The organism is Pseudomonas sp. B20(2017), assembly GCF_002113125.1.
Taxonomy (GTDB): Bacteria; Pseudomonadota; Gammaproteobacteria; order Pseudomonadales; family Pseudomonadaceae; genus Aquipseudomonas.
Genome location: NZ_NEJP01000009.1, coordinates 170925 through 252527 on the forward strand (window position 1 = coordinate 170925; position 81603 = coordinate 252527).

75 protein-coding genes (1 of these 75 cut by a window edge) are annotated in these 81603 nt (G+C 60.4%); 26 read left to right on the forward strand and 49 right to left on the reverse strand.

Translation table 11 applies throughout. The features are described from left to right. Positions 1–967, reverse strand: the start of a protein-coding gene (hflK, locus tag CAF63_RS15350; RefSeq protein ID WP_085686080.1) for a protease modulator HflK. 980 nt of this gene lie to the left of the window's left edge; only the first 967 of its 1947 coding nucleotides appear in the window; the start codon lies at positions 965–967; its stop codon lies off the left edge, out of view. Between the two features lie 210 nt (positions 968–1177). On the opposite strand from hflK, the gene lpdA reads away from it, so the two are divergent. Continuing rightward, complete coding sequence (gene lpdA, locus CAF63_RS15355; protein ID WP_085686082.1) at positions 1178–2578, forward strand: dihydrolipoyl dehydrogenase; 1401 nt, start codon at positions 1178–1180, stop codon at positions 2576–2578. Positions 2579–2615: 37 nt separating this feature from the next. On the opposite strand, the gene CAF63_RS15360 is transcribed toward lpdA, so the two are convergent. Next, a complete protein-coding gene (locus CAF63_RS15360; protein ID WP_007954205.1) occupies positions 2616–3089 on the reverse strand; it encodes an Lrp/AsnC family transcriptional regulator in 474 nt (157 codons plus the stop codon). A 144-nt stretch (positions 3090–3233) separates the two neighbouring features. On the opposite strand from CAF63_RS15360, the gene CAF63_RS15365 reads away from it, so the two are divergent. Next, on the forward strand, positions 3234–3863 hold the full coding sequence (locus tag CAF63_RS15365) for a LysE family translocator (protein ID WP_085686084.1): 630 nt from the start codon (positions 3234–3236) through the stop codon (positions 3861–3863). On the opposite strand, the gene CAF63_RS15370 is transcribed toward CAF63_RS15365, so the two are convergent. Genes CAF63_RS15370 through CAF63_RS15400 form a run of 7 tightly spaced genes read right to left on the reverse strand, consistent with a single transcriptional unit; the run spans position 3860 to position 12928 of the window. After that, positions 3860–5998, reverse strand: coding sequence for a hypothetical protein (locus CAF63_RS15370; protein WP_085686087.1), 2139 nt, complete (start codon positions 5996–5998; stop codon positions 3860–3862). The genes CAF63_RS15365 and CAF63_RS15370 overlap by 4 nt on opposite strands. After that, entirely contained in the window at positions 5985–7178 is a 1194-nt protein-coding gene (locus tag CAF63_RS15375; protein ID WP_085686089.1) for a DUF3142 domain-containing protein, read from the reverse strand. The genes CAF63_RS15370 and CAF63_RS15375 overlap by 14 nt, the downstream gene beginning before the upstream one ends. A gap of 48 nt (positions 7179–7226) precedes the next feature. After that, entirely contained in the window at positions 7227–8045 is an 819-nt protein-coding gene (locus CAF63_RS15380; protein ID WP_085686091.1) for a class I SAM-dependent methyltransferase, read from the reverse strand. Beyond that, positions 8039–9193, reverse strand: coding sequence for an acyltransferase (locus CAF63_RS15385; protein ID WP_085686093.1), 1155 nt, complete (start codon positions 9191–9193; stop codon positions 8039–8041). Before CAF63_RS15385 ends, CAF63_RS15380 begins: the two co-directional genes overlap by 7 nt. After that, on the reverse strand, positions 9190–10086 hold the full coding sequence (locus CAF63_RS15390; RefSeq protein ID WP_085686095.1) for a class I SAM-dependent methyltransferase: 897 nt from the start codon (positions 10084–10086) through the stop codon (positions 9190–9192). Before CAF63_RS15390 ends, CAF63_RS15385 begins: the two co-directional genes overlap by 4 nt. After that, positions 10083–11387 (reverse strand): glycosyltransferase, encoded by a 1305-nt coding sequence (locus tag CAF63_RS15395; RefSeq protein ID WP_085686097.1) that lies wholly within the window; start codon positions 11385–11387, stop codon positions 10083–10085. Before CAF63_RS15395 ends, CAF63_RS15390 begins: the two co-directional genes overlap by 4 nt. Next, a complete protein-coding gene (locus CAF63_RS15400; RefSeq protein WP_256574519.1) occupies positions 11381–12928 on the reverse strand; it encodes a glycosyltransferase in 1548 nt (515 codons plus the stop codon). The genes CAF63_RS15395 and CAF63_RS15400 overlap by 7 nt, the downstream gene beginning before the upstream one ends. Before the next feature lie 426 nt (positions 12929–13354). On the opposite strand from CAF63_RS15400, the gene CAF63_RS15405 reads away from it, so the two are divergent. Genes CAF63_RS15405 through CAF63_RS15440 form a run of 8 tightly spaced genes read left to right on the forward strand, consistent with a single transcriptional unit; the run spans position 13355 to position 22340 of the window. Then, positions 13355–14269, forward strand: a complete 915-nt coding sequence (locus tag CAF63_RS15405) for a GDP-mannose 4,6-dehydratase (RefSeq protein WP_085686101.1) — start codon at positions 13355–13357, stop codon at positions 14267–14269. Next, positions 14266–15237, forward strand: coding sequence for a GDP-mannose 4,6-dehydratase (gene gmd / locus CAF63_RS15410; protein WP_007954189.1), 972 nt, complete (start codon positions 14266–14268; stop codon positions 15235–15237). The genes CAF63_RS15405 and gmd overlap by 4 nt, the downstream gene beginning before the upstream one ends. Positions 15238–15240: 3 nt before the next feature. Beyond that, positions 15241–16683: a mannose-1-phosphate guanylyltransferase/mannose-6-phosphate isomerase gene (locus CAF63_RS15415; protein WP_085686103.1), complete on the forward strand. Its 1443-nt coding sequence runs from the start codon at positions 15241–15243 to the stop codon at positions 16681–16683. After that, entirely contained in the window at positions 16684–17481 is a 798-nt protein-coding gene (locus CAF63_RS15420) for an ABC transporter permease (protein ID WP_085686105.1), read from the forward strand. Further along, positions 17481–18731: an ABC transporter ATP-binding protein gene (locus CAF63_RS15425; protein WP_085686107.1), complete on the forward strand. Its 1251-nt coding sequence runs from the start codon at positions 17481–17483 to the stop codon at positions 18729–18731. The genes CAF63_RS15420 and CAF63_RS15425 overlap by 1 nt, the downstream gene beginning before the upstream one ends. After that, positions 18728–20095 (forward strand): glycosyltransferase family 1 protein, encoded by a 1368-nt coding sequence (locus tag CAF63_RS15430; RefSeq protein ID WP_085686109.1) that lies wholly within the window; start codon positions 18728–18730, stop codon positions 20093–20095. Before CAF63_RS15425 ends, CAF63_RS15430 begins: the two co-directional genes overlap by 4 nt. Further along, positions 20079–21209 (forward strand): glycosyltransferase family 1 protein, encoded by a 1131-nt coding sequence (locus CAF63_RS15435; protein ID WP_085686111.1) that lies wholly within the window; start codon positions 20079–20081, stop codon positions 21207–21209. The genes CAF63_RS15430 and CAF63_RS15435 overlap by 17 nt, the downstream gene beginning before the upstream one ends. Next, complete coding sequence (locus tag CAF63_RS15440) at positions 21210–22340, forward strand: glycosyltransferase family 4 protein (protein WP_085686113.1); 1131 nt, start codon at positions 21210–21212, stop codon at positions 22338–22340. A gap of 4 nt (positions 22341–22344) precedes the next feature. On the opposite strand, the gene CAF63_RS15445 is transcribed toward CAF63_RS15440, so the two are convergent. The 24 genes from CAF63_RS15445 to rpmH form a co-directional block, all read right to left on the reverse strand. Next, a complete protein-coding gene (locus CAF63_RS15445) occupies positions 22345–24375 on the reverse strand; it encodes a pyridoxamine 5'-phosphate oxidase family protein (protein WP_085686115.1) in 2031 nt (676 codons plus the stop codon). Positions 24376–24412: 37 nt separating this feature from the next. Continuing rightward, the gene (locus tag CAF63_RS15450; protein WP_085686117.1) at positions 24413–25039 is read right to left on the reverse strand and encodes a glutathione S-transferase family protein; all 627 of its coding nucleotides are present in this window, start codon (positions 25037–25039) and stop codon (positions 24413–24415) included. A 104-nt stretch (positions 25040–25143) separates the two neighbouring features. Next, positions 25144–26070: a LysR family transcriptional regulator gene (locus tag CAF63_RS15455; RefSeq protein WP_085686119.1), complete on the reverse strand. Its 927-nt coding sequence runs from the start codon at positions 26068–26070 to the stop codon at positions 25144–25146. A gap of 71 nt (positions 26071–26141) precedes the next feature. Beyond that, entirely contained in the window at positions 26142–27974 is a 1833-nt protein-coding gene (gene glmS, locus CAF63_RS15460) for a glutamine--fructose-6-phosphate transaminase (isomerizing) (protein ID WP_085686122.1), read from the reverse strand. 2 nt (positions 27975–27976) lie between these two features. Further along, positions 27977–28753: a DeoR/GlpR family DNA-binding transcription regulator gene (locus CAF63_RS15465; protein ID WP_085686124.1), complete on the reverse strand. Its 777-nt coding sequence runs from the start codon at positions 28751–28753 to the stop codon at positions 27977–27979. A gap of 129 nt (positions 28754–28882) precedes the next feature. After that, positions 28883–30250 (reverse strand): bifunctional UDP-N-acetylglucosamine diphosphorylase/glucosamine-1-phosphate N-acetyltransferase GlmU, encoded by a 1368-nt coding sequence (gene glmU, locus CAF63_RS15470; RefSeq protein ID WP_085686126.1) that lies wholly within the window; start codon positions 30248–30250, stop codon positions 28883–28885. 118 nt (positions 30251–30368) lie between these two features. Then, entirely contained in the window at positions 30369–30794 is a 426-nt protein-coding gene (locus CAF63_RS15475) for a F0F1 ATP synthase subunit epsilon (RefSeq protein ID WP_007954164.1), read from the reverse strand. A gap of 45 nt (positions 30795–30839) precedes the next feature. Continuing rightward, complete coding sequence (atpD, locus tag CAF63_RS15480) at positions 30840–32216, reverse strand: F0F1 ATP synthase subunit beta (RefSeq protein WP_007954162.1); 1377 nt, start codon at positions 32214–32216, stop codon at positions 30840–30842. 27 nt (positions 32217–32243) lie between these two features. Next, positions 32244–33104 (reverse strand): F0F1 ATP synthase subunit gamma, encoded by an 861-nt coding sequence (gene atpG, locus CAF63_RS15485; RefSeq protein ID WP_007954161.1) that lies wholly within the window; start codon positions 33102–33104, stop codon positions 32244–32246. A 50-nt stretch (positions 33105–33154) separates the two neighbouring features. Next, positions 33155–34699, reverse strand: coding sequence for a F0F1 ATP synthase subunit alpha (atpA, locus tag CAF63_RS15490; RefSeq protein ID WP_011336716.1), 1545 nt, complete (start codon positions 34697–34699; stop codon positions 33155–33157). Positions 34700–34720: 21 nt separating this feature from the next. Beyond that, a complete protein-coding gene (locus CAF63_RS15495; protein WP_011336717.1) occupies positions 34721–35257 on the reverse strand; it encodes a F0F1 ATP synthase subunit delta in 537 nt (178 codons plus the stop codon). Positions 35258–35269: 12 nt separating this feature from the next. Continuing rightward, entirely contained in the window at positions 35270–35740 is a 471-nt protein-coding gene (locus CAF63_RS15500; RefSeq protein WP_007954149.1) for a F0F1 ATP synthase subunit B, read from the reverse strand. Between the two features lie 58 nt (positions 35741–35798). Next, positions 35799–36056 carry a F0F1 ATP synthase subunit C gene (atpE, locus tag CAF63_RS15505; protein ID WP_003097235.1) on the reverse strand — a complete coding sequence of 86 codons (258 nt, stop codon included), beginning with the start codon at positions 36054–36056 and terminating at the stop codon, positions 35799–35801. A 134-nt stretch (positions 36057–36190) separates the two neighbouring features. Beyond that, entirely contained in the window at positions 36191–37060 is an 870-nt protein-coding gene (atpB, locus tag CAF63_RS15510) for a F0F1 ATP synthase subunit A (protein ID WP_085686128.1), read from the reverse strand. 16 nt (positions 37061–37076) lie between these two features. Next, entirely contained in the window at positions 37077–37484 is a 408-nt protein-coding gene (locus CAF63_RS15515) for a F0F1 ATP synthase subunit I (protein WP_003229783.1), read from the reverse strand. Between the two features lie 148 nt (positions 37485–37632). Further along, positions 37633–38505 carry a ParB/RepB/Spo0J family partition protein gene (locus CAF63_RS15520; protein WP_085686130.1) on the reverse strand — a complete coding sequence of 291 codons (873 nt, stop codon included), beginning with the start codon at positions 38503–38505 and terminating at the stop codon, positions 37633–37635. Between the two features lie 9 nt (positions 38506–38514). After that, a complete protein-coding gene (locus tag CAF63_RS15525) occupies positions 38515–39312 on the reverse strand; it encodes a ParA family protein (RefSeq protein ID WP_007954142.1) in 798 nt (265 codons plus the stop codon). A gap of 18 nt (positions 39313–39330) precedes the next feature. Continuing rightward, positions 39331–39975 (reverse strand): 16S rRNA (guanine(527)-N(7))-methyltransferase RsmG, encoded by a 645-nt coding sequence (rsmG, locus tag CAF63_RS15530; RefSeq protein WP_085686132.1) that lies wholly within the window; start codon positions 39973–39975, stop codon positions 39331–39333. Then, entirely contained in the window at positions 39972–41870 is a 1899-nt protein-coding gene (gene mnmG, locus CAF63_RS15535) for a tRNA uridine-5-carboxymethylaminomethyl(34) synthesis enzyme MnmG (RefSeq protein ID WP_085686134.1), read from the reverse strand. The genes rsmG and mnmG overlap by 4 nt, the downstream gene beginning before the upstream one ends. Before the next feature lie 556 nt (positions 41871–42426). Next, positions 42427–43797 carry a tRNA uridine-5-carboxymethylaminomethyl(34) synthesis GTPase MnmE gene (gene mnmE, locus CAF63_RS15545; RefSeq protein ID WP_085686136.1) on the reverse strand — a complete coding sequence of 457 codons (1371 nt, stop codon included), beginning with the start codon at positions 43795–43797 and terminating at the stop codon, positions 42427–42429. 81 nt (positions 43798–43878) lie between these two features. Next, positions 43879–45561 (reverse strand): membrane protein insertase YidC, encoded by a 1683-nt coding sequence (gene yidC, locus CAF63_RS15550; protein ID WP_007954136.1) that lies wholly within the window; start codon positions 45559–45561, stop codon positions 43879–43881. A gap of 2 nt (positions 45562–45563) precedes the next feature. Further along, positions 45564–45809, reverse strand: a complete 246-nt coding sequence (gene yidD, locus CAF63_RS15555) for a membrane protein insertion efficiency factor YidD (RefSeq protein WP_010465488.1) — start codon at positions 45807–45809, stop codon at positions 45564–45566. Continuing rightward, on the reverse strand, positions 45802–46203 hold the full coding sequence (gene rnpA / locus CAF63_RS15560; protein WP_011336726.1) for a ribonuclease P protein component: 402 nt from the start codon (positions 46201–46203) through the stop codon (positions 45802–45804). The genes yidD and rnpA overlap by 8 nt, the downstream gene beginning before the upstream one ends. A 16-nt stretch (positions 46204–46219) precedes the next feature. After that, a complete protein-coding gene (gene rpmH / locus CAF63_RS15565; RefSeq protein WP_003213577.1) occupies positions 46220–46354 on the reverse strand; it encodes a 50S ribosomal protein L34 in 135 nt (44 codons plus the stop codon). Positions 46355–46922: 568 nt separating this feature from the next. Here rpmH and dnaA point away from each other — a divergent pair. The 4 genes from dnaA to gyrB are packed head-to-tail and all read left to right on the forward strand — an operon-like array spanning position 46923 to position 53118. After that, complete coding sequence (gene dnaA, locus CAF63_RS15570) at positions 46923–48434, forward strand: chromosomal replication initiator protein DnaA (protein WP_085686138.1); 1512 nt, start codon at positions 46923–46925, stop codon at positions 48432–48434. A gap of 39 nt (positions 48435–48473) precedes the next feature. Further along, positions 48474–49577 carry a DNA polymerase III subunit beta gene (gene dnaN / locus CAF63_RS15575; protein ID WP_007954131.1) on the forward strand — a complete coding sequence of 368 codons (1104 nt, stop codon included), beginning with the start codon at positions 48474–48476 and terminating at the stop codon, positions 49575–49577. 14 nt (positions 49578–49591) lie between these two features. Beyond that, positions 49592–50695: a DNA replication/repair protein RecF gene (recF, locus tag CAF63_RS15580; protein ID WP_003220208.1), complete on the forward strand. Its 1104-nt coding sequence runs from the start codon at positions 49592–49594 to the stop codon at positions 50693–50695. 5 nt (positions 50696–50700) lie between these two features. After that, positions 50701–53118 (forward strand): DNA topoisomerase (ATP-hydrolyzing) subunit B, encoded by a 2418-nt coding sequence (gene gyrB, locus CAF63_RS15585; RefSeq protein ID WP_085686140.1) that lies wholly within the window; start codon positions 50701–50703, stop codon positions 53116–53118. 62 nt (positions 53119–53180) lie between these two features. Here gyrB and CAF63_RS15590 read toward each other — a convergent pair whose 3' ends face one another. Further along, complete coding sequence (locus CAF63_RS15590) at positions 53181–53897, reverse strand: response regulator transcription factor (RefSeq protein ID WP_085686142.1); 717 nt, start codon at positions 53895–53897, stop codon at positions 53181–53183. Between the two features lie 166 nt (positions 53898–54063). On the opposite strand from CAF63_RS15590, the gene CAF63_RS15595 reads away from it, so the two are divergent. Continuing rightward, positions 54064–55605 (forward strand): HAMP domain-containing sensor histidine kinase, encoded by a 1542-nt coding sequence (locus CAF63_RS15595; RefSeq protein WP_085686144.1) that lies wholly within the window; start codon positions 54064–54066, stop codon positions 55603–55605. 157 nt (positions 55606–55762) lie between these two features. Here the strand turns inward: CAF63_RS15595 and CAF63_RS15600 are convergent, their stop codons facing one another. From CAF63_RS15600 to glyQ, 4 genes are all read right to left on the reverse strand, one after another. Then, the gene (locus CAF63_RS15600; RefSeq protein ID WP_085686146.1) at positions 55763–56542 is read right to left on the reverse strand and encodes a 1-acyl-sn-glycerol-3-phosphate acyltransferase; all 780 of its coding nucleotides are present in this window, start codon (positions 56540–56542) and stop codon (positions 55763–55765) included. An 82-nt stretch (positions 56543–56624) separates the two neighbouring features. Further along, positions 56625–57164, reverse strand: coding sequence for a D-glycero-beta-D-manno-heptose 1,7-bisphosphate 7-phosphatase (gene gmhB, locus CAF63_RS15605; RefSeq protein ID WP_178081293.1), 540 nt, complete (start codon positions 57162–57164; stop codon positions 56625–56627). Between the two features lie 4 nt (positions 57165–57168). Further along, complete coding sequence (gene glyS, locus CAF63_RS15610; RefSeq protein WP_085686150.1) at positions 57169–59223, reverse strand: glycine--tRNA ligase subunit beta; 2055 nt, start codon at positions 59221–59223, stop codon at positions 57169–57171. Further along, positions 59220–60173, reverse strand: coding sequence for a glycine--tRNA ligase subunit alpha (gene glyQ, locus CAF63_RS15615; RefSeq protein ID WP_003187265.1), 954 nt, complete (start codon positions 60171–60173; stop codon positions 59220–59222). The genes glyS and glyQ overlap by 4 nt, the downstream gene beginning before the upstream one ends. A gap of 81 nt (positions 60174–60254) precedes the next feature. Between glyQ and tag the strand changes: the two genes are divergently transcribed. Both tag and CAF63_RS15625 read left to right on the forward strand, forming a co-directional pair. Continuing rightward, positions 60255–60812 carry a DNA-3-methyladenine glycosylase I gene (gene tag, locus CAF63_RS15620; RefSeq protein WP_007954111.1) on the forward strand — a complete coding sequence of 186 codons (558 nt, stop codon included), beginning with the start codon at positions 60255–60257 and terminating at the stop codon, positions 60810–60812. A 40-nt stretch (positions 60813–60852) separates the two neighbouring features. Next, complete coding sequence (locus tag CAF63_RS15625) at positions 60853–61740, forward strand: lysophospholipid acyltransferase (RefSeq protein ID WP_064379631.1); 888 nt, start codon at positions 60853–60855, stop codon at positions 61738–61740. A gap of 52 nt (positions 61741–61792) precedes the next feature. On the opposite strand, the gene CAF63_RS15630 is transcribed toward CAF63_RS15625, so the two are convergent. Genes CAF63_RS15630 through def form a run of 5 tightly spaced genes read right to left on the reverse strand, consistent with a single transcriptional unit; the run spans position 61793 to position 66356 of the window. Beyond that, complete coding sequence (locus CAF63_RS15630) at positions 61793–62107, reverse strand: tetratricopeptide repeat protein (protein WP_085686152.1); 315 nt, start codon at positions 62105–62107, stop codon at positions 61793–61795. Positions 62108–62127: 20 nt separating this feature from the next. Then, a complete protein-coding gene (gene trkA / locus CAF63_RS15635; RefSeq protein WP_085686154.1) occupies positions 62128–63504 on the reverse strand; it encodes a Trk system potassium transporter TrkA in 1377 nt (458 codons plus the stop codon). Positions 63505–63526: 22 nt separating this feature from the next. Beyond that, complete coding sequence (rsmB, locus tag CAF63_RS15640; RefSeq protein WP_085686156.1) at positions 63527–64837, reverse strand: 16S rRNA (cytosine(967)-C(5))-methyltransferase RsmB; 1311 nt, start codon at positions 64835–64837, stop codon at positions 63527–63529. Beyond that, complete coding sequence (gene fmt / locus CAF63_RS15645; RefSeq protein ID WP_085686158.1) at positions 64834–65793, reverse strand: methionyl-tRNA formyltransferase; 960 nt, start codon at positions 65791–65793, stop codon at positions 64834–64836. Before fmt ends, rsmB begins: the two co-directional genes overlap by 4 nt. Before the next feature lie 56 nt (positions 65794–65849). Then, positions 65850–66356 (reverse strand): peptide deformylase, encoded by a 507-nt coding sequence (gene def, locus CAF63_RS15650; RefSeq protein WP_007954104.1) that lies wholly within the window; start codon positions 66354–66356, stop codon positions 65850–65852. Positions 66357–66525: 169 nt separating this feature from the next. Between def and CAF63_RS15655 the strand changes: the two genes are divergently transcribed. The 3 genes from CAF63_RS15655 to CAF63_RS15665 all read left to right on the forward strand — a co-directional run bounded on the left by CAF63_RS15655 (position 66526) and on the right by CAF63_RS15665 (position 69344). Then, positions 66526–67551 carry a LysM peptidoglycan-binding domain-containing protein gene (locus CAF63_RS15655; RefSeq protein ID WP_085686160.1) on the forward strand — a complete coding sequence of 342 codons (1026 nt, stop codon included), beginning with the start codon at positions 66526–66528 and terminating at the stop codon, positions 67549–67551. A 79-nt stretch (positions 67552–67630) separates the two neighbouring features. Further along, on the forward strand, positions 67631–68731 hold the full coding sequence (gene dprA / locus CAF63_RS15660; protein WP_085686162.1) for a DNA-processing protein DprA: 1101 nt from the start codon (positions 67631–67633) through the stop codon (positions 68729–68731). Positions 68732–68786: 55 nt separating this feature from the next. Next, positions 68787–69344, forward strand: coding sequence for an L-threonylcarbamoyladenylate synthase (locus CAF63_RS15665; RefSeq protein ID WP_085686163.1), 558 nt, complete (start codon positions 68787–68789; stop codon positions 69342–69344). Between the two features lie 104 nt (positions 69345–69448). Here CAF63_RS15665 and CAF63_RS15670 read toward each other — a convergent pair whose 3' ends face one another. Then, on the reverse strand, positions 69449–70426 hold the full coding sequence (locus tag CAF63_RS15670) for an NADPH:quinone reductase (RefSeq protein ID WP_085686165.1): 978 nt from the start codon (positions 70424–70426) through the stop codon (positions 69449–69451). 147 nt (positions 70427–70573) lie between these two features. On the opposite strand from CAF63_RS15670, the gene hemF reads away from it, so the two are divergent. Then, a complete protein-coding gene (hemF, locus tag CAF63_RS15675; RefSeq protein ID WP_085686192.1) occupies positions 70574–71488 on the forward strand; it encodes an oxygen-dependent coproporphyrinogen oxidase in 915 nt (304 codons plus the stop codon). Positions 71489–71497: 9 nt separating this feature from the next. Continuing rightward, positions 71498–72319 carry a shikimate dehydrogenase gene (gene aroE / locus CAF63_RS15680; RefSeq protein WP_085686167.1) on the forward strand — a complete coding sequence of 274 codons (822 nt, stop codon included), beginning with the start codon at positions 71498–71500 and terminating at the stop codon, positions 72317–72319. Positions 72320–72326: 7 nt separating this feature from the next. Here the strand turns inward: aroE and CAF63_RS15685 are convergent, their stop codons facing one another. The 3 genes from CAF63_RS15685 to betC all read right to left on the reverse strand — a co-directional run bounded on the left by CAF63_RS15685 (position 72327) and on the right by betC (position 76445). Continuing rightward, positions 72327–73895, reverse strand: coding sequence for a SulP family inorganic anion transporter (locus tag CAF63_RS15685; protein ID WP_085686169.1), 1569 nt, complete (start codon positions 73893–73895; stop codon positions 72327–72329). Between the two features lie 101 nt (positions 73896–73996). After that, the gene (choX, locus tag CAF63_RS15690) at positions 73997–74914 is read right to left on the reverse strand and encodes a choline ABC transporter substrate-binding protein (protein ID WP_085686172.1); all 918 of its coding nucleotides are present in this window, start codon (positions 74912–74914) and stop codon (positions 73997–73999) included. Positions 74915–74930: 16 nt separating this feature from the next. After that, entirely contained in the window at positions 74931–76445 is a 1515-nt protein-coding gene (gene betC / locus CAF63_RS15695) for a choline-sulfatase (protein WP_085686174.1), read from the reverse strand. Between the two features lie 114 nt (positions 76446–76559). Between betC and CAF63_RS15700 the strand changes: the two genes are divergently transcribed. Beyond that, complete coding sequence (locus tag CAF63_RS15700; protein WP_085686176.1) at positions 76560–77510, forward strand: LysR family transcriptional regulator; 951 nt, start codon at positions 76560–76562, stop codon at positions 77508–77510. Between the two features lie 4 nt (positions 77511–77514). Here CAF63_RS15700 and CAF63_RS15705 read toward each other — a convergent pair whose 3' ends face one another. Continuing rightward, positions 77515–78174 (reverse strand): NAD(P)-dependent oxidoreductase, encoded by a 660-nt coding sequence (locus CAF63_RS15705; RefSeq protein ID WP_085686178.1) that lies wholly within the window; start codon positions 78172–78174, stop codon positions 77515–77517. Positions 78175–78258: 84 nt separating this feature from the next. On the opposite strand from CAF63_RS15705, the gene CAF63_RS15710 reads away from it, so the two are divergent. Beyond that, the gene (locus tag CAF63_RS15710) at positions 78259–78585 is read left to right on the forward strand and encodes a DOPA 4,5-dioxygenase family protein (RefSeq protein WP_085686180.1); all 327 of its coding nucleotides are present in this window, start codon (positions 78259–78261) and stop codon (positions 78583–78585) included. On the opposite strand, the gene CAF63_RS15715 is transcribed toward CAF63_RS15710, so the two are convergent. Continuing rightward, positions 78586–78987, reverse strand: a complete 402-nt coding sequence (locus CAF63_RS15715; RefSeq protein ID WP_085686182.1) for a GFA family protein — start codon at positions 78985–78987, stop codon at positions 78586–78588. Between the two features lie 336 nt (positions 78988–79323). On the opposite strand from CAF63_RS15715, the gene CAF63_RS15720 reads away from it, so the two are divergent. Together CAF63_RS15720 and CAF63_RS15725 are read left to right on the forward strand one after the other, a co-directional pair. Continuing rightward, the gene (locus CAF63_RS15720; protein ID WP_007954069.1) at positions 79324–80631 is read left to right on the forward strand and encodes a CitMHS family transporter; all 1308 of its coding nucleotides are present in this window, start codon (positions 79324–79326) and stop codon (positions 80629–80631) included. A gap of 71 nt (positions 80632–80702) precedes the next feature. Then, positions 80703–81470 (forward strand): TerC family protein, encoded by a 768-nt coding sequence (locus tag CAF63_RS15725; protein WP_085686184.1) that lies wholly within the window; start codon positions 80703–80705, stop codon positions 81468–81470. Positions 81471–81603: the final 133 nt, after the last annotated feature.

Here is an 81603-nt window from a genome sequence, read left to right on the forward strand (position 1 = left end):
GGCCGGTGAGCAACCAGCCCACCGTTGCCATCAGCACCAACACCGGCAAGAACGCCCGGCGCATGTAACTGAAGGCCCAGATCTGGCGCAGATCGATGCCGAAGCGGTTGTGCAATTCATGCTGCAATGCGAGCAAAGGTTGTGGCGGCCAGCGCAGCAGATCGGCGACGAAACTGCGGGCCAGCAACACCGGTTCGAGTTGTTCGCGACGCGGGCTGAACAGCGACAGCAGCGCGCGCAACAGCAATTCCAGGGCAACCAGCCCCGGCAGGATGCCGATCAACACTGCCAGACGCACCGGCCAGATTGCACTGTCACTGGCGAACAACAGACACAACGCGCCCAGCACCAGACTGATGATTGCCACCCGCGTTAGTTGCGCCAGCGCTCCGGCCTCGGGCCATTGCGCCGGGTTTTCCTGCGCCAGTTGCCGCTCCAGTACCAGCAGAGCGAACGCCAGCAGCAACGCGATGGCCGCGCCGACCGTAGCGGACAACCCCACACCCGCCGCCGGCAGCGTCAGATTCCACGTCTGCTCGATGCTTAACAGCACCAGCAACGACCACCCGCCCAGCCACAATGTGGGCGCGCCGATCTGCCCGAACAGGTGCAGACTACGCTGGCTCATGCGATCCAGCAGCCGCTCGTACCAGCCTTCCGGCGCAGGTTCCTCAGCAGCCGTAACCGGCACGACGGGATTGATCACCCGCGCTCGGCATTGCGTCACCCACCACGCCGATTGCAGTCCGGCCACCAGCACCAGCAACGCCGCGCTCTGATTGACCAGCAACGCGGGCCACAGCGATTGCGGCGCAAACAGCCCGACAAAAAACGCCAGCACCCACCCTGCCCCGGCCAATGCGCCCAGACCGATCGCCAGGCGACGCAAACGCCGGCCCTGCGTTGCCGCTTGCTGAAAGCGCGGCAATCCGGTCACCGGCGAGCCTTCATCCAGATCGACTTGCATATCCCCCCAAAACCCTTGGCTCACTGCACATATCGTTACGATATAACGAAAGTCGTGAAATATTTGTACTCATTTGCGCTATTCAAAGATGCGCAACCTGTCGCTTGCCTGAAGCCTTGACCGAAATGTCTGGAAACGCACATATTACGTTCGTAATTTTCAGTGCGAACTACTTTTACCGATCCGCATCCTTCAGCCAGGAGTAAGAGCATGAGCAACTATGACGTGGTGATTCTGGGCGGTGGCCCCGGCGGTTATAACGCGGCGATCCGCGCCGGCCAGCTGGGCCTCAAGGCCGCGTGCGTCGAGGGCCGCGCCACGCTGGGTGGCACCTGCCTGAACGTCGGCTGCATGCCGTCCAAGGCGCTTTTGCATGCGTCAGAGCTCTACGAAGCGGCGCTGGGCGCGGAGTTCGCCAACCTCGGCATTGAGGTCAAACCGACGCTCAACCTTGCGCAGATGATGAAGCAGAAAGACGAAAGCGTGAGCGGCCTGACCAAAGGCATCGAATTCCTGTTCCGCAAAAACAAAGTCGACTGGATCAAGGGCTGGGGCCATATCGACGGCCCCGGAAAAGTCAGCGTAACCGACGATCAAGGCAGCCGGATCGAGCTCACCGCGAAGGACATCGTCATCGCCACCGGCTCCGAACCTACTCCCCTGCCCGGCGTGGAAATCGACAATAAGCGCATCCTCGACTCGACCGGTGCGCTGTCCTTGAGCGAAGTGCCCAAGCATCTTGTTGTGATCGGCGCAGGCGTAATTGGCCTCGAACTCGGCTCGGTCTGGCGCCGGCTCGGCGCACAGGTGACGGTGGTGGAATACCTCGACCGCATCTGCCCCGGTGTCGATGGCGAAGCCGGCAAGACCCTGCAACGCTCACTGACCAAGCAAGGCATCAGCTTCAAGCTGAGTTCGAAAGTGACCAGTGCCACTTCCTCGGCCACTGGCGTACAGCTCAGCGTCGAACCCGCCGCTGGCGGCAGCGCGGAAATCCTCGAAGCCGATTACGTGCTGGTGGCCATCGGTCGTCGTCCGTACACCCAGGGCCTGGGCCTGGAAAACGTCGGCCTGAATACCGACAAACGCGGCATGCTCGCCAATAAACAGCATCGCACCGAAGCACCCGGCGTGTGGGTGATCGGCGACGTGACGTCCGGGCCGATGCTCGCCCACAAGGCCGAAGACGAAGCCATGGCCTGCATCGAGCAGATCGTCGGCAAGGCCGGCGAGGTCAATTACGAGCTGATTCCAAACGTGATCTACACCCGACCGGAACTGGCCAGCGTCGGCAAGACCGAAGAGCAGTTGAAGGCCGAAGGCCGGGCGTACAAGGTCGGCAAATTCCCGTTCACCGCCAACAGCCGGGCGAAGATCAATCACGAGACCGAAGGTTTTGCCAAGGTCATCGCCGATGAGCGCACCGACGAAGTCCTTGGCGTGCATCTGGTCGGGCCGAGCGTCAGTGAAATGATCGGTGAGTTCTGCGTGGCCATGGAATTCAGCGCCTCGGCCGAAGACATCGCGCTGACCTGTCACCCGCATCCAACCCGCTCCGAAGCGTTGCGTCAGGCGGCAATGAATGTCGAGGGGATGGCGACGCAGATGTAAGCACTGTGCGAATACTTCCCGCGCAATGCGGGAAGTATCAGGACGGCAAATGCCCCAGCGGCAGTGCGCCGGGTGTCTTCACCGTGTGGATCGCAAAATTGCTGCGGATATCGCTCACCCCCGGCAACTTCAACAGGCACCCGGTGAGAAAGCGGTCGTAAGCGCGCAGATCCGGCACCACAACTTGCAGCAGAAAGTCCGATTCCCCGGACACCAGAAACGCCGAAATCACCTCCGGCAACGCCGTCACCGCCCGGTGAAACGCCTCGGCCTGTTCGTCGTTGTGGCGCTCGACCTTGACCCCGACAAACACCGTCAGCCCCAACCCCACTTCATCGCGATCCAGATTGGCCTGATAACCACGAATGACACCGGCCTCTTCGAGCATGCGCACCCGGCGCAGACACGGCGATGCCGACAGACCGATTTCGTCAGCCAGCTGCACATTGCTCAGGCGCCCGTCCCGTTGCAGCGCGGCGAGAATCTTGCGATCGAAGGCATCCAGTTTCATGGTTGGCAGATCCCGATGGTTTACGCGGTAAAAGATCGCAGATTATGCCAATTCAGAGGCCTTTAGAAGCTGACTACGCAACCACCTGCCCTGCCCTTCGGCCCTAGACTGAGGCGACCAAATCGACAACGAAAGGGGTGCGACATGGCGAGTCTCTGGCTGTTTTTCCTGGCTTTGGCGGTGGTCTATCTGCTGCCCGGCCCGGACATGATCCTGCTGTTGCAGACCGGTGCCCGCCAGGGTCGCGGCGCAGCGCTGGCCACCGCAGTGGGCCTGGCGATTGCCCGAGGCTGTCATGTAGCGCTCGCGGCATTGGGGTTGGCGGCGCTGTTCAAGGCGGCGCCGTGGACGTTCGATGCCGTGCGGATCGCCGGGGCGGCGTACTTGCTGTGGATCGGCGTTCAATGCCTGCGCACCACGCTGTTGCCGGATCTGAACGCCGACACCGTAACGGACAGTCATGCGCAGTGGTATGCAGCCATCCGTCGCGGCCTGCTGACCAATCTGCTCAACCCGAAAGCCTTGCTGTTCTGCTCGGTGCTGTTGCCGCAATTCATCGTGGCAAATGGCGCACCGGTTCTGACCCAATTCGCTGTGCTCGGCGCGATGCTGGTGGGCGCCGGTCTGTTGTTCGACAGCGCCTACGCCCTGACCGGCGCCGCGCTGGGCCGTTGGCTGCAACACAGCCCGACGGCCCAGCGAGTGCAGCAATGGCTGTTTGGCAGCCTGTTGATCGGCTTTGCGGTGCGCCTGACCTTTGTCCAGCAGGCTTAGCCCTTGTGGGACTTGCGCTGGCGTCGAGTGATCAGCAGCAACGCCACAGCGCTGAAGGCCACGATCGCTCCGATCTGCACCGGCCACTTGTACGGCCGCAGTGTCGAACGCACCGAGTCGGTCACCTGAGTGACGTATCGCTTGTCAGCGTTTTCGAAGTCCGGATAAGGGCATTGATGGCCGAAATCCACGGCCCACGGTACGTACGGCCCTTCGTCGACATAGCGTTTGTACAAGGCGCTCTGCTCTTCCAGGCTGCTGTTCCAGCCCGCCGCCGAGCACAATACGGCGGCGAATGCCTGACTGGTGTGCGGCAGATTATCCGCCGCCCTACTGGCCAGCGCCGTCGCGACGAACCGATAGTGATAACGCTCATCCGGCTGCGCCTCACTGGCCTTCTGACGTTGCACTTCGGCTTCGCTGACCAGCGGGCCGACTTTCAGCTCGGTATTTTCCAGGCTGTAGTTACCGCCGAAGGTCGCGTAATCCGGAGCCATTTCATAGCCCAGGATGTCCATGCCCCACTCACGGGCCGTCCACGCGGCATTGAACAGCGCGCTGGCACGCTTGGTTGGCCACCATGCCGAATCCGCCTTCAGGCGTTGCTGGCCATAGAGCCGGGCCTTGTTCTGCAGATCGGCGCTGTCGAAATAGCCGACCGCCTCTTCATAACGCCCCTCACGCAGCAACCGCCGCCCCAGCAGATTGCGCAGGCTTGCGGCCACCGGCAGCGGCACGTAATTGTCGCGATCCTGCTGGCTCAGCGCGGGCGGTGCCGGGACATTGGTATCGACGTAGTTTTTCAGTTCTTCGACCGTCAGCACCCGCTCGGCCACGGTCGCGGCGTCGAACCAGTAAATATGCTGGCTGCGATACAACTGGTCGAAGGCCTGCAAGTACTCGCCACGTTGCAGCGCAAGGATCGCGCTCTCGCCCTCGACCCGGCATTTCGGCTGCACGGTTTCGAGATTCCAGTCGGCGGTACGCCGCTCGCCCCAGGACTCCTCCTGCGGGAACGCTTGCGCAGCTTTCGCATAGGCCGCAACTGCCGTGTTCCTGTCGCCATCGCGCACGGCCAGTTTTGCCCGCAGCCACCACGCCAGACCGCTGTCGCCAGCGTGTTCGAGGAATGCCTTGGCGCTGGCGTAATCGCCCTGCTGATAATTCATCGCCGCCAGACGATCAGCATTATCGAGGCTGCCGCGGGTGCTTGCTTGCAGCGCTTTGACCAGCTTCTTCTCGTTCGGTGGCTCATCGCCGAACGACCAGCCGATCCGGCTGATCAGCGAGGCGGTCACCAGTTGCTGCACCGCTTCCCCGCGCAGCAATTTCGCCAGCCGGTCTTCGGGCTCCTCGGCCAGTTCGTTCATCAACTGCTTCAGCGAGGTATAACCGACGTTCGAGCCGTGCAGGTTCTGCGCGGCATACAGCTTGATGGCGTTGTTCCAGTCCCCCGCTGTACGCAGCGCCCGCGCCTCTTCGCCAAGGCTGGCCACGCCCAGCTCTAGCGGATCGCTGAAACCGTCGATGCTCAGTTGCCGCGTCTGACGGAAGGCTTCGATGGCGTTTTCCAAGGCTTCGAGCGCGTCGCCCGCTTCGCTGCTCATGGCGAAGAACGCCCGGCCCAGCGAATAAGCCGCCCAGGTGCTGCGCAACGCGCGCTGATCGGCCGGCAGCGCCAGCAACTGACGGAAATACTCGACAGCCAGTTGATGGTCACCGGCGCCGAACGCCACGGCGCCCGCCACATATAGACGCAGTTCCGCCGGCAGGCTCGCGCCCTGCACGTCGACCTGACGCGCATCGGTCAGGCTGCGCAGTCGTTTGACCAGTGCCTGCTGTTCAGGTGTCAGACCGATCTGCTCGGCCTTGTCGCGCACCTCGGCGGGATCTGGCGCCTCGGCGTAGATGTCATCCGGATTGTGGGTGGCGGCGGTGACGTTCTTCAACCCGGCAATGGTTTTGCCGAGGCGACTGATCTCGAACCTGAAGTTGCCCTCCGGCAGTTCCGCCAGTGATTGCCCACGATCATCGAGCAGACGCATCGGAAAATCCGGGCCGCAGGCCAGCGCCGAGCCAAGCGGCAGGCTGAGGCTCAGGCAAAGCAGGTGGCGGGGCCAGTTACGGGTCAACATGCGAACCTCCTTGATCAATATTTGCGCAGCGTGCCCAACCGATCGCCCGCTGCCCGCCCGCCGGCAGGCGGCCGTCGCGCAGGCGGGTGAAGGTAAGCAGATCCGCCGTCTGTTGCAACGCATAACCGGCGAGTGCGTCAGCCCCTTCGCAGCCCCGGGCCTTGATGATGATGCGGGCGGGCCAGGCGCTGTCGAGGTTACCAACGTTACGCAGGGCGATGTCTTGCAGGCCATTCTGATCGGTGAACGTCAGGCCGAGCTGGCTGCTCAACGCATCGCCTCGGGCGACCGCGCGCAACGTGCTCAGACTCCAGGCTCTGCGGTCGTTGGCCAACGGCAGACGAAACCAGATCAGACCGGCCAGATGCGCCGGGCGATCCTTGCGTAATTTATTGGCCAGTAGACCCAGTTGTTGCGGATCGGCGAGCAATTCGCGTCGCTGACCACCCCGTTCGAGCGGCACTTCGCTTTCCACCACCGGGGCGCCCTCGGCATCCGCCAACAACGCCACGCCATAAGCCGGCAGCGCCAGATAAAACGGTTTGTCTGTCACTCGTCCCCAGGCTTTGGCCCAGCGCCGCGCCAGCTCGGGATCGAACAGACCGCGACGCGGATCGCTGACGGCGTGCACCTGCAACACACTGCTGTCGACGGTCGCCAGCAGCGCAGGCAATTGCGGACTGTCGAGCCAGGCAGGCAACGCGGTGATACTCAGAGGCAGGTTGGCCGGCAATGCGCCGCGCAGGTGAGCGAGGAATTCGGTGTAGGCCGATAGTCGGGCACTGCCGGCGTCATGGTCGATCTCGATCCCGGCCAGCGTGAGCCCCTGCCCTTGCAAGTCGGCAAGTACTTGAAGGATCTGCGCCGTGACCGCTTGCGGGTCGAGCGCCTTGAGCTGGCCGTCGAGGCGAATTACCGCGATCAATGGCCGGGCATCGCGTTTCAGCAACGCAGAATCGACGCGTGCACGACTCCATCCGGCATTCGGGAAAGCCTGCAACGCCAAGACCCGCAGAGTCGAAAAGTCGTTGCGACTGTCATTCAGGGCGGGTTCATGGGCCGGCGTCCATTGCCGTTGCCAGACGTAAAGCTGCTGATCGAGCGGCACTGCGTCCTGTCGTTCACAAGCACACAGCAACAACACAGCCACCATGGCTGACCACCCGATGATAAAGCGCATACCTTGCAGATCCCTGAGACATCAGGCTGCAAGGTTACACAAAAGCGCTCAGGGCTTGCGGGCGATGATGACCTGACTCTTGGCCACCACCGCATCCAGCGCCTGCTTGATCTGCGCGCCGCGCGGCGAGTCCAGCACCGCTTGCCAGGTCTCGGCCCAATGATTGAGCAGCGGATGATCCGGATTGCTGAATTCGACCTTGGCTTCCCAGAACAGCAACATCCACATCGACCAGTAAAAGCCGTACTGGCTGTGACTGATGATCTCGAGCCCCGCCTCGCTGACCATCGCCTTGAACTGTTCCTCACTGATGATGCGAATGTGGTTGGGCTTCTGGAAATACTCCGGCGCGGCGATGTCCTTTTGCAGGTCCTCGGAGCTGGGATGCGGCACGCTGAGCAAATACAGCGCGCCCGACTGGCCGACCCGCACCAGTTCGGCAAGGAACTGCGCCGGGTCGTCGACGTGCTCGATGACTTCAGTGGACACCACGCGAGTGGCGGTACCATCGGCGATCGGCAGCGGATTGCAGTCGGTCACGTGGCATTCGACGCCACGCGCCGGCGTATCGCTCAGGCGCTTACGGGTCGCTTCGACCTTGGCGCCGTCGATGTCGGCAATGATGATCTTCGCCCCGCGCATGCCGCAGAAATGCACGTTGCCACCGTCGCCGCAGCCAACGTCCAGCAAGGTGTCATCGGCGGTCACCGGGAAGCCTTTGAACAGCTCACCGGTTTGCTGGTTGAACCAGCCGCTGAGCATCGCGTCGTGCAGGCCGAGCATACATGGGTCTACCTTGTCGGCGACCGGTGCGACAGCTTGTACGGGGGCCGGAGCCGCCGTGAGTTTTTTCAAAAGGCTCAGCATGAGGTGGCTCCAGAGGACGAGACGACGGTTCGCGAAGTGCCGAGGCGTTTCACCAGCGTGGCGCCTCGATTGCGCATGGGCATTTCGATAAAGCGGTAATTGAGTTCGCTGAGCAGCACGATCAGGCCACCGGCGATCAGCAGCGTCACGATCGGGTGCCCCGCCGGGCTCGGCAGACCGGCGCTTTGCAAACGAAAGGTCAATTCCCGCACCAGTTGATAGGCCGGGATGTGGATCAGGTAAATGCCGTAAGAGCGGCTGCCGATCCATGCCATCAGTCGTTGCAGGCCACCGGCCGGCAGCAGGTAATTGCGGTCGTACGAAGCAATCCACACCAGCACGGCGCTGAGCACGGCAATCGAGCCGATGCGGTAACTGGCGAAGGTGAAACGGTCCGTGGCCATGAAACTCAGCAGCAGCCCCAAACCGATCAACGCAGATACACCGGCCCATGATCGACGCAGGAATACAGGCTCCCAGCGGCGATAGCCAGACTTCGCACTCCACATGGCCAACAGCACACCCAGCGCCAGCGCATCGGTACGGATCACCATCAGCAGCGGCGTGCGCACAGTGAACAATTGCACCGCCACCAGCGCCAGCAATGCCCACACCAGATGCCTGCGGCACAGCAGGATCAATAGCGGGAACAACAGGTAGAACTGCTCCTCCAGCGCCAGGCTCCAGTAGACGAAACTGCTGCCGTACTCGTAATGAAAGAACGCATCGGCAAAGCGGAAGTTGGCGTACTGCAGCACGCCTGCCAGGGTGGCCTGGACATTGGCCGACCACGTGCCGAACGCGCCTGATCGATTCAGAAACACACACGCCAGCAGCATCAACGCCAGCCACAGCCAGGCTGACGGCAACAGACGAAACACCCGACGCAGCCAGAAATTGCGCGTCTGCTCCCAGTATTCCTGACGACTGCTGCAGCCACGCAGCGCGGGAATCAGGCTGCGGGCGATGACAAACCCGGATATCGCAAAAAACAGATCAACACCCCACCACGGCTGCGCCCAGGCATGGATCTTTTCAAGCAACGGCACCGGGTCGGTGAACAGGCTGCCCTGCAAGTGATGAAACAGCACGCCGAGTACCGCGATAGCTCGCAGGACTTCAATGTCCATGATCCGCTTGCCGCTCATGACACACGTCCTGCATCGGGTGGTTTGCGGGCGATGATCACCTGACTCTTGGGCATGAACCGGTCGAGCATCTGCTTGATCGCCAAGCCATCGGGCTGTGCCAGCAAGTCCTGCCAGGTTCTGGCCCAACTCTCCATCAACGGTGGATACGGTGCCTGGATCCGGTCGCGCACGGCACCGCCCAAGTCACGTCCGGCAGCCCGTTCGCTGGCCCAGAAAAAGATCATGCCCATGACCCAGAAAAATCCCGTGGCCTGACGATGCTCGATCACCAGGCCGGCCTCCTCCACCAGCGCCGCGAAACGTTCCGGGGTAAAAATCTGCACATGATTGGGTGACTGGTAATAACCCGCCGGGGCAATGCCTTGCTGCAAATGCTCACCGACCGGCGCAGGCACACTGAGCAGGTACAACGCACCGGGACGACCCATGCGCACCAGTTCGGCCATGAACGGCTCGGGCTGATCGATGTGCTCCAGCACTTCCATGCACACGACCTTGCTCGCACAGCCGTCGCTCAGCGGCAGTGGCAGGCTGTTGCTGACCAGGCCGAGACTGGCCTTGCGGCTCTGCGCTTCGACTTGCCGGGCGAGGTCGCGCACCTTGTCGTGTTCGCTGTCGGTGAAGATCACCGAGGCGCCCTGGCGCACGGCAAAGAGCGTCGCCACGCCCTCACCGCAACCCACATCGAGCAGCGTGTCGTCCGCATCGATGGCAAAGCCCTTGAGCAACTCGCCACTGTCGCCGTGAAACCAGCCGTCGAGCATGGCGTCGTGCAGGCCTACGTCTCGCGGCGACACGCTGGAAGCCAGCGGTTCAGGCGCAGCAACCGGCAAAGAGATCGGCACCGATCGCGCAACCGGACGCAGACGCCTCAGCAATGTGCGGATCATGTGCCTGTGGCTTCCGTTGCAGCGACAGCGCGACATTCCTGCACTTGAGCGAGGAAATCACGCAAACGCTGCTCAGCCACCGCCTGACTGCAGAACGCCTGGAGACTGGCAACGGCCTGCGCCGACATTTGCGCATAACGCCCGGGATCGTTTGTCGCCACCTCATAACTGTCGCGATAGGCCACACAGACCGACGCCCAGTTGGTCATGTAGCGCAACGTGCGGAACGCCTTGCGCGGATCGTGAGGCCAGGCGGTGAGTTCATCGGTGGACTCGACCAGGAAAGCGTTGTCGGTGCTCAGGTAATCGATCATCGCCGTGGTGCGCGGCGCCACGGCCGGTTTGCCGCAAGACATGAATTCCATCAGCGGCAGGCACTGGCCCTCGCCGTAGGAAGTGTTCACCACGTAACGGGTGGCCTGCACCAGACGTTCATAGTCCGCGTCCGCGAGGTAGCCATAAATCAGCACGATGCGGCAGCGGTAGGACTGGTTTTTATACAGATGATGAAGAATGTCGCTGAGCGCTTCTTCGGCATCGTGGTGCGTGAGCTTGAGCAGCAGCGTCGCGTCTTCGATGTCGCGGAACGTCACGCAGAATGCACTGAGCATGTCTTCCCAGTTCTTGCGTCCGTCACCGGGATTGAACACCGATGTGTAGACGACACCGTCCAGCAGCAGCTCCTGCTCGCGCACCGGCGCCTGGAGATCGATGCCCTCGCCACGGCGCAAGTGTTTCGGGCCGAACGCGTCGAGATTGAGCTGACGACTATCGGCGACCAAACCCTTGATCGTCAGGCGCACCGGCCCTGTCGAGGGCTGCCCCTGAAGCTGCGCGCCCTTGGCCGCGAAGCGATCCCATACCGGCGCCGGGACCGCGACAATCGGGTAATCGGCGCCCATGGCCTCGCGCACGGCATTGACCGTGTAGCTGGAATGGGTGATCGCCGCGCCGCAGGCCCGGAGCACCGTGCGCCAGTCATTGCGCGGCTCGTTGTCGAAGGGTTCGTTGGGGATGGTGCTGAATTCCCAGGCGAACACTGGCAGCGTCGGGCATGCCAGGTGAATCGGCGTGCGGTGCGGCGGCGAGAACGATAGAAACACGCAGGGCTCGCCACGGGACAGGCATTCCAGATACAACGCATCGACTTCGCGCGCCGGGTCGACGACTTCCACCACACGCCCAAGGCGTTCAAGTACCGCGCGGTATTCCTTGAGCACGAAGTAATAGCTGTACTCCGAACGCCCCAGGTTCTGCGCGATGGTGTGCTGGTTGGTTTCCGAGTGAATGATGATCAGCATGAGGCGTTGTCCGTCACGGGGGCGGCATCGGCAGCCAGCGGCACGAGGCCGAAAAAGTCCGCCATGCGCCGTTGCACCGGAGCGAACGCGCAGTAGTCGTGCATGCGTTCGACAGCAGCGGCGGACATGCGCGCGTAATCCTGCGGCTGCGACTTGGCCATCCGGTAACTGTTCTCATAGGCGCGTTTGAGCGAAGCCCAGTCGGGCCGATAGCGCAGGGTGCGGTAGATGATTCGAGTGTCCTGGGGCCAGATCGTCAGCTCTTCGCTGGACTGCACGACGAAGGCCACCGTGTCGTCGATGTAGTCTTCCATGGCTGTGTGATCCGGAGCGATCACCGGTTTGCCGCTGGACATGAACTCCATCAACGGCAGGCACAGGCCCTCGCAGCGTGAGGCGTTCACGTAGAAACTGGCAGCCTGGTAGAGCCGCGCGTATTGCGCGTCGTCCAGATAACCATGCATCACCAGCACCCGGCAGGCGAACGGTGTCAGTTGCGCGAGCAGAGTCATCAGTTCGCTGTAGTAGGACGCCAGATCGTTCTGGGTAATCTTCAGCACCAGCGTCGCGTCAGGCGTTTCGCGAAAGGCCCAGCAGAACGCAGTGATCAGGTGGTGCCAGTTCTTGCGGCCGTCTTTGGGATTGAACACGGTGACATAGACCACGCCTTCCACCGTTGCCTCGACTACCGAAGAGGTATCCGGCAAATCCAGCGGAGGTGGCTCGACCACAGCCACCGCATGCGGCGCGGCGATGGCCGGTAAACGTTTTTCAAGCCAGGCGTGTGCGCTGTCCGACAGCAGATCCTGCACACCTTCCCAGTACCAGTGGTGCAGGTATTTCACCCGTTCTTCACCCGCGCCCAGCATCCACAGGCGCAGATAATGACGGGCAATGACCAGGCGCCGTTTGACCGTCAGCGGTGGCGGGCGCAGAGCCTCGATTTCAGCCAGTTGCTCGGCAGTCAGCGGTTTTGGCAGCAAGTCATCGGCAGACAGTCCCAGCGTGCGGCTGTCGAAAATGCAGCCCTTGATTGCCAGGGTCGCGCCGGGATTGATCGGCGCACTGACGTGCTGCTCACGAATGGCGGCGAAGTTTTCCCACAAGGGCGTCGGCAGCACGAGGACCGGAAAGTCCTCGCCCATGGCGCGGCGAATCGCACGGGCGGTGTGGCTCGACAACGTGATGGCCCGTCCCTGTCGTGCGAGCATCTGCGTCCAGTCGTGGCGCGGATCATCGTCCCACGATTCGTCGGGGATCGAATCGAACTCCCAGGCGATCACGCAGATCGTCGGGCACTCGAGATTGGTCGGGGTATTTTGCGGCGGCGTAAAAGACAGAAACACAGAGGGCTCACCGGCGGCGAGCAGCTGCCGATGGAGTGGATCGACCTCGGCGCGGTCGGACACCACATGCACCCGACCCAGGCTTTCCAACACCGGGCGATAGGCCTTGAGCACGAAGTAGTAGCTGTATTCGGGACGCCCGAGACTCTGGCTGATGGAGCGGTCGTTGACGTCCGAGTAGAGAATGAAATTCATGGCATCCCACGGTGAATCCGCCATCCCGGCAGCTTCACGCTATGACGGCCGGGCGTCGGATCGAACCGGTATCAGCGGTGTTCGTCCTGCGTCATCGGGCACGTCTCTGTTCTTGTTTTAATGTTCGGTTTTACCCTGTCGCACGATCCTTGCGAAAAGCCGCCGGGGATCGCGACGAGGGGCATTCTAAACACATCCGCCAAGGATTCGGGAACCGCCCGGCGAGAAAAACCCGGCTACTCTGACGAGAACTGACCAGTCACGATTTGCCCTGTTGAAATTGCTGCGCAATTGGCACAGATTGGCAACCAAACAACTACAACAACGACTTCACCCGTTGTCTCGACCGGATTTTCTCTCGGTCTGACAGACATTCCCTTAAAGCCTGTGGGAAGAGGTGAAAGTTAAAGACCAAGGGGTCGCTGTTTGAAAAAGAGTCTGTTCATCACGGGCCTCAGCGGGTTCGTAGGACAACACATCCAGTCACGTCTGCAAGGGGAAGACGCGTCGTGGCAACTGCTGCCTGCCGCCTCTGCCTATGACCTGACAAAACCGGACAGCCTCATCGATCTGTGGCCGCAACTGCCCGATGCGGTCATTCACCTGGCTGGCCAGACCTTTATCCCCGAAGCTTTCCGCGACCCGGCACGTACGATCGACATCAACCTGCTCGGCACCCTGAACCTGTTGCAGGCACTCAAGACCCGTGGCTTCAAGGGCACGTTCCTGTATGTCAGCTCGGGCGACGTCTACGGCCAGGTTGAAGAAGCCGCACTGCCGATCACCGAACAACAACCGCCCTGCCCGCGCAATCCTTATGCCGTGAGCAAGCTGTCGGCCGAGTTTCTCAGTCTGCAATGGGGGTTGAGCGAAGGCTGGCCGGTGCTGGTGGCGCGTCCGTTCAACCACATCGGCACCGGGCAGAAGGACAGCTTCGTCATCGCCAGCGCCGCGCGGCAGATCAATCGCATCAAGCAAGGGCTGCAGGCACCGCAGCTGGAAGTCGGTGACATCGATGTCACCCGCGATTTCCTCGATGTCGGCGACGTGGTCTCGGCCTATTTCGCGCTGCTGGAAAAAGGCACGCCGGGGCAGGTCTACAACATTTGCTCCGGACATGAGCAAAGCATCCGCAGCCTCATCGAACAGCTGGGCGATCTGGCCGAGGTCGAGTTGCAACTGGTTCAGGATCCGGCACGCATGCGCCGCACCGATCAGCGTCGCGTCTGCGGCAGCCATCAACGGCTGGCCCGGACCACAGGATGGACGCCGCAAATCACTACACAACAATCCCTGCGGGCGATCCTGTCCGACTGGGAGACGCGAGTACGACAAGAATGACAAAAAGTGCATTGATCACAGGGATCACCGGCCAAGACGGCGCCTATCTGGCCAGACTGCTGCTCGACAAGGGTTACAAGGTTCACGGCCTGGTGGCACGGCGCAGCAGCGACTCGCGCTGGCGCCTGCGCGAGATGGGCGTCGAAGCCGACATCGTCTACCTGGATGGCGACATGGCCGATGCCTGCTCGGTCCAGCGCGCGGTGATCAAGTCGGCGCCGGACGAGGTGTATAACCTGGCGGCCCAGAGCTTCGTTGCCGCCTCCTGGGACCAACCGGTGACCACCGGCATCGTCGATGGCCTGGGCGTGACTCACTTGCTCGAAGCGATCCGTCAGTTCAGTCCGCACACGCGTTTTTATCAGGCGTCCACCAGCGAGATGTTTGGCCTGATCCAGGCCGAGCAGCAGGACGAAAACACCCCGTTCTACCCGCGCAGCCCTTACGGCGTGGCCAAACTCTATGGCCACTGGATCACCGTCAACTACCGCGAAAGTTTCAACCTGCACGCCAGCAGCGGCATTCTGTTCAACCATGAATCGCCACTGCGCGGCATCGAGTTCGTGACCCGCAAGGTCACCGATGCGGCAGCCCGGATCAAGCAGGGCAAACAGCAGGAGCTGGCCCTGGGCAACATCGACGCCAAGCGCGACTGGGGCTTTGCCGGCGACTACGTCGAGGCCATGTGGCTGATGCTGCAACAGGACAAGCCTGACGACTTCGTGGTCGCCACCGGCGTCACCACCACCGTGCGCGAGATGTGCCGCATCGCTTTCGATCACGTCGGCCTCAACTACCGCGACTACGTGAAGATCGACCCGGCGTTCTTCCGCCCGGCCGAAGTCGAAGTGCTGCTCGGCAACCCGGCCAAGGCCCAGCGCGTGCTCGGCTGGAAACCCAAGACCGACCTCGACACCCTGATCCGCATGATGATGGATGCGGACATGAAACGCGTCGCCAAGGAGTAGGCCATGCTGATCCCCGTGATTCTGTCCGGCGGTGCCGGCACCCGTTTGTGGCCGGTGTCCCGCGAGGGCCATCCCAAGCCATTCATGACCCTGCCCGACGGCCAGTCGCTGCTGGGCAAGACCTACCGTCGCGCCGCCGCGCTGCTGGACGGCTGGGGCGACATCGTCACGGTGACCAATCGCGAGTACTACTTCCAGAGCAAGGATCACTATCAGGCCGCACGTCTGTCCCGGCATCGCGGGCATTTCCTGCTCGAGCCTACCGGGCGCAACACAGCGCCAGCCATCGCGGCGGCGGCGCTGTCGCTACAGGCACTGCACGGCGATGCGGCAATCATGGTGGTCATGCCGGCCGACCATTTGATCGTCAATGAAGACGCGCTCAAAAGTGCCGTCGAGCACGCGGTCAATCTGGCAAAGGATGGTTATCTGGTGACCTTCGGCGTGGTGCCGACCGCCCCGGAAACCGGCTTCGGCTACATCGAGACCGGCGCGCCGCTGGATGACCGGGGTGCCGCCAAAGTACAGCGTTTCGTGGAAAAACCCGACCTGCAAACCGCCACCCACTACCTGGAAAGCGGCAACTTCCTGTGGAACTCGGGAATGTTCTGCTTCTCCACCGCGACCCTGATCGCCGAGCTGGAGCTGCATGCACCCGAGCTGCTGGCACAGACCCGCGCCTGCATGGCTGCCAGCGAACCGGTGGAAACCGCCGGCTGCCTGCAACAGGAACTGTCCGCGCAGCTGTTCGCCGAGATCACCGACATTTCCATCGACTACGCGTTGATGGAGCGCTCCGAGAAAGTCGTGGTGGTACCCGCCGGTTTCGACTGGAGCGACATCGGTTCGTGGGGCGCAGTCGCCGCGCTGGTGCCGGCCGACGCTGACAACAACCGTGCGAGCGGCGAAGCGATCTTCATCGACAGCCGCAACAACTTCGTTCAAAGCGAAGGCCGGCTGGTGGCCGCCGTGGGTGTTGAAGACCTGATCGTCATCGACACCGCCGACGCCGTGCTGGTGGCCCATGCCGACCGTGCGCAGGATGTGCGGCGGGTGGCCAAGCAGCTCAAGGACAAATCCCACGAAGCCTATCGCCTGCATCGTACGGTCAACCGTCCGTGGGGCACCTACACCGTGCTCGAAGAAGGCCCGCGTTTCAAGATCAAGCGCATCGTGGTCAAACCCGGTGGCAAGTTGTCACTGCAGATGCACCATCACCGCAATGAACACTGGGTGGTGGTCGAAGGCATGGCCAAGGTCACCAACAACGGCAGCGGCACGACCCTGGTGGCGAAGAACGAATCGACGTTCATCGCCGCCGGTCACAAGCATCGTCTGGAGAACCCCGGCGTGATCGATCTGGTGATCATCGAAGTGCAAAGTGGCGAATACCTGGGAGAGGACGACATCGTCCGCTTCGAAGACCAATACGGCAGGACGGTGTGAATGCTGCTTTCCCTGTACCGCTCGCTGCACGACTATCGGGGTTTCATCCTCGGTAGCGTCAAGCGGGAGTTTCAAGCGCGGTATCGCAATTCGCTGTTCGGCGCGCTGTGGACGGTACTCAACCCGCTGTCGATGATCATCGTGTACACGGTGATCTTTTCCCACATCATGCGCGCCCGTCTGCCCGGCGTGGACGACGGCATGGCCTACAGCGTCTACCTGTGCGCCGGGCTGCTGACCTGGGGCCTGTTCTCGGAAATCACCCTGCGCAGCCAGAACATGTTTCTGGAAAACGCCAACCTGCTGAAGAAAATCAGCTTCCCGCGCCTCTGCCTGCCGGTGATCGTGCTGCTCAATGCCGGAATCAACTTCGCGATCATCATCGGCCTGTTCCTCGGTTTTCTGTTGATCACCGGACGCTGGCCGGGCATGGCCCTGTTGGCACTGGCGCCTCTGCTGGCGCTGCAAGTGCTGTTCTGTGCCGGGCTGGGCATGATCCTAGGCGTGCTCAACGTATTCTTTCGCGATGTCGGGCAATTGTTCGCCATCTGCCTGCAATTCTGGTTCTGGCTGACGCCGATCGTGTACCCGCTGAGCATCCTGCCCGAGTGGGTGCAGCGCCTGTTGCAGCTCAATCCGCTGACCAATCTGATCGGCAGTTACCAGAACCTGTTTCTCTACGGTCAGTGGCCGGTGTGGAGTTCGCTGCTGCCGATCTTCGTGATTGGCCTGCTGTTATGCGCGGTCGGCCTGCGACTGTTCCGCCGGCGGGTCGGCGAAATGGTGGATGAACTCTGATGGGGCACATACGCGTCACCGGTCTGGGCAAGGCCTACAAGCAGTACCCCACTCGCTGGAGTCGCCTGGCCGAATGGCTGATTCCGTTTTCACCGATCCGCCATCGCCAGCACTGGGTGCTGCAGGACGTCAATTTCGAAATCGCCCCTGGTGAAGCGGTGGGTATTGTCGGGGTCAACGGCGCCGGCAAAAGCACCCTGCTGAAAATGATCACCGGCACCACTCAACCGACCTGCGGCCAGATTCAGCTCGAGGGTCGGGTCGCGGCGCTGCTGGAACTGGGCATGGGTTTTCACCCGGACTTCACCGGTCGGCAGAATGCGGTGATGGCCGGGCAACTGCTGGGCATGCAGGTCGAAGATATTGAAGCACTGATGCCGGACATCGAACGCTTCGCGGAAATCGGCGAGGCGATCGATCACCCGGTGCGCACCTATTCCAGCGGCATGCAGATGCGCCTGGCTTTCAGCGTTGCCACCGCGCGCCGTCCGGACATTCTGATCGTCGACGAAGCGTTGTCGGTGGGCGATGCCTACTTTCAGCACAAAAGCTTCGACCGCATCCGCAGCTTCCGCAAGGCCGGTACCACGCTGTTGATCGTGTCCCACGACCGCTCGGCGATCCAGTCGATCTGCGACTCGGCGATTCTGCTCGAAGGCGGCCACATGGTCATGCACGACAAGCCCGAAGCGGTCATGGATTACTACAACGCCCTGCTCGCCGAACGCGAAGGCCAGACCGTGCGCCAGGAGCTGCTCGGCGGCGGCCAGGTGCGCACCGTGTCCGGCACTGGTGAGGCCGGGATACTCAGCGTGCGCCTGCTCGATGAACGCGAGCGCTCCATCGACGCCGCCGAAGTCGGTCAGCCGGTGACACTGGAAGTCGAGGTGGAGATTCGTCAGGATATCGAACGGTTGGTGCTCGGCTTCATGATCAAGGATCGCCTGGGCCAGGCCATGTACGGCATCAACACCCACCGCCAGAACCAGGCGCTGGAGGATCTGCACGCGGGTGAACGCATCACTTACCGTTTCAATTTCGTCATGGGCCTGGGCAAGGGCAACTATTCAGTCGCCCTGAGCCTGTCGCGACTGGACTCGCACCTGGACCGCAATTTCGAATGGCGTGACTACGGCCTGGTGTTTCACGTGATCAACAACCGAGAGGAAGATTTCGTTGGCTGCGCGTGGCTGGGCGCCAAAACCTCGATCACCCGGAGCGCAGAAAGCCTCGTGGAGCGCGCACCATGACTCGCCTGCTGGTCGAATGCACCCACGTGTTCAAACACCCGAAGGTCAATTCGGGGATTCAGCGGGTGGTGCGCAACGTCATCAAACAGCTTGCGCCAAGTGCTGAAGGGGTCGAATGCGTGCCGGTGGTCTTGCTCAAGGGCCAGCTATACCGTGTGAAGCGTCTGGCACCGCTGGATTCGCCGCTGTTCAATGCCATCGTCACGTTTGGCGAACGCCTGGAACGGCTGGCTCATCGCTTCTGGCAGCTGCATCAACGGCTGGACACCCGTTGCCGCACAAAACTGGCACGACGCCTGTTGTACGTCGGCTATCGCCTGATCTCGTTCGGTGCATTCGGGATACCGTTGCGGCTGGTCGAGCAGGTCAATCGCTATCAATTGCCTCAACGCTGCGAGCCGCTGCAACACCAGCCAGGCGATCAACTGGTGCTGCTGGATTCGTCCTGGCACTCGGACTTTTTCCTTCATGCCGAGCGACTCAAGCAGGAAGGTCTGGGCATCGTTGCGGTGGTCTACGACCTGATTCCCCTGTCCCATCCGCAGTTTTACGACACGCGGCTGGTCGAGGTGTACAGCGAGTGGTTCGACTGGATCGCACGCAATGCCGACGGCTTCATGGCGATTTCCGCCACGGTGCGCGATCAGGTGCGTGCAGAACTGCAACGTCGCCTCGGATCGGCACAAGTCGGCAAACGCTGGTTCGACTACTTTCACCTCGGTTCTGAGCTGGATCTGCGGAGCGTCGAAGCCGCCGTCGAACCGCGTTTACAACAGATGTTCGCAACACAGGAGCCGGTGTTCCTGATGGTCAGCACCATCGAGCCGCGCAAGAACCACGACTATCTGCTGGATGCCTTCGACCATGCCTGGGTGAACGGCTCGAACGCCCGGTTGTGCATCGCCGGGCGCATTGGCTGGAAGTGCGATGCGCTGCTTGCCCGGATCCGCAATCATCCAGAACTGAACCGGCGCCTGTTCATGTTCAACGACTTGAGCGACACCAGCCTCGAACACGCCTACGCCCATGCCAGTGCGCTGGTGTTTCCTTCCTTCGTCGAAGGTTTCGGCCTGCCGCTGGTGGAAGCCATGCAGCGCGGGCTGCCGGCGATGGGCAGCGACATCCCGGTGTTCCGCGAGATCGGTGGCGAGTTCATGGCGTATTTCGATCTGCAATCGCCGCAAAGTCTCTCCGAGCTGGTGCAGGCCTTTGAACGCAGCGGTCGATTCCCGGCCGCCCGCGATGTCAGCGACTGGCAATGGATCGGCTGGCGCGAAGCCAGCGCGCAACTGGCCGAGCGTACCGCGCGCCATGTGCTGGAGACACCTGAGGTGTCAGCGAGGCAACATGCGCATAGCCCTTAACGCCCGGATTCTCCAGGCACCGCGCACCGGCATCGGCCATTACGTGGCTGAGCTGGTGAATGCCTTGCACGCTGAAACCGATATCGAGGTGGCGCTGTTCCATGGCTGGGGCTGGAGCTCGCAACTGCCGGAAGCGGCGATGCCCGGTTATTCGCGCCTGACGCCGCTGCTGCGGCAGATCCCCGGCGCCTATCAGGCACGCCGCTGGCTGGAGCAGAAACGCTTTGATCAGGGCCCTGCGCAACCGGTCGATCTGTATCACGAACCGAGCCTGTGGCCGCTGACCTTCGACGGCCCGACCGTGATTACCCTGCACGATCTCACGCACCTGCATTTCCCCGAAACCCAGCCGCCGGCACGGCTGCGGGAAATCGAAAGGAGGCTCGCCGACGGCGTACGCCAGGCGCGGATCATTCTGACCGACTCACAAGCCATCGCTGACGAGGCTCGGGACTATTTCGGATTGCCCGCCGAGCGCTTCGTGGTCGCGCCGCTGGGTGTCGCCGAGCGTTTCCATCCGCGCGAGCCGAAAGCCATCGACACGGTACTCAAGGCCCACGCGGTCGATTACCGGGAATATTTCCTCTGCGTCGGCACCCTGGAGCCGCGCAAGAACCTGAACCTGGCCCTGCGTGCCCACGCGCTGTTGCCTGATCGGGTGCGCCAGCGTTTCCCGCTGCTGATCGTCGGCATGGCCGGCTGGCAGCGCGACCAGTTCAGTGAAGAATTGCAGCAGGCGCTGGCTTGCGGGCACGTGTGTCTGCTCGGCTACTTGCCCGACGAGCAAGTCGCGCAATTGCTGGCCGGCGCCCGGGCGCTGATTTTTCCGTCGCTGTATGAAGGATTCGGCCTGCCGGTGCTTGAAGCGATGGCCAGCGGCACGCCGGTGGTGCTCACCCGCTCTTCGGCCATGCCGGAGGTCGCGGGGGACGCCGGCAACTATATTGAAGCTGACGATGCAGACGGCTTGCGTAACGCGATGAGCCGACTGATCGATGATCAAGCGCACTGGCAGGCATGCCGGGAAGCCGGATTGCAGCAGGCACGGCTTTTTTCCTGGAAGCGTTGCGCGCAGGCCACGGCCGGCGCCTACCACCAGGCCATGGGAGGTTGAATGCGAGTTCTACATTTCTTCAAGACGTACCTGCCTGATTCGGTCGGCGGTATCGAGCAAGTCATCTTTCAACTTTGCGAGAGTGGCGCCCAACACGGCATCGAAGGCCAGGTGCTGACCCTCAGCGCCAATCCCGAGCCGGCGGTGCTGCAACTGGGTCAACACGAAGTGCATCGCGCCAGACTCGACATCCAGTTCGCCTCCACGGGGTTTTCCTGGAGCGTGTTCAAGCAGTTTCGTGAACTGGCGGCCGAAGCCGATGTGATCAACTACCACTTCCCGTGGCCGTTCATGGATCTGGTGCATTTCGCCAGTGCCCTGAACAAACCGAGCGTAGTGACCTACCACTCGGACATCATTCGCCAGAAACACCTGCTCAAACTCTATCGCCCGCTGATGAATCGCTTTCTGGCCAGTGCCGACCGGATCGTCGCGGCTTCGCCGAATTACTTGCACACCAGCGACGTCTTGCAGCAGTTCCAGGACAAGACGCGCGTCATCCCTTATGGCTTGAACAAGGCGGGTTATCCACAACCCGACGTCGAGCGCATGAACCGCTGGCGTCAGCAGCTTGGGGATAAGTTTTTCCTGTTTGTCGGCGTGATGCGTTACTACAAAGGCCTGCACATCCTGCTCGACGCCTTGAAGGACGTGGACTACCCGGTGGTGATCGTCGGCGCCGGCCCGCTGGAGCAGGAACTGCACGCCCAGGCTGCTGCGCTGGGTTTGCGCAACATTCATTTCCTCGGACGTCTGAGCGATGAAGACAAGGTCGCGCTGCTGCAACTGAGCTACGCCATCGTCTTCCCGTCGCACCTGCGCTCGGAGGCGTTCGGCATTTCGCTGCTGGAAGGCGCGATGTACGGCAAGCCGATGATCTCCAGCGAGATCGGCACCGGCACCAGCTACATCAATATCCACAACGAGACGGGGCTGGTGGTGCCGCCGAGTCATCCACAGGCCTTTCGTGAAGCGATGCGTACCCTGTGGGAAAACCCGGCCCGCGCCGCCGAAATGGGCCTCAAGGCTGAGGCCCGTTATCGGCAGTTATTCACAGCCGATGAGATGGGCCGCAAGTGGACCGAGTTGTATCAGGAGCTGCTGGAAGAAAAGGCGTTGTCCTACGCCTGATCCGTTACAGATCCAGCACCAGCGGCTGGGCACTTTGTGCCGGTACCGCGCAGCAAATCAGCACATGTCCCTCCTCCGGCATATCCGCCGGAGGCTGTGGATAATTCACCGCACCGCTGACCAGTCGCGTCTTGCAAGTACCGCACGAACCACCACGGCAACTGAATTCAGGACGCAAGCCACGGCTTTCCGCCAGCTCCAGCAGACTGCCGCCATCGGGCTGCCAGCGCGCTTCCTTGGCAGAACGTTCGAACACCACAGGGACCGAAGTGGTGGCGGCAGGCGCCTGTTCGATCACGACTGCATCCGGATCGGCTTGGCGCTTGAGCGTCGAAGGGCCGAAGGTTTCTGCGTGGATCTGGGCGTCCCGCACATCCAGTTCGCGCAGAGTGTCGTAGATTCCCTGTGTAAAACCGCCTGGACCACAAAGAACGAAGTCGACCTGATCGAAGTCCTCGTCAGTCAGCAGGTTCTTCAGCAGATCACCATCGATGCGGCCGCGAATATCAAAGTCCTCGCCTTCCACCAGATCCTCTTCTGGCTGACTGAGAACCCGCAACACTTTCACGGCATCACCGGCGTCCTCCAGCAACCGGTCCAGCTCCGCGCGAAACGGTTGATCCGCGAGGCTGCGGGAACTCTGCACAAACAGGGTCGGACGAATCCGCCGTGTGCGCAGGCCCTGATACACCACCTCACGCAGCATCGACAGCAACGGCGTGACGCCAACGCCAGCTGCCAGCAGCACCAACGGCCGGCGTTCCAGGGCCGCCACGGTGAAATGACCCTGGGGCAATCGCGCTTCCAGCACATCACCGACTTGAATCTGCTCGTGCAGGTGCGTCGATACTCGGCCCTCACGCTTCACGCTGATGCGGAAGAAGTCGTCCGATGGCGCCCCCGACAGGCTGTAGGTACGGATATGCGTCTCACCTTCGAGGTTGAAACGTAGCGGCAGATGTTGCCCGGCGAGAAACACCGGCAGTCCCGCGCCATCATTCGGCTCCAGATAGATCGAGCGAATGTGTCGGCTTTCCATCTCAATCCGCGCCACACGCAACGGACGCCACGCATCACCCAGCGCCTTGGCTTGTAGCCGTGCATCGGCCTGGGCCCAGTTACCGGTCAGCAGGCTGGTGGGCGACATCCCGTCGAAGCGCCAGCGCAGAGCCAGTGCCGCCGGACGTCGAACCAGTTTCTCCACTTCAAATGTCCACAACCGTTCGGCGCCCTGGAAGGCTTCGATCTGCGGTGCTTCGAGAATCAATTCGGTACGGCCGCTGAGCTGCAACACACCGCCTGTGGAAAAGTCGATGAACAGCAACCCGGCCCGGGGATTGAGCAGCAAGTTGCCGAGGGTATTAAAGTGCAGGTTGCCGGCAAAATCCGGGATCGTCAGGCGATTGCCCTCCACCCGCACGAAACCAGCCTGACCGCCACGGTGGGAGACATCCACCGAGCGCTCGCCATCGACATCGACATAACTGGCGACGAAGAAGGTGTCGGCACTTTCGATCAACGCAACGGCCGCATCATCCAGACCGTCATGGTGTTCGGCACGCCGCGTGGCGGGATCCGTCAGCGCTACCCGCTGAAACTGGCGCAGTTGAATGTACTGTGGGCAGTTGCCGAATGCCTGATCCACCTTCAGTTCGAAACCGCTGGTGCCGAAGTTGCCGATATGGCCATTGATCCGGTTACGCCGTCGGGTATGCAGTTCGATACCGAGCAGACCGACCGCGTCCCCGGCCCGCAACTGCGCCGGGTCATCGGCAGCGGGCAGGCTGTCGAACTGCAACTGCGTCGGCTCCGGTGAATGGGCGAAACCCGGTTCACCTTCCAGCACACTGGCCCACGGGCGACCTTCGGAATCCACCGCGCCGTACAGCATGAAGGGCAATTGCTCATAGAACTGACGGTGCTGATCCGGCATCCAGGTGCGGATGACCTTGCGACCGAATTCCTCCATGCGCTCGGCTACGCCGACATGGGCCTGCAATTGTTGCTCGCCAGCGTGCCACGGTGAACGTTCCATCACAGTCTCCCCCTGCGCCGTCGGCACAGATTGAATATCAGGCGGTGGTTTGCAGACCGGCAATGGTGCGCGGCATGCCGACAAAACCGGGCAATGCCTCAATGCGCGTCAGCCAGGCGCGAACGTTAGCGTAGTCGTCCAGCGAAACATTGCCTTCTGGCGCGTGGGCGATGTAGCTATAGGCGGCCACGTCAGCGATGGTCGGCTCAGTACCCGCCAAATACGGGGTTTTGCCCAGTTCCAGGTCCATCACCTTGAGAAAATTGTGCGCGCGGGTGATGACTTCCTCAGCGTTGAACTTCGCTCCGAACACCGTGATCAGGCGGGCGGCGGCAGGACCGAAGGCAATCGGCCCGGCGGCTGCCGACAACCAGCGCTGCACATGCGCGGCGCCGACCGGATCGCTTGGCAGCCAGCGGCCGTTGCCGTATTTCTGTGCCAGGTAGACGAGAATCGCATTGGAGTCGGCCAGCACCACGCCGTTGTCATCAATGGCCGGTACTTGCCCGAAGCTGTTGATCGCCAGGTAGCCGGGCTGTTTGTGCTCGCCTTTGGCCAGATCGACGAAGATCAGCTCGGTCGGCAATTGCAGCAGGGACAACATCAGCTCGACGCGATGGGCGTGACCGGAACGCGGGAAGTTGTAGAGTTTGATCGCTTGCATGGTCGACTCCGTTGAATGATGGCACCGTTCAGGGTGGACGGCGGCCGTGGGAGCCATCTTCCACCTATCGTGAAAACAACAGAATCACCAGCAAACGCAATCCATTATTTCTCTGGATGAAATAAAGCGGCATTTTTCAAGGCGGGATGCTCACGCAATGCGTTCACCATGAAGTCGACAAAACTGCGCACCCGCGCCGGCGCCTTGCGCCCGCCCTGATACACCACGTGGATCGGCAGCGCAGGCAGTTCGAACTCGGCGAGGACGATTTCCAGTTCGCCGGAGGCGACCTTGCTGGCCACCTGATAAGACAGCACCCGGGTGAGCCCCAGGCCCAGCGCCGCCGCCGTGATCGCAGCCTGATTGGCCGTGACCACCAGGCGCGGCTCCGGTTTTACGCCAATCAGTTCACCGTGTTCCATGAATGGCCAACTGCGCTGCTGGCCGATGGCCGACGTCGCCACCACCGGCGCCCCGGCCAAGGCCTGTGGATGCGTCGGCCGGCCATGGATCGCAAAGTATTCCGGCGAACCGCAAATCACCCGCCGCACCTCACCGACCCGGATCGCATGCTGATTGCTGTCCGGCAACTCGCCGATGCGCACCGCAACGTCAACCCCTTCCTCGACCATGTTCACCACCCGGTCGAGCAACAGGGCATTGATGGAAACGTCCGGGTATTGCGTCAGGTAACGCGCCATCACCGGCGTGACGAACTGTTCGCCGAACAAAACGGGCGCCGTCACCGTCAACTGCCCACGGGGCTGGGTATGACTGCCGGCAGCGGAATCCTCCGCTTCCTGCACCTCCGCGAGAATTCTCCGACAGTCCTCCAGATAACGCAGGCCCGCTTCGCTCAAATGCACACTGCGGGTGGTACGAATCAACAACTGCGTACCGATCCGCTGCTCCAGCGCCGCCACCGCCCGGGTCACGCTGGCCGCCGACAGACCCAGACGCCGCGCAGCAGCGGAAAAGCCCTGCTCCTGGGCAACGATGGTGAAGACCTGCATTTCCTGAAAGCGATCCATGGTGCCCTCGATCCGGAGAAAAAAATCGCAGCCGAAGCTGCGATTTTAGGGGGTGATCAACTGTGGATAACTTATTCCACCGTCACCGACTTCGCCAGGTTACGCGGCTGATCCACGTCCGTGCCCTTGAGCACCGCAACGTAGTACGACAGCAGTTGCAGCGGAATGGTGTAGAGGATCGGCGACAGGATGTCGTGGATGTGTGGCATCTGCACCACGTGGGTGCCTTCGCCGTTGGTCATCCCGGCTTTTTCGTCGGCGAACACGATCAATTCGCCGCCACGTGCACGGACTTCCTGCAGGTTGGACTTGAGCTTCTCCAGCAGTTCGTTGTTCGGTGCAACGGTGACCACCGGCATGTCGTTATCCACAAGCGCCAGCGGGCCATGTTTCAGTTCGCCGGCCGGATAGGCTTCGGCGTGGATATAGGAGATTTCCTTGAGCTTCAAGGCCCCTTCCATCGCCACCGGGAATTGCGCACCACGACCGAGGAACAACGTGTGGTTCTTCTCGGCGAACAGCTCGGCAATCTTCTCTACGGTGCTGTCCATCGCCAGGGCTTCGCCAAGGCGGGTTGGAAGACGGCGCAACTCTTCGACCAGCGTGGCTTCAACGCCATCGGCCAGAGTGCCGCGAACCTGGCCCAAGGACAGCGTCAGTAACAGCAGGCCAACCAGTTGCGTGGTGAAGGCTTTGGTCGAGGCTACACCGATTTCACGACCGGCCTGGGTCAGCAGGGTCAGGTCGGATTCGCGCACCAGCGAACTGATGCCGACGTTGCAGATCGCCAGGCTTCCCAGGAAACCCAGTTCCTTGGCGTTGCGCAGGGCGGCCAGGGTGTCGGCGGTTTCGCCGGACTGGGAGATGGTGACGAACAGGGTGTCCGCCTGCACCACCACTTTGCGGTAGCGGAACTCGCTGGCCACTTCGACCTGGCACGGAATCCCGGCCAGCTCTTCGAGCCAGTAACGGGCGACCATGCCGGCGTGATAGCTGGTGCCGCATGCAACGATCTGCACATTGCGAACCTTGGCGAACAACTCGGCGGCCTGCGGGCCGAAGGCTTGTACCAAGACCTGATTCTGGCTCAGGCGACCTTCCAGCGTGCGCTGCACAACGGTTGGCTGCTCGTGGATTTCCTTGAGCATGTAGTGACGGAACTCGCCTTTGTCGGCGGCTTCGGCGCCATCGGTGTACTGCACGGTCTGGCGCTCGACGGCTTTGCCGGTCACGTCCCAGATCTGCACCTTGTCACGCTGGATTTCGGCGATATCGCCCTCTTCCAGGTACATGAACCGATCGGTGACCTGACGCAGGGCCAGTTGGTCGGACGCGAGGAAGTTCTCGCCCAGGCCCAGGCCGATCACCAGCGGGCTGCCGCTGCGAGCCGCTACCAGACGATCCGGTTGCTGCGCGTTGATCACCGCCAGGCCGTAAGCGCCATGCAGTTCCTTTACCGCAGCCTTCAGAGCGTCGGTCAGGTCCGGCAGCGTCTTGAGTTTCTCAGTCAGCAGGTGGGCGATGACTTCGGTGTCGGTATCGGAGCTGAACACGTAGCCCTGTGCCTTGAGTTGCTCACGCAGCGACTCATGGTTTTCGATGATGCCGTTGTGCACCACTGCGACGTTGCCAGAGAAATGCGGGTGAGCATTGCGTTCGCTCGGCGCGCCATGGGTTGCCCAGCGGGTGTGGGCAATACCGAGACGGCCAACCAGCGGATGTTCAGCCAGAGCTGCATCCAGCTCGCTGACCTTGCCAACGCGACGCGTGCGCTCCAGAGAGCCGTCGTTGGTGTATACCGCGACACCGGCACTGTCATAACCCCGATATTCGAGGCGCTTGAGGCCTTCGACCAGGATGGCGGTGATATTACGTTCAGCAACGGCGCCGACAATTCCACACATGCTTATTTCTCCTGACTGACAGTCGCGCAAATCAAGTTGATACCGCGAGCCTGAATCTGATCGCGTGCATCAATAGGCAGACGATCATCGGTAATTAGGGTATGGACGCTGCTCCATGGCAGCTCCAGGTTGGGAATCTTGCGGCCGATCTTGTCGGCCTCGACCATCACGATCACTTCCCGCGCCACTTCCGCCATCACCCGGCTCAGGCCGAGTAACTCATTGAAAGTGGTGGTGCCGCGCACCAGGTCGATGCCATCGGCACCGATAAACAACTGGTCGAAGTCGTAAGAGCGTAGTACTTGCTCGGCGACCTGGCCCTGAAAGGATTCCGAGTGCGGATCCCAGGTGCCGCCGGTCATCAGCAGCACAGGCTCGTGCTCGAGTTCGCTCAGGGCGTTGGCCACGTGCAGGGAGTTGGTCATCACCACCAGCCCCGGCTGCTGGCCGAGTTCGGGAATCATCGCGGCGGTGGTGCTGCCGCTGTCGATGATGATGCGGGCGTGCTCGCGGATGCGTGTGACGGCGGCGCGGGCAATCGCCTGTTTGTATTTGGAAACGTTCTGACTGACGTCCGCCACCAGTTCCTGGGGCATGGTGATCGCGCCACCATAGCGACGCAGCAGCAAGCCATGACTTTCCAGAGCGGCGAGATCCTTGCGAATCGTAACTTCCGAAGTTTCGAAGCGCTTGGCGAGTTCGTCGACACTGACTTCGCCCTGTTTACTGAGCAAGGCCAGTATGTTGTGACGACGTTGGGGTGTATTGCGTTTCGACATGGCTGATTAAGTTTCGATTCGAAAGATAACGGAAGCAATCAAAACCTATCAGCTGCAAATCGTCAAGCTGACGCCCATAAAAAAAGACCGCTGGCGGCGGTCTTTTTTGATTCGAGCATTGTGGATAACTCAGCTCTTCTTGATTTTCTCCGGCCGCTTCCAGCCATCGATGTTCTTCTGCCGCGCCCGGCCAACCGCCAACTGGGCGTTATCCACATTCTGGGTGATGGTCGACCCGGCCGCAGTGGTTGCACCGGCAGAGATATCCACAGGAGCAACCAGCGAATTGTTGGAGCCGATGAACACATCTTCGCCCAACACGGTTTTCCACTTGTTGGCACCATCGTAGTTGCAGGTGATGGTGCCGGCGCCAATGTTAGTGCGGGCGCCGATCTCGGCGTCGCCCAGGTAAGTCAGGTGTCCGGCCTTGGCGCCTTCGCCCATACGGGCGTTTTTCAGTTCGACGAAGTTACCCACATGGGCGCGGGCTTCCAGCACGGTGCCCGGACGCAGACGGGCAAACGGGCCCGCATCGCTGCCTTCGCCCAACACCGCGCCTTCGATGTGGCTGTTGGCCTTGATCACGACGCCTTTGCGCAGGGTACTGTCCTTGATCACGCAGTTCGGGCCGATCACTACGTCGTCCTCAATGACGACCTTGCCTTCGAGAATCACGTTGATGTCGATCAGGACATCGCGACCCACGGTCACTTCGCCACGTACATCGAAACGGGCCGGATCGCGCAGGGTGACCCCCTGAGCCATCAGTCGACGACCGGCGCGCAACTGATAGTGACGCTCCAGCTCGGATAACTGTTTGCGATCGTTGGCGCCCTGCACTTCCATCGGGTCGTGCGGTTGTTCTGTGGCGACGGTCAGGCCGTCGCTGACTGCCATCTCGATCACGTCGGTCAGGTAATACTCGCCCTGCGCGTTGTTGTTGGACAGGCGACTCATCCAGTCCGCCAGGCGATTGGCCGGCACCGCCAGGATGCCGGTGTTGCCTTCAGTGATCGCCCGCTGCGCTTCGCTGGCGTCCTTGTGTTCGACGATCGCGGCGACCTTGCCATCGGCATCGCGCACGATGCGGCCATAACCGGTCGGGTCGTCCAGCTCGACGGTGAGCAAACCCATCTGCCCGGGTACAACGTGCTTAAGCAGACGCTGCAGGGTCTCGACTTCGATCAACGGCACATCGCCGTAGAGAATCAGTACGGTATCGGCGGTGATGAACGGAACAGCCTGGGCCGTGGCGTGGCCAGTGCCCAGTTGCTTGTCCTGCAACACGAAATTCAGATCGTCAGCGGCCAGACGCTCGCGCACCACATCAGCGCCGTGGCCGATGACCACATGAATGCGCTGTGGATCAAGTTGACGGGCACTGTGGATAACATGACCGAGCATGGAATCGCCGGCAATCGGGTGCAGCACTTTTGGCAGCGCGGAACGCATGCGAGTGCCTTGGCCGGCCGCGAGGATAACGATTTCAAGAGACATGACTGGCTACCAATCCTGGGTGGTCAGCAACTGCGACCGGGGTTTTGAAAGTCGGAAAAGAAAAAAGGGTAGCCGAGGCTACCCTTTTTTATCAATCGCACAACAAGTGGCTGACGGATTAACCGCCAAACTTCTTGCGGATCTGCTGGACGGTGCGCAGCTGAGCTGCAGCCTCGGCCAGACGTGCGGATGCAGCTCCGTAGTCGAAATCTGCGCTCTTCTCATGCAGAGCAGCTTCGGCAGCCTTGAGAGCTGCTTGAGCCTGAGCTTCATCCAGGTCGGCGGCACGTTGCACGGTATCGGCAAGCACCTTGACCATGTTCGGCTGAACCTCGAGGAAACCACCGGAGATGTAGAACACCTCGGCTTCCCCGCCTTGCTTGATCAGGCGGATCGGGCCTGGCTTCAGATTAGTGATCAGCGGCGCGTGGCCCAGAGCGATACCAAGATCACCCAGAGCACCGTGCGCAATCACCATCTCGACCAGGCCGGAAAAGATTTCTCCTTCCGCGCTGACGATGTCGCAATGGACTGTCATAGCCATCTGATTGCCTCAACCTAAATTAGCGCCCGTTGCCGGGCGCCTGGATTACAGTTTCTTGGCTTTCTCGATCGCTTCTTCGATGCCGCCGACCATGTAGAACGCTTGTTCTGGCAGGTGGTCGTAGTCACCGTTGAGGATGCCTTTGAAGCCAGCAATGGTGTCTTTCAGGGAAACGTATTTACCCGAAGCACCGGTGAAGACTTCAGCCACGAAGAACGGCTGCGACAAGAAGCGCTGGATCTTACGAGCACGGTTTACCAACTGCTTGTCGGCTTCCGACAGCTCGTCCATACCCAGGATCGCGATGATGTCCTTCAGCTCTTTGTAACGTTGCAGCACGTACTGAACACCACGAGCGGTCTCGTAGTGATCGTTGCCGATCACGTTCGGGTCCAGCTGACGCGAAGTCGAGTCCAGTGGGTCTACCGCCGGGTAGATACCCAGGGAAGCGATGTCACGGGACAGAACGACGGTGGCGTCCAGGTGAGCAAACGTGGTCGCTGGCGACGGGTCAGTCAAGTCGTCCGCTGGTACGTATACGGCCTGGATCGAAGTAATCGAACCTTGCTTGGTCGAAGTGATGCGCTCTTGCAGCACGCCCATCTCTTCAGCCAGGGTCGGCTGGTAACCTACTGCCGAAGGCATACGGCCCAGCAGTGCGGATACTTCGGTACCGGCCAGGGTGTAACGATAGATGTTGTCGACGAACAGCAGAACGTCGTTACCTTCGTCACGGAACTTCTCGGCCATGGTCAGACCGGTCAGCGCTACGCGCAGACGGTTTCCCGGTGGCTCGTTCATCTGACCGTAGACCAGGGCTACCTTGTCGAGAACGTTGGAGTCCTTCATCTCGTGGTAGAAGTCGTTACCCTCACGAGTACGCTCACCCACACCGGCGAACACGGAATAACCGCTGTGCTCGATGGCGATGTTACGGATCAGTTCCATCATGTTTACGGTCTTGCCTACACCGGCACCACCGAACAGACCGACTTTACCGCCCTTGGCGAACGGGCAAACCAGGTCGATAACCTTGATGCCTGTTTCCAGCAGCTCGTTGCCACCGGCTTGTTCAGCGAAGGAAGGAGCGGCGCGGTGGATACCCCAGCGCTCTTCTTCGCCGATCGGGCCAGCTTCGTCGATCGGGTTGCCCAGTACGTCCATGATCCGGCCCAGAGTCGCTTTACCGACCGGTACGGAGATGGCTGCGCCAGTGTTGTTGACGTCCAGACCGCGCTTCAAGCCTTCGGTGGAGCCCATCGCAATGGTACGAACCACGCCGTCGCCCAGCTGCTGCTGAACTTCCAGAGTGGTTTCGGCGCCTTGAACCTTCAAGGCGTCGTAGATGCTCGGTACGCTGTCGCGTGGAAATTCCACGTCGATAACGGCGCCGATGATTTGAACGATACGTCCGCTACTCATAGCTGGATCCTCTGAATATTTGAACCGTTAAACCGCGGCAGCGCCGCCGACGATTTCCGAGATCTCTTGGGTGATCGCAGCCTGACGCGCCTTGTTGTAGATCAGCTGCAAATCGCTGATCAAATCACCGGCGTTGTCGGTAGCGTTCTTCATCGCGATCATCCGCGCAGCCTGTTCAGCCGCGTTGTTCTCGACCACCGCCTGGTACACCTGCGACTCCACGTAACGCACCATCAAGCCGTCAAGCAGCTCTTTGGCGTCTGGTTCGTAGAGGTAGTCCCAGTGGTGCTTGAGTTCTTGATCCGGAGTCGCCACCAGTGGAATCAACTGCTCCACGGTAGGCTGTTGCGTCATGGTGTTGATGAACTTGTTGGATACCACGGACAGGCGGTCAATACGGCCGTCCAGGTAGGCATCCAGCATCACCTTGACGCTGCCGATCAGATCATTGATCGACGGCTCTTCACCCAAGTGGCTGATAGCTGCAACGACGTTACCGCCGAAGTTGCGGAAAAAGGCCGCACCCTTGCTACCAACGACACACAGATCGATCTCGACGCCGTTTTCGCGGTTTACCGCCATGTCCTTGACCAGGGCCTTGAACAGGTTGGTGTTCAAGCCGCCGCACAGACCACGGTCACTGCTCACCACGACATAACCGACGCGCTTTACTTCGCGATCGATCATGAACGGGTGGCGGTATTCCGGGTTGGCGTTGGCCAGATGCCCAATTACCTGGCGGATACGCTCCGCATAAGGACGGCTAGCAGCCATGCGCATTTGTGCCTTGCGCATTTTGCTGACCGCCACTTTTTCCATGGCGCTGGTAATTTTTTGCGTGCTTTTGATGCTCGCAATCTTACTGCGAATCTCTTTTGCGCCTGCCATGTAACACCTATCAGGTTAGCAAGCGGGAGCCTTGCGGCTCCCGCTGCGGCTTACCAGGTTTGGGTGGCCTTGAACTTCTCGATACCAGCCTTCAGGCCAGCGTCGATTTCGTCATTGAAGTCACCTTTAACGTTGATCTTGGCCATCAAATCGGCGTGATCGCGGTTGAAGAAAGCGATCAGCGCTTGTTCGAAGCTGCCGATCTTGGTGATTTCGATGTCGGTCAGGAACCCACGCTCAGCGGCATACAGCGACAGCGACATGTCGGCGATCGACATTGGCGCGTATTGCTTCTGCTTCATCAGCTCGGTAACGCGCTGACCATGCTCAAGTTGCTTGCGGGTCGCTTCGTCCAGGTCAGAAGCGAACTGGGCGAATGCCGCCAGTTCACGGTACTGAGCCAGAGCGGTACGGATACCACCGGACAGCTTCTTGATGATCTTGGTCTGAGCGGCACCACCCACACGGGATACCGAAACACCGGCGTTCACTGCAGGGCGGATGCCCGAGTTGAACATGGCCGATTCCAGGAAGATCTGACCGTCGGTGATGGAAATCACGTTGGTCGGAACGAACGCGGAAACGTCGCCAGCCTGGGTTTCGATGATCGGCAGTGCGGTCAGGGAACCGGTTTTGCCGGTCACTGCGCCGTTGGTGAACTTCTCTACGTACTCTTCCGAAACGCGGGATGCGCGCTCCAGCAGACGGGAGTGGAGATAGAACACGTCGCCTGGGTAAGCTTCACGGCCTGGTGGACGGCGCAGCAGCAGGGAAATCTGGCGGTAAGCCACTGCTTGCTTGGACAGATCGTCATAAACGATCAGCGCGTCTTCACCGCGGTCGCGGAAGAATTCACCCATGGTGCAACCGGAGTACGGAGCCAGGAATTGCAGTGCTGCAGATTCCGAAGCGCTCGCTGCAACGATGATGGTGTTAGCCAGTGCACCGTTTTCTTCCAGCTTGCGAACCACGTTGGCGATGGTCGATTGCTTCTGACCAATTGCCACGTAGACGCAGAAAATGCCGCTGTCTTTCTGGTTGATGATCGCGTCGATCGCCAGAGCGGTTTTACCGATCTGACGGTCACCGATGATCAGCTCACGCTGGCCACGGCCGACAGGGATCATGGCATCGACAGCCTTGTAGCCAGTCTGTACAGGCTGGTCTACCGACTTACGCCAGATCACGCCCGGAGCAACTTTCTCGACCGCGTCGGTCTCGGTGTTGCCCAGTGGACCTTTGCCGTCAACAGGGTTACCCAATGCGTCGACAACGCGGCCCAGCAGTTCCTTACCAACCGGAACCTCGAGGATGCGGCCGGTGCACTTGGCGCTCATGCCTTCAGCCAGAGTCGTGTATGCGCCCAGTACAACGGCACCTACGGAGTCTTGCTCCAGGTTGAGGGCCATACCGTAGACGCCGCCCGGAAACTCGATCATCTCGCCGTACATGACGTCGGCCAGACCGTGAATCCGCACGATACCGTCAGATACGCTGACGACAGTGCCTTCGTTACGGGCTTGGGAGGTCACATCGAGCTTTTCGATGCGGCCCTTGATAATTTCACTTATTTCGGAAGGATTGAGTTGCTGCATTGCTCTGCTGCCCCTTCAAACTCAAGATTTCAATGCTTCGGCAAGTTTCGCGATTTTGCCGCGAATCGAGCCATCGATAACCAGGTCGCCGGCGCGGATGACCACACCCCCGATAAGGGAGCTGTCTTCCTCGACTTGCAGGCGCACTTCCCGGTTGAGTCGTGCACTGAGAACCTTGGCGAGTTTGTCTTGCTGTTCTTGGTTCAATGCAAAAGCACTGGTCACTTCAACGTCTACCGATTTCTCTTGTTCGGCCTTGTACAGGTCGAAAAGAGCGGCGATCTCCGGCAGAAGCGGGAGACGGTCGTTTTCGGCAACGACATTGATGAAGTTCTGTGCCTTGGCATCAAACTTGTCGCCGCACACGTCAATGAACGTGGCGGCCTTTTCTGCGCTCGTCAGTCGCGGGGCCTTGAGCACGCGCTGCATGGTGTCGTCTTGCGACACCGCTGCTGCCAGGCCGAGCATGGCTGACCAATTGGCCAGTTGCTGGTGGGCCTGAGCGTGCTCGAAGGCCGCCTTAGCGTAAGGTCGGGCCAACGTGGTCAGTTCTGCCATGATCGCCCTCGCTTAGATTTCAGCAGCCAGTTGGTTAACCAGCTCTGCGTGCGCGTTTTGATCGATTGTGGCACCCAGGATCTTCTCGGCGCCGCCGACAGCCAGCAAGCCCACTTGGGCGCGCAGCTTGTCTTTGACACTGTTCAGTTCCTGTTCGATCTCGGCTTGAGCCTGAACCTTCACACGGTCAGCGTCGACGCGGGCCTTTTCAACGGCCTCTTCGACAATCTGGTTACCGCGTTTCTTGGCTTGCTCGATGATTTCAGCTGCCTGAGCTTTCGCTTCGCGCAGTTGCTGACCCGCTTTCTCTTGGGCCAACTCCAGGTCGCGAGCTGCACGGCTGGCAGCGTCCAGACCATCAGCGATCTTCTTTTGACGTTCGTGCAGAGCTGCGATGACCGGAGGCCATACGAACTTCATGCAGAACAGTACAAAAATCAGGAACGCAACGGACTGGCCAATCAGGGTCGCATTAATGTTCACGCCAACACCTCGCAGTTACGTTGTCCATCACATCAGATTACTCGGTAGAACCGGGTAATCAGCCAGCGATCTGACCAACGAACGGGTTCGCAAAGGTGAAGAACAGAGCGATACCTACACCGATCATGGTTACGGCGTCGAGCAGACCGGCAACGATGAACATTTTAACTTGCAGCATTGGAACCATTTCTGGCTGACGCGCTGCGCCTTCCAGGAACTTGCCGCCCAGCAGGCCGAAACCAATTGCGGTACCCAGTGCGCCCAGGCCGATCAACAGTGCAACAGCGATAGCGGTTAGACCAACTACAGTTTCCATCTTTCCTCCCGACTCTTACGTCGTATGGTTTAGGTTTTTTAGATTAAAGCGGTAAAACAAATCGTTTCATGGTGCCCCGTGAGGAGCCCCTTCCCGTTTGACCGGGAAGGACATCAGACTAGTCGAGACTGGTCTTAATGGTTTTCTTCGTGCGCCATCGACAGGTAGACGATGGTCAGCATCATGAAGATGAACGCCTGCAGGGTGATGATCAGGATGTGGAACACAGCCCACGCCCACTGCAGGACAACACCCAGGCCGCTCAGCCAGAGCAGGCCGCTGCCGAACATCACAGCGATCAGGATGAACACCAGCTCGCCGGCATACATGTTGCCGAACAGACGCAGAGCCAGAGAGATCGGTTTGGCGATCAGGGTCACGAATTCCAGCAGGAAGTTCACCGGGATCAGCAGGGCCTGAACGAAGATGTTCTTGCTGCCGAACGGGTGCAGGGTCAGCTCGCCGATGAAGCCGCCGAGGCCCTTGACCTTGATGCTATAGAAAATGATCAGTGCGAAAACCGAGAACGCCATGCCCAGGGTCGCGTTCGGGTCGGTAGTCGACACGGCGCGGAACGGGATGTGGTGGTCGCCGGAGATCAGGATGGCCAGCTGAGGAATCCAGTCGACCGGTACCAGGTCGACGGCGTTCATCAGGAACACCCAGACGAAGATGGTCAGTGCCAGCGGTGCGATCACCGGGCTACGGCCATGGAAGCTGTCTTTCACGCTGCCATCGACGAATTCGACCAGGACTTCAACGAAGTTCTGCAGTGCACCCGGCTGACCGGAAGTCGCCTTCTTGGCCGCCATGCGGAAAAGAATGACGAAGATCAGACCCAGCGCGACCGACCAGCCGAGGGTATCGACGTGGAAAGCCCAGAAGCCCATTTCCTTGGCTTCTGCTGCGGTGTGGGCAAAGCCCCAGCCGCCGTTGGGTAGCTGACCGAAGGTCAGATTCTGCAAGTGGTGCTGGATATAGCCCGAAGCGGTTGTTTCTGCCATGGTTGCCTCAAACGCCCTAAGGTCTCGAAAGTCTTGTTCTCATCAGCAGGGGAGCGAACCAGCTGACCGACTGAGTCAGCACGAAGGCGCCGAATACAGCGATCGGCGCCAGTGGCTTCACACCTGCAAACACCAGTGCAAACAGCACTGCCGTCAAAATCAGTTTGCCTGCCTCGCCGGCATAGAAAGACCGGACGATGGACTGGGCTGCTCGGGCGCCGGAAAACCGAAATGCCTTGTGAGCGAAATAAACATTGGGCAGCAAGGCTATCAGGCCTCCGCAAAGTCCCGAGTATCCGGCAACGACTCCATGCCATTGCCAGAGCGCCAAAGCGGCAATGAGCAAAATGACAAATTGAGCCATCAACACCGGAAAAACCGCCAGGCGATGGAACGGCAGGCGGTTTGGCTTGCGGGTTTCCATCACTATTGCTCTCCAATGGTCGGCTGCCGAAATTCAATAACTTGGCATAATTTGTGCCGACAAAATGCGCGCAGAGTATAGGGGCGGTTCTGCCCCTATTCAACTGTCAGGTAGTGATTTCCGACTGCGCGCTACAAGAGGAATTGTTTCAGCGGATGTGTGCGAGCACACCTTGAAGCTCGTCGAGGGAGTTGTAACCGATCACCAACTGACCCTTTCCCTTCTTGCCGTGGCGGATCTGCACCGCAGAGCCTAGGCGCTCGGCCAGACGCTGTTCGAGGCGGGCGATATCCGGGTCAGGTTTGGCAGGCTCTACCGGCTCCGGTTTGCCACTCAACCATTGGCGAACCAGTGCCTCAGTTTGGCGCACGGTGAGACCGCGTGCGACAACATGTCGCGCCCCTTCCACCTGCTGATTGTCCGGCAGACCGAGCAATGCACGGGCATGACCCATCTCCAGGTCGCCGTGGGACAGCATGGTCTTGATCACTTCCGGCAGTGCAATCAGGCGCAACAGGTTGGCCACGGTGACGCGGGACTTACCCACAGCCTCGGCAACCTGTTGCTGGGTGAGCTGGAATTCCTGCTGCAAGCGCTGCAGGGCCACCGCTTCTTCGATCGGGTTCAGGTCTTCGCGCTGGATGTTCTCGATCAGCGCAATGGCGATCGCGGTTTCATCCGGTACGTCGCGGACCATCGCAGGAATGGTTTCCTGTCCGGCCTGCTGACTGGCGCGCCAGCGACGCTCACCGGCAATGATTTCAAAACGACCACCCCCAATCGGGCGAACCACGATCGGCTGCATTACGCCCTGAGCCTTGATCGACTGCGCCAGCTCTTCCAGCGCCTGCGGATCCATGTCCCGGCGTGGCTGATACTTGCCGCGCTGCAGCAGGTCCAGTGGCAGGTGCTGCAACTCACGACTGTCAGCCTGCGCTGCCTGTTCTTCCAGCGCGCTGACAGTCGGACCGCTCAGCAGTGCATCCAGTCCTCGTCCGAGACCTCGTTTCTTGACGGCCATGGGGATTCCTTAAGTTGGCTGGGCAGCGGCGATACGTGAATTTTTGCGCTGACGACGAACCATCTCGCCCGCCAGAGCCAGATAGGCCAGCGCGCCTCGCGATTGCTTGTCGTAGGCCAGCGCCGGCATGCCGTAGCTCGGAGCTTCGGCGAGGCGGATGTTGCGCGGGATGACGGTGTCGTACAGTTGATCGCCGAAGTGTTCCTTGAGCTGGGCCGAGACGTCGTTCATCAGGCTCAGGCGCGGGTCATACATGGTCCGCAGCAGGCCTTCGACTTTCAGGTTCGGGTTCAGCAGTTCGGCGATGCGCTTGATGTTATCCACAAGGTCGCTCAACCCTTCGAGCGCAAAGTACTCGCACTGCATGGGGATAATGACCCCGTCAGCGGCGACCAGTGCGTTCAGCGTGAGCATCGACAGCGACGGTGGGCAGTCGATCAGGATGTAATCGTAGTTTTCACGGATTGGCGCCAGCGCGCTGCGCAGACGACTTTCCTTCATCTGCATTTCCAGCAGAACGACTTCGGCCGCCGTCAGGTCGCGGTTGGCCGGTAGCAGTTGATAACCGCCGTGTTCCGAATAGTGCATGGCCTGGGCCAGATCGCATTCGCCGATCAGCAGGTCGTAAACCGAGTTTTCCAGGCCATGTTTATCCACACCGCTACCCATGGTGGCGTTGCCCTGTGGATCGAGATCGATCAACAGCACCCGGCGCTTGGTCGCGACCAGGGATGCTGCGAGGTTGATGCAGGTGGTGGTCTTGCCCACACCACCCTTCTGGTTCGCTATCGCGAATACCTTAGCCATTCTTGCTTGTGTTCCCAATCATGCCGTGCGGCGCAGTATCAGCAGATGGCGTTGGCCTTGGCAACCGGGTACGGCCAGGGCGTGTTCGCTATCGAGTTTGAAGTCTGCCGGCAATGCTACCAGCTCATCGGCCGGATGAACGCCCTTCATTGCCAGCCAGCGCGTATCGGCATTGCCGAGGTGGCGAGTCCAGTTGGTAAAGTTCTCCATGCTGCTGAATGCCCGGGAAATGATCCCGTTGAACGGCTGTGCAGGCTGGAACGCTTCGACGCGACTGTGGATAACTTGCAGGTTATCCAGTTTGAGTTCGAGTTTGACCTGGGTCAGGAAGCGGGTTTTCTTGCCGTTGCTGTCCAGGCAGGTCACTTGCGAGTCCGGAAACAGGATCGCCAGAGGAATCCCCGGCATGCCGCCGCCGCTGCCGACATCCAGCCAGCGACCGTTTTCGATGAACGACATCACGCTGAGGCTATCGAGCAGGTGACGGGACACCATTTCGTCCGGATCGCGAACGGCGGTCAGGTTGTAGGCCTGGTTCCATTTGATCAACAGGGCCAGATAACCCAGCAGCAATTCGTGCTGGGTTTCAGTGAGGTTGACACCGAGCTCGCGGGCTCCTGTGGATAACTCTTCGGCGTGCTGCGAAGTGACCTTAGAACTCAAGCGCTTTGCTCCAACTGACGGCCCGCGCCGCGTTTTTTCAAATGAATCATCAACAGCGAAATTGCTGCCGGGGTCACACCCGGGATCCGCGAAGCCTGGCCCAGCGTCTCTGGGCGCGTGGCGCCAAGCTTGCTCTGGATCTCCTTGGAGAGACCGGAAATGTTGGCGTAATCGATATCCACAGGCAGTTTCGTGTCTTCGCTTGCACGCAGACGGGCAATTTCGTCCTGCTGACGGTCGATGTAACCGGCGTATTTGGTCTTGATCTCGACCTGTTCCGCGACCTGTGGATCTTCGGCGCCCTGCCCGGTCACTTCGACCAGACCAGCGTAGTCGATTTCCGGACGACTCAAGAGATTGAGCAGGTTGTATTCGTGAGTCAGCGGCGTGCCGAATTTCTCGGCAATCGCATCACCTTGCTGAGTGCCCGGGCGAACCCAGGTACTTTTCAGACGCTGCTCTTCGAGTTCGATGTTTTCGCGTTTCTTGCAGAACGCCGCCCAGCGCGCGTCATCGACCAGACCCAGTTCGCGACCTTTTTCGGTCAGACGCAGGTCCGCGTTGTCCTCACGCAGGATGAGGCGGTACTCGGCACGGGAAGTGAACATGCGGTACGGCTCTTGAGTACCGAGGGTGATCAGGTCGTCGACCAATACCCCGATGTACGCTTCATCGCGACGCGGGCACCAGGCTTCTTTGCCTTTCGCACGCAGCGCGGCGTTCGCGCCGGCCAGCAAACCCTGGGCGCCGGCTTCTTCGTAACCGGTGGTGCCGTTGATCTGGCCTGCGAAGAACAGACCGCCAATGACTTTGGTTTCCAGGCTGTACTTCAGGTCGCGCGGATCGAAGTAGTCGTACTCGATCGCATAGCCCGGACGCACGATGTGCGCGTTTTCCATGCCGCGGATCGATTGCACGATCTGCAATTGCACGTCGAACGGCAGGCTTGTGGATATCCCGTTCGGATACAGCTCATGGGTGGTCAGGCCTTCCGGCTCGATGAACACCTGATGGCTTTCCTTGTCGGCAAAGCGATGAATCTTGTCTTCGATCGACGGGCAATAACGCGGGCCGATGCCTTCGATTTCGCCGGCAGCGGAATACATCGGCGAACGGTCGAGGTTCGCGGCAATGATTTCGTGGGTGCGGGCGTTGGTGTGGGTAATCCAGCAACTGACTTGCCGTGGATGTTGTTCCTTGTTGCCCATGAACGACATCACCGGAATCGGCGTATCGCCTGGCTGCTCGGTCATTACCGAGAAATCCACAGACTTGCCGTCGATACGCGGTGGCGTACCGGTTTTCAGGCGACCGACTCGCAGCGGCAGTTCACGCAGACGATGCGCCAGGGCGATCGACGGTGGATCACCAGCACGACCGCCGGAAAAATTCTGCAAACCGATGTGGATAAGTCCGCCCAGGAACGTACCAGTAGTCAACACCACGGAATCCGCGAAGAAACGCAGACCCATTTGCGTAACGACACCGCGTACTTGTTCTTGCTCGACGATCAGATCGTCGGCGGCTTGCTGAAATATCCACAGGTTCGGCTGGTTTTCCAGAATTTCTCGGACAGCGGCTTTGTACAAAATCCGGTCGGCTTGCGCACGGGTCGCCCGTACGGCCGGGCCTTTACGGCTGTTCAACACGCGAAACTGGATGCCACCCAGATCGGTAGCGATGGCCATCGCGCCGCCGAGGGCATCGATTTCCTTGACCAGATGACTTTTGCCAATGCCACCGATGGCCGGGTTGCAACTCATGGCACCGAGGGTTTCCACGTTGTGCGTCAGCAGAAGGGTTTTTGCACCCATGCGTGCTGAGGCCAGTGCTGCCTCGGTACCGGCATGACCGCCGCCGATGACGATCACTTCAAAACGGGAAGGGAAATCCACCACGCACCTCGTGCCTGCTTAAGTAGGTAATTCAGGAATAGTTTGAGATCAGGTTTCTGGACCTGGTCGGCAAGTATAGGGACTTCGCCCTTCCTAAAGAACCCTTTGCACAAAATTTAACCAGCTGTGGAGAACTTGCGGTTAAAAGAATAAAAAAGAGAGAAATTTATAAAACCTTTGTTTTAAAGCTTATTCTTACTGCCCATGATTTCTGTGGATAGATTTCTACAGGCCTTTATTTTCAATGTGTACAGAGATTCAAAACCCTGTGGCCATGTCGCCATGAGGCCCTTGGATAACCCGTGTAAGCCTGTGGATGAATGAGGTGGTTATCCACAGCAGCAGTTATGTCCAGTTTTCAGGCCCTGTTATCAACTGCCCTTAGCGGCAGTTATTCACAGGGCTTAATCCACAGAAATCGGATGAACGAGGGAATCGCGGACACGGAAAATCCGCTAAGGAGCAGAAATCTGTCCGGCACTGGAGGAGGGAAATAAGAGGAAGGGAGAACAGACAGACAGGTCGCGAACGGACCTGTCTGTGGACAACGGAAGGATTATTTACCGATGCAGAAGCTGGAAAAGATCCGTCCCAGCAGATCATCGGAGCTGAAAGCCCCGGTGATTTCTCCGAGAGACTGCTGGGCCTGACGCAAGTCTTCCGCCAACAGTTCGCCTGCACCCGCCAAGGTCAGCTGCGCGCGACCGTGTTCTAGAGCTGCGCTGGCATGACGCAAGGCTTCCAGGTGACGACGGCGTGCGCTGAAGCTGCTTTCCGAAGTCTGCTCGTAGCCCATGCAGGCCTTCAGGTGATCACGCAGCAGGTCGAGACCTTCACCGGCAGACTTGGCACTCAGGCTGATCGTCACATGGCCATCGTCACTGACTTCCAGGGCAATGGGTTCACCCGTGAGATCGGCCTTGTTGCGGATCAACGTGACCTTCGACGGATCCGGCCGGGTTTCAAGGAATTCCGGCCACAGGGCGAAGGGATCTGCAGCCTCAGGCGCAGTGGCATCGACTACCAGCAGCACTCGGTCAGCTTCGCCAATGGCTTTCAACGCTCGTTCTACGCCAATCTTTTCCACATGATCATCGGTATCGCGCAGACCGGCGGTGTCCACTACGTGCAGCGGCATGCCGTCGATGTGGATATGTTCGCGCAGGATATCCCGGGTGGTGCCGGCGATTTCGGTCACGATCGCGGCTTCACGACCGGCCAGTGCGTTTAGCAGGCTGGATTTGCCGGCATTCGGACGACCGGCAATTACCACGGTCATGCCGTCACGCAGCAACGCGCCCTGCCCGGCTTCGCGCAATACGGTGGATAACTCGTTACGAACCTTGTCGAGCATGCTCAGCACATGGCCGTCGGCTAGGAAGTCGATTTCTTCTTCCGGGAAGTCGATAGCCGCTTCTACATAGATCCGCAGGCCGATCAGCTGTTCGGTGAGGTTATGCACACGCTGGGAAAATGCACCCTGCAATGAACGCAGGGCATTGCGCGCGGCCTGTGCGGAACTGGCTTCGATCAGATCAGCGATGGCTTCGGCCTGCGCCAGATCGAGTTTGTCATTGAGGAACGCTCTTTCGCTGAACTCACCCGGACGGGCCAGACGGCAACCCAGTTCCAGACAACGCTTGAGCAACATGTCGAGGACGATCGGGCCGCCGTGGCCCTGGAGTTCCAGCACGTCTTCGCCGGTGAATGAGTTCGGTCCGGGGAAATACAGCGCCAGACCTTCATCCAGCACCTGTTGATTGTCACTGAAGAACGGGCCGTAGTGGGCAAACCGTGGTTTCAGTTCGCGGCCGCTGATGGCTTTGGCCGCAACGCTGGCCAGCGGCCCGGAAATTCGAACGATGCCCACGCCGCCACGGCCCTGGGCGGTAGCGACGGCTGCGATGGTTTCACGAGGTGCGCTCATAAACCGGTATCCAGACAAAAATGGCAGATAGCAAAACGCCCCACTAGGGGGCGTTTTGAGTGGTGTTATCCACAGAGTAAGTTACGCCTCGGCTTTTTTCGTCGCCGCTTCGATCTTACGCGTGATGTACCACTGTTGGGCAATCGACAGGCAGTTGTTCACAACCCAGTACAGCACCAGACCCGCCGGGAACCACAGGAAGAAGAAGGTGAAGATGATCGGCATCATTTTCATCACCTTGGCCTGCATCGGATCCGGAGGTGTAGGGTTCAGACGCTGCTGGATGAACATGGTCGCGCCCATGATGATCGGCAGGATGAAGAACGGATCCTTGATTGACAGGTCGGTAATCCACAGCATGAACGGCGCCTGGCGCATTTCCACGCTTTCCAGCAGAACCCAGTACAGCGAAAGGAAAACCGGCATCTGCACCAGGATCGGCAAGCAGCCGCCCAGCGGATTGATCTTCTCTTTCTTGTACAGCTCCATCATGGCTTGCGACATTTTCTGCCGGTCATCGCCATGTTGCTCTTTCAGTGCAGCCAGTTTCGGAGCCACGGCGCGCATGCGGGCCATCGACTTGTAGCTGGCGGCCGACAGAGGGAAGAAGATCCCCTTGATCAGCATGGTCAGGAAGATGATCGACCAGCCCCAGTTGCCGACGATGCTGTGGATATGTTGCAGCAACCAGAAGATTGGCTGGGCAATGAACCACAGAATGCCGTAGTCGACAGTCAGTTCCAGACCTGGGGACAACTCTTTCAGCACAGCCTGGCTTTTCGGACCGGCGTACAGAACAGCGCTGGTCTCGACTTTCGCACCCGGTGCAGCGGTCAGCGAAGGACCGGTGTAACCGATGATGTAGTTGCCTTTGCTGTCTTTACGGGTCTGGACGATGTTGTTTTCGCCCTTCGGAGCAACCCATGCAGTCACGAAGTAGTGCTGCAGCCAGGCTACCCAGCCACCGGTGACGGTTTCCTTGAGTTGACCCTTGTCCATGTCCTTCATGGACACTTTCTTGTACGGCTCGGAACTTGTCCACAGGGCGGCGCCCAGGTAAGTCGCAGTACCGGTAGCAGTTGTGGACGAAGGATCGGCGCTTGCATCGCGTTTCAGCTGGGCAAACATCGAACCGGACCAAGGCTGAGCGCTCTGGTTGTCGATCAGATAAGTCACGGTCACGTCATACAGGCCACGTTTCAGAGTGAAACGCTTGATGTAATTGACGCCGTCCTTGCTGAACTTCAGGTCGACGACCAGTTGGTCCTGACCGTCAGCCAGTTGATAAGTCTTCTTCTCCGAGGAGTAGATCGGACGACCGGCCGGGTTTGCATCCGGACCGTTGGTGCCAATCAGACCGCTCTGTGCCAGATAAGTACGTTCGCCACCATTGTCGAACAGCTGGAACGGAACGTCCGGACGATCCTGACGACGTGGATACAGCGGCAAGGTCAGCTGGGCAACATCACCACCTTGTGGATCGATCGCGAGATCGAGCACGTCGGTCTTGATCTGGATCAGATCCTTGCTGACGGCGACCGGCGTTTCTGCAGGTGCGCTGGTATCGCTTGCGGCGCGCGGAATATCGTCACTGGCGGCAGCATTATTGCCAGTGGCGGTGTCCGGCAAACCGGATGTAGTCGTACTGGAAGCAACATTCTGAGTCGGCAGGGCAGCCTGGCCATAGTCCTGGTTCCATTTAAGGACCATGACGTAGGACACGATTGCCAGGGCGACGATCAGGATCGTGCGTTTGATATCCATGATTACTCGGCCATCGAAGAAGAACGGGAGGTAGGGATAGGTGGAACCGGGTCATAACCACCGGGATTCCACGGATGACAGCGACCTAAACGACGAAAGGTCAGCCAGCCACCGCGCAGAAGGCCATGATTTTCGATGGCTTCATACGCGTAGCAAGAACAACTGGGGTAGAAACGACAGTGACTGGCCATCAGGGGACTAATGGCGTAGCGATAAAACTGGATCGGAACGAGTGCCAGTTTACGCATCTGGACTGTCTACCCCTACAGTTTCGGTTTTGACTGCTGGTACCGGCTTGTTGCGTGCCAGACGTTTCCAGAGTTTGCCGAAATGCTGAATCAATTCGGGGTTTTCTACGTCACCCAAACCTTTGCGCGCGACGATAACGATGTCCCAGCCGACCAGTGAATCCTGGTGCAGGCGAAACGATTCGCGCATAAGACGTTTGAGGCGATTGCGCTCGACGGAGAGCTTGACGCTCTTTTTCCCGATAACCAGCCCGAGACGGGGGTGATCGAGATCGTTGTTGCGCGCAAGGAGCAGGAGATTCTTCCCCGGAACCTTGCCGGTAGGGGAGTCAAAGACTGCCTTGAAATGCCGGGGTGTAAGCAGACGCTTTTCCCGACTGAAGTCCTGACTCACCTCCAGTGCCGGATTATCAAACTGCCAGACGTGCGCGGCCTTTGGCGCGACGACGCGACAGTACGGCACGACCGTTCTTGGTAGCCATGCGAGCACGGAAACCGTGGGTACGAGCGCGTTTGATAGTGCTTGGTTGGAAAGTACGTTTCATGTCGTGTTACCTGGTTCGTCCACAACGGGCCGGAATGGCCCCCGTTTTAAGAGACCGGGGATTCTAGAGAAAGCAAGCCAATAGGTCAATTTCCAACCAACGTTTCCTTATAAATAGATCTTCGGAGCTGCCAGGACCTGATTACGCGGTTTGCCAAAGATAAAAATAAAGAAGGGAATTATTTAAAGCTTTTCTGTAAAGCTTGTAAAAGCTAGGCACGGCGTTCTCTGTGGATAACTGTCTCAAGGCCTTGTTGCAAGCGATGTACAGAGAATGACAACTACACTGGAAAACCGTGTCAAGCCTGTGCTGTGCTGTCGGATAACCTGTGTGTGGAATAGATGGTTATCCACAGGCAGGTTATCCACCGACTTTCGCCCCCAGTTGTCCAGTGTGCTCAGATGGGGTTATCCACAGAGCTTATGCACACACCGTCGGTCGCCTTTTTCTCGTTTAACGCATTGATAAATCATGTCCACCGGGCAACCTGCATGTGGATAAGTGGACGACTGGCCGCTACAATGGCCGCTTGTTTTTGCCTCACCGGCTTTCAACTTAGGGGATATCCGTGTCAGTGGAACTTTGGCAGCAGTGCGTGGAGCTTTTGCGCGAAGAGCTGCCTGCCCAACAATTCAACACCTGGATCCGTCCACTACAGGTCGAAGCCGAAGGCGACGAGTTGCGCGTCTACGCACCGAACCGTTTTGTTCTGGACTGGGTCAACGAAAAGTACCTGGGACGCGTCCTTGAACTGCTGGATGAGCATGGCAACGGTCTGGCACCGTCGCTTTCCTTATTAATAGGCAGCAAACGCAGTTCGGCGCCGCGTGCCGCACCGAATGCGCCGTTGGCTGCTGCGCAAGTGTCCCAGGCTCAGGCCAACGCCGCGCCGGCCAGCTCGCCAGCGCCTGCACCGACCAAACGTTCGACGCAGAAAACCGAGGAAATCAGTGAAGAGCCGTCCCGCGACAGCTTCGATCCGATGGCCGGTGCTGCCTCACAACAGGCCCCGGTTCGCGCCGAGCAGCGCACCGTGCAGGTCGAAGGCGCGCTCAAGCACACCAGCTACCTGAACCGCACCTTCACCTTCGAGAACTTCGTCGAAGGTAAATCCAACCAGCTCGCCCGTGCGGCGGCCTGGCAAGTGGCAGACAATCCCAAGCACGGCTACAACCCGCTCTTCCTTTATGGTGGCGTGGGTCTGGGTAAGACGCACTTGATGCACGCGGTGGGTAACCATCTATTAAAGAAGAACCCGAATGCCAAGGTCGTGTACCTGCATTCCGAGCGTTTCGTGGCCGACATGGTCAAGGCGCTGCAACTGAACGCGATCAACGAGTTCAAGCGTTTCTACCGCTCGGTGGACGCCCTGCTGATCGACGACATTCAGTTCTTCGCCCGCAAGGAACGTTCCCAGGAAGAGTTTTTCCACACCTTCAACGCCCTGCTTGAAGGTGGCCAGCAGGTCATTCTCACCAGTGACCGCTACCCGAAAGAAATCGAAGGCCTTGAAGAGCGCCTCAAATCCCGCTTCGGCTGGGGCCTGACGGTCGCCGTCGAGCCGCCGGAGCTGGAAACCCGCGTAGCCATCTTGATGAAGAAGGCCGACCAGGCCAAAGTCGAGTTGCCACACGATGCGGCGTTCTTCATTGCCCAGCGCATTCGCTCCAACGTCCGTGAGCTGGAAGGCGCGCTGAAACGCGTGATCGCCCACTCGCACTTCATGGGCCGCGACATCACCATCGAGCTGATTCGCGAATCCCTGAAGGACCTGTTGGCGCTGCAGGACAAACTGGTCTCTGTGGATAACATTCAGCGCACCGTCGCCGAGTACTACAAGATCAAGATCTCCGACTTGCTGTCCAAACGCCGTTCGCGTTCGGTCGCTCGTCCGCGTCAGGTGGCCATGGCATTGTCCAAGGAACTGACCAACCACAGCCTGCCGGAAATCGGCGATGTGTTTGGCGGCCGCGACCACACGACCGTGTTGCACGCCTGCCGCAAGATCAACGAACTTAAGGAATCCGACGCGGACATCCGCGAGGACTACAAGAACCTGCTGCGTACTCTGACCACTTGATGAACACCAGCGCAGCTTATTAAGGCAAGGGACTAGACCATGCATTTCACCATTCAACGCGAAGCCCTGTTGAAACCCCTGCAACTGGTCGCAGGCGTCGTCGAGCGCCGACAGACCTTGCCGGTACTGTCCAACGTGCTGCTGGTTGTCGATGGCCAGCAACTGTCGCTGACCGGTACCGACCTGGAAGTCGAGCTGGTCGGTCGCGTGCAACTCGAGGAGCCGGCTGAAACAGGTTCCATCACCGTGCCTGCGCGCAAGCTGATGGACATCTGCAAGAGCCTGCCGAACGATGCGCTGATCGACATCAAGGTCGACGAGCAGAAGCTGGTGGTGAAAGCCGGCCGTAGCCGTTTCACTCTGTCGACCCTGCCGGCCAATGACTTCCCGACAGTGGAAGAAGGTCCGGGTTCGCTGACCACCAGTCTGGAACAGAGCAAGCTGCGTCGCCTGATCGAACGCACCAGTTTCGCCATGGCTCAACAGGACGTGCGTTACTACCTCAACGGTATGTTGCTGGAAGTGTCGACCGGTGTGATCCGTGCCGTGGCTACCGACGGTCACCGTCTGGCCATGTGCTCGATGCAGGCCGACATCGGTCAGCAGGAACGCCATCAGGTGATCGTGCCTCGTAAAGGCATTCTCGAACTGGCACGTCTGCTCACCGAGCCGGACGGTAATGTCAGCATCGTCCTGGGACAGCATCACATCCGTGCGACCACCGGCGAATTCACCTTTACTTCGAAACTGGTCGACGGCAAGTTTCCGGACTACGAGCGCGTTCTGCCGAAGGGCGGCGACAAACTGGTACTCGGCGATCGTCAGGCGCTGCGCGAGGCATTCAGCCGTACCGCGATTCTGTCCAACGAGAAATACCGCGGTATCCGTCTGCAACTGGCAAGCGGTCAGCTGAAGATCCAGGCCAACAACCCGGAGCAGGAAGAAGCGGAAGAAGAAGTCGGCGTGGAATACAACGGCGGTTCCCTGGAGATCGGCTTCAACGTCAGCTATCTGCTGGACGTGCTGGGCGTGATGACCACTGAGCAGGTTCGTCTGATCCTGTCCGACTCCAACAGCAGTGCGCTGGTGCAAGAGTCTGACAATGACGATTCGGCTTACGTTGTCATGCCGATGCGTCTGTAATCAGCTGACTCTGGATGTCGCTAAGTCGCGTCTCGGTCACCGCGGTGCGCAATCTGCACCCGGTGACCTTCTCCCCCTCCCCCCGAATCAACATTCTTTACGGCGCCAACGGCAGCGGCAAAACCAGTGTTCTGGAAGCCATTCACCTGCTGGGGCTTGCCCGTTCGTTTCGTAGCACGCGGCTGTTGCCGGTCATTCAGTATGAACAGCTTGCCTGTACCGTATTCGGTCAGGTGGAGCTCGCCGAAGGTGGCCACAGTGCATTGGGAATTTCCCGCGACCGTCAGGGCGAATTCCAGATCCGCATCGACGGTCAGAATGCCCGCAGCGCTGCGCAACTGGCGGAGATCCTGCCGCTGCAGTTGATCAACCCCGACAGCTTTCGCCTGCTGGAAGGCGCGCCGAAGATTCGCCGGCAGTTCCTCGACTGGGGTGTGTTCCACGTCGAGCCGCGGTTCATGGCCACCTGGCAGCGTTTGCAGAAGGCCTTGCGCCAGAGAAACTCCTGGCTGCGGCATGGTACACTTGACGCCGTTTCGCAAGCGGTTTGGGACAGGGAACTGTGCCAGGCCAGCGCTGAAATCGATGAATACCGCCGCGCTTACATCAAAGCCTTGAAACCAGTCTTTGAACAAACCTTGAGCGAACTGGTTGAGCTCGAAGGTTTGACGCTCAGCTATTACCGAGGCTGGGACAAAGACCGGGAATTGAGCGCTGTACTCGCCGGTTCCGTGCAACGGGACCAGCAAATGGGTCATACCCAGGCTGGGCCACAACGGGCTGACTTGCGTCTTAGATTGGGCGCACACAACGCCGCGGACATCTTGTCCCGGGGTCAGCAGAAGTTGGTGGTCTGTGCGTTGCGGATTGCCCAAGGGCATCTGGTGAGTCAGGCCCGACGCGGCCAGTGTATTTATCTGGTGGATGACTTGCCGTCCGAGCTGGACGAGAGCCACCGTCGCGCGCTGTGCCGCTTGCTGGAAGACTTACGCTGCCAGGTCTTTATCACCTGTGTAGATCACGAATTATTGAGGGAAGGCTGGCAGACGGAAACGCCAGTCGCTCTGTTCCACGTGGAACAGGGCCGTATCACCCAGACCCACGACCATCGGGAGTGAAGGCATTGAGCGAAGAAAATACGTACGACTCATCGAGCATTAAAGTGCTGAAAGGCCTGGATGCCGTGCGCAAACGTCCCGGTATGTACATTGGTGACACCGACGATGGCAGCGGTCTGCACCACATGGTGTTCGAGGTGGTCGACAACTCGATCGACGAAGCCCTCGCCGGCCACTGCGACGACATCAGCATCATCATCCACCCGGATGAGTCCATTACCGTTAAAGACAACGGCCGTGGCATCCCGGTAGACGTGCACAAAGAGGAAGGCGTTTCCGCCGCCGAGGTCATCATGACCGTCCTCCACGCTGGCGGTAAGTTCGACGACAACTCCTACAAGGTATCCGGCGGTCTGCACGGTGTAGGTGTTTCGGTTGTGAACGCGCTGTCCGAAGAGCTGGTCCTGACCGTTCGCCGCAGCGGTAAGATCTGGGAACAAACCTACGTCCACGGCGTACCTCAGGCACCGATGGCGATCGTTGGCGACAGCGAAACCACCGGTACCCAGATTCACTTCAAGGCTTCCAAGGAAACCTTCAAGAACATACACTTCAGCTGGGACATCCTGGCCAAGCGCATTCGTGAGCTGTCCTTCCTCAACTCCGGTGTCGGCATCGTCCTCAAGGACGAGCGCAGCGGCAAGGAAGAGCTGTTCAAGTACGAAGGCGGTCTGCGTGCGTTCGTTGAATACCTGAATACCAACAAGACTGCGGTCAACCAGGTGTTCCACTTCAACATCCAGCGTGAAGACGGCATCGGCGTGGAAATTGCCCTGCAGTGGAACGACAGCTTCAACGAGAACCTGTTGTGCTTCACCAACAACATTCCGCAGCGCGACGGCGGCACCCACTTGGTGGGCTTCCGTTCCGCGCTGACGCGTAACCTGAACAACTACATCGAGCAGGAAGGTCTGGCGAAGAAGCACAAAGTCGCCACCACCGGTGACGATGCCCGTGAAGGCCTGACCGCGATCATCTCGGTGAAGGTGCCGGATCCGAAGTTCAGCTCCCAGACCAAAGACAAGCTGGTGTCTTCCGAAGTGAAGACCGCGGTCGAGCAGGAAATGGGCAAGTACTTCTCCGACTTCCTGCTGGAAAACCCGAACGAAGCCAAACTGGTCGTCGGCAAAATGATCGACGCTGCCCGTGCCCGTGAAGCGGCGCGCAAGGCTCGTGAGATGACCCGCCGCAAAGGTGCGCTGGACATCGCCGGCCTGCCGGGCAAGCTCGCTGACTGCCAGGAAAAAGACCCGGCGCTGTCCGAACTGTACCTCGTGGAAGGTGACTCCGCGGGCGGCTCTGCCAAGCAGGGGCGTAACCGCAAGACCCAGGCCATCCTGCCGCTGAAAGGCAAGATCCTGAACGTCGAGAAAGCCCGTTTCGACAAGATGATCTCGTCCCAGGAAGTGGGTACCCTGATCACCGCGCTGGGCTGCGGTATCGGTCGCGAAGAGTACAACATCGACAAGCTGCGCTATCACAACATCATCATCATGACCGATGCTGACGTCGACGGTTCGCACATCCGTACCCTGCTGCTGACCTTCTTCTTCCGTCAGCTGCCTGAACTGATCGAGCGCGGTTATATCTACATCGCCCAACCGCCGCTGTACAAGGTCAAGAAAGGCAAGCAAGAGCAATACATCAAAGACGACGACGCCATGGAAGAGTACATGACGCAGTCGGCCCTGGAAGACGCGAGCCTGCACCTGAACGAAGACGCCCCGGGCATTTCCGGCGAAGCGCTCGAACGTCTGGTAAACGACTTCCGCATGGTAATGAAGACCCTCAAGCGTCTGTCGCGCCTGTATCCGCAGGAGCTGACCGAGCACTTCATCTACCTGCCGGCCGTCAGCCTGGAAATGCTCGGCGACCACGCCAAGATGCAAGACTGGCTGGCCCAGTACGAAGTCCGTCTGCGCACCGTCGAGAAGTCGGGCCTGGTCTACAAGGCCAGCCTGCGTGAAGACCGCGAGCGTGGCGTGTGGCTGCCAGAGGTCGAGCTGATCTCCCACGGCCTGTCGAACTACGTCACCTTCAACCGCGACTTCTTCGGCAGCAACGACTACAAGACCGTCGTCACCCTCGGCGCTCAACTGAGCACCCTGCTCGATGAAGGGGCGTACATCCAGCGTGGCGAGCGCAAGAAAGCGGTCACCGAGTTCAAGGAAGCCCTGGACTGGCTGATGGCCGAAAGCACCAAGCGCCACACCATTCAGCGATACAAAGGTCTGGGTGAAATGAACCCGGATCAGCTGTGGGAAACCACCATGGACCCAAGCGTGCGCCGCATGCTGAAAGTCACTATCGAAGACGCCATCGGCGCAGACCAGATCTTCAACACCCTGATGGGTGATGCGGTCGAACCTCGCCGTGACTTCATCGAGAGCAATGCTCTGGCGGTGTCCAACCTGGATTTCTGATCCGGGTCAGCGCCAACGAAAAGGCCAACGCACAAGCGTTGGCCTTTTTTATTGCCTGCGATTCACTCCCCTGCCGCCACACTCTCCAACCGATACCCATACCCATAAATCGTCAGCAACTGCCAACCCCGATCCGCCGTCAGCCCGAGCTTGTTGCGCAGGCGATAGATATGAGTGTCCAGCGGTCGCGACGTGGACATTTCTTCGTGGGGCCAGAATCGTTCGTACAGGTAATCCCGTGACAGCGGTCGGCCGAGGTTACTGAACAGGCAATGGGCGAGGCGATACTCGCGCTCGGTCATGACGATCGGTTTCCCGTCGCGGGTGACGGTCAGCTCGGCGTCGTCGAACACCAGGTCGTTGAAACGCAGGACGTCGGCCGGGGCGCTACGTTGCAGGCTGTGTCGACGCAGGACTGCCGCCACGCGGGCCTTCAGTTCATTGGGCCGAAACGGCTTGCTGACGTAGTCGTCGGCTCCGGCATTCAGGGCCTGGACGATATCGCTTTCACCGTCGCGGCTGGTCAGCATGATGGCCGCCGGAGGGGCTTCCATGTGTTCGCGGGTCCAGCGCAGCAGCGCCAGGCCGGTAAGGTCGGGCAATTGCCAATCAAGGATCAGCAGGTCGAAGGTTTCCCGGCGCAGCTGTCGCAGCAGGTCTTCTCCACTTTCGAAGCTGTGCAGTGACCAGGGCTGCCCTCCGGCCTCTGCCATTTTTTGCAGGGTCTGCTCGACCCGTCGCAGTTCGGCGGGTTCATCGTCCAGTATCGCAACGCGCATACGCGGTGGTTCCTTGTCGCTCGGGCAATGGATGCCGGTCTGATCGGCTGACTCCATGCAGTGAAAGTAAGCGGCACGCCGTGGGGTGAGCCGCTATGATTCTTCGGGTCTACGTCCTCAGACCGGCTGCCTATGAAACCATTCAACCCGCCCTGCCCTGTTTCCCATGAATAACCAGCGCCGACACGAAAGCCGTGTACCCAGCCAGGTTCAGCGTTTGTTCCGGCAACTGGTGCGCGAGTGGGTGTGGATAAGTCTAGTGCTGTTGCCGCTGACTGCACTGCTTTCCTGGCGAGCGCAGATCAATTTGCATGACCCGGCGCCAGTCGCTGGCGCGATGTTGTCGATTGCTCTGGTGGCTTGCGTGTTGGGATTGCTTCTGTGGCGCCCGCGTCTGGCAATCTGGGTGACACTCGGCGGAATTGCCTGCGTGCTGTTGACGAGTGCAGGCCTGGCTGAAATACGCCGTTGGTGGTCACCCACGCCTGCGGCGCTGGGCATGCTGTTCGGTTATCTGATCTGGAACTGGCGACGCCTTAGCGTGGTGCTGACCTACTTCGGCTGGGAGCTGGCGCGGCTGGACAGCGAACCGAAAGTTTTCCCTGAACGACGTCGGGCGCAGTTTCCCAGCGCCGACCGCTTGCAGGGGCAGATCATGGCGCTTGAGCAAGCCATGAGTCGTACCCGTGATACCCGCCGATTCATTGCCGACGGGCTGGAGTATCTGCCGGTCGCAACGCTGATCAGCGATCCACGGGGGCAAGTCTTGTTGGGCAACCGCAAGGCCCGGAGCCTGTTCGATCACACTCTGGTGGGCGAGGATGTGCTCGATCAACTGGCGAGCCTGGGCTATCCGGAGTTATCCACAGATCCTCGCCCGTCGCTCTCCGAGCTGCCTCTGCTGGAGTTTCGTGATCACAAGGAACGCAGCCTGCGCCTGGAGCGTGCTGCGTTGTTGCCCGTCGATGGCGACCTGCCGATCGGCTGGCTCCTGAGTCTCACTGACCTGAGCGCCGAACGCGCCGCCGAGGAACAGCGTGGCGTGTTGCTGCGCTTTCTGTCCCATGACCTGCGCGCCCCTCATTCGGCGATTCTTGCCCTGCTCGAGGTACACCGGCATCAGACGGGAACAGATTCGCCGCTGTTCGAACAGATTGAGCGCCAGGTACGCCGGGCGCTGGAACTTACCGACGGCTTCGTTCTGCTGGCCCGGGCCGAATCCGAGGCGTATCAGTTTCAACCAAGCCTGTTCGGGATGCTGGTCATGGATGTGCTGGATCAGGCACTGCCCATCGCCCAGCAAAAGCGCATCGAGCTCTTGAGTGACATGGACGAACAATCCCACGAGCGGCTGATCCTGGCCGATCAGGGCTTGCTGACCCGCGCACTGTTCAACCTGCTGGAAAATGCAATCAAGTACAGCCCGGCCGGATCAACCGTCGATCTGCGTGTCAGTTGCCACAACGACTGGCTGCGTTGTGAACTGACCGATCAAGGCAAAGGCATCGCGGCAGAGGAGCTGCCCGACCTATTCAGCCAGTACCGGCGCTTTTCTTCTGCACAGGGCATCGACGGCGTGGGCCTGGGGTTGTCGATGGTTAAAGCCGTGGTGGATCACCATGGCGGCCGAATTGAATGTCTGAGCGTGGTCGATCAAGGCACGACATTCCGTGTGGAACTGCCGCTGATCGCTGAAGAGCAGGCATAAAAAAACCGGCTATATCAGCCGGTTTCCTTACTTCCGAAAAAAACTTATGCACCTTTTACGGTGTTTTATCAGCTTCGGAAATATATAAGTAAATCAGTAAGTTAATTCAATAATTCAGGATTTTGCGAACAAACCGTACACAGGTTATCCACAAATCTCAGACAGCGATCTGATCGTTCGCAGCCGGTGCCTGAGGGGCCGGAGGCAGCGAGCCCATTTCTCGTTGCGTTTTCTCGTTCCACGCCTGCACCCGGTCATTCAGATCGGCGATGGCGCGCGGGCCACTGCCCTCGGCGTACATCGGCTCACCGATGACCACGGTAATCACACCCTGCTTTTTACCCCAACCAATTTTCGGCCAGAACTTGCCGGCATTGTGTGCAATTGGTAGCACCGGAAGCGCCGCATTCACCGCCAAGGCGCTGCCACTGCGGGAAAACTTGCCGATAGTGCCATGAGGAACGCGAGTGCCTTCAGGGAAGATCAGCACCCAGACATCGTCCTTGAGCAACTCATCACCTTTCGCCGCGACCTGCTTGAGGGCGGCTTTCGGGTTGTCGCGGTCAATCGCGATCGGCCGCAGCATGGCCATCGCCCAGCCGAAGAATGGCACATACAGCAATTCGCGCTTGAGCACTTGGCTCAAGGGCGAGAAATAAGCGGAGAGAAAGAACGTCTCCCAGGTGCTCTGGTGGTTCGATTGAATCACGCAGGGCCGGTCAGGCACGTTTTCCGCGCCTTTGATTTCGTAACGGATACCGAGGAACACCTTGGTCAACCACAAGGCGCAACGACACCAGTACACGTTGATGAAGCGATAGCGCGCCTTGAACGGCAGAAAGGGCGCGATAAAAAAGCTCAGGCTGCACCACAGCAGAGCGGTGGTGCCCAGCAGCAGGTAAAAGAGGAAAATTCTGATGGCCTGCAGTATCGACATGGCGACGTTTACCGTTACGGGCAATGCCCGACTGTTCAAGCGCACTCCCGATCAATCCCTGGTCAGGAACTTCAGAAGTACTCTAGTTGTGGATAAGTTCTGCGGCAATCGCCGCGAGATCGTCAAAAATCAGGGTGCCCACCGGCAAGGTCTTGGCCTGAGTCTTTTCGCCTTTCCCGGTCTTTACCAAAACGGGCTGTGAATCGACGGCTTTGGCGGCCTCCAGGTCACCAAGGCTGTCGCCGACGAACCAGACATTCGTCAGCGCGACGTTGTAATACTGCGCGATGGTTTTCAGCATGCCGGGTTTCGGCTTGCGGCAATCGCAGCCCTCGTCCGGCCCATGCGGGCAATACACGATCAGCCCGACTTCACCTCCCTGCTCCGCCACCAGTTCGCGCAGGCGCGCGTGCATGGCATCGAGGGTGGCGAGGTCGTAATAGCCGCGAGCAATGCCCGACTGGTTGGTGGCGACCGCCACCGTCCAGCCGGCCTTGCTCAACTGCGCAATCGCTTCGATCGAGCCGGGGAGCGGAATCCACTCCTCCACCGACTTGATGTAAGCGTCGGAGTCGTAATTGATCACTCCGTCCCGATCGAGAATCAGCAGTTTCAACAGCAATCCCTCAACCCAGCAGCGAAATGTCGGCAACGCCCAGGAACAGGCCACGCAGACGTGCCAGCAGCGCATAGCGGTTGGCCCGCACATTAGCGTCTTCGGCATTGACCATTACCGCGTCGAAGAACGCGTCGACCGGCTCGCGCAGGGCGGCCAGACGTGCCAGCGATTCGTTGTACTGACGCGCCGCGGCCATTGGCTGTACAGCCTGGTCCGCCTGCTGGATCGCCGAGTACAGCGAAAACTCGTTGGCGTTGTCGAAGTATTTGGCCTGGACTTCAGTCGGCACCGAGCCTTCCACCTTGCTCAACAGGTTCGACACACGCTTGTTCACCGCCGCCAGTGCTGCCGCTTCCGGCAGTTTGCGGAAGGCCTGAACCGCTTGCACACGCTGGTCGAAGTCCAGCGCCGAACCCGGTTTCAAGGCACGTACCGACAGGTAGGTGGCCACATCCACACCTTCGTCTTCGTAACGCGCACGCAGACGGTCGAAGATGAATTCCAGCACTGCGTCGTTCAGGCCGGCAGCCTTGACCTTCGCGCCGAAGGAATTCACAGCGAACGCCACGGCATCGTTCAGGTCCAGATCCAGTTGTTTCTCGATCAGGATCCGCAACACGCCCAGTGCCGCACGGCGCAGGGCATACGGGTCTTTGCTGCCGGTCGGCAGCATGCCGATGCCGAAGATGCCGACCAGGGTGTCGAGCTTGTCGGCGATGGCCACGGCCGCACCGGTCAGGGTGGCTGGCAGTTCAGCGCCGGCACCGCGTGGCATGTACTGCTCGTTTAGCGCCAGGGCGACGTCTTCCGGCTCGCCGTCATTGAGGGCGTAGTAGTAGCCGGCGACACCTTGCATCTCCGGGAACTCGCCGACCATTTCGGTGGCCAGGTCGCACTTCGACAGCAGGCCTGCGCGGGCGGCCCACGAAGCGTTGCCGCCGATGCGTGCGGCGATGTACGCGGCCAGTTTCGAAACACGTTCGGCCTTGTCGTAGACGCTGCCGAGTTTTTCCTGGAACACCACGTTCTGCAGGCGATCGTTGAACGCTTCGAGCTTCTGCTTCTTGTCCTGCTTGAAGAAGAACTCGGCGTCGGTCAGGCGTGGGCGAACCACTTTCTCGTTACCGGCGATGATCTGCTGCGGGTCTTTGGATTCGATGTTGGCCACGGTGATGAAGCGTGGCAGCAGCTTGCCGTCGGCATCCAGCAGGCAGAAGTACTTCTGGTTGTCCTGCATGGTGGTGATCAGCGCTTCCTGCGGCACGTCGAGGAAACGTTCCTCGAACGAGCACACCAGCGGCACTGGCCACTCGACCAGCGCGGTCACTTCGTCGAGCAGCGCCGGCGGCACGATCGCAGTGCCTTCCTGACGGGTCGCCAGTTCTTCGGTGCGTTTGCTGATGATTTCGCGACGCTCGTTGGCATCGGCCAGCACGTAGGCGGCACGCAGGTCGGCCAGGTAGCTCGACGGCGAACCGATGCGCACGCTTTGCGGGTGGTGGAAACGATGGCCACGGGACTCACGGCCTGCCTTCTGAGCGAGGATCGTGCAGTCGATGACCTGGTCGCCGAGCAGCATCACCAGCCACTGGGTCGGACGCACGAACTCTTCCTTGCGCGCACCCCAACGCATGCGTTTCGGGATCGGCAGGTCGTTCAGCGAGTCTTCGACGATGGTCGGCAGCAGACTTGCAGTCGGCTTGCCCGCAATGTTCTGGCTGTAGCGCAGTTTCGGACCGCTCTGGTCGATTTCGCTCAGCTCGACGCCGCACTTCTTGGCGAAGCCCAGTGCCGCTTGAGTCGGGTTGCCTTCAGCATCGAACGCGGCCTGACGTGGCGGGCCGTCGAGGTTGATGCTGCGATCCGGCTGCTGGGTGGCCAGCGCGGTGATCAGCACAGCCAGACGGCGCGGCGCGGCGTAGACGGCTTTGGTCTCGTAATTCAGGCCGGCAGCTTGCAGGCCTTTGTCGATACCGGCCAGGAACGCTTCGGCCAGGGTGTTCAGGGCTTTGGGTGGCAGTTCTTCGGTGCCCAGTTCAACCAGAAAATCTTGAGCACTCATTGTGCAGCCTCCAGCTTGGCCAGTACTTCGTCACGCAGGTCCGGGGTTGCCATCGGGAAGCCCAGCTTGGCGCGGGCCAGCAGGTAGGCTTGGGCGACGGAACGCGCCAGGGTGCGAACGCGCAGAATGTATTGCTGACGCGCAGTCACCGAGATCGCCCGGCGCGCATCCAGCAGGTTGAAGGTGTGCGAGGCCTTCAGGACCATTTCATAGCTCGGCAACGGCAGCGGCTGGTCGAGTTCGATCAGGCGCTTGGCTTCGCTTTCATAGAAGTCGAACAGCTCGAACAGTTTGTCGACGTTGGCGTGTTCGAAGTTGTAGGTGGACTGCTCCACTTCGTTCTGGTGGAACACGTCGCCGTAGGTCACTTTGCCGAACGGACCGTCAGCCCAGACCAGGTCGTAGACCGAATCCACGCCCTGCAGGTACATGGCCAGACGCTCGAGACCGTAGGTGATCTCGCCGGTCACCGGGTAGCACTCGATGCCGCCCGCCTGCTGGAAGTAAGTGAACTGGGTCACTTCCATGCCGTTCAGCCAGACTTCCCAGCCCAGACCCCAGGCGCCGAGGGTCGGCGATTCCCAGTTGTCTTCGACGAAGCGGATGTCGTGGACCAGCGGGTCCAGGCCGACATGCTTGAGGGAGCCCAGGTACAGTTCCTGGAAGTTGTCCGGGTTCGGCTTCAGGACTACCTGGAATTGGTAGTAGTGCTGCAGACGGTTCGGGTTTTCGCCGTAACGGCCGTCAGTCGGACGGCGGCTTGGCTGCACGTAAGCGGCGTTCCAGGTTTCCGGGCCGATGGCACGCAGGAATGTCGCGGTGTGGAAAGTGCCGGCGCCTACTTCCATATCGTAGGGCTGAAGTACCACACAACCTTGCTCGGCCCAGTATTGCTGGAGCGCGAGGATCAAGTCTTGGAAGGTACGCACGGCTGGCGTAGGCTGGCTCACGAAATTCACCTGTTTCTTGGGCTGCGATTTAAAGAGCGGGAGTATACCCGATTCAGTCGCACCTCCACCCCCTGGAGCCTTATGCCACGCTGCTTTTGGTGCAACGAAGATCCGCTGTACATGGCTTACCACGATCAGGAGTGGGGCACGCCGCTACGCGATGCGCAGGGTTTGTTCGAGTTGCTTTTGCTCGAAGGGTTCCAGGCCGGGCTTTCGTGGATCACCGTGCTGCGCAAGCGCGAGCGGTATCGCGAGGTGTTGTTCGGCTTCGACGTACAGCGCGTGGCGCAGATGAGCGACGCGGAAATCGACGAATTGATGCTCGATCCGGGGATCATCCGCAACCGTCTCAAACTCAATGCCGCCCGACGCAACGCCCAAGCCTGGCTGGCGCTGGAAGATCCGGTGGCGTTTCTCTGGTCGTTTGTGGATAACCGACCGGTGATCAATCATTTCAAGGATCGCAGCGAAGTCCCGGCCATCACCCCGCAAGCCGTGGCCATGAGCAAAGGTCTGAAAAAGGCCGGTTTCACCTTCGTCGGTCCGACCATCTGCTACGCGCTGATGCAGGCCTCGGGGATGGTCATGGATCACACTCAGGACTGCGACCGCTACGCGCAGCTCGTCAACGCCGGTTAGAATGGCCGCCTCGCGCACAGCACAAGATCAGGAGTGACCTGTGGAAAAGTTTAAAGGCGCCATGCTGGTTGGCGCTCTGCGGCTGTTTGCCCTGCTGCCGTGGCGGGCCGTGCAGGCCGTGGGTTCGGCCATCGGCTGGATCATGTGGAAAACCCCCAACCGTTCCCGCGACGTGGTGCGGATCAACCTGGCCAAATGTTTTCCACAGATGGACCCGGCCGAACGTGAGCGTCTGGTTGGCCAGACCCTGAAAGACATCGGCAAGTCCCTGACCGAAAGCGCCTGCGCCTGGATCTGGCCGGCCCAGCGTTCCATCGACCTGGTACGCGAAGTCGAAGGGCTCGAAGTGCTGAAGGAAGCGCTGGCCTCGGGCAAGGGCGTGGTCGGTATCACCAGCCACCTGGGCAACTGGGAAGTGCTCAACCACTTCTATTGCAGCCAGTGCAAACCGATCATTTTCTACCGGCCGCCGAAGCTCAAGGCTGTGGATGAATTGCTGCGCAAACAACGCGTGCAACTGGGCAACAAGGTCGCCGCGTCGACCAAGGAAGGCATCCTCAGTGTCATCAAGGAAGTGCGCAAGGGTGGTCAGGTGGGGATTCCTGCGGATCCGGAGCCGGCCGAATCCGCCGGGATCTTCGTGCCGTTTTTCGCCACCCAGGCCCTGACCAGCAAGTTCGTACCGAACATGCTCGCCGGGGGCAAAGCTGTTGGGGTGTTCCTGCATGCCCTGCGTCTGCCGGACGGTTCCGGCTACAAGGTGATCCTCGAAGCGGCGCCGGAAGCCATGTACAGCACCGACACCGAAACCTCCTGCGCGGCGATGAGTCAGGTGGTCGAGCGTTACGTGGCGGCTTATCCGAGCCAGTACATGTGGAGCATGAAGCGCTTCAAGAAGCGTCCGCCAGGCGAGGCGCGCTGGTACTGATCGGCGAGAGGCGTTTGTGGATAACCTGACCCAAACGGGTTATCCACAGCCGTCACGGCTTCTGCCGATCAAGCTTTTTCAGAAACACCGTCATTTCCTTCTCGGCCTGCTTGTCGCCATGGGCCCGCGCCGCCTCCATCCCCTGCTCCCATGCTTGCCGCGCGGCCGGCAGATCACCCAGCGCCAGTTGCGCCTTGCCCAATAGTTTCCACGCCGCCGAATATTTGGGATCGAAGCCGACGCAACGCTGCAAATGCTCGGCCGCCTTCGCGTTCTCCCCCAGATCCAGATAACCCTTGCCGAGGCCAAAGCGCAGCAGCGAGTTATCCACACCCTTGGCGAGCATTTTTTCCAGGGATTCGATCATCGGTCTCGCCTCTTGGTCGGTCAGAAGAAACTCAGGCCCACGTGGAACAGCTTCTCCACATCGCGAATATGCTTTTTATCCACAAGGAACAGAATCACATGGTCGCCTGCGGCAATCACCGTGTCGTCGTGGGCGATGATCACTTCTTCATCGCGGATGATCGCGCCGATGGTGGTTCCCGGCGGCAGCGCGATGTTTTCGATAGCCTTGCCGATGACCTTGCTCGACTTCGAATCGCCATGGGCCACCGCCTCGATGGCTTCCGCCGCCCCCCGGCGCAACGAGTGCACGCTGACGATATCGCCGCGGCGCACGTGGGCCAGCAAGGTGCCGATGGTCGCCAGTTGCGGGCTGATGGCGATGTCGATGTCGCCGCCCTGGATCAGGTCGACGTAGGCCGGGTTGTTGATGATCGTCATCACCTTCTTCGCGCCCAGACGCTTGGCCAGCAGCGACGACATGATGTTGGCTTCGTCATCGTTGGTCAGGGCGAGGAAGATGTCCGCGTCGGCGATGTTCTCTTCCAGCAGCAGGTCGCGATCCGACGCGCTGCCCTGCAGCACCACGGTGCTGTCGAGGGTGTCGGAGAGATAGCGGCAGCGCGCCGGGTTCATCTCGATGATCTTTACCTGGTAGCGGCTTTCGATAGCCTCGGCCAAGCGTTCGCCGATCTGCCCGCCGCCGGCGATGACGATGCGTTTGTAGGTTTCGTCGAGACGACGCATTTCGCTCATCACGGCGCGAATGTTCTCACGGGCAGCGATGAAGAAGACTTCGTCGTCGGCCTCGATCACTGTGTTGCCCTGAGGAAGAATCGGACGGTCGCGGCGGAAGATCGCCGCCACCCGCGTTTCCACATTCGGCATGTGTTCGCGCAACTGGCGCAGTTGCTGCCCCACCAGCGGCCCGCCGTAATAGGCGCGCACTGCGACGAGTTGCGCCTGGCCTTCGGCGAAATCGATCACCTGCAAGGCGCCGGGATGCTGGATCAGACGCTTGATGTAGTTGGTGACGACCTGCTCGGGACTGATCAGCACGTCGACCGGAATCGCCTCGTTCTGGAACAGTTGCTCCTCGCGGGTCAGGTACGACGCTTCGCGCACCCGGGCAATCTTGGTCGGGGTGTGAAACAGGGTGTGGGCGACCTGACAGGCGACCATGTTGGTTTCGTCGCTGTTGGTCACCGCGACCAGCATGTCGGCGTCGTCGGCACCGGCCTGACGCAGAATGTTCGGCAACGAGCCACGGCCCTGCACGGTGCGAATGTCGAGGCGATCGCCAAGATCGCGCAGACGGTCGCCGTCAGTGTCGACCACCGTGATGTCGTTGGCCTCGCTGGCCAGATGTTCAGCCAGCGAACCGCCGACCTGTCCCGCACCGAGGATGATGATTTTCATCCAGTCACTCCATTGAAACCGTTTAGCCGCGCGCGGCAGCGATCTTGATCAGCTTGGCGTAGTAGAACCCGTCATGCCCGCCCTGCCGGGCCAGCAATTGGCGACCATGGGGCTGCTTGATGCCCGCTGCGGTGGCCAGATCCAGCTCCCGGGCACCCGGCGTACGCTCAAGGAACGCGGCGATCACTTCGGTGTTCTCGGTCGGCAAGGTCGAGCAGGTGGCGTAGAGCAGGATGCCGCCCACTTCGAGGGTTTTCCACATGGCGTCGAGCAGTTCGCCTTGCAGTTGCGCGAGGGCGGCGATGTCGTCGGCCTGACGGGTCAGCTTGATGTCCGGATGGCGGCGGATCACGCCGGTGGCCGAGCACGGCGCGTCGAGCAGGATGCGCTGGAACGGTTTGCCATCCCACCACGCTGCCGTGTCGCGACCGTCGGCAGCGATCAGTTCGGCGTTCAGACCGAGGCGTTCGAGGTTTTCCTTCACCCGCACCAGACGCTTGGCTTCCAGATCCACCGCCACCACGCCGGCCAGTGCCGGTTCGGCTTCGAGGATGTGGCACGTCTTGCCGCCCGGCGCACAGCAGGCGTCCAGCACTCGCTGGCCTGGCGCGAGGTCGAGCAGGTCGGCGGCCAGTTGCGCGGCTTCGTCCTGCACGCTGATCCAGCCTTCGGCGAAGCCCGGCAGGCTGCGCACGTCGGCAGCAGCGTCGAGGACGATACCGTCGCGGCTGAAAGTGCACGGCTGCGCGGCGATCCCGGCTTCAGTCAGCAGACCCAGGTACGCGTCACGGCTGTGATGACGGCGGTTGACCCGCAGGATCATCGGCGGGTGCGCGTTGTTGGCTTCGCAGATCGCTTCCCATTGCTCAGGCCAGAAGGCCTTCAGGGATTTTTGCAGCCAGCGCGGGTGAGCAGTGCGCACCACCGGATCGCGCTCCAGTTCGGCGAAGATCGCCTCGTGTTCGCGCTGGGCATTGCGCAGTACGGCGTTGAGCAGACCTTTCGCCCAAGGCTTTTTCAGCTTGTCGGCGCAACCGACGGTTTCCCCAATGGCGGCGTGCGGCGGGACGCGGGTGTAGAGCAGTTGATAGAGACCGACCAGCAGCAATGCCTCGACATCGGCGTCCGCCGCCTTGAACGGTTTCTGCAAAAGTTTTTCCGCCAGCGCCGACAAACGTGGCTGCCAGCGGGCGGTGCCGAATGCCAGGTCCTGGGTGAAACCGCGATCGCGTTCCTCGACCTTGTCCAGTTGCGTCGGCAGGGAGCTGTTGAGCGAAGCCTTGCCACTGAGGACAGCGGCGAGTGCCTTGGCGGCGGCCAGACGCGGGTTCATTGTGCGTCCACCACTGCGCCCAGCACGGTGCCGGTGGCGAATTTCTCACGACGGCTGTTGAACAGATCGCTGAAGTTCAGCGCCTTGCCGCCGGGCAATTGCAGACGGGTCAGGCACAGCGCCTGCTCGCCACAGGCGACGAGCAAACCGTCCTTGCTGGCGCCGAGGATGGTGCCCGGTGCGCCTTTGCCTTCGGCCAGTGTCGCCGCCAGCACTTTCAGCGCTTCGCCGTTGAGCGTGCTGTGGGTGATCGGCCATGGATTGAAGGCACGGACCAGACGTTCCAGCTCGATGGCCGGGCGGCTCCAGTCGATGCGTGCTTCGTCCTTGTTCAGTTTGTGCGCGTAGGTGGCGAGGTCGTCGTTCTGCACTTCGCCTTCCAGGGTGCCGGCGGCCAGACCGGCAATTGCTTGCACCACGGCGGGCGGGCCCATTTCGGCAAGACGGTCATGGAGGCTGCCACCGGTGTCTTCGGCGCTGATCGGGGTCACGACTTTAAGCAGCATCGGCCCGGTATCGAGGCCCGCTTCCATGCGCATCACGGTCACGCCGCTTTCGGCGTCGCCCGCTTCCACGGCGCGCTGGATCGGCGCCGCACCGCGCCAGCGCGGCAGCAGCGAGGCGTGACTGTTGATGCAGCCCAGGCGCGGAATATCCAGCACCGCTTGCGGCAGGATCAGGCCGTAGGCGACCACCACCATCAAGTCAGGCTTCAGCGCAGCGAGCTCGGCCTGAGCGTCAGCATTGCGCAGGGTCGGCGGCTGCAACACCTGGATATTGTTTTCCAACGCTAACTGTTTGACCGGGCTCGGCATCAGTTTTTGCCCGCGACCGGCCGGGCGATCCGGTTGGGTGTAGACCGCAACGATCTCGTAAGGGCTGTCCAGCAGGGCCTTGAGGTGTTCGGCGGCGAATTCCGGGGTGCCGGCAAAAACGATGCGCAGTGGCTCAGTCATGGGGGAGTCTCATAAAAAGAAAAAGGCTTGCCGCAGCAAGCCTTTGGAGAGGGGCATCAAGCGTTCTGGCGGTGCTGCTTTTCCAGTTTCTTCTTGATCCGGTCGCGTTTGAGCGTGGACAGGTAATCGACGAACAACTTGCCGTTGAGGTGGTCGCATTCGTGCTGGATGCACACGGCGAGCAGGCCTTCGGCGATCAGTTCGTAAGGCTTGCCGTCACGGTCCAGAGCCTTGATCTTGACCTTCTGCGGGCGGTCGACGTTTTCGTAGAAACCCGGCACCGAGAGGCAGCCTTCCTGGTATTGCTCCATTTCGTCGGTCAGCGATTCGAACTCGGGATTGATGAACACCCGGGGTTCGGTGCGGTCTTCGGAAAGGTCCATCACGACGATACGTTTGTGCACGTTGACCTGGGTCGCGGCAAGGCCGATGCCCGGCGCTTCATACATTGTTTCAAACATGTCATCGACCAGCTGACGCACTTCGTCGTCCACTACAGCCACAGGCTTGGCGATAGTGCGCAGACGCGGGTCCGGAAATTCGAGGATGTTCAAAATGGCCATAAGCTTGATTGCTGCACGTGTGAGGTAAAGTCGGGCGATGGCCTGGCGGGTCCGAAGATGCAGGCTACCGTTGTGAAACGTAGCTCCTTGCTTTTAAGCATAGAGCAGGGAGCGAGCCACGGGGGCTCTGGCGTTTCACGCGAACGCACATAATAAAGGGATTCACCGCATGAGGAAATCACTACTCGCCCTGCTGTTTCTGGCCTCGGCCGGAGCCGCGCACGGGCAAGTGCAACTCAAGGAAGGTTTTCCACAGCAATACACGGTGGTTTCGGGGGATACGCTCTGGGACATCTCCGGTAAATATTTGCGCGAACCCTGGCAGTGGCCACAGCTGTGGCGGGCCAATCCGCAGATCGAAAACCCCAACCTGATCTATCCGGGCGACACGCTGACGCTCAGTTACGTCAACGGCCAGCCGCGCCTGACCGTCAATCGCGGCGAGTCACGCGGCACCATCAAGCTGTCGCCGCGCATCCGCACCAGTCCGGTGGCCGATGCGATTCCGAGCATTCCGCTCAAATCGATCAACAGCTTTCTGCTGAGCAACCGCATCGTCGACAAGGTCGAGGACTTCGACAAGGCGCCTTACATTGTCGCTGGCGATGCCGAACGGGTGCTCAGCGGCACCGGTGACCGGATCTTCGCCCGGGGCCATTTCGACCCGAACCAGCCGGTCTACGGGATCTTCCGTCAGGGCAAGGTCTACACCGATCCCCAGACCAAGGAGTTTCTGGGGATCAACGCCGACGACATCGGCGGTGGTGAAATCGTCGCCACCGAAGGCGACGTCGCCACCCTCGCCCTGCAACGCACGACCCAGGAAGTGCGCCTCGGCGACCGCTTGTTCAGCGGCGAAGAGCGTTCGATCAACTCGACGTTCATGCCCAGCGCCCCCACCACCGACATCAACGGCCTGATCATCGATGTGCCCCGAGGCGTCACACAGATTGGCGCGATGGACGTAGTGACCCTGAACAAGGGCAAACGCGACGGCCTGGCCGAGGGCAACGTGCTGGTGGTGATGAAAACCGGGGAAACCGTGCGTGACCGGATCACCGGCCAACCGCTGAAAATCCCCGATGAACGCGCCGGATTGCTGATGGTGTTCCGCACCTACGACAAACTCAGTTACGGCCTCGTGCTGAACGCATCGCGCTCGCTGGCGGTGCTGGACAAGGTGCGAAATCCTTAGCTGGCTTCACAAGTTACCAACAGAGTTATCCACAGCTTGTTCCGAAAGGTTCGGGCCTTATAACGATCAAGGATGATCCATGATGATGCCTGTCTCTGCGTCGGTTTCCCCGGCGGAACTGGAAGCGCGCCTGCGCCTGCACCGCTTGCCGGAAGTTGGTCCTAAGCGTTTCACCAAACTGCTCGAAGCCTTCGGCTCTGCCTCGAAGGCGATCAGCGCACCGGCCAGCGCGTGGCGCTCGCTGGGTTTGCCGGCGGCTTGCGCCGAGGCCCGACGCTGCCCTGAAGTCCGCGACGGCGCCAGCCACGCATTGCGCTGGCTAGAGCGTCCGGATCAACATTTGCTGATGTGGGATCACCCGGATTACCCGGCCTTGCTGGCGCAGATTCCCGACCCACCGCCCTTGCTGTTCGTCGCTGGCGATCCGCAGATTCTGGAAAAACCGCAACTGGCAATGGTCGGCAGTCGCCGCGCTTCCCGCCCGGGCATGGACACTGCCGCTGCGTTTTCCCGCAGTCTCGCGGGAGCCGGATTCGTCATAACCAGTGGCCTGGCGCTGGGCATCGATGCGGCGGCGCATCAAGCTGCTCTCGACGTCGGCGGGCAAACGGTCGGCGTGCTCGGTACCGGTCTGGAAAACTTTTATCCACAGCGCAACCGGCGGCTGGCGGACGCGATGATTGCATCCGGCAGTGCAGTGCTTTCGGAATTCCCTCTGAACACCGGGCCGACGGCGAGCAACTTCCCAAGGCGCAACCGCATCATCAGCGGCTTGTCCCTCGGCGTGCTTGTGGTCGAGGCCAGTGTTGCCAGCGGCTCGTTGATCACTGCGCGGCTGGCGGCGGAACAGGGGCGCGAGGTGTACGCCATTCCGGGCTCGATTCACCACCCCGGCGCCCGGGGCTGTCATCAGTTGATCCGTGACGGAGCCGTGCTGGTGGAAACCATCGAACATATTCTCGAGGCCCTGCGTGGCTGGCAGCACCTGCCGGTATCCACCGCCGTAGCGAATCCGGATAACCCGTTGCTGCGTCTGCTGCACGCGGCGCCGCACACCAGCGAGGGGCTGGCCGACAGCAGTGGCTGGGCGCTGCCCAAAGTGCTGGCGGCACTCACCGAACTGGAGATGGATGGCCGCGCGGTGTGCGAAAACGGCCGCTGGTTTGCGCGCGTGAGCTAGGTTTTACATTGAAGATCGGTAAACTGCGCGAAACCTGTTTGCGGAGAGTTTTTTCATGGTCAACAGTTGGCGTGTGCAACAAGCCGCACGAGAGATTCGCGCCGGGGCGGTGATTGCCTATCCAACCGAAGCCGTCTGGGGGCTGGGGTGCGATCCTTGGAATGAAGAAGCGGTGGATCGCCTGTTGGCGATCAAGAACCGTTCGGTGGACAAGGGCTTGATCCTGGTCGCCGACAACATTCGTCAGTTCGATTTTCTGTTCGAGGATTTCCCCCAGGACTGGATCGACCGCATGGCCAGCACCTGGCCGGGCCCGAACACCTGGCTGGTGCCGCATCAGAACCTGTTGCCGGAGTGGGTGACCGGGGTGCATGACACGGTGGCGCTGCGGGTCAGCGATCATCCGCAGGTGCGGGACTTGTGCTCGCTGGTCGGGCCGTTGATCTCGACCTCGGCCAACCCGCAAGGCCGGCCGGCGGCGAAGAGTCGCTTGCGGGTCGAACAGTATTTCCGTGGTCAGGTCGATCTGGTGTTGGGCGGAGCCCTCGGCGGGCGCAAGAACCCGAGTCTGATCCGGGATCTGGCTACCGGCAATGTGGTGCGCCCGGCTTGAAACCGAGGTGCATCCATCGCGAGCAAGCTCGCTCCCACAGGAGTAATGCATGCCAAATGTGGGGGCGACGGTGCGACGATTCGACCTGCTCGCGATGGGGCGCGTTATGGCAACAGAACAGTCGAGCCCGTCGTACGCCGCGCTGACAACTCAGTCTGCGCCTTCGCTGCATCCGCCAGTGAATAACGCTGGCTGATATCCACTTTCAGCTTGCCGCTGGTGATCATCCCGAACAGCTCATCGGCCATGCGCTGCAGGTTCTCGGCGTTGTTGGCGTAGGTCGCCAGGGTCGGCCGGGTGACGTACAACGAGCCTTTCGCCGCCAGAATCCCCAGGTTCACGCCCTCCACCGCGCCCGACGCATTGCCGAAGCTCACCAACAGGCCGCGGGGCGCCACGCTGTCCAGCGACGCCGGCCAGGTGTCCTTGCCGACGCCGTCATAGACCACGGGGACTTTTTTCCCGTCGGTCAATTCCAGCACCCGTTGGGCGACGTTTTCGTGGCTGTAGTCGATGGTTTCCCAGGCGCCATGGGCCTTGGCCAGATCGGCCTTGGCTTTCGAGCTGACGGTGCCGATCAGCTTCACGCCCAGGGCTTTGGCCCATTGGCAGGCGAGCAAGCCGACACCGCCGGCCGCTGCGTGGAACAGAATGGTTTCGCCACCCTTGAGTTCATAGGTCTGGCGCAGCAGGTACTGCACGGTCAGGCCCTTGAGCATCACGCCGGCGGCGGTTTCGAAGCTGATGGCGTCCGGCAGGTGCACCAGATTCGCTTCCGGCAGGACGTGGACATCACTGTACGCGCCCAACGGGCCGCTGCCGTAGGCCACACGATCACCGACCTTGAACCGGGTGACCTCGCTGCCCACGGCCTCGACGATACCGGCGCCTTCCGCACCCACGCCCGACGGCAAGGCCGGTGGCGCGTACAGACCGCTGCGGTAGTAGGTGTCGATGAAGTTCAGGCCGATGGCCTTGTTGCTCACGCGAACCTGCTGCGGACCGGGTTCGGCCGGTTGATAGTCAACGTACTCGAGCACTTCGGGGCCGCCGTGGGCGCGGAACTGGATTCGCTTGGCCATCTGCCTACTCCTCGGGTCATTTGGAAAGGTCCCTATCGAACGCTCATGCTTGATCTTCGTCAACTGCGGCGTGCCGGTTTGCGATGGTATGCTACGCGCCCATTTGCGCGGGGCGCCGCGCAGTTCCGCCCGATCCAAGGTGAAGCCATGACGACCCGCACCGACGCCGTAAAGGCCTATCTGCTCGACCTGCAAGACCGCATCTGCGCCGCGCTGGAAACCGAAGACGGCGGCACGTGCTTCGTCGAAGACGCCTGGACCCGTCCGGCCGGCGGTGGCGGTCGGACCCGGGTGATCGAGAACGGCACGGTGATCGAAAAGGGCGGCGTCAACTTTTCCCACGTCTTCGGCAGTGGCCTGCCACCGTCTGCCAGTGCCCATCGGCCGGAGCTGGCCGGGCGTGGCTTCGAAGCGCTCGGCGTGTCGCTGGTGATTCACCCGCACAACCCGCATGTGCCGACGTCCCACGCCAACGTGCGCTTTTTCATCGCCGAGAAGGAAGGCGAAGAGCCGGTCTGGTGGTTCGGCGGTGGCTTCGACCTGACTCCGTACTACGGCAACGAAGAAGACTGCATACACTGGCACCGCGTTGCCGAACAGGCCTGCGCGCCGTTTGGCCCGGACGTCTACCCGCGCTACAAGGCCTGGTGCGACACCTACTTCCACATCAAGCATCGCCACGAGCCGCGCGGCATCGGTGGCCTGTTCTTCGATGACCTGAACGAGTGGGACTTCGACACCAGTTTCGCCTTCATGCGCGCCATCGGCGATGCGTACATCGACGCTTACCTGCCGATCGTGCAGCGCCGCAAGAACGACGCCTTTACCGCCAAGCAGCGCGAGTTCCAGGAATTCCGTCGCGGCCGCTACGTCGAGTTCAATCTGGTTTACGACCGTGGCACCCTGTTCGGCCTGCAATCGGGCGGGCGCACCGAATCGATCCTGATGTCGTTGCCGCCGCAAGTGCGCTGGGCCTACGACTGGAAAGCCGAGCCGGGCAGCGAAGAAGCGCGCCTGACCGAGTACTTCCTGCAAGACCGCGACTGGCTGGCTCAGGCCTGAGGACTTCTGATGGATCGTTACGTCGTTTTCGGTAACCCGATCGGCCACAGCAAGTCGCCGATGATTCACAAACTGTTCGCCGAACAGACCGGCCAGAGCCTCGACTACAGCACGCTGCTGGCGCCGCTCGAGGACTTTTCCGGCTGCGCCACGGCGTTTTTCCGGGAAGGTCGCGGCGCCAACGTGACCGTGCCGTTCAAGGAAGACGCCTATCGCCTGGCCAACAGCCTGACCGCCCGTGCTCAACGCGCGGGTGCGGTGAACACCCTGAGCAAACTGGCCGACGGCAGCCTGCTCGGCGACAACACCGACGGCGCCGGTCTGGTGCGGGATTTGACGGTCAACGCCGGGTTCAGCCTTACCGGCAAACGCATTCTGCTGCTCGGCGCCGGTGGCGCGGTGCGCGGTGCGCTGGAGCCGTTGCTGGCAGAAAAACCGACCTCGGTGATCATCGCCAACCGCACAGTGGACAAGGCCGAGCTGCTGGCCGAACTGTTTTGTGATCTGGGGCCGGTGTCGGCCAGTGGTTACGACTGGTTGCGCGAGCCGGTGGACGTGATCATCAACGCCACCTCCGCCAGCCTCACCGGCGACGTGCCGCCAATTGCCCCAAGCCTGATCGAGCCCGGCAAAACGCTGTGCTACGACATGATGTACGGCAAGGAACCGACCGCGTTCTGCCGCTGGGCCAGCGAGCATGGTGCAGGGGTGGTGATGGACGGCTTGGGCATGCTGGCCGAACAGGCTGCCGAGGCGTTCTTCCTGTGGCGCGGTGTGCGTCCCGACACGGCGCCGGTTCTGGCGGAATTGCGTCGACAGTTGGCGCTGTAAGGCGCCCTCAGTCCTCGAAACGGATCGGGCATTTCTCCGGCCCTTCCAGCTTGCGCAACTCCTCTACCACCTGCGGTCGCGCCTGACGCAAGGTCAGGCTGCGATCCTGGTGCAGCAGGCGCCGCGCTTCCTGATGGAGCATTTCCACGCCGGAATAGTCGATGAAGTTGATCTGCTGCGCCTCGATCACCACCCGCGCGCCGTGCATTCGTTGCAAGCGCACTTGCAGGTAGTGGCTGGCGCCGAAAAAGATCGACCCGCCGACCCGCAACACATCTTCGTCGCCATCGCGCCAATGCTGCACTCTCGGCTGCGAGGTGCGCTTGAGGTAGAAAAACAGCGAGGCGAGCACGCCGGCATAGATTGCCGTCTGCAATTCCAGCAGCAACGTGGCAATGCAGGTCAGGCCCATCACCACGAATTCCGCCCGGCTGACCCGCAGCAGCGCACGAATGCCGCGATGATCCACCAGTCCCCAGGCGATCAGCAGAATACTGCCGGCCATGGCCGGGATTGGAATGTGCGCGATCAGCCCGGCACCGAAAATCGCGAACAACGCCACCCACAACGCCGAAAACACTCCGGCCAATGGCGAACAGGCCCCGGCCTCATAACTCAGCCCGGAACGGGTGAACGAGCCGGCGGACAACGAACCGGAAAAAAACGCACCGATAATGTTCGAAAGGCCCTGCGCGCGGACTTCCTGATTGGCATCGAGCAACTGTTGCGAGCGCGCGGATATCGAACGGGCAATCGACAGGCTGGTGACCAGCCCGAGCATGCCCACCGCCACGGCACTGGGCAGCAGGCGCAGGATCATATCCATATCCAGCGGCAATCCACTGAACGGCGGCAGGCGCCCGGCAAACGCGCTGACCAATTGAACGTGGCCGAACATCGCCGGCCACAGCCACACCACCAGACTGCCGAGCACCAGGGTCATCAACAACGTCGGCCAGCGCGGTAGCCATTGTTTGAGCAACGCACCGACCACCACCGTGGCGACACCGAGGAGCAGCGACGGTTTATCCACAGCCCCCAGATGGCGCAGCAGATCCATCAGGCTGTCCAGCGCCGTGGCCTTGGCCGGCAGATCCAGTCCCAACAGGTTCGGCAATTGACCAATGGCAATTACCACCGCCGCGCCGAGGGTGAAACCCAGCACCACCGAGTGCGAGACGAAATTCACCAGCGCGCCGAAGCGCAGCAGGCCGAGCAGCCACTGGAAAATCCCGGCGAGGAAGGTCAGCAGCAGGATCAGGGTGATGTAGTCCTGTGATGCAGGCACCGCCAGCGGACTGACACTGGCGAACAGCACAATCGAAATCGCCGCCGTCGGGCCGCAGATCAGATGCCAAGACGAGCCCCACAAACAGGCGATCAACACGGGAACGATGGCGGCATAGAGCCCGTATTCCGGTGGGAGACCGGCGATCAGCGCGTAGGCAATCGACTGGGGCAACGCGAGAATCGCCCCGCTTAGGCCGACGACCAGGTCCCGCCCGACGCTGGCGCGGGTCTGCCGGGGCAGCCAGGTCAGGAAGGGGAAAAGTGAGCGGCGGCTGGGGAGGGCCATGGATCCTCTCGGGTGAAATTTTGCGCATTGTACGCAGCCCGGAACGCCGAGCGTCCATTGCGGCGTTCCCACGCAGAGCGTGGGAACGGTCGGCCGCGTAGTTACAATTTGGCTTTTACGGCCGGCAACGCATCTTTGCCGTCCACGGTTTTCACACCATCAAGCCACTTATCCAATACCCCCGGATTTGCCTTGATCCAGGCCTTCGCCGCATCGGCATTGCTGACCTTCTTGTTCACCACCTCAGCCATGATGCTGTTCTCCATCTCCTGAGTGAACGCAAGATTGGTCAGCAATTTACCCACATTCGGGCACGCTTCGGCGTAGCCCTTGCGGGTGAGGGTGTAGACGCTCCCCGTGTCGCCGAAGTATTTCTCGCCGCCCTTGAGGTAATGCATTTTCAGCTGCACGTTCATCGGATGCGGAGTCCAGCCGAGGAAGGTGACGAACTTCTGCTTTTTCACCGCCCTCGAAACTTCGGCCAGCATCGCCTGTTCGCTGGACTCGATCAGCTTCCACTGGCCCAGGTCGAAGTCGTTCTTCTTGATGATCTCTTGCAGCGAAATGTTCGCTGGCGCGCCGGAGCCGATGCCGTAGATCTTCTTCTCGAATTTATCGGCGTACTTATTCAGGTCGGCAAAGTTATGCACACCCGCGTCCCACACGTAATCCGGCACGGCCAGGGTGAATTCGGTGCCGTCGAGATTCTTCGCCAGTTGGGTGACGTCGCCAGTGGCGACGAACTTGTCGTAGAAGCCCTGCTGCGCCGGCATCCAGTTGCCGAGGAACACGTCGACCTGACCGTCCTTCAAACCACCGAAGGTGATAGGCACCGCGAGGGTGTCGACCTTGGACTTGTAGCCCATGCCATCCAGCAGAAACCCGGTGATGGCGTTGGTCGCGGCGATGTCGCTCCAGCCGGGGTCGGCCATCTTCACCGTATCGCAGCTCTCGGCGAACGCGGATGCGCTGCCCAGTGCCAGCAGACTGACCGTCACGACTGTGGATAACTTGACCATGGACTTCCCCTTAACATTATTGGTTTTGGCAGGGTTGTGGATAACGGGCCTTGCGCTCCAGGTCATCGAGGTCGATGTGGTTGCGCATGTATTGCTGACTGGCGTCCACCAGCGGCTGGTGATCCCAGCTCTTCAGTTTGCCGATCGTCAGCGCCTCGGCGACGAAACGCCGACGGCGCTGGCTCTCGAGGACTTCGCGGTGGATTGCCGGGATGTCCCACTTGGCCCGCGCTTCGGCGAGAAAATCGTCGAACAGTTGGCGATGTTGTGGCGATTGGCTGAGTTCTTCCTGCTCGCGTGGATCGTTATCCACATCGAAGAGTAGGCAAGGGTCGGTTTCGCTGTAGATAAATTTGTAGGCGCCACGCCGGATCATCATCAGCGGGCTGACGGTGCCTTCGGCCATGTATTCGCCGAACACCTCGTCGTGACCGCCCTGCCCTTGCAGGTGTGGAACCAGCGAACGGCCGTCCAGCGGCAGGTTCGGTTCCAGGCTGCCGCCGGCCAGTTCGACAAAGGTCGGCAACAGGTCGGCGGTGGAGACGGCAGAGCTGACACGGCCCGATTTGAAATGACCGGGTGCACTTATCAACAGGGGCACGCGAGCAGCCATTTCGTACCAGTGCATTTTGTACCAGAGGCCCTTCTCTCCCAGCATGTCGCCATGGTCGCCGGAGAAGACGATGACGGTGTCGTCCATCAGCCCACAATCTTCGAGGGTTTGCAGGAGTTTGCCGACGTTGGCGTCGATATAGCTGCATGCGCCGAAGTACGCGCGGCGTGCATCGCGGATTTTATCCACAGGCAGCGGCTTGTCCCACAAGTCGTAGACTTTGAGCAAACGCTGGGAGTGCGGATCGAGAGAATGCTGATCCGGCGTCGTCGGAAGCGGGATCTCCGCATCGTCGTACAAATCCCAGAACGCCTTGGGAATCGTGTACGGATCGTGTGGGTGAGTCATCGACACGGTCAGGCAGAACGGCTGGTCGCCGTCCTCGCGAATATGATCGAACAGGTATTGCTGCGCCTTGAACACCACCTCTTCATCGAAATCGAGTTGGTTGGTGCGCACGCACGGCCCGGCCTGCAGCACCGACGACATGTTGTGGTACCAGCTCGGCCGCACGTCGGGTTCATCCCAGTTCACCGCCCAGCCGTAGTCGGCGGGGTAGATATCGCTGGTCAGGCGCTCTTCGTAACCGTGCAGTTGATCGGGGCCGCAGAAGTGCATCTTGCCCGATAGCGCGGTGCGGTAACCGAGGCGGCGCAGGTAATGGGCGTAGGTGGGGATGTCGGCGGGGAAATCGGCGGCGTTGTCGTAGGCGCCGATCTTGCTCGGCAGCTGGCCGCTGACCAGGGTGAAACGCGACGGCGCGCACAGCGGGCTGTTGCAGTACGCGGCATCGAACACCACGCCTTGTTCGGCGAGGCGGCTGAGATTCGGCAGTTTGATCGGCGACTGGCCGTAGAACGGCAACATTGGCGCGGCCATTTGATCGGCCATGATGAAAAGAATGTTCTTGCGCTTCATGTGATCGCGGCATTCCATAGTGAATATTTATGCGACATTGCTGCGATCGAGCATGGATTCCACGCAATATCCGGTAAAGCCCGCGCCGGACAATGACTAGGATAAGCACAGCTTATGTATGAAGCCCTCGGTGATTTGTCGCTGGACCTGCTGCGCGCCTTCGAGGCGGCGGCCCGTCATCGCAGCTTTACCGCTGCGGCGGTGGAGCTTGGCACGACGCAACCGGCCATCAGCCAGCAAATCAAACGGTTGGAGGAACAGCTCGGTACGCGGCTGTTCGATCGCATTTACCGGGGCATCGAACTGACCGAGGTCGGCTCGATCCTGTTCGAGCAAGTTACCCTCGGTTTGCAGAATATCGATGCAGGATTGAGCGCGATCAGCACGCAGCAGCAACACGAAGTGCTGCAGGTCGCCACCGATTTCGCCTTCGCCGCGTACTGGCTGATGCCACGTCTGCACCGTTTCCATGAGGCTTATCCACAGGTGGATGTGAGCCTGGTCACTAGCGAACGCAATCACAATATGCTGCGCCCGGATATCGACGTTGCCGTGCTGTTCGGCGACGGTCGCTTCAAACAGGGCGAAAGTCACTGGCTGTTCAGCGAAGAAGTGTTTCCCGTATGCAGCCCGCAGTTGCTCAGGGATCGCGCCCTGCCCTTGCCGGCCCAAGCATTGATGGAGTTTCCGCTGCTGCACCTGCGCGGAGAAAACAGCAGCAACTGGTTCAATTGGAGTGGCCTGTTCCGCGCGCTGAACATCATTACACCGCCGGCCCCGGGCCAGCTGCGCTTCGACAATTACACCTTGCTGATCCAAGCGGCGATTGGCGGTCAGGGCGTGGCGATCGGCTGGCGGCACCTTGTGGATAACTTATTAACCCAAGGGCTGTTGTGCCGGCCGATCGCCGAGACCACCCTGTCGCGCCTCGGTTATTACGTGGTGTTGCCGCAGCGCAAACGCCGGGGAGCGTTGATCCAGACGTTCGTGGATTGGCTGATGGCCGAACAGGCCAGCAGCGCCGAGTCCCTGGCTGGACTGCCGTTGCCCTCGATTGCTGTGTAACGGATCAGGAAGCCGCAACAAAATCCACGTGCTGACGCAGATGCAGATTCAACCGCAGCTCATCGGAAATCCCCACCGCCACACGGTTCAGGCGCTCCAACGGCTCGGCCAGACCCGGTTCAAGCGTGCGCCCGACCTGACTGAAATGCTCGATCGTCAGCCCGGCGACACTGCGCGGTGCGTTCACCAGTGTCCAGTGCAGCGGGCTGCTTTGCAGGGCCTCGCGTATTTCCTCGGCGGCGTGGCGTTGCAGAGGATCGGCGTTTTCCGGATCGTCCAGTGCTTCGAATTCGCCGATGACAAACAGCCGCGAGATGTTCGCCGCCTGCAACCCGTCGATCAACGCATCCACCGCCAGGACCTGTTCCACCGGTCCCAGCACCACGGATTTCTCGACATGATCGCTACTCAACGGCAGGCCCGGCGCATTGAGCAGGCAGATCACCGCAGAGCTGCCGGCCACGCTCTGATGGACCCGCTTGGCGTCCAGCAGGTCACCGCTTTTGGTGCGCAGTCCCGGCCGTGGCGCGAGCGCCGTCAGATCGTCGAGGATCGCGATGACTTCGTGCTGGCGACGCAGCAGTTCAGCCATCAACGCACTGCCCAGGCTACTCATGGCACCATAGAGCACCACTTTTACCGCCGGGGTTTCGGCATTTTTCATGGCTGAGGTCCCTTTTGTTTTCCCTTGTATGGCGTGTGACATATAAGGAACGCCGAGGGTTCGAACCGATTCAGAGGGTTTGCGATGCAGACGATCAAGGGTTATCACGCCCACGTTTATTACGACGCCAGCACGATCGAACAGGCGCGGGCGCTGTGTGAGCAGGCCGCGCAATTATTCCCATTGAAGATGGGTCGCGTGCATGAACGTCCGGTCGGCCCGCACCTGGACTGGAGCTGCCAGCTGGCCTTCGGCCCGGAGTTGATCGGTGACGTGCTGCCGTGGCTGGCGCTCAATCGCAAGGGGCTGGTGGTGTTCCTGCACCCGGACACCGGCGATGACTTGCTGGACCACACCGAGCACGCAATCTGGATGGGCGCGATGCGACCGCTGGATCTGTCTATTTTTTGATCAGATAGTCTCTTCCGGCTCGCTCGGCAAATGCTCGTCCAGGTGCAGCCACGGCAACTGGCTGTCGGTCCAGATGTGCCGCTCGGCGGCGGCCTGCTCCGGGTGATCCAGCGTGGCGATGGTCAGATCGATGCTCTCGGGGCTGAGCAAGGTCACCAGCGCCAGTTGCGCGCCGCAGTTCGGGCAGAAGAACCGGGCGCAACTGGTCGACGAGCCATAGCGCGAAGGCGTCCCGGCCAGCCACTGGAAGTTCGCTGCCGGCACGGTGATCCAGGTGGTGACGATGCCGCCGCTGACCTTTCGACAGATCGAACAATGACAGTGGGCGATGTCGTGCAACGCTCCGCTGAACTGATAGCGGATATGTCCGCAATGGCAGCCACCGCTGTGCAAATCAGTCATCGCCCTGCCCTCCACTTCCCGTGTTCATTGACTCTAGCCCGCATCCGACGGCCGGTTGGCCGTTCGCCCAAAGCTTTCTTGTGCGAAAGGTAGCTGAAAGGTTCCCCGATTAGGATCGCCCCCACTGCCGGCAACAGACCGGTTGGCCAACGCGTGTGATTGCTCGCACGACAGGACCAATTAACAACAACAATGGTGATTCTGATGTCCTCTGCAACCCGCCTCCTCCCACGCCTTTTTTCTGACACTCCGCTCGTACGCCTTGTGCTTCCCGTTCTGCGCTGATCCAACCCGATCCGCTCATTTACCTAGCCGCGCTACGCCTGGAGTATTCCCATGCTGACTTTCCTTGGCTTCGCCATGGTCATCACGTTCATGTTCCTGATCATGACCAAGCGCCTGTCTGCGCTGATCGCTCTGATCATCATCCCGATCCTGTTCGCCCTGTTCGGTGGCTTCGCCCCGAAGATCGGCCCGATGATGCTCGAAGGTATTACCAAGCTTGCGCCGACCGGCGTGATGCTGATGTTCGCGATTTTGTATTTCGCCCTGATGATCGACTCCGGACTGTTCGACCCGGCCGTGCGCAAGATCCTCAAACTGGTCAAGGGCGACCCGCTGAAAGTTTCGGTCGGCACCGCCGTACTGGCGCTCGTCGTTTCCCTCGATGGTGACGGCGCGACCACTTACATGATCTGCGTGGCCGCCATGCTGCCACTGTACAGCCGCATCGGCATGAGCCCGCGGATCATGGCCGGTCTGATCATCCTCGCCGGTGGCGTGATGAACATGACCCCATGGGGTGGCCCGACTGCCCGTGCGGCGAGCGCGCTGCACGTGGACCCGTCGGACATCTTCGTACCAATGATCCCGGCGATGGCTGCCGGTGTGGTAGCGATCCTGATCATTGCCTACTTCTACGGCAAACGTGAGCGTGCGCGTCTGGGTGAGCTGCACCTGATCGGCGACGAAATCGATCACAGCGAAATCAGCGTCTCGCAATTCCCGGATGCCCGTCGTCCGAAACTGATCTGGTTCAACGGCCTGCTGACCCTGGCCCTGATGTGCACCCTGATCGCCGGCCTGCTGCCGCTGCCGGTGCTGTTCATGGTGGCGTTCAGTATTGCCATGATCGTCAACTACCCTTGCCTGCAAATGCAGAAGGATCGTGTCGCGGCCCACGCCGGCAGCGTGCTGTCGGTGGTCAGTCTGATCTTCGCGGCGGGCATTTTCACCGGTATCCTGTCGGGCACCGGCATGGTCGACGCGATGTCGAAAAGCCTGCTGGCGGTGATCCCTGATTTCCTCGGCCCGTACCTGGCGGTGATCACGGCGCTGGTGAGCATGCCGTTCACGTTCTTCATGTCGAACGACGCGTTCTACTACGGTGTGTTGCCGGTGTTGTCCGAAGCGGCCAGCCATTACGGCATCACCGCTGTGGAAATGGCCCGAGCCTCGATCGTCGGCCAGCCGGTTCACCTGCTGAGCCCACTGGTGCCGTCGACGTACCTCCTGGTGGCACTGGCGGGCATCGAGTTCGGCGATCACCAGCGTTTCACCCTGAAGTGGGCAGTGCTGGTCTGCCTGTGCATACTGGTCGCAGCCTTGCTGTTGGGGACTTTCCCGCTGTTCAGCACGTTGTAACGGCACCAAACTCACCAGGACGCCAGCTGATTGCTGGCGTCCTGGTTTAACACTCGCTCAAAGGAATACACATGGAATGGCTGACCAACCCTGAGATCTGGGTTGCCTTCTTCACCCTGACCGCCCTGGAAATCGTTCTGGGCATCGATAACATCATCATGATTTCGATCCTGGTCAGCCGCATGCCCAAACACATGCAGCAGCGCACCCGGATCTTCGGTCTTGGCCTGGCCATGATCACGCGGATCCTGTTGCTGCTGTCGATCACCTGGGTCATGCGCCTCACCGCCGACCTGTTCGAAGTGTTCGGCCAGGGCATTTCCGGCCGCGACCTGATCCTGTTCTTCGGTGGCCTGTTCCTGCTGTGGAAAAGCTCCCAGGAGATGTACCACGCACTGGAAGGTGAAGACGAAAGCGACGACGAGCCTTCGGGCAAGGGCGGCAATTTCCTCTACACCATCATCCAGATCGCGATCATCGACATCGTGTTCTCGCTGGACTCGGTGATCACCGCCGTCGGCATGGTGTCCCACGTTCCGGTCATGGTCGCGGCGATCATCGTTGCGGTACTGGTGATGATGCTGGCTTCGGGCAAGATCAGCGAGTTCATCGACAAGCACCCGTCGCTGAAAATGCTCGCGCTGTCGTTCCTGCTGGTGGTCGGTACCGTGCTGATTGCCGAATCGTTCGACGTGCACGTACCGAAAGGCTACGTCTACTTCGCCATGGCGTTCTCGCTGGCGGTCGAAGCGATCAACATCAAGATGCGCACCGCCATCGCGAAAAAGAAGAAACAGCAGGATCCGGTAAAACTGCGCAAGGATATTCCGGGTCAGTAACCCGAGCGCTGTGGATATGACAAAGGGGCCTTCGCAGACTGTGTGAAAACCTAGCAATCTGTCCGGCCCTTTAAGAAAATGCTCCGTATCGAAAGATACGGAGCATTTTTCGTTATGGCCTACATACAAGGAG

Bases quoted from the DNA above. Each gene is read 5' to 3' on its own strand.
- glmS (WP_085686122.1), bottom strand. From the start codon at position 27,974: ATGTGTGGAATTGTCGGCGCCGTTGCTGAACGTAATATCACCGCCATC.
- CAF63_RS15465 (WP_085686124.1), bottom strand. From the start codon at position 28,753: ATGTCGAAACGCAATACACCCCAACGTCGTCACAACATACTGGCCTTG.
- CAF63_RS15715 (WP_085686182.1), bottom strand. From the start codon at position 78,987: ATGACTGATTTGCACAGCGGTGGCTGCCATTGCGGACATATCCGCTAT.
- glyS (WP_085686150.1), bottom strand. From the start codon at position 59,223: ATGAGTGCTCAAGATTTTCTGGTTGAACTGGGCACCGAAGAACTGCCA.
- CAF63_RS15495 (WP_011336717.1), bottom strand. From the start codon at position 35,257: ATGGCAGAACTGACCACGTTGGCCCGACCTTACGCTAAGGCGGCCTTC.
- choX (WP_085686172.1), bottom strand. From the start codon at position 74,914: ATGGTCAAGTTATCCACAGTCGTGACGGTCAGTCTGCTGGCACTGGGC.
- fmt (WP_085686158.1), bottom strand. From the start codon at position 65,793: ATGACTGAGCCACTGCGCATCGTTTTTGCCGGCACCCCGGAATTCGCC.
- CAF63_RS15705 (WP_085686178.1), bottom strand. From the start codon at position 78,174: ATGAAAAATGCCGAAACCCCGGCGGTAAAAGTGGTGCTCTATGGTGCC.
- CAF63_RS15420 (WP_085686105.1), top strand. From the start codon at position 16,684: ATGCTGCTTTCCCTGTACCGCTCGCTGCACGACTATCGGGGTTTCATC.
- def (WP_007954104.1), bottom strand. From the start codon at position 66,356: ATGGCCATTTTGAACATCCTCGAATTTCCGGACCCGCGTCTGCGCACT.
- dprA (WP_085686162.1), top strand. From the start codon at position 67,631: ATGATGATGCCTGTCTCTGCGTCGGTTTCCCCGGCGGAACTGGAAGCG.
- CAF63_RS15630 (WP_085686152.1), bottom strand. From the start codon at position 62,107: ATGATCGAATCCCTGGAAAAAATGCTCGCCAAGGGTGTGGATAACTCG.
- CAF63_RS15725 (WP_085686184.1), top strand. From the start codon at position 80,703: ATGGAATGGCTGACCAACCCTGAGATCTGGGTTGCCTTCTTCACCCTG.
- CAF63_RS15595 (WP_085686144.1), top strand. From the start codon at position 54,064: ATGAATAACCAGCGCCGACACGAAAGCCGTGTACCCAGCCAGGTTCAG.
- CAF63_RS15365 (WP_085686084.1), top strand. From the start codon at position 3,234: ATGGCGAGTCTCTGGCTGTTTTTCCTGGCTTTGGCGGTGGTCTATCTG.
- CAF63_RS15525 (WP_007954142.1), bottom strand. From the start codon at position 39,312: ATGGCTAAGGTATTCGCGATAGCGAACCAGAAGGGTGGTGTGGGCAAG.
- atpG (WP_007954161.1), bottom strand. From the start codon at position 33,104: ATGGCAGGCGCAAAAGAGATTCGCAGTAAGATTGCGAGCATCAAAAGC.
- CAF63_RS15375 (WP_085686089.1), bottom strand. From the start codon at position 7,178: ATGCGCTTTATCATCGGGTGGTCAGCCATGGTGGCTGTGTTGTTGCTG.
- CAF63_RS15445 (WP_085686115.1), bottom strand. From the start codon at position 24,375: ATGGAACGTTCACCGTGGCACGCTGGCGAGCAACAATTGCAGGCCCAT.
- CAF63_RS15670 (WP_085686165.1), bottom strand. From the start codon at position 70,426: ATGGCCAAGCGAATCCAGTTCCGCGCCCACGGCGGCCCCGAAGTGCTC.
- CAF63_RS15380 (WP_085686091.1), bottom strand. From the start codon at position 8,045: ATGCTGAGCCTTTTGAAAAAACTCACGGCGGCTCCGGCCCCCGTACAA.
- tag (WP_007954111.1), top strand. From the start codon at position 60,255: ATGCCACGCTGCTTTTGGTGCAACGAAGATCCGCTGTACATGGCTTAC.
- rpmH (WP_003213577.1), bottom strand. From the start codon at position 46,354: ATGAAACGTACTTTCCAACCAAGCACTATCAAACGCGCTCGTACCCAC.
- CAF63_RS15430 (WP_085686109.1), top strand. From the start codon at position 18,728: ATGACTCGCCTGCTGGTCGAATGCACCCACGTGTTCAAACACCCGAAG.
- CAF63_RS15720 (WP_007954069.1), top strand. From the start codon at position 79,324: ATGCTGACTTTCCTTGGCTTCGCCATGGTCATCACGTTCATGTTCCTG.
- CAF63_RS15440 (WP_085686113.1), top strand. From the start codon at position 21,210: ATGCGAGTTCTACATTTCTTCAAGACGTACCTGCCTGATTCGGTCGGC.
- CAF63_RS15435 (WP_085686111.1), top strand. From the start codon at position 20,079: ATGCGCATAGCCCTTAACGCCCGGATTCTCCAGGCACCGCGCACCGGC.
- yidD (WP_010465488.1), bottom strand. From the start codon at position 45,809: ATGCGTAAACTGGCACTCGTTCCGATCCAGTTTTATCGCTACGCCATT.
- CAF63_RS15590 (WP_085686142.1), bottom strand. From the start codon at position 53,897: ATGCGCGTTGCGATACTGGACGATGAACCCGCCGAACTGCGACGGGTC.
- rsmB (WP_085686156.1), bottom strand. From the start codon at position 64,837: ATGAACCCGCGTCTGGCCGCCGCCAAGGCACTCGCCGCTGTCCTCAGT.
- CAF63_RS15515 (WP_003229783.1), bottom strand. From the start codon at position 37,484: ATGGAAACCCGCAAGCCAAACCGCCTGCCGTTCCATCGCCTGGCGGTT.
- hemF (WP_085686192.1), top strand. From the start codon at position 70,574: ATGACGACCCGCACCGACGCCGTAAAGGCCTATCTGCTCGACCTGCAA.
- trkA (WP_085686154.1), bottom strand. From the start codon at position 63,504: ATGAAAATCATCATCCTCGGTGCGGGACAGGTCGGCGGTTCGCTGGCT.
- atpB (WP_085686128.1), bottom strand. From the start codon at position 37,060: ATGGCAGAAACAACCGCTTCGGGCTATATCCAGCACCACTTGCAGAAT.
- CAF63_RS15360 (WP_007954205.1), bottom strand. From the start codon at position 3,089: ATGAAACTGGATGCCTTCGATCGCAAGATTCTCGCCGCGCTGCAACGG.
- CAF63_RS15455 (WP_085686119.1), bottom strand. From the start codon at position 26,070: ATGGATCGCTTTCAGGAAATGCAGGTCTTCACCATCGTTGCCCAGGAG.
- CAF63_RS15370 (WP_085686087.1), bottom strand. From the start codon at position 5,998: ATGTTGACCCGTAACTGGCCCCGCCACCTGCTTTGCCTGAGCCTCAGC.
- yidC (WP_007954136.1), bottom strand. From the start codon at position 45,561: ATGGATATCAAACGCACGATCCTGATCGTCGCCCTGGCAATCGTGTCC.
- CAF63_RS15655 (WP_085686160.1), top strand. From the start codon at position 66,526: ATGAGGAAATCACTACTCGCCCTGCTGTTTCTGGCCTCGGCCGGAGCC.
- aroE (WP_085686167.1), top strand. From the start codon at position 71,498: ATGGATCGTTACGTCGTTTTCGGTAACCCGATCGGCCACAGCAAGTCG.
- dnaN (WP_007954131.1), top strand. From the start codon at position 48,474: ATGCATTTCACCATTCAACGCGAAGCCCTGTTGAAACCCCTGCAACTG.
- lpdA (WP_085686082.1), top strand. From the start codon at position 1,178: ATGAGCAACTATGACGTGGTGATTCTGGGCGGTGGCCCCGGCGGTTAT.
- CAF63_RS15415 (WP_085686103.1), top strand. From the start codon at position 15,241: ATGCTGATCCCCGTGATTCTGTCCGGCGGTGCCGGCACCCGTTTGTGG.
- atpE (WP_003097235.1), bottom strand. From the start codon at position 36,056: ATGGAAACTGTAGTTGGTCTAACCGCTATCGCTGTTGCACTGTTGATC.
- CAF63_RS15685 (WP_085686169.1), bottom strand. From the start codon at position 73,895: ATGGCCCTCCCCAGCCGCCGCTCACTTTTCCCCTTCCTGACCTGGCTG.
- CAF63_RS15710 (WP_085686180.1), top strand. From the start codon at position 78,259: ATGCAGACGATCAAGGGTTATCACGCCCACGTTTATTACGACGCCAGC.
- recF (WP_003220208.1), top strand. From the start codon at position 49,592: ATGTCGCTAAGTCGCGTCTCGGTCACCGCGGTGCGCAATCTGCACCCG.
- CAF63_RS15475 (WP_007954164.1), bottom strand. From the start codon at position 30,794: ATGGCTATGACAGTCCATTGCGACATCGTCAGCGCGGAAGGAGAAATC.
- glmU (WP_085686126.1), bottom strand. From the start codon at position 30,250: ATGTCTCTTGAAATCGTTATCCTCGCGGCCGGCCAAGGCACTCGCATG.
- CAF63_RS15400 (WP_256574519.1), bottom strand. From the start codon at position 12,928: ATGAATTTCATTCTCTACTCGGACGTCAACGACCGCTCCATCAGCCAG.
- betC (WP_085686174.1), bottom strand. From the start codon at position 76,445: ATGAAGCGCAAGAACATTCTTTTCATCATGGCCGATCAAATGGCCGCG.
- atpD (WP_007954162.1), bottom strand. From the start codon at position 32,216: ATGAGTAGCGGACGTATCGTTCAAATCATCGGCGCCGTTATCGACGTG.
- CAF63_RS15450 (WP_085686117.1), bottom strand. From the start codon at position 25,039: ATGCAAGCGATCAAACTCTACAACTTCCCGCGTTCCGGTCACGCCCAT.
- gmd (WP_007954189.1), top strand. From the start codon at position 14,266: ATGACAAAAAGTGCATTGATCACAGGGATCACCGGCCAAGACGGCGCC.
- mnmE (WP_085686136.1), bottom strand. From the start codon at position 43,797: ATGAGCGCACCTCGTGAAACCATCGCAGCCGTCGCTACCGCCCAGGGC.
- CAF63_RS15385 (WP_085686093.1), bottom strand. From the start codon at position 9,193: ATGAGCGGCAAGCGGATCATGGACATTGAAGTCCTGCGAGCTATCGCG.
- CAF63_RS15395 (WP_085686097.1), bottom strand. From the start codon at position 11,387: ATGCTGATCATCATTCACTCGGAAACCAACCAGCACACCATCGCGCAG.
- CAF63_RS15665 (WP_085686163.1), top strand. From the start codon at position 68,787: ATGGTCAACAGTTGGCGTGTGCAACAAGCCGCACGAGAGATTCGCGCC.
- CAF63_RS15425 (WP_085686107.1), top strand. From the start codon at position 17,481: ATGGGGCACATACGCGTCACCGGTCTGGGCAAGGCCTACAAGCAGTAC.
- atpA (WP_011336716.1), bottom strand. From the start codon at position 34,699: ATGCAGCAACTCAATCCTTCCGAAATAAGTGAAATTATCAAGGGCCGC.
- CAF63_RS15600 (WP_085686146.1), bottom strand. From the start codon at position 56,542: ATGTCGATACTGCAGGCCATCAGAATTTTCCTCTTTTACCTGCTGCTG.
- CAF63_RS15520 (WP_085686130.1), bottom strand. From the start codon at position 38,505: ATGGCCGTCAAGAAACGAGGTCTCGGACGAGGACTGGATGCACTGCTG.
- CAF63_RS15700 (WP_085686176.1), top strand. From the start codon at position 76,560: ATGTATGAAGCCCTCGGTGATTTGTCGCTGGACCTGCTGCGCGCCTTC.
- CAF63_RS15390 (WP_085686095.1), bottom strand. From the start codon at position 10,086: ATGATCCGCACATTGCTGAGGCGTCTGCGTCCGGTTGCGCGATCGGTG.